Source organism: Thainema salinarum CENA647, from assembly GCF_057732415.1.
Map to the genome: position 1 here is coordinate 4,372,407 of NZ_JBYJZJ010000022.1, position 115,343 is coordinate 4,487,749.

Annotated in this window: 101 protein-coding genes, 1 tRNA gene and 3 pseudogenes (2 of these 105 cut by a window edge); 50 read left to right on the forward strand and 55 right to left on the reverse strand. The window is 50.3% G+C overall.

Annotated elements, in window-relative coordinates:
• The 5 genes from AC286M_RS25875 to AC286M_RS25895 all read right to left on the reverse strand — a co-directional run.
• Window positions 1-313, reverse strand: the start of a protein-coding gene (locus AC286M_RS25875; protein WP_488207113.1) for a molybdopterin molybdotransferase MoeA. 950 nt of this gene lie to the left of the window's left edge; only the first 313 of its 1,263 coding nucleotides appear in the window; the start codon lies at window positions 311-313; the stop codon falls past the left edge of the window.
• 256 nt (window positions 314-569) lie between these two features.
• Window positions 570-1,364, reverse strand: a complete 795-nt coding sequence (locus AC286M_RS25880) for an ABC transporter ATP-binding protein (protein ID WP_488207114.1) — start codon at window positions 1,362-1,364, stop codon at window positions 570-572.
• Between the two features lie 3 nt (window positions 1,365-1,367).
• Window positions 1,368-4,316, reverse strand: coding sequence for a DNA polymerase I (gene polA / locus AC286M_RS25885; RefSeq protein ID WP_488207115.1), 2,949 nt, complete (start codon window positions 4,314-4,316; stop codon window positions 1,368-1,370).
• Between the two features lie 122 nt (window positions 4,317-4,438).
• Window positions 4,439-4,927: a 2Fe-2S iron-sulfur cluster-binding protein gene (locus AC286M_RS25890; RefSeq protein WP_488207116.1), complete on the reverse strand. Its 489-nt coding sequence runs from the start codon at window positions 4,925-4,927 to the stop codon at window positions 4,439-4,441.
• A gap of 248 nt (window positions 4,928-5,175) precedes the next feature.
• Window positions 5,176-6,054, reverse strand: coding sequence for a hypothetical protein (locus AC286M_RS25895; protein ID WP_488207117.1), 879 nt, complete (start codon window positions 6,052-6,054; stop codon window positions 5,176-5,178).
• A gap of 523 nt (window positions 6,055-6,577) precedes the next feature.
• Here AC286M_RS25895 and AC286M_RS25900 point away from each other — a divergent pair.
• From AC286M_RS25900 to AC286M_RS25915, 4 genes are all read left to right on the forward strand, one after another.
• Window positions 6,578-7,615 carry a LysR family transcriptional regulator gene (locus tag AC286M_RS25900; protein WP_488207118.1) on the forward strand — a complete coding sequence of 346 codons (1,038 nt, stop codon included), beginning with the start codon at window positions 6,578-6,580 and terminating at the stop codon, window positions 7,613-7,615.
• A 90-nt stretch (window positions 7,616-7,705) separates the two neighbouring features.
• Window positions 7,706-9,265: a protein kinase domain-containing protein gene (locus AC286M_RS25905; protein WP_488207119.1), complete on the forward strand. Its 1,560-nt coding sequence runs from the start codon at window positions 7,706-7,708 to the stop codon at window positions 9,263-9,265.
• A 146-nt stretch (window positions 9,266-9,411) separates the two neighbouring features.
• The gene (locus AC286M_RS25910; RefSeq protein ID WP_488207120.1) at window positions 9,412-10,500 is read left to right on the forward strand and encodes a PstS family phosphate ABC transporter substrate-binding protein; all 1,089 of its coding nucleotides are present in this window, start codon (window positions 9,412-9,414) and stop codon (window positions 10,498-10,500) included.
• Window positions 10,501-10,613: 113 nt separating this feature from the next.
• A complete protein-coding gene (locus tag AC286M_RS25915; RefSeq protein WP_488207121.1) occupies window positions 10,614-11,222 on the forward strand; it encodes a hypothetical protein in 609 nt (202 codons plus the stop codon).
• Window positions 11,223-11,232: 10 nt separating this feature from the next.
• Here AC286M_RS25915 and AC286M_RS25920 read toward each other — a convergent pair whose 3' ends face one another.
• Entirely contained in the window at window positions 11,233-12,378 is a 1,146-nt protein-coding gene (locus tag AC286M_RS25920; RefSeq protein WP_488207122.1) for an MSMEG_0565 family glycosyltransferase, read from the reverse strand.
• A gap of 287 nt (window positions 12,379-12,665) precedes the next feature.
• Here AC286M_RS25920 and AC286M_RS25925 point away from each other — a divergent pair.
• Window positions 12,666-13,750: pseudogene (locus AC286M_RS25925) on the forward strand (IS630 family transposase).
• A gap of 155 nt (window positions 13,751-13,905) precedes the next feature.
• Here AC286M_RS25925 and AC286M_RS25930 read toward each other — a convergent pair.
• Window positions 13,906-14,157 (reverse strand): Calvin cycle protein CP12, encoded by a 252-nt coding sequence (locus AC286M_RS25930; RefSeq protein ID WP_488207123.1) that lies wholly within the window; start codon window positions 14,155-14,157, stop codon window positions 13,906-13,908.
• A 350-nt stretch (window positions 14,158-14,507) separates the two neighbouring features.
• On the opposite strand from AC286M_RS25930, the gene AC286M_RS25935 reads away from it, so the two are divergent.
• The 4 genes from AC286M_RS25935 (at window position 14,508) to AC286M_RS25950 (ending at window position 20,059) form a co-directional block, all read left to right on the forward strand.
• Window positions 14,508-15,359, forward strand: a complete 852-nt coding sequence (locus AC286M_RS25935; protein ID WP_488207124.1) for a DUF1350 family protein — start codon at window positions 14,508-14,510, stop codon at window positions 15,357-15,359.
• 237 nt (window positions 15,360-15,596) lie between these two features.
• Entirely contained in the window at window positions 15,597-15,713 is a 117-nt protein-coding gene (locus tag AC286M_RS25940) for a photosystem II reaction center protein I (protein WP_488207125.1), read from the forward strand.
• Between the two features lie 391 nt (window positions 15,714-16,104).
• Entirely contained in the window at window positions 16,105-19,014 is a 2,910-nt protein-coding gene (locus AC286M_RS25945) for a DUF3769 domain-containing protein (RefSeq protein ID WP_488207126.1), read from the forward strand.
• A gap of 94 nt (window positions 19,015-19,108) precedes the next feature.
• Window positions 19,109-20,059 (forward strand): hypothetical protein, encoded by a 951-nt coding sequence (locus AC286M_RS25950; RefSeq protein ID WP_488207127.1) that lies wholly within the window; start codon window positions 19,109-19,111, stop codon window positions 20,057-20,059.
• Window positions 20,060-20,149: 90 nt separating this feature from the next.
• On the opposite strand, the gene AC286M_RS25955 is transcribed toward AC286M_RS25950, so the two are convergent.
• The 5 genes from AC286M_RS25955 to AC286M_RS25975 form a co-directional block, all read right to left on the reverse strand.
• A complete protein-coding gene (locus AC286M_RS25955; RefSeq protein ID WP_488207128.1) occupies window positions 20,150-20,692 on the reverse strand; it encodes a phycobiliprotein lyase in 543 nt (180 codons plus the stop codon).
• Window positions 20,693-20,846: 154 nt separating this feature from the next.
• The gene (locus AC286M_RS25960; protein WP_488207129.1) at window positions 20,847-22,208 is read right to left on the reverse strand and encodes a hypothetical protein; all 1,362 of its coding nucleotides are present in this window, start codon (window positions 22,206-22,208) and stop codon (window positions 20,847-20,849) included.
• A gap of 88 nt (window positions 22,209-22,296) precedes the next feature.
• Window positions 22,297-23,691, reverse strand: a complete 1,395-nt coding sequence (locus AC286M_RS25965) for a FecR domain-containing protein (RefSeq protein WP_488207130.1) — start codon at window positions 23,689-23,691, stop codon at window positions 22,297-22,299.
• 1,082 nt (window positions 23,692-24,773) lie between these two features.
• A tRNA-Asp gene (locus tag AC286M_RS25970) sits at window positions 24,774-24,847 on the reverse strand.
• A gap of 213 nt (window positions 24,848-25,060) precedes the next feature.
• Entirely contained in the window at window positions 25,061-25,612 is a 552-nt protein-coding gene (locus tag AC286M_RS25975) for a DoxX family protein (RefSeq protein ID WP_488207131.1), read from the reverse strand.
• 419 nt (window positions 25,613-26,031) lie between these two features.
• Here AC286M_RS25975 and AC286M_RS25980 point away from each other — a divergent pair, with 419 nt between their 5' ends.
• Window positions 26,032-26,154, forward strand: a complete 123-nt coding sequence (locus tag AC286M_RS25980) for a DUF8629 family protein (protein WP_488207132.1) — start codon at window positions 26,032-26,034, stop codon at window positions 26,152-26,154.
• Window positions 26,155-26,422: 268 nt separating this feature from the next.
• On the forward strand, window positions 26,423-28,105 hold the full coding sequence (locus tag AC286M_RS25985) for an MBL fold metallo-hydrolase (protein ID WP_488207133.1): 1,683 nt from the start codon (window positions 26,423-26,425) through the stop codon (window positions 28,103-28,105).
• Between the two features lie 196 nt (window positions 28,106-28,301).
• Here AC286M_RS25985 and AC286M_RS25990 read toward each other — a convergent pair whose 3' ends face one another.
• From AC286M_RS25990 to ebsA, 6 genes are all read right to left on the reverse strand, one after another.
• Window positions 28,302-28,676: a BON domain-containing protein gene (locus AC286M_RS25990; protein WP_488207134.1), complete on the reverse strand. Its 375-nt coding sequence runs from the start codon at window positions 28,674-28,676 to the stop codon at window positions 28,302-28,304.
• Between the two features lie 272 nt (window positions 28,677-28,948).
• Entirely contained in the window at window positions 28,949-30,559 is a 1,611-nt protein-coding gene (locus AC286M_RS25995) for a metallophosphoesterase family protein (RefSeq protein WP_488207135.1), read from the reverse strand.
• 189 nt (window positions 30,560-30,748) lie between these two features.
• Window positions 30,749-31,240: a YajQ family cyclic di-GMP-binding protein gene (locus tag AC286M_RS26000; RefSeq protein ID WP_488207136.1), complete on the reverse strand. Its 492-nt coding sequence runs from the start codon at window positions 31,238-31,240 to the stop codon at window positions 30,749-30,751.
• Window positions 31,241-31,355: 115 nt separating this feature from the next.
• Window positions 31,356-31,859: a DNA recombination-mediator protein A gene (locus AC286M_RS26005; protein WP_488207137.1), complete on the reverse strand. Its 504-nt coding sequence runs from the start codon at window positions 31,857-31,859 to the stop codon at window positions 31,356-31,358.
• A gap of 117 nt (window positions 31,860-31,976) precedes the next feature.
• Entirely contained in the window at window positions 31,977-33,062 is a 1,086-nt protein-coding gene (locus AC286M_RS26010; RefSeq protein ID WP_488207138.1) for a phosphotransacetylase family protein, read from the reverse strand.
• A 441-nt stretch (window positions 33,063-33,503) separates the two neighbouring features.
• Window positions 33,504-33,896, reverse strand: a complete 393-nt coding sequence (ebsA, locus tag AC286M_RS26015; protein WP_488207139.1) for a type IV pilus biogenesis protein EbsA — start codon at window positions 33,894-33,896, stop codon at window positions 33,504-33,506.
• Between the two features lie 906 nt (window positions 33,897-34,802).
• Here ebsA and AC286M_RS26020 point away from each other — a divergent pair.
• Complete coding sequence (locus AC286M_RS26020) at window positions 34,803-35,786, forward strand: radical SAM protein (RefSeq protein WP_488207140.1); 984 nt, start codon at window positions 34,803-34,805, stop codon at window positions 35,784-35,786.
• Window positions 35,731-37,152: a glycosyltransferase family 2 protein gene (locus tag AC286M_RS26025; protein ID WP_488207141.1), complete on the forward strand. Its 1,422-nt coding sequence runs from the start codon at window positions 35,731-35,733 to the stop codon at window positions 37,150-37,152. The genes AC286M_RS26020 and AC286M_RS26025 overlap by 56 nt, the downstream gene beginning before the upstream one ends.
• A gap of 65 nt (window positions 37,153-37,217) precedes the next feature.
• On the opposite strand, the gene AC286M_RS26030 is transcribed toward AC286M_RS26025, so the two are convergent.
• Window positions 37,218-39,599 carry a DNA polymerase III subunit gamma/tau gene (locus AC286M_RS26030; protein ID WP_488207142.1) on the reverse strand — a complete coding sequence of 794 codons (2,382 nt, stop codon included), beginning with the start codon at window positions 39,597-39,599 and terminating at the stop codon, window positions 37,218-37,220.
• A 121-nt stretch (window positions 39,600-39,720) separates the two neighbouring features.
• Window positions 39,721-41,064: a bactofilin family protein gene (locus tag AC286M_RS26035; protein ID WP_488207143.1), complete on the reverse strand. Its 1,344-nt coding sequence runs from the start codon at window positions 41,062-41,064 to the stop codon at window positions 39,721-39,723.
• Window positions 41,065-41,257: 193 nt separating this feature from the next.
• Here AC286M_RS26035 and AC286M_RS26040 point away from each other — a divergent pair, with 193 nt between their 5' ends.
• Window positions 41,258-41,698, forward strand: a complete 441-nt coding sequence (locus tag AC286M_RS26040) for a hypothetical protein (protein WP_488207144.1) — start codon at window positions 41,258-41,260, stop codon at window positions 41,696-41,698.
• A 127-nt stretch (window positions 41,699-41,825) separates the two neighbouring features.
• On the opposite strand, the gene tsf is transcribed toward AC286M_RS26040, so the two are convergent.
• The 4 genes from tsf to tnpA all read right to left on the reverse strand — a co-directional run bounded on the left by tsf (window position 41,826) and on the right by tnpA (window position 45,051).
• Window positions 41,826-42,485 carry a translation elongation factor Ts gene (gene tsf / locus AC286M_RS26045; RefSeq protein ID WP_488207145.1) on the reverse strand — a complete coding sequence of 220 codons (660 nt, stop codon included), beginning with the start codon at window positions 42,483-42,485 and terminating at the stop codon, window positions 41,826-41,828.
• A gap of 467 nt (window positions 42,486-42,952) precedes the next feature.
• Entirely contained in the window at window positions 42,953-43,738 is a 786-nt protein-coding gene (gene rpsB, locus AC286M_RS26050; RefSeq protein WP_488207146.1) for a 30S ribosomal protein S2, read from the reverse strand.
• A 163-nt stretch (window positions 43,739-43,901) separates the two neighbouring features.
• A complete protein-coding gene (gene phnC / locus AC286M_RS26055) occupies window positions 43,902-44,621 on the reverse strand; it encodes a phosphonate ABC transporter ATP-binding protein (protein ID WP_488207147.1) in 720 nt (239 codons plus the stop codon).
• A complete protein-coding gene (gene tnpA, locus AC286M_RS26060) occupies window positions 44,608-45,051 on the reverse strand; it encodes an IS200/IS605 family transposase (protein ID WP_488202591.1) in 444 nt (147 codons plus the stop codon). The genes phnC and tnpA overlap by 14 nt, the downstream gene beginning before the upstream one ends.
• On the opposite strand from tnpA, the gene AC286M_RS26065 reads away from it, so the two are divergent.
• Window positions 44,985-45,719: a hypothetical protein gene (locus AC286M_RS26065; protein ID WP_488208887.1), complete on the forward strand. Its 735-nt coding sequence runs from the start codon at window positions 44,985-44,987 to the stop codon at window positions 45,717-45,719. The genes tnpA and AC286M_RS26065 overlap by 67 nt on opposite strands.
• A gap of 37 nt (window positions 45,720-45,756) precedes the next feature.
• Here AC286M_RS26065 and AC286M_RS26070 read toward each other — a convergent pair whose 3' ends face one another.
• Both AC286M_RS26070 and AC286M_RS26075 read right to left on the reverse strand, forming a co-directional pair.
• Window positions 45,757-47,076, reverse strand: a complete 1,320-nt coding sequence (locus AC286M_RS26070) for a TRAP transporter large permease (RefSeq protein WP_488207148.1) — start codon at window positions 47,074-47,076, stop codon at window positions 45,757-45,759.
• Window positions 47,073-47,627 carry a TRAP transporter small permease subunit gene (locus AC286M_RS26075; protein ID WP_488207149.1) on the reverse strand — a complete coding sequence of 185 codons (555 nt, stop codon included), beginning with the start codon at window positions 47,625-47,627 and terminating at the stop codon, window positions 47,073-47,075. The genes AC286M_RS26070 and AC286M_RS26075 overlap by 4 nt, the downstream gene beginning before the upstream one ends.
• 1,076 nt (window positions 47,628-48,703) lie before the next feature.
• On the opposite strand from AC286M_RS26075, the gene AC286M_RS26080 reads away from it, so the two are divergent.
• The 3 genes from AC286M_RS26080 to AC286M_RS26090 all read left to right on the forward strand — a co-directional run bounded on the left by AC286M_RS26080 (window position 48,704) and on the right by AC286M_RS26090 (window position 51,528).
• The gene (locus AC286M_RS26080; RefSeq protein WP_488207150.1) at window positions 48,704-49,159 is read left to right on the forward strand and encodes a hypothetical protein; all 456 of its coding nucleotides are present in this window, start codon (window positions 48,704-48,706) and stop codon (window positions 49,157-49,159) included.
• Window positions 49,160-49,579: 420 nt separating this feature from the next.
• Window positions 49,580-50,242: a hypothetical protein gene (locus AC286M_RS26085; protein WP_488207151.1), complete on the forward strand. Its 663-nt coding sequence runs from the start codon at window positions 49,580-49,582 to the stop codon at window positions 50,240-50,242.
• A 26-nt stretch (window positions 50,243-50,268) separates the two neighbouring features.
• Window positions 50,269-51,528, forward strand: a complete 1,260-nt coding sequence (locus AC286M_RS26090; protein ID WP_488207152.1) for a sensor histidine kinase — start codon at window positions 50,269-50,271, stop codon at window positions 51,526-51,528.
• A 162-nt stretch (window positions 51,529-51,690) separates the two neighbouring features.
• Here AC286M_RS26090 and AC286M_RS26095 read toward each other — a convergent pair whose 3' ends face one another.
• Together AC286M_RS26095 and AC286M_RS26100 are read right to left on the reverse strand one after the other, a co-directional pair.
• Window positions 51,691-51,870 (reverse strand): Asl3888 family RNA-binding protein, encoded by a 180-nt coding sequence (locus AC286M_RS26095; protein ID WP_488207153.1) that lies wholly within the window; start codon window positions 51,868-51,870, stop codon window positions 51,691-51,693.
• Window positions 51,871-52,170: 300 nt separating this feature from the next.
• Window positions 52,171-53,382, reverse strand: a complete 1,212-nt coding sequence (locus tag AC286M_RS26100; protein ID WP_488207154.1) for a tRNA nucleotidyltransferase/poly(A) polymerase-related protein — start codon at window positions 53,380-53,382, stop codon at window positions 52,171-52,173.
• 146 nt (window positions 53,383-53,528) lie between these two features.
• Between AC286M_RS26100 and AC286M_RS26105 the strand changes: the two genes are divergently transcribed.
• Together AC286M_RS26105 and AC286M_RS26110 are read left to right on the forward strand one after the other, a co-directional pair.
• Window positions 53,529-53,777, forward strand: a complete 249-nt coding sequence (locus tag AC286M_RS26105) for a Ycf34 family protein (protein WP_488207155.1) — start codon at window positions 53,529-53,531, stop codon at window positions 53,775-53,777.
• Window positions 53,778-53,997: 220 nt separating this feature from the next.
• Window positions 53,998-56,103 (forward strand): protein kinase domain-containing protein, encoded by a 2,106-nt coding sequence (locus AC286M_RS26110; protein WP_488207156.1) that lies wholly within the window; start codon window positions 53,998-54,000, stop codon window positions 56,101-56,103.
• A 322-nt stretch (window positions 56,104-56,425) separates the two neighbouring features.
• On the opposite strand, the gene AC286M_RS26115 is transcribed toward AC286M_RS26110, so the two are convergent.
• The 5 genes from AC286M_RS26115 to AC286M_RS26135 all read right to left on the reverse strand — a co-directional run bounded on the left by AC286M_RS26115 (window position 56,426) and on the right by AC286M_RS26135 (window position 59,442).
• Complete coding sequence (locus tag AC286M_RS26115) at window positions 56,426-56,749, reverse strand: hypothetical protein (protein WP_488207157.1); 324 nt, start codon at window positions 56,747-56,749, stop codon at window positions 56,426-56,428.
• Between the two features lie 145 nt (window positions 56,750-56,894).
• Window positions 56,895-57,338 (reverse strand): sensor histidine kinase, encoded by a 444-nt coding sequence (locus AC286M_RS26120; RefSeq protein WP_488207158.1) that lies wholly within the window; start codon window positions 57,336-57,338, stop codon window positions 56,895-56,897.
• Window positions 57,335-58,216 (reverse strand): sensor histidine kinase, encoded by an 882-nt coding sequence (locus AC286M_RS26125; protein ID WP_488207159.1) that lies wholly within the window; start codon window positions 58,214-58,216, stop codon window positions 57,335-57,337. Before AC286M_RS26125 ends, AC286M_RS26120 begins: the two co-directional genes overlap by 4 nt.
• A 37-nt stretch (window positions 58,217-58,253) precedes the next feature.
• Window positions 58,254-58,607 (reverse strand): response regulator transcription factor, encoded by a 354-nt coding sequence (locus AC286M_RS26130; RefSeq protein ID WP_488207160.1) that lies wholly within the window; start codon window positions 58,605-58,607, stop codon window positions 58,254-58,256.
• A 160-nt stretch (window positions 58,608-58,767) separates the two neighbouring features.
• Window positions 58,768-59,442, reverse strand: coding sequence for a response regulator transcription factor (locus tag AC286M_RS26135; RefSeq protein ID WP_488207161.1), 675 nt, complete (start codon window positions 59,440-59,442; stop codon window positions 58,768-58,770).
• A 99-nt stretch (window positions 59,443-59,541) separates the two neighbouring features.
• Here AC286M_RS26135 and AC286M_RS26140 point away from each other — a divergent pair, with 99 nt between their 5' ends.
• From AC286M_RS26140 to AC286M_RS26155, 4 genes and pseudogenes are all read left to right on the forward strand, one after another.
• Window positions 59,542-59,967, forward strand: coding sequence for a hypothetical protein (locus AC286M_RS26140; protein ID WP_488207162.1), 426 nt, complete (start codon window positions 59,542-59,544; stop codon window positions 59,965-59,967).
• 297 nt (window positions 59,968-60,264) lie between these two features.
• The gene (locus AC286M_RS26145) at window positions 60,265-61,863 is read left to right on the forward strand and encodes a peptide ligase PGM1-related protein (RefSeq protein ID WP_488207163.1); all 1,599 of its coding nucleotides are present in this window, start codon (window positions 60,265-60,267) and stop codon (window positions 61,861-61,863) included.
• Between the two features lie 195 nt (window positions 61,864-62,058).
• Window positions 62,059-64,272 (forward strand): phosphoketolase family protein, encoded by a 2,214-nt coding sequence (locus AC286M_RS26150; RefSeq protein WP_488207164.1) that lies wholly within the window; start codon window positions 62,059-62,061, stop codon window positions 64,270-64,272.
• Window positions 64,273-64,347: 75 nt separating this feature from the next.
• Window positions 64,348-65,194: pseudogene (locus AC286M_RS26155) on the forward strand (IS5 family transposase).
• 444 nt (window positions 65,195-65,638) lie between these two features.
• On the opposite strand, the gene AC286M_RS26160 reads toward AC286M_RS26155, so the two are convergent.
• A complete protein-coding gene (locus AC286M_RS26160; protein ID WP_488207165.1) occupies window positions 65,639-67,024 on the reverse strand; it encodes a TldD/PmbA family protein in 1,386 nt (461 codons plus the stop codon).
• 144 nt (window positions 67,025-67,168) lie between these two features.
• Between AC286M_RS26160 and dacB the strand changes: the two genes are divergently transcribed.
• Window positions 67,169-68,746, forward strand: a complete 1,578-nt coding sequence (gene dacB, locus AC286M_RS26165) for a D-alanyl-D-alanine carboxypeptidase/D-alanyl-D-alanine endopeptidase (RefSeq protein ID WP_488207166.1) — start codon at window positions 67,169-67,171, stop codon at window positions 68,744-68,746.
• A 39-nt stretch (window positions 68,747-68,785) separates the two neighbouring features.
• Window positions 68,786-69,886, forward strand: coding sequence for a CAF17-like 4Fe-4S cluster assembly/insertion protein YgfZ (ygfZ, locus tag AC286M_RS26170; protein WP_488207167.1), 1,101 nt, complete (start codon window positions 68,786-68,788; stop codon window positions 69,884-69,886).
• Window positions 69,887-69,989: 103 nt separating this feature from the next.
• Here the strand turns inward: ygfZ and AC286M_RS26175 are convergent, their stop codons facing one another.
• Entirely contained in the window at window positions 69,990-70,388 is a 399-nt protein-coding gene (locus tag AC286M_RS26175) for a hypothetical protein (protein WP_488207168.1), read from the reverse strand.
• Between the two features lie 188 nt (window positions 70,389-70,576).
• Here AC286M_RS26175 and AC286M_RS26180 point away from each other — a divergent pair, with 188 nt between their 5' ends.
• Window positions 70,577-71,077: a pentapeptide repeat-containing protein gene (locus AC286M_RS26180; protein WP_488207169.1), complete on the forward strand. Its 501-nt coding sequence runs from the start codon at window positions 70,577-70,579 to the stop codon at window positions 71,075-71,077.
• Between the two features lie 148 nt (window positions 71,078-71,225).
• Here the strand turns inward: AC286M_RS26180 and AC286M_RS26185 are convergent, their stop codons facing one another.
• Window positions 71,226-71,423, reverse strand: coding sequence for a TLTLP motif-containing protein (locus tag AC286M_RS26185; RefSeq protein WP_488207170.1), 198 nt, complete (start codon window positions 71,421-71,423; stop codon window positions 71,226-71,228).
• Window positions 71,424-71,809: 386 nt separating this feature from the next.
• Window positions 71,810-73,279, reverse strand: coding sequence for a sodium/glutamate symporter (locus AC286M_RS26190; protein ID WP_488207171.1), 1,470 nt, complete (start codon window positions 73,277-73,279; stop codon window positions 71,810-71,812).
• A 339-nt stretch (window positions 73,280-73,618) separates the two neighbouring features.
• On the opposite strand from AC286M_RS26190, the gene AC286M_RS26195 reads away from it, so the two are divergent.
• The 4 genes from AC286M_RS26195 (at window position 73,619) to AC286M_RS26210 (ending at window position 77,229) form a co-directional block, all read left to right on the forward strand.
• On the forward strand, window positions 73,619-74,563 hold the full coding sequence (locus AC286M_RS26195) for an aldo/keto reductase (RefSeq protein ID WP_488207172.1): 945 nt from the start codon (window positions 73,619-73,621) through the stop codon (window positions 74,561-74,563).
• 342 nt (window positions 74,564-74,905) lie between these two features.
• Complete coding sequence (locus AC286M_RS26200; RefSeq protein ID WP_488207173.1) at window positions 74,906-75,190, forward strand: hypothetical protein; 285 nt, start codon at window positions 74,906-74,908, stop codon at window positions 75,188-75,190.
• Window positions 75,191-75,328: 138 nt separating this feature from the next.
• Window positions 75,329-75,505 (forward strand): hypothetical protein, encoded by a 177-nt coding sequence (locus AC286M_RS26205; RefSeq protein ID WP_488207174.1) that lies wholly within the window; start codon window positions 75,329-75,331, stop codon window positions 75,503-75,505.
• Window positions 75,506-75,774: 269 nt separating this feature from the next.
• Window positions 75,775-77,229, forward strand: coding sequence for an NCS2 family permease (locus AC286M_RS26210; RefSeq protein WP_488207175.1), 1,455 nt, complete (start codon window positions 75,775-75,777; stop codon window positions 77,227-77,229).
• Between the two features lie 253 nt (window positions 77,230-77,482).
• On the opposite strand, the gene AC286M_RS26215 is transcribed toward AC286M_RS26210, so the two are convergent.
• The 9 genes from AC286M_RS26215 to purC all read right to left on the reverse strand — a co-directional run bounded on the left by AC286M_RS26215 (window position 77,483) and on the right by purC (window position 87,085).
• Window positions 77,483-78,835, reverse strand: coding sequence for an ATP synthase subunit B family protein (locus tag AC286M_RS26215; protein ID WP_488207176.1), 1,353 nt, complete (start codon window positions 78,833-78,835; stop codon window positions 77,483-77,485).
• 216 nt (window positions 78,836-79,051) lie between these two features.
• On the reverse strand, window positions 79,052-79,516 hold the full coding sequence (locus AC286M_RS26220; RefSeq protein WP_488207177.1) for a CAAD domain-containing protein: 465 nt from the start codon (window positions 79,514-79,516) through the stop codon (window positions 79,052-79,054).
• Window positions 79,517-79,759: 243 nt separating this feature from the next.
• Entirely contained in the window at window positions 79,760-79,948 is a 189-nt protein-coding gene (locus AC286M_RS26225) for a hypothetical protein (RefSeq protein ID WP_488207178.1), read from the reverse strand.
• A 123-nt stretch (window positions 79,949-80,071) separates the two neighbouring features.
• The gene (gene lpxB / locus AC286M_RS26230) at window positions 80,072-81,241 is read right to left on the reverse strand and encodes a lipid-A-disaccharide synthase (protein ID WP_488207179.1); all 1,170 of its coding nucleotides are present in this window, start codon (window positions 81,239-81,241) and stop codon (window positions 80,072-80,074) included.
• Window positions 81,242-81,253: 12 nt separating this feature from the next.
• Window positions 81,254-82,081, reverse strand: a complete 828-nt coding sequence (gene lpxA, locus AC286M_RS26235; protein WP_488207180.1) for an acyl-ACP--UDP-N-acetylglucosamine O-acyltransferase — start codon at window positions 82,079-82,081, stop codon at window positions 81,254-81,256.
• Window positions 82,082-82,336: 255 nt separating this feature from the next.
• Complete coding sequence (gene fabZ / locus AC286M_RS26240; RefSeq protein WP_488207181.1) at window positions 82,337-82,945, reverse strand: 3-hydroxyacyl-ACP dehydratase FabZ; 609 nt, start codon at window positions 82,943-82,945, stop codon at window positions 82,337-82,339.
• On the reverse strand, window positions 82,893-83,837 hold the full coding sequence (lpxC, locus tag AC286M_RS26245; protein WP_488207182.1) for a UDP-3-O-acyl-N-acetylglucosamine deacetylase: 945 nt from the start codon (window positions 83,835-83,837) through the stop codon (window positions 82,893-82,895). Before lpxC ends, fabZ begins: the two co-directional genes overlap by 53 nt.
• A 42-nt stretch (window positions 83,838-83,879) precedes the next feature.
• Window positions 83,880-86,213 carry a BamA/TamA family outer membrane protein gene (locus AC286M_RS26250; RefSeq protein WP_488207183.1) on the reverse strand — a complete coding sequence of 778 codons (2,334 nt, stop codon included), beginning with the start codon at window positions 86,211-86,213 and terminating at the stop codon, window positions 83,880-83,882.
• Between the two features lie 143 nt (window positions 86,214-86,356).
• Window positions 86,357-87,085 (reverse strand): phosphoribosylaminoimidazolesuccinocarboxamide synthase, encoded by a 729-nt coding sequence (purC, locus tag AC286M_RS26255; protein WP_488207184.1) that lies wholly within the window; start codon window positions 87,083-87,085, stop codon window positions 86,357-86,359.
• Window positions 87,086-87,822: 737 nt separating this feature from the next.
• On the opposite strand from purC, the gene AC286M_RS26260 reads away from it, so the two are divergent.
• A complete protein-coding gene (locus tag AC286M_RS26260; protein WP_488207185.1) occupies window positions 87,823-88,056 on the forward strand; it encodes a DUF7219 family protein in 234 nt (77 codons plus the stop codon).
• 39 nt (window positions 88,057-88,095) lie between these two features.
• Here the strand turns inward: AC286M_RS26260 and AC286M_RS26265 are convergent, their stop codons facing one another.
• The 3 genes from AC286M_RS26265 to AC286M_RS26275 form a co-directional block, all read right to left on the reverse strand.
• Window positions 88,096-88,923, reverse strand: a complete 828-nt coding sequence (locus tag AC286M_RS26265) for an SDR family oxidoreductase (protein ID WP_488207186.1) — start codon at window positions 88,921-88,923, stop codon at window positions 88,096-88,098.
• 170 nt (window positions 88,924-89,093) lie between these two features.
• Window positions 89,094-89,717, reverse strand: a complete 624-nt coding sequence (locus AC286M_RS26270) for a DedA family protein (protein WP_488207187.1) — start codon at window positions 89,715-89,717, stop codon at window positions 89,094-89,096.
• Window positions 89,718-90,358: 641 nt separating this feature from the next.
• Window positions 90,359-90,916, reverse strand: coding sequence for an Npun_F5560 family protein (locus AC286M_RS26275; protein ID WP_488207188.1), 558 nt, complete (start codon window positions 90,914-90,916; stop codon window positions 90,359-90,361).
• 668 nt (window positions 90,917-91,584) lie between these two features.
• On the opposite strand from AC286M_RS26275, the gene AC286M_RS26280 reads away from it, so the two are divergent.
• Window positions 91,585-92,388 (forward strand): DUF928 domain-containing protein, encoded by an 804-nt coding sequence (locus AC286M_RS26280; protein ID WP_488207189.1) that lies wholly within the window; start codon window positions 91,585-91,587, stop codon window positions 92,386-92,388.
• A gap of 172 nt (window positions 92,389-92,560) precedes the next feature.
• On the opposite strand, the gene AC286M_RS26285 is transcribed toward AC286M_RS26280, so the two are convergent.
• Window positions 92,561-93,295 carry a WecB/TagA/CpsF family glycosyltransferase gene (locus AC286M_RS26285; protein ID WP_488207190.1) on the reverse strand — a complete coding sequence of 245 codons (735 nt, stop codon included), beginning with the start codon at window positions 93,293-93,295 and terminating at the stop codon, window positions 92,561-92,563.
• A 61-nt stretch (window positions 93,296-93,356) separates the two neighbouring features.
• Here AC286M_RS26285 and AC286M_RS26290 point away from each other — a divergent pair, with 61 nt between their 5' ends.
• The 9 genes and pseudogenes from AC286M_RS26290 (at window position 93,357) to AC286M_RS26330 (ending at window position 100,349) form a co-directional block, all read left to right on the forward strand.
• Entirely contained in the window at window positions 93,357-93,797 is a 441-nt protein-coding gene (locus AC286M_RS26290) for a hypothetical protein (RefSeq protein WP_488207191.1), read from the forward strand.
• A gap of 106 nt (window positions 93,798-93,903) precedes the next feature.
• The gene (locus AC286M_RS26295; RefSeq protein ID WP_488207192.1) at window positions 93,904-94,488 is read left to right on the forward strand and encodes a TetR/AcrR family transcriptional regulator; all 585 of its coding nucleotides are present in this window, start codon (window positions 93,904-93,906) and stop codon (window positions 94,486-94,488) included.
• A complete protein-coding gene (gntT, locus tag AC286M_RS26300) occupies window positions 94,485-95,795 on the forward strand; it encodes a guanitoxin biosynthesis MATE family efflux transporter GntT (RefSeq protein ID WP_488207193.1) in 1,311 nt (436 codons plus the stop codon). The genes AC286M_RS26295 and gntT overlap by 4 nt, the downstream gene beginning before the upstream one ends.
• A 614-nt stretch (window positions 95,796-96,409) precedes the next feature.
• On the forward strand, window positions 96,410-97,237 hold the full coding sequence (locus AC286M_RS26305; protein WP_488207194.1) for a WD40 repeat domain-containing protein: 828 nt from the start codon (window positions 96,410-96,412) through the stop codon (window positions 97,235-97,237).
• Window positions 97,238-97,626: 389 nt separating this feature from the next.
• The gene (locus AC286M_RS26310) at window positions 97,627-98,136 is read left to right on the forward strand and encodes a hypothetical protein (protein WP_488207195.1); all 510 of its coding nucleotides are present in this window, start codon (window positions 97,627-97,629) and stop codon (window positions 98,134-98,136) included.
• Window positions 98,137-98,172: 36 nt separating this feature from the next.
• Window positions 98,173-99,275: pseudogene (locus tag AC286M_RS26315) on the forward strand (ISAs1 family transposase).
• Between the two features lie 23 nt (window positions 99,276-99,298).
• The gene (locus AC286M_RS26320) at window positions 99,299-99,562 is read left to right on the forward strand and encodes a hypothetical protein (RefSeq protein ID WP_488207196.1); all 264 of its coding nucleotides are present in this window, start codon (window positions 99,299-99,301) and stop codon (window positions 99,560-99,562) included.
• Window positions 99,563-99,823: 261 nt separating this feature from the next.
• Window positions 99,824-100,099 (forward strand): BrnT family toxin, encoded by a 276-nt coding sequence (locus AC286M_RS26325; protein ID WP_488207197.1) that lies wholly within the window; start codon window positions 99,824-99,826, stop codon window positions 100,097-100,099.
• Window positions 100,062-100,349 (forward strand): BrnA antitoxin family protein, encoded by a 288-nt coding sequence (locus AC286M_RS26330; RefSeq protein ID WP_488207198.1) that lies wholly within the window; start codon window positions 100,062-100,064, stop codon window positions 100,347-100,349. Before AC286M_RS26325 ends, AC286M_RS26330 begins: the two co-directional genes overlap by 38 nt.
• A 189-nt stretch (window positions 100,350-100,538) precedes the next feature.
• On the opposite strand, the gene AC286M_RS26335 is transcribed toward AC286M_RS26330, so the two are convergent.
• Window positions 100,539-101,318, reverse strand: a complete 780-nt coding sequence (locus AC286M_RS26335) for a carbonic anhydrase (protein WP_488207199.1) — start codon at window positions 101,316-101,318, stop codon at window positions 100,539-100,541.
• Between the two features lie 405 nt (window positions 101,319-101,723).
• Here AC286M_RS26335 and AC286M_RS26340 point away from each other — a divergent pair, with 405 nt between their 5' ends.
• From AC286M_RS26340 to AC286M_RS26375, 8 genes are all read left to right on the forward strand, one after another.
• On the forward strand, window positions 101,724-102,404 hold the full coding sequence (locus tag AC286M_RS26340; RefSeq protein ID WP_488207200.1) for a HEAT repeat domain-containing protein: 681 nt from the start codon (window positions 101,724-101,726) through the stop codon (window positions 102,402-102,404).
• 152 nt (window positions 102,405-102,556) lie between these two features.
• Window positions 102,557-105,331: a tetratricopeptide repeat protein gene (locus tag AC286M_RS26345; protein ID WP_488207201.1), complete on the forward strand. Its 2,775-nt coding sequence runs from the start codon at window positions 102,557-102,559 to the stop codon at window positions 105,329-105,331.
• Window positions 105,332-105,822: 491 nt separating this feature from the next.
• Window positions 105,823-106,989 (forward strand): cobalt-precorrin-5B (C(1))-methyltransferase CbiD, encoded by a 1,167-nt coding sequence (gene cbiD / locus AC286M_RS26350; protein WP_488207202.1) that lies wholly within the window; start codon window positions 105,823-105,825, stop codon window positions 106,987-106,989.
• A 251-nt stretch (window positions 106,990-107,240) separates the two neighbouring features.
• Window positions 107,241-107,645 carry a hypothetical protein gene (locus tag AC286M_RS26355; protein WP_488207203.1) on the forward strand — a complete coding sequence of 135 codons (405 nt, stop codon included), beginning with the start codon at window positions 107,241-107,243 and terminating at the stop codon, window positions 107,643-107,645.
• Between the two features lie 74 nt (window positions 107,646-107,719).
• Window positions 107,720-109,090, forward strand: coding sequence for an IS4 family transposase (locus AC286M_RS26360; protein ID WP_488202900.1), 1,371 nt, complete (start codon window positions 107,720-107,722; stop codon window positions 109,088-109,090).
• A 606-nt stretch (window positions 109,091-109,696) separates the two neighbouring features.
• Window positions 109,697-111,322, forward strand: a complete 1,626-nt coding sequence (gene guaA / locus AC286M_RS26365; RefSeq protein WP_488207204.1) for a glutamine-hydrolyzing GMP synthase — start codon at window positions 109,697-109,699, stop codon at window positions 111,320-111,322.
• 3 nt (window positions 111,323-111,325) lie between these two features.
• Complete coding sequence (locus tag AC286M_RS26370; protein WP_488207205.1) at window positions 111,326-112,405, forward strand: S66 peptidase family protein; 1,080 nt, start codon at window positions 111,326-111,328, stop codon at window positions 112,403-112,405.
• 106 nt (window positions 112,406-112,511) lie between these two features.
• Complete coding sequence (locus AC286M_RS26375; protein ID WP_488207206.1) at window positions 112,512-112,928, forward strand: HHL1-like protein; 417 nt, start codon at window positions 112,512-112,514, stop codon at window positions 112,926-112,928.
• A gap of 167 nt (window positions 112,929-113,095) precedes the next feature.
• Here the strand turns inward: AC286M_RS26375 and rpmA are convergent, their stop codons facing one another.
• The 4 genes from rpmA to AC286M_RS26395 form a co-directional block, all read right to left on the reverse strand.
• Window positions 113,096-113,359 carry a 50S ribosomal protein L27 gene (gene rpmA / locus AC286M_RS26380; RefSeq protein ID WP_488207207.1) on the reverse strand — a complete coding sequence of 88 codons (264 nt, stop codon included), beginning with the start codon at window positions 113,357-113,359 and terminating at the stop codon, window positions 113,096-113,098.
• Window positions 113,360-113,414: 55 nt separating this feature from the next.
• Window positions 113,415-113,822, reverse strand: coding sequence for a 50S ribosomal protein L21 (gene rplU, locus AC286M_RS26385; protein WP_488207208.1), 408 nt, complete (start codon window positions 113,820-113,822; stop codon window positions 113,415-113,417).
• A gap of 211 nt (window positions 113,823-114,033) precedes the next feature.
• A complete protein-coding gene (locus tag AC286M_RS26390; protein WP_488207209.1) occupies window positions 114,034-114,546 on the reverse strand; it encodes a pilus assembly FimT family protein in 513 nt (170 codons plus the stop codon).
• A gap of 100 nt (window positions 114,547-114,646) precedes the next feature.
• Window positions 114,647-115,343 carry the 3' portion of a PulJ/GspJ family protein gene (locus AC286M_RS26395; protein WP_488207210.1) on the reverse strand. Its footprint extends 266 nt past the window's final position, so only the last 697 of its 963 coding nucleotides appear in the window; its start codon lies off the right edge, out of view — the gene reads right to left on this strand; it ends in the stop codon at window positions 114,647-114,649.

Consider the following 115,343-nt stretch of genomic DNA (forward strand, 5'->3'; position numbering starts at 1 on the left):
CCGTGAAGATGCGTGAGGCTTGGCCCGCGCTGACCGGACGGACAGGCGTTTTCCCTGCCGGAATGTCTTCAATCACGTCCAAAACCACTGGCTGCTCGGCAGATGCATTGGCCACATCTTCATAGCGCACCGCATAGCCATCCATCGCCGAGTTGTCCCAATGGGGAAAATCCAATTCACTGGTCACAGGCGCGGCTAATATTCGCTGGAGGACTGCGCCAAGAGAGACTAATTCGCGATCGCACTCTGCATCCAGCGGCTGCACCTGCTCTAAAATCAACGCTTCTGCTTCTTCTACCCGCATCATCGACATAACTATCTAACCTAATCTCATCAATCCGTCGTCGGTTCGTCGTCTGTTACCTGTAATCTATCCTCAACCTACCTGTAGAGGGACAGATTTAGCCAACAAATTGGTGCATCCAATCCAAATTGCTCAACAAACCGTCCCTACACCAGGAAACGTGTAGGCAGAAAGGAATGAATTTAACTGAAAAGTAGCTCCATCCAATCAACAATGAGTCAATGCATCCCGCCCCTACAAAGATGCTTGGGAACACTAATCCCTACTATTTCAAGACCTGAATTGGCCCTTCTACCGCACCGTCAAAGAACTGACGCACGACGGGATGGGTGGTGCTGTCAATGTCATCGACACCGCCCTGCCACTGGATTTTGCCACCATAGAGGAAAATGATTCGATCCGATGTGCGGCGAATGGTGCTGTCCTGGTGCGTCACCATCACGTAGGTGCTACAGGCTCCTTCTTGCTTCTGCAAACCGCGAATCAAATCTTCCACCACCGTCGAAGCAATCGGATCGAGTCCGGCAGTCGGTTCGTCGTAGAGCAGCACTTCCGGATTGTCAGCAGGATTAAGCGGATTGGTCATAATCGCACGAGCAAAGCTGACCCGCTTACGCATACCACCGGATAACTGCGCCGGATAGCGTCCGCCAATGCCCGGTAAGCCAACCAGTGAGAGCTTGTCTTCAACTAGCTTGCGAATTTCTGCCGGTGGCATCCGCGTATGCTGGTAGAGCAAAAAGCCGACGTTCTCTTCAACGGTCAGCGAATCAAACAAAGCCGCCTGCTGAAACACCATACCGATGCCAATCGGATCGGGTTCGTCCTCAATTAGTCCTTTTCGCTGCTTACCCGCTATGTAAATTTCTCCAGCATCGGGTTCCAGCAGCCCCGCAATAATCCGCAAAATCGTAGATTTTCCAGTTCCCGACGGGCCAATGATCGACAGCGCTTCCCCACGATGAATCGTCAGGTCAACGTCATCCAAGATCACGCTTGATCCGAACCGCTTTGTAATGCCTTTCAGCTCAATTAGGGGGTCACCTCTACCTCTATTCAAGGGTTACTTTGTCTCCATCCAGTTTTGCCCAGCATGAACTTCAACTCGCAGCGGCACGTCTAGCTGCACCGCCGACTCCATCGTGGCCTGAATCTTGGTGCTGAGTTCGTCCCATTCATCGGGCGGAGCCTCAAACACCAGTTCATCATGCACCTGTAAGAGCAGACGAGTTTCATACGACTTTAGCAAATCTTGGATCTGCACCATCGCGATTTTGATGATGTCAGCACTAGAACCTTGAATCGGCGCATTGGCCGCTGCTCGCAGCAGTCCGGCATCATAGCCACCGGGACGAATCGTTTGCAAGTCAATCTCATCTGGACTCTTACCCTGGAGCCGCTTTAGGCTGCCGCTGGTGAAATTGAAATAGCGGCGACGACCTTTAATTGTTTCGACGTAGTTGTTTACGATCGCATTTTTCTGCATTTGCTGCAAATAGCCGAATACCAGCGGATAGCGTTCGTTAAAGCGATCGATGAACATTTTGGCATCTGCCCGACTCACTCCGGCTTCACGGGCAAAGCGGGAGGCTCCCATGCCGTAAATGACGCCGAAGTTGATCGTTTTACCCAAGCGGCGCTCGTCCGGGGTGACGTCGTCTTTTTCGAACAGTAAGCGAGCCGTCAAGGCGTGAACATCGTCGTTGTTGCGGTACGTCTCAACCAAAACAGGTTCACCGCTCAGGTGGGCCAGAATGCGAAGCTCAATTTGGGAATAGTCCGCCGCTGCTAGTATCCACCCTGGTTCCGGAATAAACGCGGCTCGAATCTGACGACTAAAGGCGGTGCGAATTGGAATATTTTGCAGGTTAGGATTCGATGAGGATAGGCGACCTGTGGTCGTAATCGCCTGGTTAAAGTCCGTATGCACCCGACCCGTTTTGGGATTGACTAGCTCCGGCAGCGCGTCCACATAGGTCGATTTCAGCTTGGATAACGTGCGATATTCCACCACCGCATCCACCACGGGATGATCGCCCTGCAGTTTCTCTAGTGTCGCCGCATCGGTCGAGTAGCCCGTCTTCATCTTGCGCGACTTGCGCTTATCCAGTCCCAGCTTGTCAAAGAACAGCTCACTGAGTTGCTTGGGCGAACCGAGATTAAACGTCTCGCCTGCGTCTTCATAAGCCTGCTGCTCAATCTCCAGCAGGTTCTTTTCCAGTTTGACCGAAAGCTGGCGTAAGTAATCCTGATCGATCCGAATCCCCAGATATTCCATATCGGCCAGGACAGGCTCCAGCGGCAGCTCAATCTCATGCAGCAAGGCCGGAAACGCTTCGACCTGCTCCAGTTGCGCCTGCAAGAGGGGTACTAACCGATAAGTCAGATGGACATCCATGCCGCAGTAGTTAGCCACCGCTGGGATACTGACATCGGCAATCGTTTGCTTTTTGGGGACGAGATCGGTGTAGCTCGTCACTTCTAACCCAAAATAGCGCAGCGCCATATCGGTTAGGTTATGGCTACTTTCGGGATTGATCACGTAGCTGGCCAGCATCGGGTCAAACACCACGCCCTTCAGGTCAACTCCCTGGCAGCGCAGCACCAGCCGATCAAACTTAGCATTCTGAAACGCCTTGGGATAAGCAGGATCTTCTAAGAGCGATCGCAACTTCTCTAGCACCGTCTGCACGTCCAGAGATTTGCCGATGGTGTGACCAACGGGAATATAGGCCATGTCCGCCGCTTCCTCACCCCAGCAGCAGCCGATGCCGACTAACTGAGCCTGCCAGGGGTCAAGCGCTGTCGTTTCCGTATCCCAGGCCGTCGGGTGCTTCGGATCAGTGTGCTGCTTAAGGCGCTGAATCAGTTCGTCTAACTCATCGGTTGTTCGAACAATCTGCGGCTTGATCGTGACGTTTTCGTCAGGAGCAGCCTGAGCTTTGAGCGTATCTTCGAAGGTAAAGAACGAAATGTCGTCATCGTCAAAGAATGGAGATGGAGGTGCGATCGCACTTTTTCCCTCAGCGCCACCACTGGTTTCTGTCGCCTCAACCTCACCACCAAAGGCGGCCTGAATTTTGCCAATCCGCTTAATAAAACTCTGAAACTCTAGGCGCTTAAACTCTTGGACAACCTTCGCTTCGTCAAAACCTTCCAGCTTGCACATCGTCAAGCTGACATCAATCGGTACACCCAAGTGAATCTGCGCCATGTACTGCGAGTGCATCGCATCGTCGTGCCCCTCTTCCAGCTTCTTGCGAGTCGCACCTTTCATCTGGTCAATCGACGCATAAATATTTTGCAGGGAGCCATACTCGTCCAGCAGCTTGACTGCTGTTTTTTGCCCAATTCCTTTTACGCCAGGGATATTGTCTGACGTGTCGCCACAGAGGGCTTTGTAGTCCACCACCTGATCGGGGCGAATACCCAGCTTTTCCTGCACCTGCTGGGGGCCAAATTCCGCCACTCTGGCTCCAGCTCGATAGAGCGCGCTGCCCATATGCAGCACGGAAATTCCCTGCTCTGGATCAATGAGCTGAAACATATCCTGGTCACCGCTGAGGATTTTGACCCGATAGCCGTCCTGAGCGGCTTTACGCGCTGTTGTCCCCAGCACGTCATCCGCTTCGTAGCCATCCAGCATCAGAATCGGCACCCGCATCAGCGTCAGCAGCGCTTGCAGGTTTTTGATATCTTCTCGAAAATCATCTGGCGCTTCTGGTCGATCTGCTTTGTACGTGACATCGGCATCATGACGAAATGTGGGGGCACTGGAGTCGAACGCTGCCGCCGCATAGTCTGGCCGCTCGGAATCCATCACGTCCATCAGCAGCGTTAAGAAGCCGTAGGTAGCACTAGTGGGAATGCCGGAAGAAGTTCGCAATCCACCATCCGGGCCACGAGAAAAAGCATAGTAGGCCCGGTAGGCCAGCGAATGGCCATCAACAAGGAGCAGCGTGGGTTTCTCAGTCGCTTTGGGTGTTGCGGTTTCAGGAGTTGAATCAGCCAAGATAAATCGAACAGATGAGCAAACGACATCTCATTGTAACGAGCAATTTGCTAACCCAACTCAAAATTGGCAGACGGCTCGTAATGCGAGCCGTCTGCCAATTTTGAGTTGGGTTTCTCAGCTTAAACGTCCTTGCTCTGGACAAAGTAAGAGCCAATGCTGAAACTGGTATCGCTTTCTTCTAGCTGCATCAGAACCGAGCGGGTAATCAATTTGCCCTGTTCGACCAGCACTTGACCGGTAATCGGGTGCAGCAAATCTTGCTCAGCTCGCCGTCCAATCAGCGCTTCGATATCCTTTAGCGAATTGATATACATACCGGGCGGTAGCTCAACCACCACGCCTTCGCCCTGCACCCGTGCCTGACAGGCCAAGCGCGAATTGGGCTTGCAGGTGGTAATCACTTCTAACGTACGCTGTTCCCGGCGGTTAATTGGGCTGAGCGAGCCCATGCCCTCTTTCACATAGATATGGCAGGTGGCGCACATACCCCGCCCACCACACTCTTTCAAAACGTCCAGTTCTTCATCCAGCAGCACAGAGAGCAGGTTGCCGTCAGTTGCGATCGCGGTTTCCTGAGCAATTGGTTCTAGTCGAACAATTTTAACCATTAAATTCGCCTACTCAATATCAAAACAAATTGAAACCCAAAAACCGAAACGAGAAGAGCCAATTAGCTAGAAAGGAACCGGCTTAAAACTGTATCAATTAGACAATTTAGACAGTTTTGTTGCCAACTCAATAAAAATCAACATTCAACTCACCATTTAACCAACCATTTCGCAAAACCAAACCTTTATCTAAAAATGCTGATGTTGATTCACAACAAGTGATTTACAACCAGATGACAAGGTGAATCTTATCGCTCCGGGAAAACCGTCAAATCAGACAGCAAAATGTACCGTTGACGTTCATCCAACGCCTCTTGCTCCATCAAAACGGGGAAATCGCGGATTACTCTTGCGCAACGGGTTACGAACGCCGTTACCCACATTTTGATCCACTTCTGATGCTCATTTTCAATCTCTTCTTGCAGCGAGGTTTGAGAACTCGGTGCAAGACTAATATTCCCCGTCCGTTCAATCTGAAAAACGTCCAGCCAATCTAAATCAGGCCGACTGGTTTTCCAGTAGTTTGATACCACAGCTTTGCCCAGATATTGGCTAGCATATTGGCTCAAGCTATTCAACGCAGATAGCACCTCACCTAAATTCGGTGGCTTCATCACCGAAGCCTGATTCGATTTCGGTGTCGGCGGAGTTCTCTGGGCAGGGGCGACCGTCGCATTGGACTGGGTTGTAGAGCCCGATGTGCTTAAGGCAGCTTGGGATTGAGACTCTCCCCAGTAGCTTTGTCCCGATAACGATATACTTCCCGCTAACAGCCGAAATGTTGCAACCGCTTTGGTAATATCGCCCAGAAGTTCATCCTTCAGCAGACTAATTCCCTGCATATAGGACGTGATATCCAGATTTTCGTTCGTCAGAACCAGTAAAATTGCACCCTGTTCCAGTTTATAAATGTACACACTGTAATTGGAAAACAGGAACTCAAACGACTCAAATCCGGATGGCGTTGTGTCGATAACCTGTTGAATTCCTTGGGCTAGCGCCTCCCGCTGCTGGAAGTTGAGTGTCTGATCCAATCCAAAAAAATAGGGACGCGATCGCCCATCCATTAGGGCAATGCCCGCAATTCCTGGTAAATTCAGAAAATCCTGAACGACCTCCCGTTTCATAGGATGCCTAAAATCGTTGTCCGTCTAAATCAGCAATAGTCAATCTGGAATCATCAATCTGGAGAGTCAATCGAGCTGAGTTGAGCCAACTCTTCATACTGGATTGAACATACAGATTGAAAACAGTCAAGCAAGCGATCATCAAGTTTTGCGCCTTAACTTGGGCTTTGGCTTTAACAGGGTCACACAAGTTTATCCTGGTCTAGAGCGCAACTTCCACTTAGCGAAAATTAAAGTCAGCACATCAGGTGCGATCGCATGCTAGTTCTTAAATTAATGCACAGTTGAATCGGGTAAGAAATATTTCAAATCATGTCAAAGGGTAATCTAAGAATTAAAGTGCATTTCATTACAGTACGTTGGATAGTGCATTAGACGTTGAGTATGTAAATCTGCATGCAACAACACTACACAATGACCGGAATATCTATATCTCTCACACTACAGAGATATGATATGTGGCGTATTTCGCCTCAGATGTTTCAAACTTGTTCGTTTGTTCCTCCGTATAAGGCTAGCAGCTATGTCTGATCTTCCGTTTACCTTAGACCAACTTCGAATCCTCAAAGCGATCGCCGTTGAAGGGAGTTTCAAGCGAGCTGCTGACAGTCTGTACGTCTCCCAACCTGCCGTCAGCCTACAGGTACAAAACCTAGAGCGTCAATTGGATGTCCCCCTGTTTGATCGGGGTGGACGACGCGCCCAGTTGACAGAGGCCGGCCATTTACTGCTGAGCTACGGAGATCGAATCCTCACTCTATGCCAGGAAACTTGTCGGGCCATTGAAGATTTACAAAACTTACAGGGTGGAACCCTGATTGTAGGGGCAAGTCAGACGACGGGCACCTATTTACTGCCTCGGATGATTGGTCTGTTTCGGCAGCAGTATCCTGATGTAGCCGTCCAGCTTCATGTTCACTCCACCCGCCGTACCTCTTGGAGCGTGGCCAACGGGCAGATTGATTTAGCCATTATTGGCGGTGAGGTTCCTCCTGAGCTACAGGACTCTCTTAATATTGTTCCCTATGCTGAGGATGAACTCGCGCTGATTATGCCCGTTTTTCATCCCTTAGCCAATGTTGACCTGATTCAGAAAGACGATCTGTACAAGCTCAACTTTATTGCTCTGGATTCTCAATCAACCATTCGCAAGGTCATCGACCAGGTGCTAACCCGGAGCGGTATTGAGACGCGGCGGCTCAAGATTGAAATGGAGCTGAACTCAATCGAGGCGATTAAGAATGCTGTCCAGTCCGGTCTCGGCGTTGCCTTCGTTTCAATTTCAGCCATTGAAAAAGAACTACAAATGGGTCTACTTCAGCGCACCAAGGTTGATGAAGTGGTGATTAATCGCACTTTATCGGTCATTGTCAATCCGGCCCGCTATCGCTCAAAAGCCGCTGAAGCATTCACGAAGGAAATTTTGCCCCAGTTCACATCGAAACCGATTAACCTGGATCGAAAAGCCGATCGGAGTGGAGTAACCGAACCACCAGCCAGCGTTCCTTTAAAATCTTCGGCCTCGGCTTCCCCCCGCTCCGGCAGTGAATCCTTGAAGTAAGCCTCCCGAAAGTAAGACTCACACCAGCGCCCGTATTGCGCCCGTACCGCGTTTGCCATCGCAGTTTGTCATCGCATTTCAACCAGGTGAATGGAAGTTTACTGTACCCGCCCTAACTGCCCAAAGCCGACGAACTACTACGCGGATTTAGACCAGAATGCGACGCTGCAAACAGTGCAGCAAAAGTTCTGTACAAGTTGCGGAATGCCGTTGATTTTGGCGGGTCGATATTTGCCGCAGAAGCTCTTGGGCCGAGGCGGATTTGGGGCAGCGTTTTTAGCCATTGACCGCTATACACCAACACTGCGGCAGTGTGTTGTCAAGCAGTTCCAGCCCACCGGGGACTTGAGTCCAGCTCAAATGCAGATTGCTCAGGATTTGTTCAATCGCGAGGCGGAAATCCTAGAGCAGATTGGTAATAAGCATCCGCTGATTCCCGATCTGTTCGCCTTTTTTCCGCTGATCGTCGATACGCCCTCCCGAACTGGGCAAATCGAACTGTTCTACATCGTTCAAGAATTTATCGATGGTCAGGATCTAGAGCAGGAGCTGGCTCAAAAAGGTTTGTTTTCCGAGACAGAAGTTCGTGGAATTTTAGACTCCGTACTCAAAACGCTCCAGTTTGTCCACAATAGCGGCGTGATTCACCGGGACATTAAACCGTCGAACATCATGCGCGATCGCAGCGGCAAACTGTACCTGCTTGATTTCGGCGCAGTCAAGCGAGTCACGGCTAAAGCATCCCAGTCAGGCAGTAACCAGTCCACTGGCATTTACTCAATGGGGTTCGCACCACCCGAACAGATGGCGGGTAGCACGGTCTATCCCGCAACCGACCTCTATGCCCTAGCTGTCACCTGCATTACCCTACTGACCGGGAAACAGCCCAAAGATCTCTACGACTCCTATAGCAACGGCTGGAACTGGCATCCCCATGCTCAGGTTGGGGGCCAACTAGCGGCAATTCTCGACAAAATGCTGATGCCGACACCCAGCCAGCGCTTTCAGTCTGCACAAGACGTACTGGATGCTTTAGCAGGTACAGCGTCACCGACCACATCTTCAAATCCGCGATCGCAATCTTCACCACCTAACCCGTTTTCCGCTTCGACGACCACTCCGACGGGGATACCACCGACCGCCGCAGGTACAGCCCTGCAATCCTCCTCGCCCGCCATGCCGCCAATTCAGCCCGCGACTCCGGCTCCAATCACCCCTAGCGCTTCTCAGTCTGTCGCAGCTCAGCAGCCTACTCCAGCATCGGCTCAGACCTCCTCTGGTTTCAGCCTGCTGGAATTTTTGAGCGGAGCTGCGTTTACCGGATTTGAAGGGGCACTACTTGCGATCGCGCTATTTAGCCTCAGCTTTTTGGGTACCCTAGTGAGCGGCATCTTCTGGGTTGCGCTGATCGCGGCGCTCATCTTTTTCCAGTCGCGCCGCACGATTGAACGGGTGGACTTGCTGATCATTGCGGGGCTAACGCTGCTAATCGTGCTATTTGTGCCGCCATTGCAGTCTTTACCGCTGCTGCAGGCCAGTGGCAGTTCTCGACTGTTGACGGTTATCTTAGCGGTGATGGCAGGTCTAGTCGTGGTGGCAGCGGCAACCCTGTTTCGGTTGATTTACAGTATTTTGGCTCGTTTTCTGTAACTTTGTATCTTGCACCTTGCCAATCAAAAAAACAAAGCGGTTATTTTACTGCCGCAATGCAGCAGCAAAATAACTGTTGTGGATTTGATGCAAGATGTGAATAACTCATTTCTCAAACCTTGGCAAATACCTTGGCAAAGTAGGTTATGGCTTCTAAAAATGAGACTCCGGTTCTGATTGCGGCCTTGCTGATTACCGTGGGTGTAATCGGTGGTGCGGGCTGGTGGCTGTATCGCAGCACTGACATATTTAGCGGACTGGGAGGTTCATCGTCACCATCGCCATCTAGCCCAGCAACTGCAACATCCTCAGACCCGCCAGCGACCATACCGCCCGATATTGCCCAATCTAATGCCGAAACCCTGGCGCAAGTGCAAGGAGTTCCCCAAGGATTGTTCAACTATGGCGGCAGCACCACATGGGCACCGATGCGCGGCACGGTTGATCCGCTAATTGAAACCGTATGGCCCCGGTATGACCTGCGCTATGTCGATCCAACCACTGGCACAGCCGGATCGAGTACGGGAATTGAAATGCTGCTGGATGGACAGCTTTCCTTCGCCCAGTCCTCTCGTCCCCTGGAAGATGAGGAGTACCAACGAGCCGAACAGCGGGGCTTCAACCTGAGCCAAATTCCAGTCGCCCTGGAAGGCATTGCCTTTGCCGTTAATCCATCGCTGCCCGTGGACGCCCTAACGCTGGATCAAATCCAGCAAATATATACCGGGGAGATTACCAACTGGAGCCAGGTTGGAGGGCCATCATTGCCGATTACGCCATTATCGCGATCGCAACAGTCCGGCGGTACCGTCGAGTTCTTTCAAGAAAACGTTCTCGGTGGCGCAGAACTGAGCAACGCCGTCCGCATCGTGTCCAATACTACCCAAGCCCTACGCCAGCTTGCTGAAACCCCCGGCGGCATTTACTATGCCTCTGCTCCAGAAGTCGTGGGTCAATGCACAATCAAGCCCTTATCCATTGGCCGCAGTGCCAACCAGTTAGTCGCACCCTATCAGGCTCCCTACGTCCCAGAATCCGACTGTCCAGCCCGTCGTAATCAGCTTAACCAGGATGCTTTCCGCAGCGGCGACTATCCGCTGACTCGCCAACTGTTTGTCATCGTGAAGCAAGATGGCCAAACCGATCAGCAAGCCGGAGAAGCTTACGCCAAGCTACTGCTGTCAGAACAGGGGCAAGAGCTGGTGCAGGAAGCGGGATTTGTGAGGTTAAAGTAGACTCCTTACTTTCATTACAGACCCCATCCCACGCCCCACAGATTTGCCATCATAGAGAGCGGTCGTGGTGATGAACTGGGTATGCTATGTCAGCCCACTTGAGGAGAAATGTGATGAAACGATATTGTTGGTCGATGATTGGGGCGTTGGCGTTAGGTGGGACGGTTGGGGTCATGCAAAGTGCGATCGCACCTCTGGTTGCACAGGCGTACACGGCGCGGGTCGATTTGACCCTAGCTAGCGGTAAAGAAGAAACCTACGAGGTATTGCTTAATCGGGCAGAAAACGTAGCCAGAGCGGCAGTACAGCGCAGTTTCGATGCGGATTTATTAGCAACAGACGTGATCGTGATCGTGGTGGGCGATCGTGGTGGCATTGTTGCGCCAATCATGGACGTGCGGGTGAGTCGAGCGGAATGGCGTAGCCGCCCAGATGTAGCCTATTGGGGAGACTATTATTTAGATGCGCGAGCGCTCTTGGGTTTTGGGAGTTTCAGTGGTTCTGCCTCTGAAACAACTACATCACCCGTAGAACGTCCCTCACGCCCAGCTACCAACCCTGCTGGAACAGAATCAGATACAACTTCACCGTCAAATTCAGACGCTGATGCAACACCAGGTGAAACATCGGATGAAATTCCTGATTTAGATCGAGGCCCTGGCGAAATCGAGACGCCACGACCGTTTGTGATTCCGGTTGATCCCTTTAACCCGCTGTTTTAGGTTTAGGTTTCTATAGCGCCTGTAGCGACTGATAATGCAGCAAATGCTGTTCTGCGGAGCGTTGCCAGGTGTATTGCTCCAGGATGGCTTGGCTGTTCCGGACGCGGATTTGCGCCAGGTCTGGATCGTGGTAGACGTCCAGCATCGCAGTTGCGATCGCACTTACTTGCTGCGGATCAACCAGCCATGCCTGATCGGGCGATAGGAATTCAGTAAATGGAGTTTGGTTAGACGTAATCACGGGTAGACCCGATGCGATCGCTTCTAGCACGACCAATCCCCAACCTTCTTTCACGGACGGAAAGACAAAGGCATCGGCACAGCGGTAGAGCGCAGGCAAATCAGCATCGGCAATCACACCGGACAAAATCAACGACTGACCGATTGAAATCCGCAAGCGCTCGGCTAGTTGAAAAAATTCATCGCGATATGTCTGATAGTCAAATAGCGTCGCGCCTCCAGCAATCACCAGCTGCGCATGAGGAAGCACCCGAAGCACTTGAGCAAATGCTTCCAAAATGCACAGTGAATTCTTGCGCGGCTCAATGCCACCTACAGTTAGATATATCGGTTGCCCCTTGAGAGCATAGCGCTGTTTAAGCGATGCTTCTTTGCCATTTGGTACAGCAGAAAATCGTTTTGTATTAATGCCGTTGATCACCCGTGGCGCGGTGATGCCATAGTCCTGGTGGAGTGTTTTTTGCCAGCGATCGCTAACGCAGAGACACCGATCCGGTTCGCGAATCGAGCGGTCTTGGCACTGTTGCAGATAGGGGCTGGCAAAGTCCTCAACGTGATGTACTGTACGCACGAAGTGTTGGATTTCGTCCCGCTGCTTCAACTGGGCGAGGGCATTTGCGCCAATGCAGTCCTGAGCGTGATAGATATCGTAGTCAGTCTGACTTTGCTGAAAATGCTGGACAAACTCCTGAATCCGCTGATGAATCAAGGCATCAGTAGCATTGGGTGCAGGTTGAGCTGAAATGAGAATGCGATCGCACTTTATCGGCCAGTCGAATCCCTGCCCATCTTTATCTAGCGCATAAACGCAGACGCTGTGACCCAGATCGTGTAGTGCATCGGCTAATTCCAGCGTATGAACTACGCTGCCGCGCGGCTTGGTGGAATAGGTCAGTAACGCAATTCGCTGGGGCATTGTCGGAGCATTTTCAGTTTTATGGCAGTAGTCACATCGGTTAGGACGTTAGAAAACTCTGAAACGTTCAAGCGTTTGAACGCTAGACTTCGTAAATATCTCAACCAAAATGGCGATGGCTATATTAATTCAAATCTAATCAAGTTCAGCTTGCAATCAGTTGAAACCATCGTTGCCCCAAGTTACCCCTAAATAGCGTTTACGCAAGACTAAGTAGAGCGGGGTTGAAAAAAGAAGGTATGTGAAGTTGAATAAAGGGACTCACTGCCAGTAGGAGATCAGGAGCAATGGGAGCGCGCTTACGAGTCTTTTTGACAGGGGCAGAAGACCGTACCCTCTTTGAGTTACGCACCGCCACAACCGTGCCGCAACGAGTGAAAGACCGAGCAGAAGTGATTCGGATGAGTCACCAAGGGCTGTATGTTGAGCAGATTGCCCGGTTCTTCGGGTGGAGAGAGCGAACGGTCAGAGAAACGCTGCATCGCTGGCAAGAGGGTGGATTAGGAGGACTCTGGGATGCACCGCGACCGGGAGCGCAACCACGTTGGCAACCGGAAGATATGGAGTATCTGGAAACATGTCTACGCCAGGAGCAACGAACTTATAACAGCCGTCAGTTAGCGCGAAAGCTGGAAGAGGAGAGACATATCAAGTTAAGTGCGGCCCATCTGCGGGACGTACTCAAAAAAAGGGAATCATTTGGAAGCGCACTCGACACAGCCACCGAGGGAAACAAGACCCAGTTGAGAAAGCCCAGAAGGTAGCGGATTTGGAGATGTTGCAATGGGCGGCCGCCAGTGGAGAGATTGACCTCTCCTATCTTGACGAGGCAGGCTTTTGTCTCTGGATGCCCGTCAGCTACAGCTACTTTTTCGAAGGCGAGCAAAAGCGACTGGAGCAGACTCACCGCAAGGGCAGGCGACTGAGCATCCTCGGTCTGCTCCAACCGTTCGTGAGTTTCGCGTATGGATTGGTGATTGGCAGCTTCAACGCCGAGCGCTACATCCGGCTAATGGATGAGCAAGCCCGTCAGGCCAAGCCCCGGTTTAAGGCCAATGGATGCATTCGAGTCATTGTTCAAGATAACAGCCCCATTCATACCAGTCGAGCTGTGCAAGACAAATGGGCAGACTGGCAAGCTCAGGGACTTTACCTGTTCTTCTTACCCAAATATTGCTCGGAGCTCAATCCGATTGAACCCGAGTGGCATCAGGTGAAAACCCATGAGTTAAATGGGCAGATGTTTGAAGATGAATTGGATTTAGCCTATGCCGTTATCGACGGCTTTGAGGCGAGAGCTGAAAAAGCGGGATACTCCGTCGAGCGATTTCGATTTCCGTCTCAACTCGCTTCTTCATCATCTGTTATATAGATGCGCGTTTTTACCTTTACCTACTTAGCAGTGCCAGTCTTACGCAAATACATACCGCGTTCTTTAGCCAAAAATTATTTTGTTCATTGTGTAAGACCAGCCCTATAAGCCCTGCTCGCTCATGCTCGCAATCGCAACTGAGTCGAGTACAAGTTCTATATGTCGTAAACGCGGCACTCGTCAGCGTCGGGATTTTGGTCGCAGTAGGCTTCGAACGAAGTTCTGGCTTTGTTACGATATCCGCTTTTCTGGTGGGATGCTTCGGCTTGTAGTTCTTCTACCGTATCCCACGCATTGGCACAGGCCGCAGAGTTGGGGCCGAACCGCTCACAGGCTTGATGCGCATCTGCGATCGCAGTGCCAATAGCGTCATGAATGCTGGAAGGTTGAACAGTCTGAGTAGTCATATAGATTAAGTCACTCCTAAATCTTGTCTCTGACTTGATCGTAGAAAACCCTTACACTAACTGCATTCGGGAAACCGTAGTCGGGAACCCCAAGCAACCGATAGACTGATCCTCCGACCTAAAACGTTTGGTAGGGACAAGCCGCGATCATAGACTAATCAATCTGTTCCATCAGAAGAGAGAAGAGAACAAGACACAGCTAGCTCTGCAACAACTTGTCTTAGGATTTAGGATAGAAGCGGCCTCGAAATATTCCGTTACATTTTCGTTGCAGCTAAATCCAATGCGATTTAGCCGCACGCGACCAACGACTGATTCTGTTCTGATTCTGTCAATGTATTTACAAGCCCATGTACTGGCAAAATCTTGAAGGCAACTGGGTATTAGTTCCTCCCAAGCCTGTCGCTATTATTCATTTCTTGGGTGGCGCATTCGTGGCGAGTGCGCCCCACATGACCTACCGCTGGCTACTGGAGAACCTGGCCGAGGCCGGTTACGTGATCGTTGCGACTCCGTTTGTCAACACGATGGATCACCATGACATTGCCCGCCAGTGTTTGTGGAAGTTTAACGATACTCTGACCGATTTGTACACATACTCCCTGCGTCGAAAGCAGCTACCCATTTATGGTCTAGGCCACAGCATGGGCTGTAAGCTACATGTTCTGATTGGGAGTCTGAGCCGTTCGGAACGGGCAGGCAATATCTTGATGTCCTACAACAACTTTTCGGCGCGACGCTCCATTCCACTGATGGATCAAATGTCACCACTGATCGATCAGTTCAAGCCGCTGTTGAGCCAGTGGATGATGAATTCAGACAGTGCGATCGCAACTGAATTTACGCCGTCTCCAGCCGAAACCATGCAGCTTGTCCAAGAGCGCTATCGCATTGATCGCAACTTGATGATCAAGTTTCGCAACGATGACCTGGATGAGACCCGTGCCCTTACGGAAGCACTCCGATTACGTTTTCCCGAGATGACTGCCGTGCAAGTTCTCAAAGGCAATCATCTTACACCAATGGGACAAGACGTTGGTTGGCAACCCGGTGCAGAGTTTAGCCCTCTAGATGCTGTTGGTCAGTTTGTGCGTCAGGGACTCTACCGCGACTTGAATGTGCTAAAAGCAACTATTTTAAGATGGCTTCAGGATATGGATTCCACCACAGTTAACCCCTCGACGAACCCCTCTATGCGTTAGTCGCCTATTTGGTCACAGTAGATAACTTGAAACGGTCTGAGATGAACCCGATGCTCATAATCAAAATCCTTGGCCGAGGCAGGAACTTTATGTGTGCGGGAGCTGTCATGACGATTCAATTAGGGAAATTGCATCACCTAGACGTTGAATCGATACTAGATCCGCATTAAGTTCTGAGGGTGGAATGCAAGCGTGTATTATTAAATCTAGTAAAGCCTGCGTCTGGGAGAAATCAGAATGCTGACTCTTAAAATCGTTGTTTATATTGTTGTCTTTTTCTTTATTGGCCTCTTTGTCTTCGGCTTTCTATCCGGTGACCCATCCCGTAACCCAGGTCGTCGCGATCTCGAATAATTTCGCTGGCAGCCAATTTAAGATACGGTAGACACAATTTAACTCGCTTTTGGAAACTGCTGATTTGAGGTCTAAAGGGGATGTGAGGCCATGCTCCACATCCCTATTCAGACCCGGATTATGCAAAATTCGTTTGCTCATATCTTGCGCCGAAACCTAGACAAGTTATGTTGCCCTGTCTCGCAATAGCAACATCAGCTTCTTCTGGTTCTAGTTTTGCGAACAGCAAGGTATGAAGTGTTCTGAGGTGGTGACAGATGGGCAATGCCATCTGTTGTCCATCTTGGGAGTAGCTCAATCGTTTGACAATACGTCAGCGTTTTGATTTAGCGTTTTACAGATCTCCTTTTGTAAAAGCTCGTTGTTTGGTTTAGTCATTTATCGTTGACGTATGCCCTATCCGGTTTTACCGCCTGATCTGCCGCCTGTTGTTCAGACCTCGCAGCCGGAGAGTAGTTTCACAACCGACCCCTCAACTGAGGCTGGCTCAGTCGTTTCCTCATCTCTTGCGACTAGTGCAACAGATCAGTCCGCGACTTCACAGACACAGTCGTCGTCTGACGCTCCATCTCAGCCGTCAGATCAGCCATCTTCTCAAGCGACTGAAGAAGGGCAAGCCTCATCCCCTGCGATCCAAGCTCATGTTTCTCTTCGCTTGCCGGAGATCGCAACTCCTGAAATTTTTTCTCCAGATCCGACTCGTACGCATCATGAATCTGTAACGGGTACCGCTCCGGATCATGCCAACTCTAACGTAGAAACATCGGCCCATAGTTTGGGACAGCCGATGGCGCTCGACATTGCCGATTTTGCCATTGCGCCTACATCCTCGGTACCTGCGATCGCAGAGTTGCGATCGCAACTGTCGCAAGCACCGCTACCAAAGCCCGAATTTTCCACTACGCCGTTATCGACTGATTTTGGCCATCGAGCGGCTTATTCACCGTTGGCAAGTCAAACACTAAGTCAGACTTCGAATCAAGCGTTTAGTCAGGCAGCCGTTAATCAACCTGCGCCAGAACAGGGAACTTCCTTCACACCTCTGCCGTTGCCGAGTATCCTGCACAGTGGAACAGGTACCGGATTCGCTAACCAATTCAGCGGTACAACTGCTTATGTGACGCCTACCTCTAACCCAGCAGCAGAATCTGCTCCACATTCTTTTTTCCCGCTCGTTGCTCCGGGAGAAGCGCTCGGTCAGTATTTAGCGCAGCATTTAGCATCCAATTCCGCCCAAAACTCAGCGCCAGAATTGGGGCAAGCGGATCCAGATGCACTACCCAATCAATCGGAGGAAGAGCCGCTCGAATCACCATCGCCAAATCGGCCAGTGCTAGAGATTCCCACGACTCCTCCTAGCGAGGCCGAAACCGAGGAATTGCTGCCGGAATCTGCGGGTGAATCAGCAGAGGATACTCCACCGGACAGTGATGAAGCCGATGGTGCAGAAGACCCGACCGTTCCGGTAACGCTAGAGGAATCTCTGGTTGAATTACAGGCTGATCGCCAGGAATATGACACCATTCGCCGTATTTTCGAAGCGGAAGGCAATGTTGTCATGCGCTACGGCGGTGGCATTCTAGATGCCGATCAGCTGCGCGTTAACCTGGTTGACCGAATTGCGATTGCAGAAGGCAATGTTGCCCTCACGCGGGGTGAGCAGGTAATTCGAGGCGATTTCTTCGAATACAACTTTGTGCAGGGCACTGGAGAAGTCACTAGCGCAAGTGGCGAGATCTTCCTGCCCACAACAGGTGGAGATCTGTCGTTTGAGTCACCGGGTGATCCGCTTTGGGCCGATCGTCCGGTTAGCGATCGCATCACGGCCAATCAACCCGTTCGCGATGTTAGAAGCACGAGCCAGATCAATGTCCGGGTCAGCGACGCATTTGGCAATGCACCAGAAGGGGAAATTCGGCGCTTGCGCTTTGAGGCCGATTCGATTGAGTTTGATCCCAACGGCTGGATTGCACAGAATATTCGCATTACAAACGATCCGTTTTCACCACCTGAATTGGAGTTGCGGGCCGAAGAGGCACGACTAAATCGCATTAGTCCGCTCCAGGATGAGGTGCTGCTAGAAAACCCACGACTGGTTTTAGACCAGGGTTTGCAAGTTCCCCTCTTGCGCGATCGCATCGTGCTCGATCGGCGGGAGCGAGATCCGTCCATCATCGGGTTTGGCTTTGATGAAGAGGAGCGAGGTGGCTTTTTTGTTGAAGGCAATTTTGAATATTTTCTAGGCAACTCATTTCGTCTATCGGTCAAACCACAGATTTTTGTCCAGCGCGCATTTGATACCAGCCCAACCAGCTTAGATTCCTATGGCTTAGTGGCAGAGTTGGATGGGCCACTAGATCGAAGAACCTTTTTCTCTGGACAGCTAGAGCTAACAAGCCTCGAAGTTGATGATCTAGGAGATGATTTACGTGCTCGCGCTACGGTTAATCGACTCATTCCGACCGGCTGGGGCGATCATAATCTGGCACTTCAGTACATTTATCGCGATCGCTTATTCAATGGCTCCCTAGGTTTTCAAAACGTGCAGGAGAGCTTTGGCGCTGTATTTACCTCGCCTCGTATTCGGTTGGGAAATTCTGGATTTGGGCTACGCTACCAGGCCAGTGCCCAATACATCAACGCAAATACAACCCGCCTTGACTTGTTGGAACCCGATCGCACCAACAACCGTGTCAGCTTGGGCCGATTTCAAGCTAGCGCTGCCCTCGATCGTTCAATTTACCTATGGCAAGGTGAAGCACTACCTGCCACTCCAGACGAAGGACTGCGCTACACCCCTAGACCACTGGTGCCCTATGTCAGCGCATTTGGTTCCGTTCTAGGAGTTTTAACCGAATATACCAGCGGAGATTCCCAAAACGTCTTACGAGGTACCGTTGGTCTACGTGGCCAGTTTGGACATTTTTCCCGTGATGCCTTCGATTACACTGCCTTCACTCTGAGCTATTCTGATGCGATCGTTGATGGGCTATCTCCATTTAGATTTGATCAGCTGGTCGATCAGCGTGTTATACAGGCCGGATTTACCCAGCAAATTATTGGCCCATTTTTGTTTGGAGTGCAAACGTCGTTCAACTTGGATTCTGGAACAGAAATTTCGACCAGCTATATACTGGAATACAGTAGGCGAACCTACGGCATTATTGCTCAATATAATCCTGCACGCGAAACTGGCTCTATCAGCCTACGGATTAATGACTTCAACTGGAACGGTACACCAGCCCCGTTCGACGGAGACGGCATTCGCGATGTAGACAGTGGCATTTATCCAGCCCCATAACGTTTATCTACGAGCAATGATCCACATCGTAGTCTCACACACAACAAGGGCGCGCATGAGACTGATATACTCTCATCGTAGTTTTTAAAGGCTTATGGCGGAATCAGCTAGGGCCCGACCTATCGTTCAGGCTGAAACACTACTGACTTACTACGGCTTTGACTTAAGTGGCTACACCGTCAATCGTACGATTCAAAATTGGCTACGTGATTATCGAGCCGATTGGATTCCGGCTGCAATTGTGGAAGCACTTTATCAAGGACGATATAAAGCTGTTTCCGTGAGTCAAATTTTGTCGCTCTGGAAACGGCGAGGGCAGCCACTACGCCACTTCAATCATGAATTTGAAACCATTATTTGTCGTGAGCTTCCCTATCCACCTGAACTGACATCGTTACTTTTACCGTCTTCTAGAACTGCATCCGGTTCAAGCTCATCGCCTAGTCTGGATAACGTCGTAGAGCTTCCCACTAAATCCCAAGCGGTCTGGCACCCAGAGGAACGTGAAGAGCCCCCATTGACTGCCAGAGTCAGCACAGATAGTGCTATGCGGCCTTCTTTGTCGATGAGTGAGACGTCTTCTATACCGCCAAGCAACAACGGTAACGATACAAACGATACAGAAGGAAGTACTAATGGCTCTGCTGCTAATGGCTTAGAATCAGTCAACCCAGATGGATCAGGTACAGATGATTTAGCTGAATCTGCACAATCAGTAAAGCAGCCCAGAGATACTCAAGAGTGCGATCGCACTCAATCTCACTCTTCAACGCCGGTCGAAGCTGAACAAACTCACGAAGCGACTAGCTCCACAACCGCAGATCAGCAGGCTCCGGAAGCAATTCCACCCTTTCAGCCCACACCACTCAATCGACGAGCTGAACTGCGAGTGTTACAGGTATCCAACAGTTCAAAACACAGCTCCAAACCGGGCGTTACGCCACCTGATTCAATTCATCAGTTCATTCCTGAAGTTAGCTTATCGAACACCCATGCCAAGCTAAAGGCCGTTGCCCAACCCGAATCTCGTTCCGAAGAGCATTAACAGTACTCGTAGTCACATTTGGGTCGTAACCTGAAAGCAGCAAGCTTACCGCATTCAGGTTACGGATTTAGGTTGCAATCTTCCGAATCTCTAGGTGGATTCTTCGGGTGCTTTGGTGACACCCATACGAATCTCAGAACAGAAAGAGGCCATGCTGAAGCCGCCAAACCGCTTTAGGATGCTGGTGCGCAATCTTAGATTGGGGCTCGCAAACCAGAGCCGTTCTTCGGAATACATAGTTTCGTACTCAGTCGTTAAAACGAGTGAACCATCTTCTGCGATCGCATATCGTCCGGCTACGGGTGTTTTCTCCGCATAACCCAATTCACGCAGCAGTTTCCCCGACTTTGGATCTTCTGGATCAGCCACAGGAACCAAAACGGTTGTCCCCTCATGCTTCTCCTCGTCCCACTCCATCTCGCCATTCCAGGTCACCCTGGCTCCACATAGCGCTAATGAGGGATCAACCTCATACTGCTCACACAGCTTAATCACATCAGGATTATCTGTCGGCAACATCTCTATCTGGATATTGGATTTCCCACTTTCAGACTGCTTAAACGCTAGGTGATGGCTCGTCCGCTGTGAAAACCACCGACCTGCGCTTTGTTCAAAAAACTCAACAATATCCATTCAGCTTGATCTCAAATCGACGTTTTATTCTCATTTATTCTAAGCCGAAACTTCATAGTGCAGTGAGATGAACGTGAGGATCGCAGCTAAGAGCTAGCAGTTCCTGGCCAGTGGATGCAGTTATCCGCTGATAGTTAGCCACCAACCCAGTGCCTCAAAACAACCGCACCCCGACGTTGATTGTGGCACCAAAAATAAAGTTATCGAAACCAATGTCGGGATCGGTAGACTCGCCAAATGAATAGCCGGAAAACAGCGAGATCTTGTTACGGGGGCTAAATTCATAAGATAGCTGCGCCGAAATTTGATTCGTTAAATCCTGCCGCTGAATTTGGGTGTAATCGGTATAGCTCAGTAAGTAAATTAACCCTACATCAACATTTGGCGTGAGCTGATAGGTGAGTGATGTCACTAAACGATTCAATATGCGGCTGCGGCTTTTAGGCGTTGTGAAACTGACCCGGAGCTGATAATAGGTATCCAAGCGTAAATCATCCGCTAACTGTTCACGATAAAACAGTCGGGTTTGCAGCGAATGTTCATCCAAAAACCGATCACCATCGTTCTCCGAAAAAAGCTGCCGGTTCTGCCAACCCAATTCACCATATAGACCAGAAGCAAAAACATGCCACAGGCTGGTTTGCAGCGAGAGTTCGTTATAGTCAAGCGCTGCTAAATCGTTGTAACGAACTAGAGTTCCTTCCGCCTCAGCAATCAGAATCGTACGCTGCCCTATGGTTGGGGTGGCTGAGATGGAAGCCCCAAACTGCCAGAACTGATCATTGACCGGATCAAGGCCAGAAAACGCATTGTCCGTATCAAAAAAGCTCATTTTGCCGGATAGAAACACCGGAATTTCTTGCTGAGGTCTAGAAATCGACGGCTCGCGCTCGCGCAAAATCAGAACGCCGAGTTCCGGATCTGCGGTTCTCAGTTGATTGTCTATCGCTTCTTCAGGTCGAACAGGTGTGCTGTCTATGGGAATGGGGGCACTGTCATCAATTGAAGGAATGTTTTCCGTTTCAATCATGGGAGACGTAGAATCAGGTTCGCCATTCTCTCCTGCCTGAACTGGACTGTCTTCAGTTAATTCGTCTTCTGCCTCATCTTCGGCTGTCTCATCATTTTCAGAATCCTGTTCATCAGCATCTTCTTCCTGATTGGGATCATCCCGATCAGAATCATCCTGATCATCCTGCGCAACGCTACCGTCATTTTGATCAGTGTCGTCTGAGATATCACCACTTTCTGCAGCATCAACGCTCTGATCATCAATTTTTTGCTTATTCGAACTGAATTGATTTGCGTTGGCTTGAGTCGGCGTTTCGGATAAACGTTCTAATTCAGGAACTGTCTGATCTACAACCAGTTGAGACAGGTGCTGCGACTCTGGCAGTGCTGCCTCCGGGATACGGAATTCAGATGCATTAGCGATCTCTGCCCATCCCAACAGTGATAACCAAAATCCAGGAATGATGAATAGAACTAAGTCAGAAACAGATTTAACAACTTTCACAACAAACCCCAAACCCAGGGACACCTGACCAAGCCTATGCAATTTAGGCTTGGTCACTCAGCTTATTACCTAAAAGACCTACAGCAACTTACGAAGTTCCACTTAGATCTGGCAAACCACCTGAACCGTCATCACCACCATCAGGTACTTCCGGATCATCAGGGGTCTCTGGAGTCTCAGGCGTTTCGGGAGTTTCGGGGATCTCTGGCGTTTCGGGAGTCTCAGGAGTTTCAGGGGTCTCAGGAGTCTCGGGAATCTCAGGGACTTCAGGAGTCTCAGGGACTTCAGGAGTCTCGGGGGGTTCGGGGATCTCAGGCGTTTCGGGAGTCTCCGGAATTTCAGGGGTTTCGGGCGTTTCAGGTACTTCAGGAGTCTCGGGAGTCTCGGGAGTTTCAGGAGTCTCGGGAGTCTCGGGAGTCTCGGGCGTTCCAGGTACTTCGCTTACATCATCATCTATTGGCACAGGCGGCTCAAAAACCGAGGGATCGGGCACGTCTATCACAACTGGATCTTTAATTAGATCCATAAGTTCCACTTGTGCGTTGCGCAGCTCTGCGATATCGGCCAATTTTGCCAACTCTAGCGGCAGTTCACCGAGAAACTCATTATCTGAAATCATGCGACCAACGTTGAGGGGCGCACTAATACCCAGTGAACCAAAGGATGCTGTTCCAGACGAATCGATTCGGAATGCCACAAGGTTATCCAACGAGGTATCCGGCATTCGCATAAAGATGGGAATTTGAGCCATTTCAGCTTCGAAAGATACCTGATGATCCAATGCATCCAAGGTTTCTTCTTGCACAGCTGCGATCGCAACATCAAATGGCTTGCGTTTGCCAGAGTCTAGCCCTAATCCCTGCGCTAAATTGCTGGTTTGATAAAACGTTTCTAAATCAAAATCGAACAGACGCTTAATTTCGTTACCTTCAACAACGACGAGCTGACCCGCTTCCAGCTCCTGACGTTGAGAGGCATCACGATTCCAAACTTCAATACCGCTGTCGGTCAAGGCACCGACAATAGTCGTGTCTGTCTCCTGGATATAACGGACAAACAGAGCCGATCCCCGGATTCCGGTTGTGACATTAGGTGTGTGAATTCGGGTGGTTCCTCGCCCCGGTGGGATCAGCATTAGTACGGTGCCATTAGACAACCGGAAGCTGCGGGTTCGTGGTACAAACCAGAACACCACCTGCTCACCAACCCGAGCCAGAGACCCATCATTAAATCGCAGTTCTGCCAAAGCAGCTTGCCCAGTAGCTAAACCATCGCCGGGCGTCATGCGATCGCGAATCACTGCTGTACGAGGGGTTTGGCTTTGAGGCATCAGCCGCACCTGATTTTGCAGCGCTTCAATCACAGCTTGAGTCAGCGGTGCGTTGGCCAGTGCGGGGCCCGAAAAACTCAGCGCAATTAAACCACCGAAAGCAGCTGCCCAAGGGACGCTGCAAAGCCGAATATGAGGGAACAATCTTTTCATGCGGGTTTTATAAAATGAGCATTTACTAAAGTGGGCATTGGACATCTCTACCGATGCTCTAAAACCGCTCAACCATAGTCCTAAATATTCGTTTTCTCAGACCTACATCCTGCGCAAGATTTGCAGGAGTTGCTTTTCTCCGACCAGCTCTACCGAATCCTGGCATCACAACTTCGCAAGGGACTCAAGATGTATCTGAAAGTGCAGTCAACAGGGATTGTCCAATGATCCAAACATCGTCAGACGTGGAACTTTCGACCAAATTCAGGGGTTAATTTATACAAAATTTATATAAATACCCAAAAAAGCGAACACCACTTCTGTTTTATCCTGAAAAGCATCCGTAGTCACCCTTAATTACAAAACAAATTGCCGTGAAAGTGGGTGTTCAGCCGCAAGGAGTACGTAATATTACGGATATATCAACATCTAGGTTGAATTCTTTTGTATAAATTTCATGAAGCGAATCCGGTCAACGGTAGATGTCAAACAGACAGTCTTACCAATTAGGCTGATCGTTCGAAATCAGCCAGCTTAGTACAAAGGCATTAACACAAGAATGACAAGCAAGGCTGTTTATCTCTTTGGGACAGTCGGAGCATTCTGAACAACTTGCGATCGCACTCCGCTTTTTAACCAAGCTGCGATTTAACGATTGGCCAGCGCTTACCGGATTATCATCGTCATATAAAATACTTGATGCGCAGAGAAAAAAGCCAGCCTGTTACAAACTTTTGCTAAGCAATGCAAACTTTTTGTTAATTTCTGGAAATTGTGTTATCCATGTTATGTAGGTAGGGCACAATAGCGCCATACTAAACACAAAGTTTGAATACCCCATTTGAATAAAAAATTTGAATAAAAAAGTTAGAAGTATCTATAACCTCCAAGCCCAGCCTTCTCGGTTGGGCTTTTTATTGTCTGAGCTGCTTGCTTAGCCTAACTGCTCAGCTAATAGGTACTAGAGTAATCCCCAAAGGTAAATATTTAGGTAAGGCTGCCAACTCAACTCTGCCTAAAATTATCAGCCTTTAAACAAAAACAGAGCGATTAACGGTTACTCGTTAATCGCTCTATTTGAACGGGCCTGACGGGATTCGAACCCGCAACTTCCGCCGTGACAGGGCGGTGCTCTAACCAATTGAACTACAGGCCCTTGAGCTGTGTTTGTTGCGCTCTTGACTTGAGCGATTTCTAGTATGTCAATTTGGGAGGTGTTTGTCAAACATTTTTTTGAACTTTTTTGAGAAACTGCTGCGGAACAGCTCCAATAATCACTCTAAGCCCCATCAACGCTACAACTCAGGCTTTTACGAAAAGGGGACATGAGACATGTCCCCTTTTCGTATTGTGCTAATCAATTCAAATTCTACGAGCCGTTTGCGGCTGATTGAGTTTCTCGTTCAGGCTGATACGCCTTTTCAAGCGCGCCTAGTTGCTGATCCACTTGGCCCGATAGGGCTGAGTCAATTTGCCCAACAATCAGCGCATCAGCAGAGAACAGTCCCGCACCGTTTACCAGGAAGAACAGGAAGCACGCTGCGTACAAAGCAGAGAGTTCGAGATAGGGAATGCTAAATCCCGCCACCAGAATGTGGTGATACATCGCCACCAGCATGGTGCTGAATAAACCCGCTGCGGCTAGCCGTGTACCCAATCCGAGGATTAGCAGCGGTGCACCGATTAGTTCAGTCAATCCAGCGACATAGCTAAAAAAGATGGGGAACGGCAAACCAATGACTTCAACATAAGCCTGCGCAAAGCTCTCAATATTAGAAAGCTTGTCTAATCCGTTATGAATCATTACAATACCAGCGACAACTCGCAGCACTGTCCACACGGTTTGCGATTGGTAATTTGCGGATACATTAGGCCGCAATGTCTTTGAAATAAAAGATGCTAAACGTTGAGCAGTATTCATGTCCCTTCCAAGTAGTCTCAATAAATATTAAGAATTACATTAAGAAGTATAACGAAATTTAATATTGTTGAGAGTGGTTCGAATGGCATAAACGTCAACGAATCTTCACTTTTCATGACAAATGCCAAAATAGCAACGAAGCTAAGCCACGTATTTGGCGGCTGTCGAGGAGGTCAACTGTGTGATCAAATTGAAATTCCGGCGATCCCCCTAGCGATATGCTTTAGAATTGGCTTCAGTGCTCGGTTGAGTCTACGCTCACGGGCCAATCTTAGTGAGTAAAGATCTGGATGCTCGCGGTTTGCGCTCAATTTGAGCAGATCTGAAAGGGTTGTCTCAAAGCGCAAGATGTGAAGCGGATTGATTTTTACTGAAATCTTCTAAGCAATGTTGAGTAAGTGACTGACGGATTTTTGTATATGGATGTCAAATTGATTTTGTTGGCGTTGACGCCAGTGTTTATTGTGGCTTGCCTATTCTTTGGCACGCGCAATGGTTTCTACGACACCGATAATTACCACGGCAACGGCTCAGCCCACTAAGGGCTCAGCTTATTCATTTGCCAATGGGGGCTTAGTGTTCAGCAAGTATTCAGTACTAGCGGCTTGTGATAGCTGCAACAACCAACTACTGAATTTGAATGATTTCGCGAAGCTGTTGCAATTAACCCCAAAACTGCATACCGACCAATCATGAGCAGAGTGATCCAGTCTTTTGAGTCTCTAAAAAATTGCGATCGCACGTGATCCCGCAATTTAATCTGTTTGACGTTTGTGCTTGGATAAGGCTGCTCAAGGATAGCTACAAGTCGTGACCGATTTAGAGTGCATCCCTTACGCAGCCGCACATGCGGCAGAAGGTCTCTGTCTACTGTTAAAGATGGGGGCCTATCGCATTTTGCTGGATTGCGGTCTGTCCGACGTGTCATCGCTGATTGAGCAGTCGGGTCAGCAGCCACCTGCGGATTTCGTCCTGTGTAGCCACGCCCATCCCGATCATGCTCAGGGACTACTAGCCCTGCATGAGACTTATCCTCAGCTACCCATTTACGCCAGCGAAATTACAACTCAACTGCTGCCCTTGAACTGGCCTACGGTGCAGTCTGTGCCCCATTTCTGTCGGGCACTGCCCTGGCAAACCCCGATCGAGGTGCAGGATGGACTGAGCGTCGAGCTGTATCCAGCCGGACATTTGCCGGGAGCCGCTGCTTTTTTGCTCACCTATCGAGCGGTGAATCGAACCTACACCGTGTTTTTTACGGGAGACTTCTTTTTGTCTAATTCCCGTTTGGTGCAGGGGCTGTCACTGGAACCTCTGCGGGGAATGAGGCCGGATGTGCTGATTATTGAAGGCAGTCACGGCACCGCGCGCTTTCCCCATCGTCGGCAGCAGGAAAACCAGCTTGCTGAGCGCTTGGATCAAGCCATTGCGGCTAATCAGTCCATTTTGTTGCCGACGCCGACGCTAGGGCTAGGGCAAGAACTGCTGATGCTGCTGCGGAGCCATCATCTATTTACGGGGCGAGATATTGATATTTGGGTCGAGGAGCGAGTGGCTCAGGGTTGCGATGCGTACCTGGACTTGCTGCCCCATTTTCCCAGCAGTATCCAGAATTTTGCGCGGCATCAGCCCCTGTTTTGGGACGACCGGATTCGGCCCTGTGTGCGCCGTTTACCGGATGGGCAGGCGGAGTTATCGCCCAGTAAGCCCTGTGTTGTAATTGCGCACCAAACGGCTGATTTAGCCAGTATCTTGCAGCGCCAAACTGGGCCGTGGGCTATCCTGGCGGCTCAGAGATCGCAACAAGTCAGTGCCGACCACATGAGCGATACTAAAGAACTGCTGATGCTCAGTCAGTCGCGCAGTTCGGCTAAACGGTTGCGATCGCGCTTGGCCAAAGGCCGAGCGAAGTTTGACACCTACTTGCTGAGCGATCACTGTGATGGGCCAGGGACGACCCAGCTGATTCACAATTTGCGGCCTCAGCACGTTGTCTTTGTGCATGGCTCGCCGATTTATCTGGCTGACTTAGCAGGGCTGGAAGAGCTGCACAACCGCTATCACCTGCACATGCCCGCTGCTGGCACGCTGGTGGAGTTGCCGATTGGTGATACGTTTATTCAACCTGCTGCGCCAGAAACGGTCTATGAAGGGGAGTTAACAGAGCATATTGATCACATTGCGATCGCACTTTCGTCTGCGGTCACCCGTGATCCCCGCTGGGCTAACCTGTCAGATACTGGCGTTTTAGAAGCCCGCTGGCAGGGTGATGAGCTAGTGATCCGGGGATTACCGCAGCAGGAATTGCTACAGGCGGAAGAGAGTTTTGCGATCGCAACTGACCTAGAATGCTGCGAAAACTGTGTACACTATCGCAGTCAAACCTGCTGGAATCCAGCTTCACCACTGTTCCGGTTTCAAGTCAGCCCAGATGGCTATTGTCCTGCTTTCCAACCACTGACCGACATTAGCCCCGACGATGCTGTCTCATAGGTTGTACTACCTCTACAAAATTGATGTTGAATCCGCTCGTCAACCTCGATTTGAGTTTCTGCAAAAGATACGCGTTGTACGCCTTTTGCAGAAACGATAACTATTGCCGCTTAGGTTAAGGCATGAATGTCTTGTATCTGGTAGAGCGGCTAGGCCGCTCTACAAAAATGTCAAACCCGGTGTAAATTAGGTTCAATTAGGCCGTAATCTCAACCTGATTGGTATCAACGTCGGTTGCACCCTTTACCTTTCTAGCAGTGGTCACCATCTTATCGAGCACTTGCCGATTCGGAACCTTGCCTTTTAAGACTACGGTGCTGCCTGTTTGAGCAACCCACAGCGTTTCGATGTCGTCCAGATCTGGAGCATCATCAAAAGCTTTGGCAACTCGCTTCGCCAATCCGCTCTGATCATACTCACCATTCAAGCCCATCCGCTCAGCCGGAATTGATTCTTCTTGCTTGGATTGGGGTCTCGCTTCTCGTGTAGCCGTGGCTGCTGGACGACGAGAACTGCTTTGTTTTGCCTTCTCTTCTTCTTCTTTACCAAAAATACGACTTAGCCAACTCATATTAAACGTTCCTCTTGTCTAGATTGTTACGAAAAGTGTGAACAATCTTGATTAAAGCGAACTGGCTAATGGCTAGTTATCTGCCATCTGGTCTATTAGGGTTCTATCTGAAAGCGAGTTTCATTCCGTTGTGTCCTCTATCCCAAGAGGATCCTAAATCAGGATATTGCCGCCGAATTGCTTGCAATATCTTGGTTTGGAATCTTGAACGGCTAAGCACCATGACTATTATGCTTGGCAGTGATATTCAGATAATGATTTTGGGGGCTACCTTATGCTTCATGCCCCGCCATAAAACGGTCAACTGGATAGTCTTGCCACTGACCCCGATACTTTTCAACCACAAATGGGCAAACCTCAAACCGTGGCGGATCACCAGGCTGGACGTTAATTTTCAAAAATGAATAGGGACGGTGTTTGTGGGAGCCTTTGCCGTTTCGACCCAAGAAAAGATGCGATCGCGCAATAATTTCATCCGGCACCTTAGGTTGCTCTAACCGATCTGAATCAAATAGGTTACCGCCTTCTGCCCGCTGCCGTCGCAAGCTATAGCCACTACCACCACAAACCAACCAGTCAATGTGGGAATCAGCATGGCCCGTATCGTCGGTGCGAATATGCTCCATGCAGTGGGCGTGACCGTTAATCACCAGATCTACGACCGGACGCTGGCCGGGATCAATACCAACCTGTTCAGCGACTCGATTTAATACCTGCCTGATCTCATAGCGGACAGCCAGGGTTTGGCCCTGATGCCACTTGGTCGCCTCTGTGACGTAAGGCGGATGATGGAAAAACAGAATTCTGCCTCGGCTAGTAGAATTTTGCCACGATTCAATTAAGCGCTCCTGAAGCCAGGCTAACTGCTCTAAGTCGTTTTCATTTTGTTCAAACGACCATTGCCCCGCCTGATTTTGCGTCGCGAGCTGCTTCCGAATATCTCGAATTTGTTCATCAATTTGCTCCGCCTCAGCGTAGGCATCATCGATTTGCTCACACTCGTCCGGTAGCTCAGGATCAAGCCCAGCCACGGATGCCAAAATTTCTCCTCGCTCATGCTCTAGCTCTTGCAGCCGCTGGGGAAGCTGCTGACGAATGGCTCGCCCCTCTGCCGTATCGGGGAGCGGTTGAGGATGATTAAACGTATTGGAATCCAGGGCAAAAAAGTCAATGCCGCCGTAGCTAAAGCTGTAATAGCGGTTTGGTAGCCGAGTGAATTCTCCTGGCCGATACATTAAACAGCGACCAAAGCGATCGGTGGGTTGATAGTGCTTCTCTAAATGATTGGCTAGCTGATATTCACCAATGCCTTGTAGATAGTCTAGAAACGCACGGGCAAAGGCATCTCCTTTGAACGAACCATGCCAGCCCACGTCTAGGTCGATATAGGCGCGAAATAGGTAGCGCAGTGGCCAAGAGATTTGATTGGCTAAGCCGATGAACCAGGGCAGATCGTAATAGTCGTGATTGCCCAGCACGGGTAAGATAGGCGACTGAAACACCATGCGATCGTAGGGGATCGTCTTAGGTGCTTCTCCGCCCACTAGAAACTCCCGGTAGGGACTGATGAAATTTTGGTAATACTGTTCCCGCGACCCAACCAGATAGACTACATCGCCTGTGTGCAGCGTAAAGCGACGATCGGGGCAGTTTTCTAGAAGGCTTTTGGCAATGCGGCGTTGGGGGCTATCGCCTTTGTGATGTCCGGTACCGCTATCCCCCAATACGCAAAAGGAAAAGGCTTCGTCCTGGTTTCGCCCATCATCAAGGACGACATGAGTTTGATCGATACCTTGTTTAGCAATTTGCGGATGCTGCCAGCGCACCCGCGCTTTCATTTTGCTGATCTTGGTTTTGATTCGAGGTTCCGTAACAAATTTCATGCAGTGGCAAACAAAATGACAGCACCTAGTCCTAGGTAAGACCCACTAAGCATTCGCGGGTCAGTTACCCGTATCTAACTAAGGTACTGTGTCCATGTAGGTAGGACAGCTACCAATAGTATGAGTCCCTCACGCGAACTGGAAAAAAGCGTGTCTACTCTATTGCTCAGTATAGTGCGATCGCAAATGTTAGCGATAATTGGTGAACTGAAGTGCGATCGGCCAATCTTCGCGCTTAATAAGCTGAATGGCATCCTGCAAGTCATCTTTTGACTTGGCTGAGATACGTACAGAATCGCCCTGAATCGATGCCTGCACTTTCTTAAATTCATCCCGGATCAGCTTCGTAAGTTTTTTGGCAAGTTCCTGACTAATCCCTTTTTGTAGGGTTACTTCTTGGCGAATTCGATTACCGCTCGCCGATTCAATCTTGCCAAAGTCGAAAATTTTCAGCGACAAATTCCGCTTCGCCGCCTTAGTCTGAATTACATCATGAACGGACTGAAGCGTAAACTCGCTGTCCGTGCTAATCGTGATCGTTTCGTCACCGAGATCAATCGTCGTGTTCGTATTCTTCAGATCGTATCGGCTGTTAATTTCACGCCGAGCCTGATCAAGCGCATTAACTAGCTCTTGACGATCAAAATCGCTGACAACGTCGAAGGAGTACGTTGAAGCCATAAATGCCTATTGCTCAATAACAGCTTTACAATACTAGCGCCGCAACAGTAATCGTTCTACTGACAGAGCGATAGAAGCTTGATTAGCGCTAGTGCAACACCGTGATCCACCAGAATTAGTCAAAATAGAACAGCGTAACGACCTTACGCAGATCTTCCGCCTCTTGGCAGGTTTTCAGCAGCGTATGGCTGTCATGAAAAGCAAAACAAATCAGCTGCTGGCAGCGCGAAACAATTTCTTGGTTACACACAGAGCTAGCCTCTGCCAAGGACATTGCATCATTCTCAGGATTTTCAACCAGGTGAATAACCTGCTCTAGCTGATCCCGCGATTCACGGGGTTGACGATCCAGACTTTGCGGCAAAATCACCGTTAGCAAATTCGGATCGGCTCGCATCGCCCCTCGAATGGCAGCAGAGTTTGTACCCGTTGCACCGGAAGTCAGCAGATGATTACCTGAAAGGACAAGAGCATAGCTCATCAGTTCGATTAGCCGCTGATGCGTAATAGGAACATGACGCGAACCCAGTACGGCAATTCGCTTAGAACCCGTTTCCTGAATGGTTGCTAGCTCTTGCAGGAACTCGTCAATTTTGGGAATATCGATGGATTGACTCAAAGAACAGACGCTTCAAAATGTTAAACAATCGGGCTCATTCTACCAGAAGACCTGAGCGACAAACGCAATAATCTGCAAATCAGTTTATTCGTCTGGTGTACCGCATAGTACGTTACTTTATGCGGAAATAGCTGGTTGAATACCGAGTAAGGCCATCAACCGCTCAACATCGAAGTGGGCATCCATCAGCTCTTTCATGCACTGTACTTTAATCGGTTCATGCAGACGCACCTGCCCGAACGTTTGGTCAATGATTTCTACTGTCGTCAAGGTGTCGAGATCAACTGACAAGATAGGAACTTCTAAATCTTCGGCCCGTCCCAGAATTTCAGGTGAAGGGGGTAAATGTCCTGTCAAAATCAAACACTGGGTTGAGGTTTCCAAGGCGGCAAGTTGAATGTCGGTGCGATCGCCGCCGGTCACAACTGCCATATTCTGGCCTTTCCGAAAATATTTGAGGGCTGAGTTAACGTTCATAGCCCCAATGCTGAGACTTTCAACCAGTAAGTCCATCCGCTCTCGGCTACAGAGAACTTCGGCATTGAGCCGTTCAACAAGCTCACCAACGCTAACACTCCGTAGCAGTTGATTACGAGGTAAGAGTCCAAATACAGTAATGTCTTGCTTTTCTAAGTAGGGCTTGACCGTAGTTTGCACCTTTTCAAGTTGGTCGGATGGTACGTCGTTGATCACAACACCAGCTAAATGCTTGCCGAGACGCTGCTTGGCAGCTAAGAGTGAGTCCACAACTAGCACGGAATGGAACCGAGCTACGATGAGAACTTGAGCATTCATGCATTCAGCTACTTGCGGTAGCGATAGATCAAACAGCTTGCCTTCTTCTAGGGTGCCAGGGCCTTCCAGCAGAATTAGATCACCGTTTTGCTCATTGCCGTATTCAGCTAGAGCCTGTTGATAATTAGTTTGGTCATGTCCCGATAGACGTGCTTCTATGGTTGGCTCGTCTAGGGTCAAAACAGTGGGACAAATGCGGCTGGTTGATAGATCGAGTGACTTAGCAATAAAGCGTACATCTTCATCGACTCCGTCATTCTGCTCGCTTGGGAGAGTGCCCAGAGGCTTACCGTAGGCTATTTCCAGCCCTCGATTTTGTAGCTGATAGCCAACGCCTAGAACAGTCGCGGATTTACCGCTATAGGCTTCGGTTGAGCTTATAAGAAGATACGTCGATGGTTTCGGCACGCCTTTGATCCTCACAACTTGCAGTCGATTTTACAATTGCCGCGTTACGGTTCGGCCTTTTTCCTAAAGTTTTAGCAATTCAATCTTTGCGTCTCAGGCGTTCTAGCATTCTGCTGATACTGAATGCGCTGCTAAAACGAGTCTTGGCTGCTAATCCGACTTTGTGAAAGTTACGCACTGCATGTCTTTCACAAAAAACATTCTGGGATTTTATAGCCAGATCACGGATTAAACAAACTGCTATTCGAATTTTGCCTCTGGAATTTTTGGAATTTTGCCTCTGAAATATCTTAACGAATAAGCCGAGTTATATCGTTGATGACCTTTGATGGCAGATACAAGTATCTCCTCCACACAACAAAGGAGGGCGGTTGCGATCGCAACCGCCCTCCTTTGTTGTGTGGCTTTATAGCCTATGAGGATGTGACAAGCAGTACGTTTTTACTCGTCGTACCGCATTAGTTTGCGATAGAAGGACTGGGTAAAATCGATGGGCGCTTTGCGGCGGAGCAGCAGCACAATGTCAATTAGATAATTGATGAATTCGAAATTAGCCATCGTGACTTCGTAGCTGAGTTCTGCATTGCCGTCGAATTGCATACGGCATCGGGTTAAGTCTGCTGGCAGGGAGGATACGTACCACGTTGCCAGAAAAGGAATGCTGTCTCCGCCCTCAATGGCGCGTTCTCCTTCGAGGTTGCCGCGTTTGTATAGCGTGATGGCATAGGGCAACAGGTTCCGTCGATTTCCCTGATAATAGGGAAAGTAAACGCCAACTTCCCGCTTGTCGGCGGGTTGGAGTTGCTCAATCGATAAATGGCTCGTCTGTTCCATAGGTCTGGGTGTAGTGCTACGACTGCGATCGCACAATTGGGAGGCAATTGGCAATCAGATAGATTGGCAAATAGGCAGCAGATTGAATTGGGCTATTCCCGATGGTTTAACATCGAGTCCAATGCGACATCAAATCCTGGCTCAGGCATAAGTATGCCCTGTTCTCACCCGAAAGTATGCGTCTACAGCAAAAAACTTATGTGCAATCCTAACGAGAAGCCATTAACACAAGCTCAGAGTCCTGATATTGTTTAGTTAAAGTTCGGATGTGTTTGCAATCCTTTACATCAATAATTGAATCTACGTTCTGAATCAGACGTTTATAGCGCTTCTTGCGCTAGTAAAGGGAGATTATTTTTTGAAAGCCGCGCTTCGCGCGGCTTTCAAAAAATAACTTGTACCTCAGTAGTCTAGGAAAGGCTATATCTATAGGGCTTAGCCAATATCGCTTTCACTGAGTTTTTGGCTGATTAATTTTCTTTTGAAAATCCAATCACGAGATATTTATTTCCGCTTGATAACACTTATCCAATCTATCTACTTGAGATAGTTGCCAAACGCAATCTCGTCGTGCCGATCGTACTTATGATGAAACATCATTGTCTAACAATGGATACCTATGTCTGTCACTTATGCCTGTAGTGACATGCATATCAATCGCTTTATAACTAAATTTTTATCGTTGCAATAGAGGAATCTATTCGATATCAAGTCCAATTGATTCATTTCACTTCTCGCAACGCTTTATTCTCTCTTCTTTTCTGCCTCAAAGGGCACGCAGAGATAGTTTACGGCTTGAGTTGAAGTCGCTCAATGCTTTTCCTATAACCAGCCCGACGACTCAATATACTAAATACTGGATTTCAATTTTCACTTTCGTTTAGTTTTTCATTCTTGAGATGCGCTATGCCTCCTTTGGTTGCCAATTACTACCTAACCTATCGCTGCAATGCACGCTGCCATTTTTGCGATATTTGGACACTTGAACCAGGCAAAGAAGCCGATACTGAAGCCATTAAGCATAACCTCCGTGATCTAAAACGGCTCGGAGTGAAATATATAGATTTCACTGGTGGAGAGCCGTTACTGCGGTCAGATGTGGCTGAGGTCTATACCGAAGCTAAGCAGCTAGGATTTATGACCAGCATGACCAGCAACGCCATTCTTTATCCGCGTAAAGCTAGAGAAATTCAAGGCTTAATTGACTTCTTAAATTTCTCCTTGGATGGGGCAGATGCGGAAACCCATGATCAATCAAGGGGCGTCCAAATTTTTGACAACTTGGTTGAGTCTGTCAAATTAGCGAAATCATTGGGAGAATACCCCGTTCTTAACCACACTGTCACCGCACAGAACTATGATCGAATTGGGGAAGTTGCACAGTTAGGCGCTGATTTAGGCGTCAGAGTTTGGCTCAATCCGGCTTTCACCGCTCATGATCGCTATAACGACGGTAAAAATCCAACTCCCGAAATCGTGAAGGCGATTCGAGATACAGCCAAGCAGTATCCTAATATGGGCTTTAATAAAGCTGCGCTGGCGTTTATTGAAGCAGGTGGAAACGATACCCGCAATCCACGCTGTAAAGCTGTTGATGCGGTAATTGCGATCTCGCCAAACGATGAGTTGCTCTTACCGTGCTATCACTTTGCTCAGAAGGGCTTGCCAATTCAGGGTAGGCTATATGAGTTATATAAACAATCTACCGAAGTCGAGCGGTATCGCCGCGATCAGGGACGATTGTCCGTTTGTGAGGGATGCACGGTTTGGTGTTATCTCATCCCCAGCTTCTTCCTCGGTATTGATAAATATTGGTGGTTAAATCAGGTTACCTATGCCGGAGAATTCCTGGCCCGAAAACGAATCTCACAAGGTGTTCGCACCGCTTGATCCGGACTTCGATTTAATGGATGCCGATCTCTCTAGCTCCAGTTTTCTGGATCGGGGGTTAGTTGGGCGACGGCGAAAAGCAGCAGTTGCCCTATCGATTGTCTGGGGAAGCGTGATTGCGCTGCATTTGTTGTCCTGGGGAGTTTGGCTTGTCCTAGCATTAACGCTGGTGATGGCTGTCCATGCGATTCGGGTTGTCGTTGTGCGCCCGCCTCAACCACCTGAACCCCTCTCGGCAGAACGCTCTTCTCCAGATGACTGGCCTTACGTTTCGCTGTTGGTTGCAGCCAAAAACGAGGAGTCGGTGATCGGTGGTCTCGTGCGGCATCTGTGCAGCTTGGATTATCCAGCTCATCGCTATGACCTATGGGTGATCGATGATAATAGCAGCGATCGCACTCCCAAAATTTTGGATCGGCTGGCCCAGCAGTATCCCCAGTTGAACGTGATTCATCGGGATGCCACGGCTACGGGCGGCAAATCCGGGGCGCTAAATTTGGTCTGGCCCCAAACCCAGGCGGACATTATCGCCGTGTTTGATGCCGATGCCCAAGTGCCACCCGATCTGCTGCGTCGGGTTTTATCGTATTTTGACCAGCCCAATGTAGGTGCGGTTCAAGTGCGAAAAGCGATCGCAAATGCAAGCACGAACTTCTGGACAAAGGGACAAGTGGCCGAAATGGCGCTGGATACCTTCTTTCAGCAGCAGCGGATTGCGCTGGGCGGGATTGGCGAACTGCGCGGCAATGGCCAATTTGTGCGTCGGCAAGCGCTAGAAACCTGCGGCGGCTGGAACGAGGAAACGATCACAGATGACCTCGATTTAACCCTGCGGCTGCATCTCTATCACTGGGATATTGACTGTTTATGCTATCCACCTGTACATGAAGAAGGCGTAACGCGGGCCATGGGACTCTGGCATCAACGGAATCGCTGGGCAGAGGGTGGCTATCAGCGCTATTTGGACTACTGGCGCTGGATCGCCCAAAACCGGATGGGTTTCAGCAAAACCTTCGATCTGGTGATGTTCCTAATTACCCAGTACGTCTTGCCAATGGCGGCCATTCCTGATTTAGCAATGGCGCTGTGGCGTGGTCGTGCGCCTGTCCTGGCTCCCGTGACAACGCTAACAACGTCGCTGCTCGTGTTCGCCATGTTTGCCGGACTGCGACGCACGAGTAAGCCCTCGGTGTTGATCGCCATGTTGCAGACCCTGCGCGGTACGCTATACATGCTGCACTGGATTCCGGTGATGACCAGCACTACCATGCGGATGGCCGTACGTCCGAAGCGGCTCAAGTGGGTAAAGACCGTCCACCAAGGCTCAGATGACGAATGGCTGGATGTTGAAGTTTCAAATTCCTAAACTTGATTTTCGAAACCCGCAAGGGGCGCACTGAGTGCGCCCCTTGCGGGTTTTAAACCACTCCGCTAGAACGGGAGATCGTCATCATCGTCGTCATCGTCAGTACTGAGGTCAGCAGATGGGGTGGGAAGGGAAGTAGCGGTTGACGTGAATGTGCGATCGCGATCGCGGATCTCCTCACTAGAAACAGCCGCATGATCGATGGAATGACTCCGCAGATCAGCTGAACCAGTTGAATTGGTCGGTGCCACCGAAGTTGACTGAGCTAAATCGGCTGTGGCTGACCAGAACATCGCATCGGCTTCATTCATTTCCACCACCTGACCGTTGAAAAACTGGGCAAAGCTGCGGCTAGCTCGCGCAACGGCATCTTCAGTGTAAACCGACGGCATCGGCCCCACCGATTCAAAAGCCGATCCAGGTGCAGAGACTGCCTCGTTCGATTGCGGTAGATCCGCATCTAAAGCCGTTCTAGCTGCGGGTGGCAATGAGGTAGAAGCAGGCTGTGTGATCGTTTCGCTGCTCGTTTCACCAACAGTCGCAGAACTCCAAGCACCATTCTGCGTATCGATTTCAGTTACCTGGTTGGAGTAGCCATTGGTAGAGGTCGCGATTGAGCTACCGTTCTGACTGCTGCCGCTGTCGGAAGTGGTGGCAGGCTGCTCTATGGGGGCGATCGCTGAACTGGGGCTCGCGTCTAAATCCGCCGATGCCGGAGGAGATGAAGCTGAGACATCAGCCGCCACAGTGAGGCTAATCCGGATGGGATGATTGACGACGAGCGCAAAAGCCTTTTCGATGTCAGGGACTTTGCTTTGGGCAATTTTGAGCAGATTACGGGAGCTAATCGCTACAGTCGCTTGATTGCCTGTGTATTCGAGCAGCTCACCATGCTCTTTGAGCAGCGCCTTGCTCAACGGATGCAGCCGTCCGATCACCTGCTGCCAAATTTCGCGAATATTGACCTGCGGCACCGGGGGCGACGATTCAGGGACGGCTGGCTGCGCTGGAGTAGGAACAGGTGCAGGCGGCGCTTTAGGTGGCTGGGTATGAGGGGAATCCACACCAGCAGAATCGTTCGGTGCCGTTTGAACAGGTTGAGCGGGTACCGTCTGTGCCGGAGGAGCAGCAGCAGACTGAACGGTTGCGGCTGCGGCTGGAGCCGTGGGCTGAGCTGCGCCAGCACCGTTTTGCTCAAGACTCGCAACGGGAGCCGGATGTACGGCTGAGACAGGCACTTGGGGAGAAGGCGATTTTGCGGGAGCCGTTGGGGCCGTCGGGGCTGTAGGCTGCAATTCCCTGCGCGATGGCAAGGCTGAACGTGTGTCTAAGCTGGCTGCCACAGTTTGTGCCGCCAGAGTAGACGGTAGGAGTCCAAGCAGTGTAACTTCTAGCCACAGTCGCGGCTGTGTGGTGTTTTTCACCTGAACTTCGGCCTCGCGGAGCCGCTGCTGACCGGCCAGGATTAATCCCAAATCTAGGGACTGAGTGAAGTCCACCAGCTCAGCCCAAGTAGACGGCGTGATAGCTACTAGATCATTGCGATCGCAAGCTGTTTTCGCCACTAGCAAATCACGGTAAAAGCTAGCCAAATTTTGCAGCACCACCAGCGGCTCACGGCCTCGATCCATCAGGTGCCGCGCTTGTTCTAGCACCTGCACCCCGTCATCCGCCGCGATCGCCCGCACCAGGGCTAGCAGATTGCGTTCGGGCACGGCACCAACCAAGTCCCAGACACGTTCAACTGTCACGCCTTCAGTCAACAAACTGAGCTGATCTAGCAAACTTTGGGCATCACGTAGACCACCTTGGGACACCTGAGCAACGAGACGTAGCGCATCCGGTTCGATCTGAATCCCTTCCTGATTGGCAATAGTTTGCAAGTGCGCCACCATTTCTTCCAGGGGTATGCGGCGAAAGTCAAACCGCTGACAGCGCGAAATAATAGTCGGCAACACCCGCTGCGGATCGGTAGTGGCCAGGACAAATACAACCCGCTCCGGTGGTTCTTCTAACGTTTTCAGCAGCGCATTAAAGGCCGCTGTGCTGAGCATGTGGCACTCGTCAATCACATACACTTTGTAGCGACACTGGACAGGGGCAAACTGCGCCCTTTCAATCAGTTCGCGAATGTTGTCTACCCCAGTATTGCTGGCCGCGTCGATTTCAATTACGTCCAGCGCAGAACCTTTGGTGATGCTGCGGCAGGTTTCGCACTGCCCGCAGGGGGTCGGTGTTGGGTTGTCAGTCTGAACACAGTTCAGCGATTTGGCTAGAATCCGAGCACTCGACGTTTTGCCCGTACCGCGTGGGCCGCAAAATAGATAGGCTGGCGGAATCCGCTGCTGCTGGAGAGCACTGCATAGAGTAGTTGCGATCGCACTTTGCCCCACCAGTTGAGCAAAGGATTGGGGTCGATATTTGTGATGAAGGGGTTCGTAGACCATAGCCAACCTAAGTGCCCCTCCTATTGTAAAAACTGCTGGTCAAAACTGTGGGCTGCTGCACAGCCCTTTGATTAAATCGTCAGTCCGGCAAGTTTGCAAGGGGGGAAGTAAAAGTTTGCTTTTAAGCAACTGGAGCCGGATCGGCTGGAGTTGCCCGGCTAGCCAGCACCCAAAACCAGAGGGCACCGAGACCCAGCAGAATGACGAGCAGCTGAATCAGACCACCCAAGATTGGAATCGCTGTTAACAATACAAAAATTATTAGGCCAACAGCGAGGGCGGCAATTCGTCGAGTGGCCCAGTTTTGCTGAGTTGCTTGTAACAGTCGCTGTCCGCCCCAATAGCTGAGAGCAATGGCTGGAATATAGCTTATAAACAGCAAGAAGCCAATTATCAGCGTTGCGTTTCCAAGAAAGCCTACACCCAAAATTAACGGTGCGAGATTCCATAAGAAGGAACCCAGGATGACGGCTAGAACAATTGTCACAATGGGAATTGCGATCGCACATAGGCCCACAAGCAACAAGGTCAAAATCCCCCAGCCCAAACTCGGCAGCGGCTTCGCTTGCACGGTACTAGACAGCCGCTGAATCCAACTGGGCACCAGCCAGAGCAGTAATGAGCCAATCAGCAACAGCGTAATCCAGCGCTGCACAATATCCCACACCACCGACGCGGCCCCCACGGGTTCCACTTCGGCGGCTTCAATCGGTTCCCGTTCAGTCTCTCCCGCAATTTGGGCGGCTGGATCGATAATGGCTTCGCTATTGGATTGGTAAATTAAATCGCCCCCAATCTGCGCCGAGTTTGTCACCGTAAACGCAAGCGGCACCTCCGGCACAGGCACAGGCGAGGGGGGTACAAAGGGCGGTTCAATTACCACAATCGGACGTTCTCCTGAATCGGCTTCATCCTCTGCTCCGGCCACAGCGACATCAACGTTTTCACCCACCGTGCCGCGCAGTTCGAGAGCGGCCATTGCCCCCTGAAACTCTTCTTGTACCACGCCCGCAATCAGCGCCTGTGCGCCCGCGAACGATAGATCGCCAGCGATTTCACTGCCGGACTGCGTTTCTAAACTAGCGCCCGCTGCCACTACGTCATCACCAATGCGAGCCACGCTGCCAATTTGCAGCACTTGTCCCGCCATCCGCACGTCATCCGTCACCGTGCCGTTGATGACGATAGCCTGACCAGCAGCAATCAAGTCTCCTTCAACTAGGCCATTGATAATAATCTCGCGACCTGCACCGATCACGTCGCCACGCACCGTGCCGTCAATCCGCACTGTAGATCCAGCAACATAAAGATCGTCTTCAACGACTTCATCCTGAGCAATGGTAATGTACTCTCCGGCTCGGCTATCCATCGCCCAAACGGATTTGCCCACACCCACACCGAACAGCAGCAACACGGTCGCCATAATCAGTAGCGTTCGTCTGAAAACACGCTGTAGTGGTTTCATAGCTCATCTCCTTAGCGAGATTTCGGATTGAGTTCAGATTGAATTTTGTATTCTGCCTTTCCTGCTTTGCGCTCTCTGCTCCACTTTAATAAATAGCGCAATAAATCACACTGGATGCTTGTCTCAAAGTCATCTACATGTGTGAATATGTCAGAAGTTAATCCAAGCTAATTTGCAAATCGGAGGTGTGGTGGTGAAGAAACAGTTGATTGGCAGCACAGGACTTGCGATCGCACTTGCGCTCAGTTCAACTCTACCTGTGCAATCGCAGACTAGCGTCAGCACCGAATGCGGCACCCTCTTGCAAACCGTTAATGAAACGACGACAAACCTAGCATCGGTGTTTAGCAGCGGCGCACCGGATGTTGAGCTATTTAGCACAGCCTCTGAAATGACAGCAGGTGCCGCCGAGAACTTTGCGGCCCTGGAACTCAGCGACGAGCAGCTCACGGCGTATCAAGGTAATTTTGCTGAACTGTACACAACACTGAGCGATGTAACGGGTCGCTTTGCCGGAGCACTGCAAGCCGAAGACGGCGAAGCTATTCAAACCATCTACGAAGAGTTCCGCATAGCAGTGCGTCCAGAGTGGGAACTGATTCAGGATACTCAAACCTATTGCCAGGGACAGTAATTTACACAAATAAAAAAGGCACAGCTTAGCGCCATGCCTCCACAGAATCAGAATTGGACTTGCTTTCTATATTAACGGATGCGATCGCATGTGTCTTACATACAGTCGCTCACGTTTGCTGATCAAGCTACTTAACCGCTGCGGCTGCCGCTACTTCGTCAGCAAAGTTGCTTTCTTCTTTTTCGATGCCTTCACCCAGAACAAAGCGAACAAAGCGACGAATTTGGATGTTCTCACCCAGTTGCGCAATACTTTGCTTAACCAGCTCATCAACAGTGATATTAGTATCCCGAATATATGCCTGATCGAGCAGAGACAGCTCTTTCCGCCGCTTCTCAATCCGACCATCTACGATCTTGGCGCGAATATTCTCTGGCTTACTCGCCAGATCTTCACGACCCATTTCGATTTCGCGCTCTTTCTCGATCATGTCGGATGGTACGTCATCAGTGCTAACGTACTCAACATTGGGGCAAGCCACAATTTGCATTGCAATATTACGCACCAACTCCTGAAATTCTTCGCGACGAGCCACGAAATCGGTTTCGCAGTTGACTTCAACCAATACGCCGACTCTTCCACCCGTGTGGATATACTGACCGACTAGTCCCTCAGCGGCAACCCGACCTGCTTTCTTGTCAGCGGATGCCATGCCTTTCTTACGCAACCACTCTGCGGCCTTTTCCATATCGCCGTCAGATTCTTTGAGGGCCTTTTTACAGTCCATCATGCCTGCGCCTGTTTTCTCGCGCAGTTCTTTTACGAGCTTTGCTGAAATTTCCGCCATTGTGATTGGATTCCTGTAATGAATCTACAGATCGACTAAATTAAGTGGCTGCATAAGTTAAATGCATATCTAAAAACCGGGGGAGCGCCCCGGAGGGGCGCTCCCCCGGTTTTTAGATGCGTTTATTTATGCCAACCTACTGAAATGAACAAAAAGAACGATTTCGGGTGGTGTAGGCGGTGCCCACACCACCCGAAATCATTACCCACATACCACTACCAATGAATATAGAGAGGCCAAATAAGGCACTGCTTTATCTTCACTCTATCGAAATCGGGAACCATCCGTGAATAATCTCGGATACCTTTTGATTCGGATTAGTAATTATTAGGTAGCGATTTCAACTGTGTGAGCTTGACCAACACAATCGAAATCACTACTTTTCGAGGACTACCCGATACCGAATGGGTACCGATTCACGCATGAATCTGTTCAAGTAATTTGACGTTGATGTCAGCTAGACGACGCTATTCTTCGCTGTCGTCTTCATCAGCCGCATCCGCCTCGTAGTCCTCTTCATCGTATTCGTCTTCAGCGCCTTCGTAATCGTACTCATCGTCGGTATCGAGTTCGCCGTGACGACCTTCATAGATAGCATCGGCCAATCGCCCAACAATTAGCTTGATAGAACGAATTGCATCGTCATTCGCCGGAATGGGAATGTCAACAACGTCCGGATCGCAGTTGGTATCCAGCAGCGAAATGATCGGAATACCGAGCTTCTGGCATTCTTGAACGGCGTTGTATTCCCGCTTCTGGTCAACGATGAGAACTGCATCGGGTAGGCGGCGCATTTGCTTGATGCCACCCAGATACTTGCGCAGCTTTTCCAGTTCGCGACGGAGCACGGCTGCTTCTTTCTTCGGCAGCAGATCAAGCGCACCTGTCTCTTCACGGCGTTCGAGATCTTTCAGGCGCTCAACCCGAGTTTTGATTGTGGCCCAGTTGGTTAACATGCCACCCAACCAGCGCTGGTTGATGTAGTAGGCTCCGCAGCGGCTCGCTTCTTGCGCCACAATTCCGGCAGCCTGACGCTTTGTACCCACAAACAGAAAACGTTGACCATTTTCGGATGCGCCACGGATGTAGCTATAAGCTTCTTCCATGAGCTGAGCGGTTTGAACCAGGTCAATGATGTGAACCCCATTGCGCGATGTGAAGATGTAGGGATCCATCTTAGGATTCCATCGGCGGGTTTGGTGACCAAAATGCACCCCAGACTCTAGCAGCTGGGGCAAGGAAACTACAGGCATATTTTTCTCCTTTCGGGTTTAGCCTCCATCCAGACGGATTTTGTAAGGGATTAACTACAAACGAAAGCACGATAGTTAACGTGCGATCGCAGTTAAACAGACCCTTCAAAACACCCGAATTTCTGGATGTGTGAATTTAGACAACTTTTCCAAGATAGCACAATTACGCCCGATATAACTGCTCCAGCTCGCTCTCCGTAACCGTCGCTGTGGGCTGATCGAGAACAACTTCTCCCTGACGGATACCTAGAATGCGATCGCTATATTGTTTGGCAAATTCAACCTGGTGCAGATTGCAGATGACGGTCAGTCCTTCGTTGTGGCAGAGGGACTTGAGCAAACCGAGGACGGTGTGGGCCGATTCCGGGTCGAGGCTGGCAATCGGCTCGTCGGCCAAGAGTAGTTCAACTCGCTGAGTGAGGGCACGTGCGATCGCAACTCGCTGCTGCTGGCCGCCAGATAGCTGATCGGCACGGCGAAAAGCCATATCTGCCAGTCCAACGCGGGCCAGAGCGGTCATCCCCTCTAGCAGTAAGGCGCGAGGATATTGATTTAGCAAGCAGCGCCAAAAGGGCAGTTCCTGCAATCGACCCGCTAAGCAGTTTTCCAAGGCTGATCGTCGGCCTACCAAGTTGTAGTCCTGAGCGATGAAGCCAATCTGCGATCGCGCCCAGCGAAGTTCACTTTTAGAGCAGTGAGTTAAATTGTGCTGATTAAATAAAACGGTGCCCTGATCGGGCGACTGCAGCTGCAAAATACAGCGCAGCAGGGTGGTTTTTCCCGCACCACTTGGCCCGAGGATAGCCGTGAATGACTGCGGTTCTATCCTGAAATGAAATACCCCGCCGCAAGCGGACGGGGTATCAGAATCAAAAAAGAGCAAGTTGATTATCCCGATGCAATTTGAGGTAATCTTTGCCTTGGGCTTGAACATATTTGGCGATCATTCCTTCATCCCCGTGGCGGCCTACTGTACTCGCAAAATATCCATCACTCCAAAACTCGCCTCCCCAAAGTTTCTGCTTCACTTGAGGGCATCGTTTGAAGACTTCTCGTGCAGTTAAACTTTTCAGCATCGTTACCAGTTTGGTCACACTATAGGTCGGCACGGACTGCACTAGAAAATGGACATGGTCTTTGTCCACTCCAATTTCGACAAACTTCACCTCGTAGCGTTTCTCGATTTCGAGGCAGACCTCTCGCAGAACCGCATCTACTTGCTCATCAAACACAACCCGTCGATACTTTGCTGGAAACACTAAGTGGTATAGCAAAACTGTTACGTTATGACTCTTGTGGATGTACTCACTCATTCTTAGATCTTACGCCGCAGAGCGGCGGGGAATGGACCCCAAGAGATTCAACCAATCAGCAAGCTGATTCTGCCAACGATTCTGCTCAGACTAGAGAGCCAAATTCGCTGTCTAACTCCACGTCATTCCATGCAAATGGTCACGGCATCTCTCCAGATGACTCCGATAATGCCGATGTCGTAGACCGGCCTACCCCAACTGAAGAAAGTAGAGCCGATTCTACCTACCACTTTAGAGGCGACGAGATTTCGGTTCCGTCAGAACAGCTCAATCCTGAGACACTACAGTCAGACCCAAAGACGTGGAAGCGAGCCTACCGGGAACCGCATGACGAAACTGATTCGCTGTCCAATCAAAATTTAGAACTCGATCAGGCTGCCATTTGGGCCGTGCTGGAGCGGATGATTGGCAGCATTCTTGCGATCGCAGCTCTCCTGCTCGGTGTGTTAGGCATTGTGCTGGTGCTGGGCGGTTCAGCAGAAGCGTTGCTGTTGATTGCATCGGGAGTTTTGATTGGCATCGCCTCAGGTCTATTACTCAGCCCCAGTTTGCCCCTACCGTGGCGCTCCCTCTGGACTCAACTTCAAGCTATCCGCGATCGCACCCGCCCGGATCAGCTCCAAAAAACCAGATCTACAAAACGCGATCGCCGCAACCAATCACGCTAACGCTAAAACGTTCCAACGTTTGTTGTTTCATCCCCCCTCACTGCAAAACCCACGTCACAATCTCTGGCTTCCAAATCAGCAGAATTAACGCCACAAGCTGAATGATGATAAACGGCACTACTCCTCGGTAAATACTGGTGGTCGATATTTCCGGTGGCGCAACTCCGCGCAGATAAAACAGCGAAAAGCCAAACGGCGGCGTCAAGAATGAGGTTTGCAGATTGACCCCCAGCATCACGCCAAACCAGACTAGGGAGTAACCAAACTGCTGAGCAATTGGGGCCATCAGCGGCACAATGATGAAGGCGATTTCGAAGTAATCCAGGAAGAAACCCAGAATAAAGACGAGGCCATTGACAAACAGCAAGAAGCTGGTGCTGCCGCCGGGGATGTTGAGCAGCATACTCTCCACCAGCGCATCGCCGCGTAGTCCGCGAAACACCAGGCTGAACAACGTTGCGCCCACCAGCAAAATGACCACCATTGTGGTGAGTTCCACCGTTGAACCTAATGCGCCCCATAGCGCTTTAAAGGTTAATCGGCGGTTTACTGCCGCCAAACCCATTGCGCCTAAAACGCCCATTGCGCCTGCTTCGGTAGGCGTTGCCAATCCAGCGAAAATACTGCCCAGTACAATCAAAATCAAAACCAGCGGCGGCAGCATGACTTTGAAGACGCGCCCTACCAGCTCTCGCTTGGAAATATTCAGCATTTCTACGGGTAGTGCTGGAGCCATTTCGGGCTTAAAAATGGCGACACCGATTGTATAAAGGAGATACAGTCCGGCCAGAGCCAGCCCTGGCAACAGTGAACCCAGGAATAAATCACCAACCGAGACTCCAAGCTGATCGCCCAGGACGATGAGGACTACGCTCGGTGGAATCACCTGTCCCAACGTGCCGGATGCCGCAATTACGCCAGTTGACAGCGCCGGACTGTAGCCATAGCGCAGCATGACGGGCAGCGAAATCATACCCATCGCCACGACGGTTGCGCCCACAACGCCCGTTGCCGCCGCTAGGAGCGTACCGACGAGAATGACGCCTACGGCAACGCCGCCCCGCAAGCGACCAAAGAGGAGGCCGAAGGTTTCCAGCAAATCTTCCGCCAGCCCCGACCGCTCCAGCAGCGTCCCCATCAGGATGAAATAGGGAACTGCTAGCAGCACGTAGTTGCCCATGATGCCAAAAATGCGGTTGGGCAATGCCGATAGCAGGAACCAGTCGAAACTGCCCGTCAATCCACCCAGCAGGGCAAAAATCAGGCCCGCCCCACCCAGCGCAAAGGCAACGGGGTACCCGGTGAAAATCAGCAGTAGGGCACCGAGGAACATCAACAAACCGAGATAATCCATCATGGCTGCACCTCCTCACTGGGAGATGCGGGCGGAGTGACGTTGAGGATGATGGCAATCTGCTTAATCACTTCAGATATTCCTTGCAGTCCTAAAAGTGCGATCGCAACAATCACAGCCGTTTTCAGTGGATATCGCGCTAACCCGTCTGGATCGGAAGACTGCTCTAGCACCTGCCAAGAGCTGATCACCGATGGGACGGAATAGTAGATAATCGCAATGCACATGGGCAACAGCAGCAGCAGTGCACCGAGTAAATCAATCCAGGCTTTTACTTTACGCGACAGGCGGCTGTAGAGGATATCAACTCGAACGTGACTGTTGTGTTTCAGCACATAAGCGGCCCCGAATAAGAAAATGAGGCTGAACAAATACCACTGCACCTCGATGTAGCGGTTAGAACTGAGGTTTGTACCGATATATCGCCCCAAGTAGCGTGTAATTGCGTTGTATGCGCCGACGACGACCATAACCAGCGTTAAACCAAAGGTGATTTTGCCCACCCACTCGCTGATTTGGTCGATCCATCGTGCAGCTTTAAGCAGAAACTGCATCACTCCTCTCCATATGTATTACTACCGAGAAATATAGACTGCGTGTGGCTGATCACCTCAGCTATTTACGTAAAGTACTAAACTCATCAGCGATTAACGTAACCCTGTATATCAACAAATAAGGTGAGTTAAACGGTGACTGTTATGAAATCATGTGTTATCCGGGTTCCACAACAGCCTGTGCCTTGACTAGCGCTTTGTTACAAGATGGCAAAATCACGACGACAACATATCCCGTTGATGGGCGTCAATTGCAACATTGACTACAGCCGACCAAATCCACGCTAACTTGATTTTGTCAAGCCACTATCAACATAAGTTTTATCAATATCAGCCTATAGAGATACTTTGATTTTCTCTCAAACAGATTTTGTATCTAATCGCACATCGTATCGACAAATGCGAAGTAAGAATGAAGATGAACGCCATTGAATATGCGAATAAACCTTATTCTGACAAGGGTTGAAGCCACGTTAGAGATATGCAGCGAGATCAACGATCGCTTTAACACAACTTTAAATAATTGGCAGCTTCAATACTTGATGGAGATTAAAAAATCGAATATCTTAGATGTAGAGGTATAAGTAAAAGTCCTACGCCAAGTAGCGGTCTCACTTACACAATAGACACGGTCTTTGGATCGAGCCCATATTGTGATGAGAGGTAGAGGAAACCGTAGATCGGGAGTCATTCTGACGCTGGAGGATCTAGGTTTCGCGTTGACGGTTTTCGGCTAGTCCCAGATTGGGATTATGCGGAGTCAAACTGGCTAGGCATCAGCTTTTAACTTCACATAAGCGGTACAGAAACTATCTGTCCTGCACTCTGCGTTGAATTCGGTTTTTGGGAACCGAAACTTTGTAGCATCTCCAAATCGAGTTTGCGACGCTTTTTGCTGTCTGCAGAACAACTTTGGGCTGGTGCTAGACGCGTCATAGGTTTTGCATCCCCATAAACTCAGGTCGTGATTGGCCGACGGTTTCATGCGGGATATAGAGGTGTGCGCCAAAAATTAGAGCCTTCAAGGTTGGCGGCATTTTAAATCTATAACTCTTTTTATTACTGATAAACGATAAATGAATACATGGGGTCGCCGGATGTTTTTACGGAGCGTTGTTTTAGCTATTGTTGTTGTCTTCCTCTCACTACCATTACCACTGTTCGGGTCATCTGCGATCGCATCGCCACGCTGGCCCGCTGCACCGTCTGCTTCAACAGTCGTGATGCAGAACTTCCCTACGGTTAATTCAGTCAGTCAGGCTGGACAAGTGTGGCGGCAAGTCAAACGATGGATGCCCGATTCTTCCAAATCTGCGATCGCATCCACATCCCGCCCCATCGCGTCGATGTCCTATCCGGTGAAACGAGCCATTCCCAGAATTCTGAACAGCCTCATGCAAACGATTGTGCAGTGTTTTCGCCAGTTTCTTTGGATCGCCACTCGCCAAATGCAAGGCTTAGACTATCAATGGCAAACACTAGACGCGATTCGTCCTGACTCGAATCTATGGTCGGTTCGTTCAGAGGGGTAACGAGACCTAACGCTCCTGCGTTAGATTCAATCCTTGCCCTTAACCTCACTTCTAGTTCTTCAACGCAGGCACAGGACAAACGATTAGTTGAATGCGATGGGTAATACTACTCGAAATGGGCATTGTGCAACCGTTAACGGTACTACAGTGCTCATTTTGTTTTTTGGGCCACTGGTAATGATGTGATGAAAAAGAGCTGTAAATAGAGCTCGTATAACCCGTCTTACACGAAGGTTATGGTGGCAAATTCGCAATCTCCTGTTTGATCATGCGAAAATGAGAGATAAACTTTGAGAGCTTGTGCTCATCCAAAATGTCGTTTTGCAGCGTTACTAACAGCTCACAGTGATTGCGATCCTCGCGAAAATCAGAGAAGAAATTGCCCAGTGGTGGTCTGATTTCACCCTCCAAACTCGCTTAATGGCAGCGGCGACTCTCGTCGTTTCCTTGCTGATGAGCGGCTTAACGTTTTGGGCCGTTAATACCATTCAGCAAGATGCTCGGTTGAATGACACCCGTTTTGGTCGTGACTTAGGGTTACTCTTGGCCGCCAATGTTGCTCCCCTCGTTCAAGCCAACGATCGCACTGAACTGGCGCAGTTTTCCCATCGGTTTTACAGCAGCACAACCAGTATTCGCTACATGCTCTATGCCGATGGTGATGGCGATATCTTCTTTGGCATTCCCTTTTCTGAATATGAGGTGCAGAACTCGCTCACGCTTCAGCGACGGATGCAGCTCCCCGATGATTATTCCAAAAACCTAGAGCGTCCTACAGTTCGGCAGCATCTCACGCCAGATGGGGAAGTGACCGATGTGTTTGTGCCGCTGATGGATGGTGATAGCTATCTGGGAGTGCTGGCGCTTGGGATTAATCCAAACCCAACCGTCGTTACCTCGTCGCATCTCACCCGCAACGTTACGATCGCAGTTTTTGTTTCCATCTGGGTGATGGTGATTCTGGGTGCCGTTTTCAATGCTCTCACCATTACTAAGCCCATTAAGGAACTCCTGACTGGCGTGAAAAACATTGCGGCTGGTAACTTCAAACAGCGGATCAACTTGCCGCTGGGGGGGAGCTAGGGGAGCTGATCCACAGCTTCAACGAAATGGCGGAGCGGTTAGAACGTTATGAAGAGCAAAATATCGAAGAACTGACTGCCGAAAAAGCCAAGCTAGAGACGCTGGTATCTACGATCGCAGATGGGGCAGTGCTGTTAGATTCGGACATGAATGTGGTGCTGGTGAATCCCACGGCCCATCGCATTCTAGGCTGGGATGACAAAGATGCCGTCATCAGCGACAACGTGCTGTACCATTTACCAGCTCCGCTCCAGGCCGAAATCACCCGACCGCTCTACCAGGTTGCTGCTGGTGAAATAGATGGCTCAGAATTCCGGATTACCCTCAGCGAACCAACTCAGCGGACGGTGCGCATTCTGCTGACCACGGTACTCGATCAGCATCGCGAAAATGTGAAAGGCATCGCGATTACCATTCAGGACATTACCCGTGAAGTGGAGCTAAACGAGGCAAAGAGCCAGTTTATCAGCAATGTTTCCCACGAATTAAGAACACCGCTATTCAACATCAAGTCATTTATTGAAACGCTGCATGAATACGGCGAAGATCTCTCGGAAGATGAGCGACGAGAATTTCTAGACACGGCAAATCGCGAAACCGACCGTCTAACCCGCTTAGTGAATGACGTACTCGACTTATCTCGGCTGGAGTCGAACAAGCGCTATCAGTTCGAAGCAGTTGAAATCATTCAGCCCATTGAGCAAACGCTGCGTACCTATCAATTAAACGCCCGCGACAAAGGGATTGAGCTTAGGCAAGAGGTCGAACCTAATTTACCGCTGGTTCTGGGTAACTACGACCTGCTGCTTCAGGTGTTTGCTAATTTAGTCGGTAACGCTCTCAAGTTCACGCCATCCGGGGGACGCGTGATGATCCGAGCCTACACGCTGCAACCGGAAGCTCATCTGCATCAGTTACCTGAGCGGGTGCGGGTCGAGATTTCTGATACCGGAATTGGCATTGATGCTGAAGACCAAGAAGCGATTTTTGACCGCTTCTTCCGAGTTGAAAACCGTGTACACACGCTAGAGGGAACAGGTCTAGGACTATCCATTGTGCGCAACATTATCGAAAAGCATCACAGCCGCGTGCATTTAGTCAGTGAAGTGGGCGTTGGTACCACATTCTGGTTTGATCTGGTGGTTTATCAGGACGAAGTGCTTACTCATATTGAAAACTCATCGCTGATGGCAAAGGCTGAAGATGATAGCACAGTGATACAAGCCGAAGCGGTTGAAGCCAGCATAGAGGTCGTCTTGCCTGGACGATCTGATCCAGCAAGTTAACACGGCAAAAGGCGAAGGAAAAGGCTCAACACGAGCTACTTTTACCTTCGCCTTACAACCTGTAAACTGCGATCGCATTACTCAACACGATGCAGTGAGTTAGCTTAGCCGGACTGGAATAATGTTCAGAAAATTTGGATTTTCTGAGTGAATCATGATTGCTTAATCATCGTCGTTAGAGTTATCGGACATTTCCTGATCCGAATTGCTATCCTCACTCTTCGAGTTATTACCGTAGTTGCCGCGACGATTGAAGCGTCCAGTGCTGCGCTTACGGAACTTGCGGGCGTATGCTTGATTTCGGAGCGCTTTCTCCTTCTTTAAATTGCGGCGCTTTGCCATGCTGTACCTCAATTAGGGCAGTTGTTGGAGTGAAACAAATATGCCCACTACCAATGCACTGAGCGGCAGAAGCCAAAAGCTCAGCTAAAGTAATGTAGCATACTTATTTCACCAAACGCTTTAAATATAACAACCGATTAGAGCTTGCGTCTGGCAAATTCAGACATTTCCTTCAGATGACCCATTTTGCCATTAGCAGCATTTGAATAATCCAGACTATCTAAGGCTTCCGGCTGATCTAAGTTTGCGACATAGGTTTGAATCCACACTTTCGCTTCTGGGGCGGTTCGGACTTTTCCTTCAGCGCGAGCAATTTGGATTGCCTCTAGCAGTTGACCAATTTGCCGGTCCCGGCGCGATATCCAGTGTCGCCATCAGTTCACGTCCAGTAATCAACGGCGAGGGATGAGCTACCGGATCATCAGACTGTAGAAAACGCTGAATCAGCGGCAGCATGCGGTCGAGATCAACCCCATAAGCCACGCACAGTAGCGCGATCGCAGGGAAAATTCCGCCAACAGCTTGGAAGAAGTCATACTGCTGCCGTAGATTCATCGGTTGAGCCAGTTGCTCCATCACCCAGGGCAAATCACGAATGACTGCGATCGCAGATTGAATTTCGGCACGACTGTACTTCAAGCACCAGAGCTGCTGTTCGGCTTGATCCGGGTCGGCAGGCAAAAGCTGGGATAATTTAGCTAAGCGTAGCCAGCTCCGTCGCGTTGTTGTGACGTTAGCCGACGAGCGAATCCAGCCGGAAACATGCGCCTCGAATTCGGGGCATGCATGAACAATTGCGATCGCAGCTTGATCTAACTGCTTGAGGCGCTGCAGTCCCGTTTCGGTCATGTCCGGTAACCACGCCTGAAATAGTCCGTTTTTCCAGGCTCGAATTAGCTCGCGCGTGCCTTCCGGTTTACCCAGCAGATAGTTCAGTTCACCCTGCACTCGCTCGGCAGCAACCTGCTCCAGTAGCGGTGCAAACTGGCGAATATACGACTCCGTTTCCGACTCAATCCGGAAGCCAAGCTGCGCGGCTTGCCGATAGGCTCTCAGCAACCGCAGAGGGTCATCTTTGAGATTTTCAGCAGCCACCATGCGAATCTGTCGCCGCTGCAGATCTTCACAGCCCTGGAGCGGATCAAGTAGTTCGCGGGTGTGGGGACTAAATGCGATCGCATTTACCGTAAAATCGCGCCGGTGCAAATCGACGTACAGACTGGGGCCAACCTGCTGCGCAAAGTCCACGGTGGCCTGTTCAAACACCACCCGCGCAATCTGATGCTCCGGATCGAGCAGCACGAAACCTGCCTGATAGTGATTGGCAATTTGCTTGGCCACCTGTACCGCTCCCTGAGCCAGCACAAAGTCTAAATCCAGATAGTCGGCTTGCCTGCCTAGAAGGGCATCACGGACACTGCCACCCACAAGGTAGGTCGATCTAGGCAGTAAGCAACAGTCAAACGGCCAGGTTTCAGGCGATAAGGTTGGAGAATTTAAAAAACGTGCCAAGAGATAAGAGTAGAAATTGAACGGATAGCTGACTCGCGCCGCATCTTTTCATTTTGCAACATCAGTCAGCAGGCGCAAGAGTTTTTCGAGGTAGTTACGTTAAAGTAGCAGAAATGGTGACTGCTGCCGAGCGCAAGGAACGGCCTATGTGTATCTGTGTCAACTGCCACTACGTTGACCGCTGTACAACTTATCATGCGGTTGAAGAACAGCATCAGCAACCTCATTTAACTGAAACTCCTGACTTTGAAGCGGTCGAACCCAGTATTAACGTTAACATTCGTAATACTGAAGACGAAATTCAAATGGAGTGGGATGTTGTCGGCTGCCTCAGCTTTAAAGAAGAAGCGGGCAAATGGGCAAAGCTGCGCCCAGGCGAACTGGTGCCGACTTAGGAGCGCGCATTGAATGAAATTCCTGGGTAGGGGCACGGCATTGCCGTGCCCCTACAGGTGGAACGCTTTACAGGTGATTAAATCCTTAATTGTTGATGCATAACAATGCCATGCACCCTACAAGTGGAACGTTTCAGAGGAATAAATCCACAATCCAAAAACACAATCCTTGATGGGCCTGCATACTTGCATGACTTTTGCACGACTGATGGCATAACCGATGAGCTATTGCCTCAATTCCAACTGTCCTCAACCGCAGAATCCTGACCAAGCCACGATTTGTCAGACCTGCGGTTTTAGTTTGTGGCTGGCCAATCGTTATCGTCCGTTAAAGTTCATTGCCCAAGGCGGATTTGGCCGCACCTTGCTAGCAAAGGATGAGCAACAGCAACAACTTTGCATCATCAAGCAATTTTTTTTATCAGAGTCAAACGCGCGATTCTCTGCGAGACAGCAAAATCGAATACAATCTTCCCCCCCTCAACCTTCAGCCTCGTCTCCAAAATCCTCCAACTCCTCACTCCCTCACTCCCTCACTCCCTCACTCCAAACAACCGCCGCTCAACAGTTCCGCCAAGAAGCCCAGCGACTGCAAGACCTCGGCCAGCATCCCCAAATTCCCTCCTTCATTGACTACATCGAACGGGAAGACGGGCAATATTTAATTCAAGCCTTTATCGACGGCTCTACCCTCACTCAGTTAGTTGCAAAGAACGGCGTCTGGTCAGAATTGCAAGTGCGATCGCTACTTAACGATCTCTTGCCAGTTCTAGACTTCATGCACCAGGCGCAGGTAATTCACCGCGACATTAAGCCGGACAATATTATTTACCCTTCCGCGACGAGCAAGCCCGTTCTGGTAGACTTTGGAGCGGCCAAACTTGCGACAGCGACGGCGCTTCAACAAACAGGCACCGTCATCGGCAGCGCAGGCTATGCAGCACCCGAACAAACGATGGGCAAGGCGATCTTTGCCAGCGATATTTATGGGCTAGGCGTCACTTGTCTATATTTACTGACCGGAGAACATCCGTTTGAGCTGTATTCCGTGGCAGAAGATCGCTGGGTGTGGACGCCTTACGTGCAGCCGCCAGTCAGTTCGCGACTGACTTACGTGCTAAATAAAATGACCCGCCGCTCGGTGCAGCAGCGCTATCAGTCGGTGGCGGAGGTGCTGGCGGATTTGAATGCGCCGATGAAACTGCGATCGCAGTCTCAAATCCACTGGCCCAGTCCCAGCAAATTATTGCGGAATCGCGATTCTGTACCAGATTCTGCTACTGAATCTGCTGAATCCATCACAACGCTAGCTAATAATCCGGCATCTGAACCTGCCACAACGCCTCAAGCTCCGCCCCAAACCTGGATCTGTTGGCAAACGCTGACGCAGAAGACGCAGGGGATTACCACCCTCGCGGTCAGCCCTGACGGCTATACGCTGGTTGTCGGCCACACCAACGGCACGCTGCGGATTTGGGATTTGAAAGCGGGACTTCTGGCGCATACGTTTTCGCGTCCAATCCTGGGTCTGGGCAGCGGCCATCGCGATCGCATTACGGGCTTATCCTTTGATCAAACCGGAAACTTGCTGGCCAGCAGCAGCGCGGACGGCAGCACCAAGCTGTGGGATATGCGCCACTGGCAGCAAATTGCCAGCTATGCCGGAGATAACTGGGGTACAACTGCGATCGCACTTAGTGGTGACGGCACTCGATTGGTCAGCGGCAATTCCACTGGGGAGGTTCGAGTTTTCAATTTGACAGCCTTCAATTTGACAGTGGCGAAACGCACCTCAGCAAAATATCAACCTGATGCAACGCTATCGGTACAGCGCGATCGGATTGTGGAACTGGCCCTCAATCCAACAGGTAGGCATCTGATTGTCGCCAGCAGTAACGGCACGGTTACGATTTGGGATTTGGAACAGCAGTGCCCCCTCCATCAGCCCACGGCCCACGCGGACGCCATCACCGATATAGCCGTCGATCCAAACTGGCGTATTCTGGTGACGGGCAGTTGCGATCGCACCGTTAAGCTTTGGGATTTATCCACGGGTCATCTGCTACACACCCTGGTCAAGCATCGCGACGGCATTACCGCTGTGGCGATTAGTGCCGATGCCCGCACAGTCGCCACAGGTAGCCAAGACAATCAAATTCTGCTCTGGGACAGCGCCTCCGGCAGTGTAGTCACCCAGCTAAACCATACCTGGGCCATTTGCTCACTCAGCTTTGCCCCCAATTCCACCACGCTCGTCAGCGCTAGCCAAGATGAAACGATCAAAATTTGGCGTAAGCAAGAATATAGCAGTAGTCACATTGGTTAAAACGCTGGGAAACTCTGAAAACGTTAAGTAGCTACATACAAACAAATGCGCATTTATAGTAGACCTTATCGGAAATTGTTTTGTAGCGCGGCGGAGCCGCGCTACAAAACAATTTCCAACCCCAAAAACTTTATTTCCAATAAAGTCTAGTGATTCCAGTTAAAAGTGAGAAAAAGAGAGAGGAGAGTGCCTCAGGATGAGGCACTCTCCTCTCTCTTTCTTATCTAGAACCGCTATAAAAAACCGGGGGGAAGTCCCGGTTTTTTAGATGTGCTGATTTGTGCCAACCTACTTAGCCAATAAAAAATTCGTCAGAAGAAGATTAATCCCACACTTGGATTACATCACCATTGGGTCGAGTAATGGTGTAGGCCTCAAAATCTCCTTCATCATAAATACCTGTAACCGTGATCGATTCTCCCTCAGCTAAATTGGCACGACGTAGAGGGCGATCTTCTGCTTCAACTAAAACTTGACCGCTATTTGTTTGCAGCAAAAATTCATCATCGCTGATGCCGATAATCTCACCTGAAATCTCCTGGCTGGCCAACCGACCACTATTAATTTGAGTTTGTGCCATGACCGGAATTGCTACTCCTAAACCAGCGGCAATCGCAGTCCCTAGCAGAATCGTTGATCGTTTCATATTGATTTTCCTCCGTTTGTTCAGGCAACAAATCGCTGAATAACCGCTAATTTTGCTGCTCTAGCTTTAGTTTGAAGGATAAAGTTTACGCCAAGTTTTCATGTCTTTTTAGAGGATGACAAAATGCTCAGCACCGAGTCTGAAATTAATCATGCAGCGGCAGTGTGACTCGCACAGTTGTACCCTGATCAAGCTGACTGGACACCGCAATCTGTCCGTGATGGGCATGGATAATTTGCTCAACAATGGCTAAGCCTAAGCCAAAGCCGCCTGTGCGCCGCGATCTCGCTTTGTCTACTCGATAAAATCGTTCAAAAATATGCGGTAGCTGATCCGCATCGATGCCCATACCCGTGTCTTTTACCTGAATTACAGCAGTCCGATCCTGCCGCTGAGCGGATAGGTGAATACCGCCAGAAGCCGTATATTGAATCGCATTGCTGAGCAAATTTGCGATCGCACGCTGCAAAAGGTCTGACTGCGCTTGAACATACAGCGGCGGTTCTGGTAGCGTCACAGCCCAGTCTAAGCTGCGATCGCGGGCTTGTTCGCGATAGTCTGCGGCTAAGTGCTGCAAGATTTGGATCAAGTCAACCGAGTGCAGGTGATCCGGGAAAGCTTACCTTCACTGCGGGCCAGCAGCAGCAAATCTCCCACCAGCTTCGCCATCGATTCGGCTCCCTGGATGATCTTCTCCAGCCGCAGCTTCTGCTCATCGGGATTGGCGAGATCCATCAGGCCAACCTGAGCATGATTAATAATCGCTGCCAGCGGCGTCCGTAATTCGTGCGAGGCATCACCCGTAAACTGTTGTAGCTGGTCATAGGATTGGCGAATCGGCTGCATGGCCAAACCGCCTAGCATCCAGCCAATCCAGGTTACTAAGCCCAGTGTGACCACAACGGCAATTACCAAAACCAGACGTAATTCCCAAAGGTCGGCTTCGATGGCCGTTAGTGGCGCAGCCACCTGCAAATAGCCAATCAAAACGTGATCTTCAAAAACGGGCAGGGTCAACTGCCGCAGCCGAGCGGGTCTATCCTGAGACGAGTTAATCTGAGCAGGTGCAGCTTGAAAGGGAGGGATTTGAGCAGGTGCGATCGCACGATGCTTAATCGTGGCAAATCCAAATCCATCTTCGATGCGCTCCGGTGGAATTGGCCCATAGAACTGGATCAGCTCCTGATCGGGGCCATACCAGCGGGCATAGACCAGCACCGTCGGAAACGGGAGCGCTTCTTCCCCCAAAATCGGCACGTCTTCCAAATCTACCCGCTGCCGATCTTGATAGCTGCCATCCTCAACCGCTGCGGCCATCAGTTGACAGATCTCATAGAGTCGCTGGTCTAAAACCTGCCGCTGATCCTGCGCCTCCACGACGTAAATCACACCCGCAAAGCCGATTAGCACACTGCCCATCGACACCGTAAACCAACTGGCTAAATTTTCACGGCTTCGACGAAACATATTCGATGGCCTATATTCATAGCCCTCAGAGGCTCGATCATATCAGTGCTTCAACTCGGTGTAGCAAATCCTGAAAGCGAAACGGTTTCATTAAGTAGTCACTCGCACCATAGCGATCGCTGAGCCGTCGATAATTTGGATCATCATAGGCAGTAAGAATCACAATTGGCTGGTTTAATCCCGCCTCTCGCATCTCTTTCAACAGCGACAAGCCGTCCTGATGTGGCAGACCCAAATCCAGCAAAATCAGGTCAAACGTTTCTTGACAGGAGAGATGCCACGCCTCACAGCCATCCTGCGCAATGGTGATACAGTGCCCGTTTTGCCGTAACCCTTTGGCAATAAACGTGGCAATCCGAGGCTCATCTTCAATGATCAAGATTTGGCTCATAGCAGATCTCCACTGCAATCGCTTGCGATCGCAAATGACGTTGCATGGTTTGTTGCATGATTTACCGATACAGCGGTTCAGCTCTCATCATGAATCATCAAAGTTACACCAAGTTTTCAGCCCTGTATCTTAAATTCGTGTCGGTGAAGTTTATATCCAACTATTCCAGAGGCGCTAGCTTGTATCCCATGCCGTATACCGTTTGTAGCCAGTTTTCTGCCTGTAAGGTCTGCAATCGCTGACGCACACGATGCACCAGCGTCGCGACGGCTTTACTTTCGGGCATCGTGTCCCACTCCCATAGCGCCTGCTCAATTTGGTCGCGGCTGAGTACCTGGCGGGGATGTCGCATCAGATATTCCATGAGCTGAAATTCGCGACCGGACAGAACAATCTGCTGGGCTTGCCGCTCCAGCACGAGCGTATCAAGGTGGAGCTGCAAATCCTCAAGCTGTAAGACATCACCCTGCCAGATCGGCGCACGACGCCCCAAGGCCCGCACCCGCGCCAGCAGTTCCAATCCATTAATCGGTTTCACTAAATAATCGTCTGCGCCGACGTCTAACCCAGTCACCTTATCTGCGATCGCATCTTTGGCGGTCAAAATCAGCACGGGTGCCGTCCCGCCGGATTGTCGATACAGTTCACACAGCCGAATACCGCTCACTTCTGGCAGCAGCCAATCCAAAATCAGCAGATCGTAATTGCGATCGCAGATTAACTGTTGAGCAGTAGCCCCATTATCGATGCCGTCTACCACATGTCCCGATTTAGTCAAAATGGCATGCAGGGGTTCGAGCTGTTCTGGATCATCTTCAACCAGCAGAATTCTCATAGCATTCAGTAACAGATTCTGAATCAGTGCAGTTTTCAATGTAGTTCCATTGGTGCCGCCCGATTAGCCTTATTGTAGAGATTTCAGGAGGGGATAACGATGTGGTTTGATCTGAATCTGCGATCGCGTTTTCGTCGGTTAAATATTCGATATCTTAGCCAATTACATCTTGGCCAATTACGAATTTGGTTCCTTCTGCCAGTAGTTGGACTCGTGGTTTGGTTAAGCGCCGGATTGCTATCGCAACAGGTCTTGTCCTACAGCTACGAAATCTCAACACAGCTCCAGTCAGAACAGCCACAGGTGGAACTGACTTGGCAGGTAACGGTCGTTGCCATTGAAGCGGCCATTGATCGACGTGAAGGAGCCACAGAAGTAACGGTGAGAACCGCTCATCCAGTGCTGAAAGAACTGGAGTTAGATTTACCTGTAATTGAATTTGCTGAGATTGAAACGGCTCTCGCCACAGAATTGCGCTTGCCCCAAACCACAATTAAACAACTGGTTCGCTATCGGCTTGATTAGGTGGTACTTCTCAACCTGTCATGATTTTTGTATGTAGCTACTTATATAGCGGTTCTAGATAAGAACGAGAGAGGAGAGTGCCTCAGGCTGAGGCACTCTCCTCTCTCGTTCTCTCACTCTTAACTGGAATCACTATAAGTCTGTAAATCTGAAGCTTAGGCTAGATGCTTGATGTAAGCCGGAACGGGTAGGATTTAGCTTGTTTTCTATATTAATGCGTGGTTTAAAGCCACTACGAATGCTCGATGGCTACAATCCGAGTATTAAAAGCCGTTTTAGAAATGTCTAGTCGATAATATGCAAACCCTGGAAACCCCTGTCACGCAGCGCATCCAACTCTTTCGACAGCTTCAGACCCAACTGCGGGAGCGTTGGCAAACCATTGAGCAGTTTGATCGCAGCGATTGCGACATTCTGATTGTGCCGTCATTGAGTTTGGATCAGGAGGAGCTGACCAAAATCAAAGGGATTTGCTATTACGAAGAGCGGCTGTTATTTTCACTCATCCGACTCCGCAATCCCCGCACGCGGTTAATTTACGTGACGTCACAGCCGATTCATCCCAGCATTATTGATTACTACTTAGAACTGCTGCACGGGATCCCCTTTTCCCACGCTCGCGATCGCCTGATGCTGTTGTCGGCCTATGACACTTCACCGCGATCGCTGAGTGAAAAAATTCTCGAGCGCCCCCGCTTAATTGAGCGAATTCGGCGTTCGCTGCGGCGCGATCGCGCTTATATGGTTTGCTTTAATTCCACCCAGCTAGAGCGAGAACTATCGATTGAATTGAATCTACCGCTCTATGCGCTCGATCCGGATTTGCTGGAGTTGGGCACGAAAAGCGGCAGTCGCGCTATTTTTGCCGAAAGCGGCATTCCTCATCCCGATGGTAGTCATCTTGTTCACACTGCTCAGGATTTGGCGGTCGAGACGAGTAAGCTCTGGGAGCGTCAGCCCCACTTGCAGCGGATTGTGGTCAAGCTCGATGAGGGATTTTCTGGTCAGGGCAATGCGCTGATGAATTTGCAACCGCTAGCTCATGTCGCACCGCATCAAGTGTCTCATAAGGAGCGAGTGGCTGAAATTTTACCCGCATTTGAACATTTAAGTTTTCAATCTGACACCGAAACTTGGCAGCATTTTGGCGGACGCATTCCCGAACTCGGTGCGATCGCAGAAGCGTTTATAGAAGGAGACCAAAAGCGGTCACCTAGCGTCCAGGGCCGGATTACGCCGGTGGGCGACGTAGAAATCCTGTCTACTCATGACCAGATTTTAGGCGGCCCCGATGGTCAAATTTTCTTGGGCTGCTCATTCCCAGCAGATGAAGCTTATCGGCTATCGCTGCAAAAAATGGGGATGCGAGTTGGGCAAACTCTTGCAGACAAAGGTGCTCTGGGTCGCTATAGCGTTGATTTTCTGGCAATTCCTCGACCAGATGGCAATCGGACGGAATGGGATTTACAGGCCATTGAAATCAACTTACGCATGGGCGGTACGACGCATCCTTTCATGGCGCTGAAGCTGCTGACGAATGGTCGCTATGAGCCGTCAACGGGACTGTTCTACAATCAGCAAGGCCATCCCAAATACTACATCGCCTCTGACAACTTGCAGAAGGAGCGCTATCGGGGACTGCTGCCCAGCGATCTGATGGACATCATGGTGGAACATCAGCTTCACTTCAATACGGGCACCGAAACGGGATCTGTTTTCCACCTGATCGGCTGTCTGTCGGAGTTTGGCAAATTGGGCTTGACCAGTATCGGCAACTCACCCCAGCAGGCCGAGGATCTATATAACCAAATTATTCAAGTCCTCGACGACGAAACGCGATCGCAACGGCCAATCGATGCCGCCAATCCTCACAATTGTCTCGGTTGGAATGCCTAACGGTTGTAATAGCAATTGGGCCGCCATATCGCGGCGACCCAGTTGCGCTTAGTTTGAGTAAAAAGTCAGAGTCTATTGATATCTGCTGCGATTCTCTATTTTTGAATGCCTGGCTTGGATGTGTACTATAAAGATTGAACAAACGTTAAGTAAATCTTTAGTCGCTGCTGTTAGCCAACGCGAGTAGGTATTTTCATGACCGCAACCCCATCCACATCTCCAACGACGATGCCTGACTTCTGCACAGGAATTCAATACTTTGGAGACGTTCCACCTCAGTTTGAAAAGTATGGTCAAACTCCAGTCATTGCTGAAGGCCAAACTGCGATCGCAGATCCGACTGACACCGCAGCTGTTTATCAAACCCTACTCGCGGCTGATGCTCTGCGCTATCTAACGCTTCAGGTGACAGCTAGCAAGGCGTCTGGCCACCCCGGTGGTTTTGCCAGTTCGGTCGAAGCTTACGTGTCGTTGCTGATGCTGGGCCACAAAAATATCAATACCGAAGTCGGCCACCACGCACCAGGCTTCTACAGCGCCATGTTCATGGATCGCTCCCTGGAAGACATGGAGATCAGCACCGTCCAGCAGTTGCGCGATCGCTTCCGGGAAAAGCATGGTTTGTTAGGCCACTTGTCGGGCTATATCCCCGGCATTTTGGCTCCGGCTGGCCCGCTCGGTCAGGGACAACATTTTGCAATGGCCTCGGCGCTGCTGCATCAGGGTACTCTGTTTCCCTTTACGCTGGGAGACGGTGGCCTGGGTGAACCCTACATCATGAGCGGCATTGGCCATTTCCATACGGCCTACCCGCAGGTGACGAACTTCCTGCCCGTCCTGGTTTGGAACGGCTACAGCCAGGAGCACCACAGCATGGTGTCCACCCAGTCCAACGAGCACATGATTGCCTACTGGAAAGGCAACGGGTTCGACAACGTGATTTTGGTGGATGCCAAAGACTACGACGACCAAGATCAGCCGGGAGCCTACGTAGACAGCACTGCCTTCTCATTTGAAAAGCGCATGGAGTTTACCCAAGCGGTTTTGAGCGCAGCCGATCAGGCGGCCAAATCGGCTCTGGGTGGACAGCTGACAGTCTTCATCATCAAACAGCTCAAAGGCGCAGGCGTTCACGATCGCGGTTCTAAATCTCACAACCTCTACGCCCACCACACGCTGGACAATCCCGATATTATCGCCGCACTCAAATCTCTTGCCCTACCCGCTGATGCGTGGCAGATCGTTCGCACCAATTTGGAACGCGCGGGCGGCGGCCCAGCTGCTAAGGTTGCCACGACGGAATCCACTCGTTCCTTGCCGGAACTGAGCGATATTCCAATGGAAGAGTATGCACTGGGCGGCGAACCGAAAGTCGCAACCACGGCCATGGGGCAGATGATCGCAGAGGTCGGAAAACGCGATCGCAGTTTTGTCTTAACCAACGCGGACGGTAATGCCGCATCGGGCATCAACAATGTCAACCAGGCGCTGAAGATCATTCACCCCACCGTTGACGAAACCTACTTCCAGCAGCCCCAAGGCCAGGTTTACGAACCGCTGAGCGAAGATGCTTGTGCCGGTTTAGCCGCAGGTTTAGCGCTGATGGGTGGTCGCACTGTTTGGTGTTCCTATGAATCCTTTGCCGTGAACGGTCTACCGATTTGGCAAACCGTAACCCAGGCAATGGCCGAACTGCGCCGTCCCACACCGTCTACAGTAACGCTGTTTACCGCTGGAGCACTGGAGCAGGGCCGTAACGGTTGGACACACCAGCGGCCTGAAATCGAAGCCTATTTCGCGGCCATGATGCGAAATGGCAACATTTTTCCGCTATTCCCACCCGATGCCAACAGCATTCAGGCTTGCTACGAGTGGGCATTGAAAACTCGCAATAAGGGGGTCGTGATTACGGCTAGCAAATCACCGCTGCCGATTCGCACCACCTTTGATCAAACGCGGCAGGCACTAGAAGATGGAGCAGTAAAGCTGCAAGAAATTGCGGGTGAAAAAACGGTTGTCTTTGCGGTGATTGGTGACATGACGCTGCTGCCTGTGTTTGAGGCAGCAGCCTTCTTAGAAACCGAAGGAATTGGGGTACGGATTGTCTCTATCGTTAGCCCACGTCGCCTGTTCCGCCCTTCGGACGTAGCCTGGGATACCTGCTCTGAGTCCGATGGCGGCTTTTTGAGCGATGAAAAATTTGAGCAACTTTTTGGTGGAGATGCTTTAGTTGGCGTAACGGGGGGTGCAAGTGCTACGCTAGAGCCAGTAATGCTTCGCAGTTCAGCTCGTCGAGATGTATTTGCCTGGAAACGAGGTGAAACGACCGCTAGCGCGGGTCAAATCATGAGTTTCAACGGTATCACAGCGGATGCTTTGACGAAGCGAGCGATTGAACTGCTTCACTAAGAACCTATCCGAAAACCGATGTTGTTCGAGAGATGAGTGCTTAAGGTGAAGGTGTCGCCATAGGAGCAGTCCCAGATGTCTACCGTGACGCCTCCTCGTTCAACCGTCGAAATTGACCCTCGTTATCGGGTGCCCGATGAGCTGTGGGAGCGCCTGCATCCTCTGATTCCAGAGGAGCCACCCAAGCCTAAGGGAGGCCGCCCTCGCATGGATGATCGCCAAGCCTTAGATGCGATCTTTTACATCCTTTGCACCGGCTGTCAGTGGAATGCGTTGCCTCGGTGTTTAGGGGCCTCCAGTACGGTGCATGACCGCTTTCAAGAGTGGCAAACCAACGGCACGTTTGCTCGCTTTTGGCAGGCGGGATTGATGGAGTATGCCCGCACTCAAGGAGTGGACTGGCATTGGCAATCGATGGATGGTGCGATGGTCAAAGCACCACTGGGGGGAAAAAAAGACAGGCCCCAACCCGACTGACCGTGGCAAGTTGGGCACCAAGCGCTCGGTTTTAACCGATGGCAACGGCATCCCACTGGCCTTTGTGCTCGCACCCGCTAATCGGCATGACATGAAACTTGTTGAGGTAACTTTAGAGGCTCAACCGCTGGTGCCACCGGATGTGGAGGACGAGGAATCAAGACATCTCTGTCTGGATCGCGGCTACGACTATCACCCGGTGCGCCAGATTCTCAAGCAGTGGGGCTATCAAGGGCATATTCCGCCTCAAAACGAGGGTGACCTAGTGATTCACGACATTCCCAACTATCGGGCCAGACGGTGGGTGGTCGAACGGACTCATTCGTGGATGAATCGGTTTCGCCGTCTGTTGATCCGCTGGGAGAAGAAGCCCGAAAACTATCTGGCGTTCTTACAACTTGCCAGTGCGGTCATCACATTTCGCTCATCTGAGGTTTTCGGATAGGCTCTAAGTGCATCTAGATTTTGAAGACTTTTTCAGTCTTACGAGACAATCCAATCTAGGTTTTCATCCTGAGTGAATCCTGAGAGTCGATCAGGATATCGGTTTCTAACTTCCTTGAGGGGTGGGCGGTCACGCTCACCTTTTTTTGTCTTTTACCGGATTAGCATTGCTTAATCTGGAACTGCAAATTGATCATCCCGCTGGCTGAGCTGAACTAAGTAAGCTGTCGCCCCAGCCCTGCTTGTATGATGCCCATTTTTGATCAGTATTCGATCAGGTCATGCAACTCAACGGCAAAAGGGATTGCACATCCATAACGTGGTAGTACAATCCCTTTCAGGCCTCGGATTCACAAGATATCGGCTCAGTATTGAGCGTCGGGCTTCTGAGTGAAACTAAAACTCGATTTCAGATGTAGCTTCCTCAAAACGAACAGTCGGTTAGTTATCGTCCGCCGACCACAACATTTTGAATTCGTACCGGAGGGCCACCCACGCTGACGGGGAGGGGGGATTGACCGCCCTTGCCGCAACCGCCATTGGTGTAGATGGATTCTTCGCCGATGGCGTCGATATCTTTCAGGGTTTGGAAAACATTGCCACTGAGGGTGACATCGCTGACGGGTTCAGCAATCTCGCCGTTGCGGATCATGTAGCCCTCTGCCGCCGCAAAAGTGAACATTTCACCATTGGTTTGTCCACCCAGCATCCGAACCGCGTAGACACCTTCGTCGATTTCGCTAATCATGTCGTGAACCGAGCGATCGCCTGACTCGATCCCCGTATTCGTCATTCGCACAATCGGCGGATAAGTGGCGCTGAGGGCGCGGGCATTACCCGTTGGTCGCTCCTGCATTTTGCCAGCCGTTTCGCGATTGTGCAGTCGCTGGGTCAAAACGCCGTTTTGGATCAGATACTTGCGCTGAGCTGGAACTCCCTCATCGTCGTATTTTAGTGACCCTGGCAGATTGGGCATCGTGGCATCGTCCACGACATTGAGCTGCGGAATGGCCACCTGTTTACCCAGCGTCAACAGCTCCTGCATACGGGGATTTTCATAGACAAAGTCGGCCTCTGACAAATGCCCAAATGCCTCATGAATAAAGACACCCGCCAAATAGGGATCGAGAATAACCGTGTATTGACCACCTTTGACAGGCTTAGCTTCAAGCTGACGAATGGCTCGCTGAGCCGCTGCTTCAACTCGGTCGTCAATGCCCAGCAAAATATCGTAGTCTGAGCGCGAGTGCACCGATTCATAGCCCTGGCGGACAACGCCATCTTCGCCGCGAGCCACCACGCCAAAGCCGCCCGAAATATCCAGCCGCTCCTGCACAATGCAGCTTCCGGTTGAATTCACGAAATAGGACGTAGCAAAGCGATCGCGATAGCTGGCCATCGTGGTTTGGATGCGCGGATCGATTTCCAGTAAAAGCTGGTTGTAGCGTTCGACCAACTGCTGCTTTTCACCTAGGCTGATGCCGCGCGGATCGCGACCTAGCTCCACTTTCACCACATCTTCAATCGGATCAATCTCAGCCAGATAGGTCTTGTCGCTGCCGATCAGCTTTGCCTGCTGAATCGCTTCTTCAATCCGAGACGTTAGCTCACTCAGCCCATTGAACGTGACAAAGCTCCAGCCTCCCTTATGACAGGCGCGAATGCCGCCCGCCAACCCAAAGCTACGGTTCACCCCATCCAACTGCGGCCCCCGATAGGCAATGGAACTCGATTCGCTTTGTTCAAGCCGGACTTCCAGATAATCAACCTGACTGCGATATGGCGCGATCGCATCAACAATCTGATCTTGAATCGAGGTGGTTGTGAGCATGGGCTAATCCTCGCGAACTGCAAACCTATTTTATCTAGTGTAGTCGGAGAGATTCCGGATTGGGGTAGAGAATCACCGCTATTCACCCTAAACCCATCCCCTGCAATAATGGGCAGAGCATCTACTGGGTAGGGCAAGACAACTATGCGGAAACCAGTCATCAACCTGCAAAAATTTGGCTGCAGCATACTGATTTTTCTTCTGATTCATCCACTGACCAAATCTGCGATCGCACAATCTACTCTGCCAACGAAACAGTTGCCTGCAGCCATTTGCCCGGATCAGCTTGCAACGGCGATTGAGCCGATTATTCAACAACCACAGCTAGCCCGATCGCGCTGGGGGATTCTCGTTGAAACCCTAGAGGCCAATCCTGAGGATCGCCAAACGCTCTATGAATTGGAAGCCGATCGCTACTTTATTCCGGCGTCTACGGTCAAACTCATGACCACCGCTGCGGCTCTGCGTATTCTTGGCTCAGACTTTCACATTCGCACCTCGGTTTATCAAATTCCCACGCGACCCGATCAACTCAGCTATCTAGGTGCAGACGAGGCAGCCCCATCTGAATCTGAGCCAGCTATTTTGCGGGTGGTCGGTCGTGGCGATCCCAGTTTTGACTCAGCCGATTTGGCTGACTTGGCCCAACAAATCCGAGATCGCACCATTACTCATATTGATCAGCTCCAGCTAGACGACACCTATTTTCAGGGGCTGGCCATCCATCCCAACTGGGAATGGGAGGACGTGCAGGCAGGCTATGGAACAGCAGTGAATAGCCTGATTCTGAACGAAAATGAAGTGGTGGTGGATCTGCTGCCGCAGTCCATTGGCGAACCGCTCCGGGTGCAGTGGCGCGACCCCAACCAGGCCACCCAGTGGCAGGTTGAAAACTCCTCCACGACGGTTGCAGCAACCGAGCCAGAATTTGTGCGGGCAGGCCGCAGCTTTCAGCAGCCAATTTTGCAAATTTGGGGACAGTTACAGGCAGGTGCGCCGTCAGAAGATGTGTCCGTTTCTGTGTTTGATCCGGTTGAGAATTTTGGACAAGGGCTGGAGCAGGCACTCGCGGAGCAAGACATCACCGTAGGCCAGATCGTGATAGTAGATGATCCAAACCTGCCGTCCAACAGCCAAGAAATTGCCGCTGTGTCATCCCCACCGCTGCGGGAACTGATTACTACGGCGAATCAGCAAAGTAATAACCTGTTTGCCGAAGCTTTACTCCGACATCTTGGTCATTACGTCCTGGCGGCTTCCCCGACGGATTCCACTGCGGCGGGATTGGAAACTCTCGAAACGGCTTTGACCAATCTTGGGGTTGATCCGACTAGCTATGATATTGCTGATGGTTCTGGCCTCTCGCGGCATAATTTAGTCAGTCCGGCAGCGCTGGTTGAAACCCTGCAAAATATTGCGGCTTCGCCCGACGCAGAACTGTATCGTCAATCGCTCGCTGTCGCGGGAGAAAGCGGCACGTTGCAAAATCGGCTGGCCGATAGTGCGATCGCAGGTCGGCTATGGGGCAAATCGGGAGCCGTCAGCGGTAATATTTCCCTAGCGGGCTATCTTGAACCGCCCAATTATGACCCTCTAGCGTTTAGCATTTTGATTAACCAGTCTGATTTGCGGGGCAGCGAACTGCGTCAGACAATTGATCAAGTGCTCCTGCAACTGGCGCGGCTGCAAGTTTGTACGGCTGAAGCTGAACCCGCAGATTAAACCGTTGCTGTTCTGTACGTATTCCTTACCTTATCTCCCATGACGACTACCCTACAGCAGCTACAATCCGCTGCCGGAGCTACACTTTCAACGATGGATAATCAAACGGTGCCCACCAGCTTTGGCAACGATGCTGATGCCTGGGCTGCCGTCCAGTCTGGAGTTGCGATCGCAGATCGTTCTCACTGGGGCCGTATCGAAGTGAGCGACAGCGACCGGATTCGTTTTTTGCATAACCAGTCCACCTACAATTTTCAATCGCTTCAGCCCGGTAGCGGCTGCGAGACGGTCTTTGTTACCTCCACCGCCCGAACAATTGATTTAGTCACAGCCTACGTGACGAACGAAACCGCCTGGCTGATCACCGCTCCGGGACACCACCAGAGCCTGATCGAGTTTATGGATCGCTATATCTTTTTTGCCGATAAAGTGACACTGACGGATCGCACGGGCGACACGGCACTGTTTAGCCTCATGGGGCCACAAAGTAACGGTTTGCTCAAATCCCTGGACATAACGCTCACCAGTGACGTAACGCATACTCATCAAACCGTTGACGTAGATGACATCTCCGTCCGAGTCGCCGTGGGCAATGGCCTAGAGCTACCTGGCTACAACCTAATTGTGGCAGCAGAGCAGGCCGCTGACCTGTGGCAGCGGTTGACCCATGCCGGAGCCGTGCCGATGGGCGACCAAGTTTGGCAGCAGTTGCGCATCGTCCAAGGTCGCCCACTGCCAGGACATGAACTCACCGAAGACTATAATCCTTTAGAAGCGGGCCTCTGGCACACGATCTCATTTGAGAAAGGCTGCTACATTGGCCAAGAAACGATTGCGCGGCTCAATACCTATCAAGGCGTAAAACTACAGCTTTGGGGCATCCAGTTCGAGAGAGATGGCGATGGCGATGGAAATGCGATCGCACCTGAACAATCCCCCATCTGGCACGACGATCAGAAAGTCGGCCTCCTCACCAGCGTAACCCGCACACCAGACGGCATCCGCGGCCTCGCCTACATCCGCACCAAAGCCGGTGGTGTTGGCCTGACCGTCCACGTCGGCGAAACCGCAGAATCTGCGATCGCAGGCACAATCATCAATGTCCCCTACCTATCCCACGGCTACCTAAACCCAACTTAAATTTTCCAAACATAGCTGTAGTCAGCTATAACATTGCGTAGGGGCGTTAGCACAGCATGCTCGAAGGGCTATATGGCCATTCGCCCCTACCACACTCTAAATTTTATAATTCCGTCAACAGCGCATTTAGCCGACTCACCAACTGCTGTCGCTGCCCCAAACAGGTCGCCTGATACGCCGCCACAATCTCAGCCACCAACCTCATTTCCACCGCATCCACTGACGCCTGCGACGGATACGTCCAGTACAGCTCTGGATGTCGATCCGGCTGAAAAATCTGATTCGTAATGGTCTTAAACAATTCTTCATCCAGCGGTTCATCCGCCTTTAGCTGCTCACAGTAAGCCGCTGATTCCGCCGCACTCGGTTCCACCGTTTCCAACTGACTCGCACCGTTGCGATGAATACGAGTCGTAAACGCCTCCCCAGTCAACTCAGCCATCAGTTGGCTCTTGGCCTTAAACCGAATCAAAGAGCGAGTGGGATATAAACCGCGCAACATGGGAACTCCTTGCTTTCGCTGTCGGAACGATTTTGGTTATTTTATGGCAAAGTGTCTCTAAGAGTACAATCAAAGTGGAAAAATCGGCATCTGTCTTGGGTTTATAGCTGTAGTCAGCTATAGGACTGCGAGAACTGGTATATGTAACATTGTTAAATAACACCTTTATCTGTTACCAAATCTAGTCCATGAAGAAATCGCGCCTTTTTCGTTTTCTGCTGCTCTGCCTCGTCGTTGTGGCAACGACGATGAGCTATTCTCTCCCGGCATCGGCTCAGGAGAACACGGTTGATTATACGCTGACCGATGTGCGATACCGCGATTTTTCTCACAAAAACCTAGAGGGTACGTCATTTGCGGGAGCAGAAGCCCAGGGCGCAAACTTTGAGGGCGCAAATCTGCGCGGCACCATCTTGACCAAAGCCTCATTTACAGAGGCCAATCTCAAAGACGTTGACCTGTCTGATACATTTGCCGATCGGGTTTCATTTAACGGTGCAGATCTCACCAACGTGATTTTCACAGATGCGATCGCATCTAGTACCACCTTTGCCGATGCCACCATCACCGGAGCCGACTTTTCCGGGGCAATTTTAGACCGAATTCAAGTTAAATACATGTGCAATCGGGCCGATGGCGTCAATCCCGTTACGGGAATTTCCACCAAAGCCAGCTTAGGCTGTCGGTAAAACCACCAACAGCCTGCACGCAAATGACGCTGAGAACAATTTGATGGGCACCGCCCGCCAAACTTAATCCAGTATTTTGCTCGCTGACCCATCCTGAAAATGCGGGCCAACCCAATTAACAGCTAGATAGCACCCTAGCTTCAAACTCTTACTCGCGTCGGTTCATCTCGATTTGCAATAGGGGATAGCTAGAACTGGGCAATGAATCAACGTCAGTTGACGAAAAATAAGCAATCATTAAAAACGGCAGCGTTAAAGTTGCGAAGGCAACTAACGTTCCAACAATGTCTGCAACCTTACCGGAGTTACGTTTAGGAGGGTTATCAGACTGACTAGCAGATTCCATACTATTGAGAATGAACCAACTACTTGAAACAAAAACGAAATAAACGCGAAATTGAAAGATGTAAGCCTAGCTTAACCCAACCTATCGGGGAGCAAACTAGACTTTATACAGAAATTTTAACGATCCCGCCTGATCAAAGTGTCGTCTAATCAACAGTTGTCATCAAACAATTCATTGATCGATGACTTTGCTTATACCGCTCATGCGGTGCATTTGACTCCTTCAAAGAGTAGCGAGAGAGCGTCTAGCCGTGCAATACGGCAATCTCTCCCTTGCGATTAAAGAATACGCCTATGACGATAAAGTGGCCAATCAGAATGGGGTAAAACCTTGCTGAGCAAGGTTTTACCCCATTCTGATTGGCTTAAAATAATGTTGGTTTGGACTTAGCGGTTGATTAGCTCTCGATCGTAATTTGCCGCAACTGCCTGTCGGGCTTGCTGACGCATAAGGAAATGGCCCGCAACCAGCCAGAAAATGAGCAATCCACCTGTGACGGCCAGCGTTCCCCATAGCCCAATTGTGACAATGAGTGCCGGAGCCGCTGCAGTGAACAAGCCGCCACCCACAATCGGTTCAAAGAACAGCTGTTTATAAGCAAAGCTTTCAAATGCACCGGAGCGATTCTCAGGATCGACCATGCGCAGAAGCAAAATACCCGTAGCGGTAACGCCCATCGACTGTCCCATATCGCCAATAGCTTTTTCAAACCAGTAATCGGGAAAAATACGCGGCGCGTAATACAGCATGAACAGGATATTCCACGCAATTCCCGCCACACTGAGAATGAGAAACGTACTGATGTTGCTGCCGATCACCGTCAGCGAGATGGAAGCTAGTGCCGTCACCACCACAACGTCCAGTGCAGTACCCGCAATACTTTTCATGAATGGCTGAATAACTAAGCAGCTTAACCCCAAACGTTCCATGATGATCTGGACAATGATGCCGCCCACCAGCGCCATTGGAAACAGCGGCACATAGCTCATCACCGTGAATCCGGTTTGTCCCCAAGTGAGGGATTCAATCAGAATGAGTCCCTGCTGAATTAGCCAGCCAAAGACGATGGCAATGCCCACAAACCCAAAATTGAGGGACAGCGGATCGATTAACAGACCGCTCATCAAGCGGGCGCGTCGCTGGCGGACTTCCGGGCTATCGTCAGCATGAATCAGTTCTGGGACTTCACCGGGGTCATCAACTTCGGTCTGAAAGGCAGGGATATGGTGCTTTTTCCTAGCCCATTCGGCCAAAGCTGTACCCGCGATAATGCCAGAGACAATGCCAACGGTGGCTAAACCCAGCGCTAAATCAGGGCCATCCTCAAAGCCCAGATCCAGTAGCGTATCGGCCATACCGCCTGCGGTGCCGTGTCCGCCCTCAAAACCAATTTCAATCAGCGCTGCGGAAATTGGATTGGCTCCAAAGATAGGAATCAGAATTACCAGCGTGACCAAAATCCCGACGACATATTGTCCCCAAGCTAAAGATTGACCAAAGACGACTTGTGGCGCAGCTTTGCGCCAAATGTCTCTAGGTTGGGGAATTGATTCGCCGAGGAATAGGGCTGCAAAAACGATATTAATGAACACGCCAGGTGATTGTGACCAGACGGTGCGAATTTCTTCAGAGAAAAAACCGCCAGCGAGCAAGGTGTCTTCACCAAATAAACCTGTAAAAATGGCTCCTAATACCTGTGGGCCGAAGATTAAAGCTAATGCACCAGCAACGATGGATTCGGGTAAGTACAGCATTTGAATCCAGCGCATTTTTTGTTTGAGATAGCGCCCTGCTAGAATCAAAAGCGCAATCCAAACAAAGGCAAATAATACATCCTTAAGCGTAAACATAATCATGAAGCGATCGCATGTCGCATTTGTGGTGTCAGATTAGAACTACAAACATGGTGAATCTGTCATGGTGAATCGGTTGATTGCTATGTTGATTGCTGTATAGCCTGAAAATACGAGTTTTTGCCGTGATGAATTTTACAGTCTCATCAGTTGAGACCTGCCCTTAGTGAGCGCGTAACTGTACATTCAGGCTAATTTGAGCCTACAGTTGAGCCATCCGATTTGGTTGAGGGGCAGCCAATCCCGCTAGGATACGGTTAAACTCAACTTGGGTGCGAAAGTTACATGCCAATCTCCGCTCACACACACATCAAAATCTAGAGTGCATAGGTTTTCTGCAACATGTCTGTTTCCACGGTTCTGAATCCTAGCAAGCTCATTGTGGGGTGTTGGCAACTTGATGAGCGTAGTTGGACATCCTACCCAGAGCAGGATGTCATGCGAGCTATTGACACATACTTGGCTTTGGGAGTGACTAGCTTCGACACGGCAGATATCTACGGTCGGAGTGAGCAACTACTGGGCCGCTTTCTGAAAGGGCAAGACTGTCTAATTTACACGAAGGCTGTTTTCTTTGGCGCTGTGCCAACAGCCATGCAAATTCGCAATAAGGTTGAATCGTCTCTGCGGAATCTGCAGCGCGATCGCATTGATTGTGTGCAAATTCACTGGCACGATCCAGCAATGGATTTTGCCTCGACCTTGAATACCTATGCGGATCTGATGGAGCAAGGCAAAATTCGTCAGCTTGGCGTAACTAATTTTACGACGCCTATGCTGGAAAAAGCATTACAGTATGCGCCGATTCAAACGCATCAGGTTCAGTACAGCCTGATTGATCGGCGAGTGGAACATTCGATGCAAGCCCTATGCCAGCAGCATGGTATTGAGCTACTAGCCTATGGGCCATTGGCGGGTGGTTATTTATCAGACAACTTTCGGGGACTGTCCTATCCACCGACGGAGCCAGATCATGGGCGCACGTTCTACTACAGCAATATGATCCGGATGCACGGCGGCTGGACAGCGGTTGTGAACCTGTTGGCCACGCTTAGCGAAGTGGCGCAGAAGTATGACAAAACGGTGGCGCAGGTAGCGTTGAACTGGGTAAGTCAACGGCCACAGGTGCAGGCGGTGATTTCCGGTTTGACGCTGAATCGTCAGCATATCCGCGACAACGTCGAGGCAATGAATTTTCCGCTAGAGCCAGATGATCTACAGCTATTGTCCGATCGCTCCGATGCGCTGTTCAAACAGGTGGGAGATATCTACTCCTATGAACGATGAACGAACGATAAACAGCAAATTTTACGCCAACGAATTCCACGTCAACTTTGAACAGTAGCGTTGAACCCAGTCTTTATCATGCTTTTTGAAGTTATTCTGCGGAACGTTAAGTTGCGATCGCACCTGCTTTTTCGATAGAAGTTGATGCAGATCCTTGCCCCATAGGACTTTGTGGCGATTGTATAGAGCTGCAAAATTGTTACAGTTCCTCAGTCAGCATTAACTCTTTTTGCAGAGATGGTCAAACTGCCTGGAAACCGCGTTATCTGTAGCTTATAAGGCTTGTTCATCTGCTGCTGTAGCAGCGGTATGGACAGCAAAGCATGCTATCAGAAACGTCCCATGAACTGGAATTCTCAGCTAACCAAACTGATTTTTGATTTTTATCGGGAAAACCCTGAAGAGGCCAGACAGATTCAGGGGCTAAAGCAGTGTAAACTTTCTCGACGCTGGGGCGTATTGCGAATTCGGTGCCAAAATCCTGCGATCGCACATTCCCTAGCAGCAGCCAGCGACATTTTGCTAGAACCCGTTGCACAATTACGACTGGCCAAAGAAGTGCGATTGATTTCTGATCGATTGCTCATCGCGGCATTGCCCGTCAACACGCCTAAACTTTTCCGGTAATGGAGTCAAAACGGATGGGGACATGCGATAATTCTGCCGCAGGTCATCGTTCGTTTTGGTTCAGAGTCCGTCCAAAGTACGATCACAACAATTTAATTTTTCGTAACTATAAGAGCACAGCATTCAAAAGGTGAATTTATGGTTACTGAAATGACCGAACTAGAAAAGCGGCAGCGACGTGAAAAGGGTATTACATCCCCTACGTTGACTAACAAGTCTGGCGCAGACTGGGAAGCGACGCTTGGCGCTCTGTTGGTTATTGGATTGCCGCTATTTATTATTGCGGGTTTTTATTACGGTTTTATCAATATATAAGAGCGAATCAGCTTCTAACTAATTGGCGAAATGTGCGCTTAGCGCATGTTTCGCCAAAACTGTTTTAGGGTGTTCCTGCGCTTTTCCTACGCTTTTTGTACTGGTTGGGGCAGTAAAAAACTGTGAAAACGTTCAAATGTTTGGACGTTCAATAGCGTACTATCTCAACTAAACTGGCAAAGGCCCTAACATCCTGTATCGCTTAACGCATTGCCTCTTTACTAAATGCCTTAAGCTAGCTTCGTTGTCAGGCATTGACAGGTAATGCCATGAGTGATGATCCAAATCAAATTAATCAATTCAATCAATTTGAACCGTCTGAAACAACAGCAACGGCTGATCCACCAGAATCAAGCTCAACGGTGACTAATGAATCAGGTTTAGCGAAATTCTTTCACTTTGCCGAACTGCAGACGAATACTCGCACTGAGTTATTGGCTGGAGTGACCAGCTTCATTACGATGGCGTACATTCTGGCGGTAAATCCTGCCATTTTATCCAACGCCATTTTTCTGCAAGCATCGGGCGATCTGTTTGGTGAACTGGTGATTGCAACCGCCATTTCGGCTGCGATCGCAACCTTGATCATGGGCCTATACGCCAAATTCCCCTTTGTCCTCGCTCCCGGTATGGGCGTCAACGCCTATTTTGCGTTTTCGGTTGTACTGGGACTAGGCATCGACTGGCGCGTCGCCTTAGCCGCTGTTTTCATTGAGGGCTTAATCTTCATCGGCCTCACGTTTGGCAATCTGCGTGCCAAAATTGTCAATGTGATTCCAGATTGCATTAAGCACGCAACCGCAGCCGGGATTGGTCTGTTTATCGCCTACATTGCCTTATCCGGCAGCCTCGACACGGGTGGAGCGGGAATTATCGTAGCGGATGAAGCGACTCTGACCGCTCTGGGCGATATCGCTCAACCGCAAACACTGATGGCGCTATTTGGTATTTTGATCACGGCAGCATTTGTGGCCCGACGAATCATTGGCGCATTGCTATGGGGCATTTTAGCCACGGCACTACTGGGCTGGATTACTGGCATTGCGCCTTGGCCTGAGGGCATTGTCGGCCTGCCGCAGCTTCCGGTTGACTTGTTCGGTCAAGCGTTTGTCGGTCTGGGCGGCATGCTCCAGACGGATTTCTTAGAAATGTTTGCCATCGTATTTGTCTTCCTGTTCGTTGACCTGTTTGACACCGTGGGTACGCTGACAGGGTTAGGCATCCGAGCAGGCTACATTAATCAGCGGGGCGAGTTTCCTGGTGTAGACAAGGCATTTATGGCCGATGCTGTCGGTACAACCGCAGGCGCAGTTCTGGGCACCTCGACTGTGACCACCTATATCGAGTCGGCCTCTGGCATTTCCGAAGGGGGGCGCAGTGGCTTGACGGCTGTGATTGCGGCTGGACTGTTCGCCGCTTCGATTTTCTTTATTCCGCTGCTGTCTGGCATCCCCGGCTTTGCCACGGCTCCAGCCTTGATCATCGTTGGTGTTCTGATGGCAGGCAGTCTCAGCCATATTCGTTGGGACGATCCGGCAGAATCGATTCCGGCTTTCTTGACCATTTTGATCATGCCACTCAGCTTCTCGATTGCAGATGGACTAGCAGCAGGTTTAATCGCGTATCCGCTGATCAAGTCTTTCCAAGGCAAATTCCACGAAGTCAAGCTCGGCATGTGGATCTTAGCGGCAATTTTTGTAGTCCGTTTTCTCTTGCCCGCCTAAAACTTGTATCCCTTTAAGAATCCCAATAAGTTTATGAGCCGCTGGCAAGCCAGCGTACTTGTCTAGCGCGACACTCCGGATAAATTCCCCTAAATCCCCCTATAGCCCTTCGAGCATGGCTTCGCTTAGAAAAAGAAAAGGGGAAACTTTGAGCCAGAGTTGGAATAGCCCCTTTTTTAAGGGGGCGGCGACAGCCGGGGATCTTACACCTACGCTAAACACGTACAGGCCAGTGGCTCATAAACTTCTTAACTTATCTGCCTTCTAGCCGCTGTCGCCACTCTTCATCAATTTTGTCGGCATTTTCCACATTCTGCTGAAGCAGATCTTTTTCGGTGGTGTAAGCCAAGTTCTCTGCGTTGACAATGGTTTCAGCCGCAAATTGCTTAGCGTAGTCAATGGTTTTGAGGACTGCTGGGTCAGCTTCTTGCAGTGCGATCGCACGTTCCTGACGGAGTTCGTTACGAGACTCAATCTTTTGATTACGCATCTTGATCCAGATATAGCGCAGGATAGGTACCAGTAGATAACCCACGCCGTAGGCAACTAAGAACCAGAAGATCGAGTTCACAAAGCCAACTAAGCCCGTACTCAGCACAGCCGCACTTAAATTACCACTGTTCATCAGCGAATCCAGTACGATAATCGCCGCCAAGTTGAAGATACCGAGTCCAGCCGCCCACTGAAGCTGAGTAGACGAGGCGTGACTAAAGATCCACGGCTTCTCCTTCAAATAGGCTTGAACTGGCGTATGGCCCTGCTGAGCAGCGCTGACCTGGAGGTCGGGGAAGTAGTAAATCAAGTTGCCGTCTGGGCTGACCTCGGGCTTGCCGTTGAAGCGGGTGAGCACGGGCAGCATATAGTTTTCATATTCCAGATCGTAGCCTTGACCGAGCTGGTCTAAATAAGGCGTCACCTGTGCGGCTGCGATCGCACCTTTATTGTTGCGAATCACGGCAGCAACTTCCTGCCAGCGCCGTTCCTCTAGGTTGGCATTGGGATTGCCATCGCCAAACAGAAAGGAGAAGACGGCTTCCAGAAAGCCCATGTCCGATTCAGACTGACGCGGTGCCGAATAGCCAGTTCGAGTCTGAGGCATTGAATAGTAGCGCCGTCGCCGCTCATAGTAATTCGGCAGAAAAACGTAGTACCAGGTGGGACTCATCCAAACCCGAGGTATGGGCAAACCGCCATATCCACGACTATATCCGCCTGATGATGAGCGGTTATTTTCCCGCTGCTGCGACTGCATGGCAATCACAATCACAATGATGGCCAGCACGACCAGCACAATAGAGGCGATCAGGATAATGCCAAACGAGATCCGGATCAGATAAAACAGGACGCTCCAGACTTTATCCCACCAGGCTTTCAGTTGCGATCGCAACGACCGATTTCGAATAACGCCTCGAAAGTTCTTGGGAAAAACATAGGCAATTTCGCCCGCTTCAGACACCTGCAAATGTCCACCGGCGGCAGAAGCAAGAGCCAGCAAATCCTGCCGAGACTGTTCAACATTCAGTCCCGTTTGGGCCGCTACGTCTCCCACTGTGACGCGGTAATCAAAAGTTTCAACAGCCTTATAAATAGTTGGATTAACGTTCATAAATTGAGTCGCAATAGTGTTCCTACGGACTGCTTAATGTTGCCTGCACATCTCCAGTATAGAAATTCCATCACTGCTCGGAGTTGGAGCGACCCTACCGCTCCATAAAAACCAAAAGCACTGTCATGCAGGACAGTGCTTCCACATCACTATGAAATTGATGAGATTGCGCAGGGTGGGCAATGCCCACCTGACTAACTTTCAACTAGGCAAGTACTACATGCGGTTGCCCAATACCTGATCCTTCAGGGCATTGAAGTCTTCCGATAGCTCTTGGCGGCTAGATGCCTTGAGCAGGTAGCGATAGACAAACCAAATGCTGTAGCCAAAACCGACTAACTCGAATGCAGGCGCGAGCAACGGAATATCATCAACTGCATCCAGCAGCGCGAAGGTAAGCTTTAGAGCAACGATAGCGCCAAGAATCAGACCCGCATAGGTCAGGGGACGCTTGTACTCGCTGAAAAACTCAGAAAAATACTGAGGCAAATCTCTTGCCAACTGATTAATTTTGTCGCCGACTTCCTTCATCTGAACCGAAGAACCAGCACTTATAGACTTGGATGGCGTGATGGCACCGGGCTTCTCAGCATTAACTTGCATTTCAATATCATGCACCTCGCCATCAGGAGTTTCAACGGCGTATTCGCGAGTGTTCTCTTGTTTTAATTCATCCATCATATTTATACACCAGGGCTTAACAACCTTGAACGTCCAGAGTTTGTCTGGGCTATACAACTTTTGAGGTGTGGCAGATGCATGGCTATCAGCCTCTCAGCCTGCCAGCGGAGCGAAGACGGGATAATTAACGAATTAGATTATAAACTCAGTCACGCTAATCCTATCTGACACTAAAGCAGAGTCTTTCGAATTTCAAGATCGGGATAAACGCAGATTACAGAATCGTCACTGAATGTCACACTTTTATTCGCCAGACAAACTTTCTAGACCAGACAGGATAGAACGCAGGCGATGGCGGTCGATTAAGATATCCGGATCTTCCCGGTAGGAAACGTTTCGCCGCTTTTCAGAATCAGTCGAAAACTCGTCGCGGCGCTGATAGACGATAAATTTGCTTAATCGATCCCGGCGAGATCTAGACCAATTGCTCATTACTGAAAACCGTATAGTTCATCCTTCTTTATCCGTTTGATGAGAAAAACTAATTCTCACCCGCCAAGATTTCCAGACTACACCATCTGAGTTCACAGTTCCGTATTCTTCTGTTACAGATATTTACGTAGAGCGCAACAACGCTAGAATTTTTTGCGCCGCGCGATCACACACTCCCACCGTCCCCAGCGCCTGCCGCATGCCCGCATAACCCTGGAGCATCGTCTGTCGCTGTTCTGGGTTCAGCAGTAGCTCTAGTGACGCTTGGGTAATAGCGGCTGGCGTTGCCTGGTACTGCAAAAACTCCGGCACAATTTCCGTCATCGTGGCCAAGTTGGTGGGCGACATGAACGGAATTGAAAATTTAAGCATATGTTCAGCAATCCAGGCCGTGATCGGATTGACGCGATACATCACCACCTGCGGCACGTTCATCAGCGCAATTTCGAGATTGACCGTACCGGATTTGGTAATTGCAAGATCAGAAGCTGCGATCGCAGCTTGTCCATGTTCCACCGTGAACTTTGCCTCAATCCCGTACTGAGTCAAAACCTCTGTCACCGGGGCGGCAAACTCTGGGAACGACAGCGGCACCCAAAATTGCACATCCGGCAGCTTGGCCTGAATCTGCTGAGCCGCTGCCGCCATCACGGGCAGTAGGTAACGCAACTCCTGCTGGCGGGAGGCCGGAATCAGTGCAATCACAGTTTGGTCTAGCCCAATGCCCAACTGCTGACGGGCGGCAATGCGCTCTGGGGCGTTCTGCATCCGGTCTACCAGGGGATGCCCCACCCAGGCCACATTCGCTCCGTTGGCTTCGTAGTAGCGGGCCTCTTCCGAAAAAATAGCTAAAATCTGGTCGGAAATGCCGACGATCTGAGCCGTGTTGCGGTTACTCAGCGACCAAACCCATTCCTGCGGCGCAATGTAGTAAACCGTCGGCACAGCGGGAAAGTGCTGGCGAATGTGGTTGCCAATGGCGATATTTGGCCCCATATAGTCAATCATCACCACCAAATCCGGTGGTGACTGCTGAAGATAGCGCTTTACCTTGCGCTGCATCAGCAGCGTCGGCAGCACGTAGGGCAGCGATTCTAAAATACCAACCGAGCCAATCGTGCTGGTGTTGCCCAGCAGCGTCGCGCCTGCCTGCGCCATCCGAGCACCACCGAGGGCCAAAATCTCTAAATCTATCTGCTGCTGCGCGGCCTGCTGCTGGAGAGCTTCCACCAGCATTGCTCCCTGCAAATCACCCGAAACTTCCCCCGTGCTGATAAAAATTCGTTTCTTCATAGGAGATTGCAATCAGTCCGATTTAGAACGCGCTGGGCGCATTCCAGGAATAGAGCCCCGCCGTCCTTCTGCTTGCGACTCGCGCAAGAATTGATACAAGTGCTGAATCGGCTCATAGTCAGCCAGGGTAGCCAACTCTGCCAGTGCTTGATCGAACGTCAAGTCGGAGCGATAGAGCATCCGAAAGGCTTTTTTGAAGTAGCGCATGAGCTGACCGTCGGCCAGTTCTCCCATGCCAGCTCGTTGGAGTCCAACTAAATTTAGCGATCGCACTCGGCAGGGATTACCTTCCACCAGCATGAACGGCGGCACATCCCGATCAATCCGACTCATGCCGCCCACCATTGCCAGTCGGCCAATATGCACAAACTGATGCACGCCCAGAATGCCGCTAATCCGCGCTTGCGACTCGATATGCACATGTCCCGCCAGCGCCACCCCGTTGGCAATAGTCGTCTCGTTGCCGATCACGCAATCGTGCCCAACGTGAACATAGGCCATCAGCAAGTTGCGATCGCCAATTACCGTTGCCCCCTCGGCATGGGAAGCCCGGTTAATGGTGACATATTCGCGAATTCGGTTATCGTTGCCGATTTTGACCAAATTCAGCGATCCGTCATACTTCAGGTCTTGCGACTCGGCCCCAATTACGGCTCCCGGAAAAATTCGGTTGCGATCGCCAATTTCGGTATGTCCATCCAGCACGACATGTGCCCCAATCGTCGTATCTGCGCCTATGGTGACATGCTCTCCAATCACCGCGTAGGGGCCGACCTCGACGCTGGGATGGAGCTTAGCGCCGGGATGAATTACCGCAGTGGAATGAATTAGAGCAGTCAAAATTGCAACAGTTAAGGTGAAAACGACAGGCAAGGAAGGGGGTTTAGTGTACAAGCTAATGTGTACAAAATGAGTTGCAGTACAAACCTAGACAGCTATTCAACCAACAGTCCACCAGAAGCATACTCAATCGCATGGTTGAACGGTCTTTTGGTTGCTGAATAGCAGTCTAGCTAAACGAAAGAGCAATTGGTTTGGTGGGCAATGCCCACCCCGTTAAATAGTTGACGCTCATGACTGACTTGAGTCAGCATTCTAGTCTAGGAACGAGAACATTAACTCGCCTTCCGCTGCCAACTGTCCATCCACTTCAGCCCGAGCCTGCATCTTGCCAAAACGCCGACGCTTAATGGACAGGAGTTCCACGGTCATGATTAGCTGATCGCCGGGAACAACTGGCCGACGGAATCGGACTTTATCAATACCCGCAAAGACACAGAGCTTATTATCAACTTCGGGTAGCTGCATCAGCACTACTCCGCCAACCTGAGCCATTGCTTCTACAATCAGTACACCGGGCATCAGCGGACGACCCGGAAAGTGGCCCTGGAAGTGGGGTTCGTTGAAGGTGACATTCTTCAACCCAACTGCGCTTTTACCGGGAACGAATTCCAAAATCCGATCGACCAAGGCAAACGGATAGCGGTGCGGCAGCAGCTTTTGAATCTCTTCAAGCTTGAAGATGGGTTCTGTAGCAGGCTTAGAGTTTTGATCGTCTGTCATTTTAGCCTTGGACTGACTAGACGAATTGACATCAACCAACGTGGACATAGGTGGATTTAAGAGTGCGACGAGGACGAGGGGCGTTTGCTCAACCCGATACCATCGCAAGTTGCGATCGCACCGCTTGAACAAACTGAACATGCAGTTGATGACTTGCCTTATAGGCCACAATGTGCATACAGGGCCAATCAGCCAACAAACTAAGATCCCCTACTAAGTCTAAAAGTTTATGACGCGCTGGTTCATTTGAAAATCTCAACGGCGGATTTATCCAGCCGTTTTCGCCGCAGACCAACGCATTTTCAAGGCTTCCACCCTTAATTAATCCATTTGCCTGGAGTTGCTCAATTTGGTGGGCTAAACCGAAGGTACGAGCTGGTGCAATGTCGGTGACAAACTCTAGTTGGCTCAGATTTTGGTCAGCAATGACAGGAGACGGTGACCAACTGTGCCATTGATTACCAATCGCTGACAAATCAAAATCAATCCCGTAGGTGAACCGAGGCTGAGCCGCAGGCATGCCCATGACAAAGGCGTCCCCCTGCCGCACCCAAATCGGTTCGGTGAGTGTAACCACTCGGCGACGGGCAGATTGAGTTTGGAGTCCTACAGATGCGATCGCACTTACCCATTCTTGAGCAGAACCGTCCAGCAGCGGCAGCTCAGGGCCATCAATCTCAATGCAGGCGTTGTCAATGCCTAAACCCATCAGCGCCGCTAGCAGATGCTCCACCGTGCGGACACTGGCGTCCCCCACAGCAAGTTCTGTAGACAGAAGAGTTTGATGAACCGCATCCACTCGGGCCGGAATCTTAGGCGACCCCGGTAAGTCCGTGCGAACGAACCAGCGGCCTTCATCCGCTGCCGCAGGTAAAATTCGCACGGAGCTGTGCTGACCCGAATGGAGACCCATTCCGCTCTGCTCCACTGGAGTTGCGATCGCACATTGCCATGATTGAGCGAAGGCCGCCTGCATCTCACTCTGCACAGAAGTTTGAGCCTGGGGCTGGGGACTGGCGGTGTTATTGAGCATGAGTACTCCCTATTGATTGAGATTAATTGAGCCGAAGACTCCCTAGAATCTCTCACCGACCCCAAAGTGGATGCGGCTTTCTCCTTCATCGTTGAAGCCATAGTCAATCCGAATCGGGCCGAGTGGAGACTCTACCCGCACACCAACACCATAGCCAAAACCGCTACCCGGCTTACCCCGTACGCCTGCTGGATTACCGATGACGTCTTCTCCAGTGCCCAGATCGGTAGCGAAGTCAGCAAACAGTGCCCCGTCTACGATTGAAAAGATGGGGAAACGATATTCTACCGTCGCTTGCACGAAACTTTGGCCGCTGCCCACGTCACCTTCATCATAACCGCGCACGGAGCTGCTTCCCCCCAACGAGAACGCTTCATAAGGCGGGAAATCTCCCAAAATCGTGCCACCCTGAATGTTAAAGGCCAACACCTCCGGGCCTTCTTCAAACAGATCGATAAACTCGACTGGCGTGTAGTAGCTGTAGCTAGCCCGTAAACGATTGTAGAATGCCGATCCGGCTCCGAGTGGGAATGCCTGCTCTGAACCAAGCCTGAGCAGAGAACCTGAAGTCGGCTTAGTAACGTTATCCCGCAGATCGCGCACGGCTCCAAACTGGATCAGCCAGAGGTCATCTTCGCCCGTACCGCTTAAGCTGAGGTCATTTCCTAATTCATCCACGGCTACGACATCGCCATCACCATCTCGAATTGTGACGTGTTGATACTGAGCCCCGAGAGAAGCCGTCCAGCCATTATCGTAGGGACGACGGAAGCTAACTCCGCCTCCTAAACGGTCAATCCGGGGACGATCAATATCAAACAGATCATTATCATCATCATCATCGTCGTCATCCGTATCAATAACCCCTACTTCGGGATCGCCACCGTCGAAGATGAGTGAAACCGATCGACGATTGAAGGCATTCACTGTGTAAGAGGTACGATAGGGCGCACCAGCAATCCACGGATCGGTAAAGCTGACATCAAACAGGATTTCGCGAGTACTCAACTGAAATTCAGCGCCGAGTTTTTGGTTGTTGCCGCCCAGGTTTTGCTCCTGATAGCTGACCGTTCCAAACAGATCACCGCTGGTGCTAAATCCAACCCCAGCTGCCAACGATCCGGTTTGACCTTCCACAACGTTGACAACCACGTCAACCTGACGCGGATCTTCACCCGGTTCTAGGGAAAGCCGCACGTCATCAAAAATGCCTAGGCCAAAGACGTTTTGCAAGTCTTGCTGGATTTGAGCTTGATTAAAGACATCACCCGATTCTGAACGGAACTCGCGCGTAATAATGAAATCGCGGGTTCGCCCATCAATTGGCTCCCCATCTTCATCAGTATCGTTGCCATCTTCGTCAATAAACCGAACGCGAATATCCTCAATGACACCCTCAGCCACCACAAAGGTGACGGTACCATCATCGGCAATCTCAGGCGCATCCGTGACCTGCGCAAGCACATAGCCATTCTCTTGATACCATTCGTTGACGGTTTGAATGCCTCGCTGCAGATCGCGCAGATTCAAAATTTGGCCGTATTGGTCAGAAAAAGCTTCTTGAACAACTTCTTCCGGCAGAACTTGGGCATTCTCAAATTGAACCTGAGTCAGCACTGGGTTGGGCTGCACTGCAAAGGTGACGCGTACACCCAGTGGGGTATCTTCGGGGATGGCCTGAACGTTGGAGAAGAAACCCGTGGAAAAAATGGCGTTGATGTCTTCCTGCAACCGCGATCGCGTTGTGGTTTGGCCAGCTTGAGTCTGAATCACGCTGTAAACTTCAGCCTCTAGCTGCGGATCAAGCGGTTCTGTGCGAGTACTCACGACATCAACTTCAGAAATAAGAACCCGTGGCTCAGTTTCTGCTTCGCCTGTATCTGGCGTATCCGGCAGGGCTGGAGCAGGCGCTGGCGTGTCATCTAAATCCGGAAACAGTGGTTCATCTCTAGATGGCCCCAGCTCAACATCATCCGCTTCTTCATCAATCGTTTCATCCAGATTGATGTCAACCTCGTCATCAGCACCATCCGTTTCTTCAGCTTCGATTTCCAGCTCCAGCTCATCATTTTCATCATCAACAGGAAAGGTATCCCGCTCTAGCTGGACATCGACATCGACTTCATCATTGTCGTCATTGAGGTCTTCTAGCTCAACTTCCGGATCATCTTCAACCGGCTCAGCCTCTATTTCAGGATCAAGCTGGGGCGGTGTTTCAGGAACGTCCTGAGCAAGGTCAAACACAGATGAAGTCGTTTGCCCAATACCTGTGGGAGGAACAGTTTGTCCATTTACCGAACTGGCAAAGCCTGCTGTAGCAGCCGCCGACAAAATCGCTACTAGAACTGGAGATAGGCGCATTGTAATTTGATCCATCCCTTAAAAACTCCACACACCAGACCCAACACTGGGCACTGAAACAGGTGTATCTGATACTCGCTGAGCTATGCACAGCACACCTAGGTACAAGCCAAAATAAACTCAACGATTTTACCGCATTTGTGGTAATCCGCAGTGGTTTAGATGGTTTGAGCAAGTACTCGCTCTAGTACCTGTTGATATGCATCTTCGATACCGCCTAAATCCTGACGAAATCGGTCTTTGTCCATGACGCGACTTTGGGGATCAGTTTCGGCCTGATTCCATAAGCGGCAGGTATCTGGACTGATTTCATCGGCGAGCAACAGGCGCTGCTGGGAATCTAAACCAAACTCCAGCTTGAAATCGACTAAGGTAATACCGCACTGTTGAAAGAACTTCGACAAGATGTCGTTGATCTGTAGCGCGGCTGATTTTAGCTGATCGAGCTGTTCGGCAGAAACGATGTCCATGAGTAAAATGCGATCGCGCGTGAGCAACGGGTCGCCTAGGTCATCATTTTTAAAGTAGAAATCCACCAGCGGCTGTTTCAAAATCGTGCCCAATGTCAATCCAGTCTGTTGACAGAGACTACCTGCTGCAATGTTCCTGACAACGACCTCAAGTGGCACAATTTTGACTGGTCTAACCAGCATGTCGGTTTCGCTGGGCGTTTCAATCCAGTGCGTGGCAACCCCTTGAGACTCCAGCAGCTTAAACAAATGGGTCGAAATGGCGCAGTTCATGCGACCTTTGCCAACAATCTGGCCTCGCTTTTTAGCATTAAAAGCCGTAGCGTCATCTTTAAAGCGAGACAGCAACACCTCTGGGTCATCGGTCGCATAAATAATCTTGGCTTTCCCTTCGTATAGTCGTTCTGTTGTGGTCATTTTCTGCTGCCTTCCTTTAAAACCCCAATTATGGACGCAAAAATCCAAGCTTTATTATCCCAATGTTTTCAGTTTTCACAATTCAAACCGAATTTGAGCGAGGGGCAATCAGCGGCTGCCAACTGAAAAGGACTTCCGCCACAAGTTAAGAAAAAGTTAACAAGCTGTTTAGAAATATCGAATTGTAAGGATAGCAACTACTCTGTCGCTTCATCTGTTCGACCATAAAGGTGTAACTCCTATCTCATGGGAGATACGCGCCTCCCTTCCTATGTGGCATATATGAAAATCACCAAGAACCATGCCGTATAAAGAACCATGAAATATGCTTGAGATCACAACACAAGGTTAAGAGCAGGTTAAACTGAGGTTGTAAGCGCTTTAAAACATGGTTGGCACTGTCTAAGTTTGCTGCTATCCAGTGCATAGTCAACTCATCAGCGCGGTGCAGAGCCGTTAATTTCGATCCGATACCGATTAAAGTCATGCCACCTGGTCATGCCATCTGGGCATTCTTTAAAAGAGAAGGTCGAATATCTGAGGCGCTGGTAAGCATAACGATGATCGCTGATCGATCACCTCAATAACTGAATAACTCAATTACCTAAACTCAAGTTTGCCGATTGCAAACGTAGTTGCAAATTTATATGGCTCGTTTATCAACAGGTCAGCCCCTTAGCTGGCTCAACCCAACCAACAGTTCTTGATATTGCATTTAACTCAGGACGGATTTTAAAATGACCTACGCTGAAAACTTCCTTTATCCCTATCGCCGCTATCGGGGGGCTGTGAAGCCCGAAAACCTAGTGTTTGATGCCAATTTGCAAGAGTTCTCTCAGCGCGTTAGCTTTATCTGCAATTTGGAAAACAACGGTAAGCTGTCGCCGGAAGATGCCTTTAAACAAATCCAGCAGCTTTGGACTAGTCTAGATCGCAGCCGGCAACAGCTTGGCATTCAAGCAAGCGATTAAGGGTGAACGATCCAGTGGGTGTTTAGATCAGAATCGGGTTTAGATTGGAATCTCGGTGTAGTGAAAGGTATAACCAGCTTGCCTTAACTTTTGATTCGAGACTTTGGCGTTATACGGGCGACGGCTGGGTTGGGACGCATCCCAGGTCGCAGGCGGCAAATTGTACTGAGTGAAGACCCGATCCAGTAGCTCGCCTGTCTTGAGTGGAACATCGTGAACCAGATTATAAATACCATTGAGTTGATGGGTGCGCGCAAATGCGATCGCACCCACGATGTCGTCTAAGTGAATCCAGTTGCTGGCGTCCTGACCATCTCCGGGTCGCACTGAACCTGCTGCCCGCCGAAAAATATTGACGATTTCGCGACCCGGCCCGCAGATACCGCCCAGTCGGAAGACGCAAACGGAGCGCTGAGGCGTAGCCGCCGATAGCAAAATCTGCTCGGCTTCCACCAGAATTTCGCCATTGCGGTTAGCGGGGTTGACTGGCGTAGACTCATCTACCCAGTTGCCCTGCTGATCGCCATAGACGGCGTAGCTACCCGTGTAAATAATCTGCTGTACGGTGTTGTTGTTTTCCAGGGCCTGCACGAGCGTTTGAGCCGTTTTCAGATAGGTCGCTTCATAGGCTTCAGCATCACCACGGGGCGCACCCACGCTGAGCAGAACGGTGTCCTGGTGTTGCAATAGCGATCGCAGTTTTTCTAAATCATCGCCCTGCCACAGTACGACTTGATCGGCCTGAGCTTCGAGTTCTGGGAGGCGCTCCGGTGTGGTCGTGGTTGCCGTAACCGTAATGCCGTCTGCCTTCCAATGCTGAGCCATAGCTTTACCCACGTAGCCACAGCCCAAAATAATTGCGTTCATCAGTTTTGCCCGTAATCTTGTCCGTCTTGTTCACTTACAGCAGTCGATTTCATATTGTGCCCTAAAACCCCAAAAGCAGGAAAGCGCCGTGGCACAGCGCTTTCCTGCTTTTGAAATTGGTTAAGACATTTTTGTGGCGCGGTCCGCCGCGCCACAAAAATGTCCCTGTCCTAAGATTCGGATTGGCGACTGCGGGATTCGAGCCAGATGGGAATTGAGATCGCAGCCACGACCAAAATCAAGGCCAGAACTGCGAACTGCGCCACCCAGGCCACAAGCTGCTCCAGCGATACCACGCGACCCACAAAGTAGGCCAAGCTGATCATGATTGAGGCCCAAGTTGCCGCTCCGGCAAAGTTGCAGAGCAGGAAGAGGGGATAGGGCATCCGGGCGATGCCCGCCAGCGGCCCCGCAAAAATTCTCAGCAGGGCGATAAATCGTCCCAGAAAGACGGCACGAGCTGCGTTTTTACTGAACTGGTTGCGGACTTGATGCAGCCGTTCTTCATCCACACGGAAGATTTTGCCAATGCGGCGCAGCAGCGGCCAGCCGCCCCAAAATCCTAGCCAGTAACCAAAATTGTCTCCTAATACTGCACCTGCGATCGCACAACCTAACACGTACCAGTAGTTCAACTCGTCACTGCCGGCCAGAAAGCCACCGACGAGACTAATGGTTTCACCGGGCACAGGTAGGCCCGTATTTTCCAGCATGATGCCGATGAAGATTGTCCAATATCCGTAGGCTTGAGCTAAATCTTTAATTGTGTCTAAAGAGACAAATTCGAGGGACATGCAGTGCAGCCTTTACAAACGTTTACCCTTTTCTCATCCTGACGCAATTCTAAGGCGAGTGTCAATGCAAACCCTTACTCCATCACAGATTCCATGAATCTGCCGCTAGAAATGCAAAGTTGTTGCAATGTTTCCGGTGTCGTCTACACGCCCTGACGATATGTCTGCGATTTCAGGACTGCAATCGTACGCTTAGCGTTCCCTAATTTATCCGCTAAGAACACAGCAGCTTACTTGCGATCGCGCATCGTCTCACGCCATCAACACCAACATTTGATACCAAATCCGTTTCTATTTCTAAAAATCAGGTGATTGTTCTGTGACAAACAGTTCACTACCTGATGCCAGATTGATCGTCGGATTTAGCCTGGTGTCATATTAGATGCTGTGTTGGGATCGATCATAACGCTTTTCTTGCCTAGCGTTTAGCCACAGCCATGCCCTCGTTACAGAATTAGCGGTTACATACGAACACAAGACGAACACCATACAAACATAAACAAGAAGGACGAGCTTGCAGGTCTAGCTCGTCCTTAAATAAGTACGGATTAAGTGTGGATCAAAGTCGCAATGATTGAGCAATCGAAGGTGCGATCGCAGTAGAGCAGTTTAGATCAGGAGCAACGGTCTACCTAGTGGGCTTAGACATTGCCAAACTTGGGCATAACTGGCGCGCCGCCATGCGGGCGGGGGAAATCGGGCAGGTCGAGCCGACTGGTGCGACGTGTCCGCACAGCCAGCCGATAGCTGACGCTTTGGAGTTCAGCATGAAGCTGACGATTTTCGCGCTGAATAGCCGCCACTTTTTCCTTGATCGGGGCCATCCGCTCAGCAAATTTCTTGCGGTAAATACCCGGTAGCTCCTGCACCACCTGTTCCAACATGCGGGAGCGATCGGTGAGTTCCTGCACCGACTGCCGCAGCTGATAAATCTCAGAATCGCGGGATGAAATTTGGTCTTGGTAAAACTCAACCTGTTGCTCAAAGCCTTGGAGCTGTTCGCGCAGTGCCCGCACTTCGGCCTTGTGCTGCTCAGACACTTCGGGATTGGGCAGAAAGTTAGTGTTACCCTTCACCAAGCGAAAGAGTTCTTGGGAAAGCTGCTGAACGAGCTGATCGCGGAGTTTCAGCTCTTCCTGCAAGCGGAGCACCTCCGCCGAGAGGTCTTGTGAGTGAGTGGAATTAACCGTTCGGGTCACGTTACTGCTCCAATCGTGTGCTTCTTAAGAACAAAAAGTTAAGAACAAAAACAGGGAAATCGGGCTAGATTTCGCAGCTTGAGATTTAGATTCTATTTGAGTTGCCAGATAATGTACCACTGATATCTGGAAACGGAGAACATATTAACGCCAATTGTAAAAATGCGATCGCATTTTGGCTGCAAATTTCTTGATTGTTCACCTGTGAGCTGATTCAACCCTTTGCACCTTACAAACCGAAACCCTTTAACGCCGATCATTAAGCTTACGTTACAAATTAGGAGCTTACCGGAACTTTTTATCCGAAAGTTGCTTCTCATTCCCTGTATTCTTAGATAGCTGACGAGTACCTAAGCAAACCTCAAGAGCTTGAACCTGTTGCTAGACGACTCAGATAGGGCTTTATGCGGAACTGCTCTATCTGCATCAGTGGTCATGTTTTACATTTGATAATACTAATGCACTCGTATACCCGTCGCGACCTCCAGCAGGTTTGGACTGACAGATTGTGATGTTTCCTGATTGAGCTGCTTACGTTTATTTTTAAGGTGAGTTTGAGATGGGCTTGGGCCGATAGGCAAGGCTATGTGAGGTGATCGGCGTAACCCCAAGCACAGGACTGCCGCCAAGTTATTTATGATTTAGCGTATTAAGAAGGGCTGTACATAATGTTTCTGAATCGTTTGCGGATTGGAGCTGCTACCCTATCGGTTGCGGTACTAGCCAGTTTGACTACAGGATATCCGTCTGTCGCCAACGCTCAAACCTATCAACCATCTAGTAGCATTGGCTTACCCGGTAGACGAGAAGGTGGCGGCACTCGGGGAAGCTGTGCCAGCTCAGCTCATCAGCTAACTGCGATCGCGCCTGAGCAAAACTTTGGCTATACGACTGACTTATTTCCAACCCTACATTGGTATGTGCCCGAGTTATCCCAGCAAACGGCTGAGTTTGTGCTGTATACGGAAGACGGCTCAGAAGTTTATGCATCTATCTTTGTGATTGATGGGCCAGAGGGGATTGTTAGCCTCAGCCTGCCAGAATATACCAACCTCCCATCGTTGGAGCTGGGTCAGAAATACCGCTGGCAGTTTTCGGTCATTTGCCAAGACGGTGAGGACTCCGTACCCAGCGTCACGTTCACCGAAGGCTGGATTGAGCGCACTGAACTCGATGCAGATCTCAAGGCTCAGCTTGAACAAGCTTCTGATCTCGAAAAAGCCACGCTCCTAGCCGAAAACGGCATCTGGTTTGATGCAGTTGATACATTAGCTAAACTACGGCGAGCAGGAACATCGCCTATCGTTAGCGCAACCAGTGTTGAACAAGCCTGGCAAACACTGCTCAGCTCTGTTGGTCTGGCCGAAATTGCAGACGTTTCAATGCTGCTTTGCTGCGATGATGTCAATGCCGCTCAAGAAGACGCTGACACAGCAGAACCTAATGCCGTAGATAGTTCTTCATCACAATAATGCTTAATGACGCGAGGCTAGATGAGAACAAGGTGAGGGAGTGGGAGAATCGGTGAGGCGAGGAGAATAACGTTTCAACGTTCTAACGTTAAAACGTTTGCTAAATTTCCAATGTCCTGCCTAATGTGACTACCACACAACTTAGCACTCAGCATTTTTCACCTTGCCACAGCTAGCGCGTCAACGGATAAATGAGTGAACGCCAAGCAAATTTGGGCAGTGCGGTCATTCGTCGCCAGCGCCAGGGTTCCTGATACAGGCGATACGTCCATTCCAAGTGGTTGTCGCGTAGCCACGCGGGGGCGCGGTCTTTAGTGCCTGACCAAATATCGAAGCTGCCGCCTACGCCGATCCAAACCGCATTGGGGCAGAGGTGGCGGTGTTCGGCAATCCAAAATTCCTGACGGGGCACACCTAGACCTACCAGGATTAAGTTGGGCTGTAAGGTTTTTAGTTGCTCAGTGAAAGCTGGCTGATCGGCGGGCTGGAGATAGCCATGCTGATAACCTGCGATCGCAAAATTAGGTACTTCAGTTTGCCAGTGGCGAACGGCTCCTTCAATCACCTCGGGCTGTCCGCCATAGAAGTAAACGGAGCCAATTTCCGGCAGTCGGCGTAATAGTGATTCCGCTAACTCAATCCCCGGACAGCGCTGAATTTTTTGCCCCTGGAGTCGCAGATTGAGGACAACCCCAGCACCATCCGGCACCACTAACTCCGCCTGTTCCAAAAGCTGACGCAGATCTGGATTTTGCTCCGCCTGAATCGCCATTTCTGCATTGAGAGTGATCACATGGGTGCCCTGTTTGGACTGCGATCGCGCAATCAGCCAGTCCACGTAGCGATTAGAAATATGAACGGGAATACCCAGCACTGAAAACTGCTGGAGCGGCTCCTGTACCATCATGGTTGCGTCTCTGCCCAAATTTCGATGCTTATTATAAGACTTATTTACATAGCTGCTAAAAATGGAAAGGATTATCCAGTACTTGCGTCACGAACTTTTTTATGACCCTGAACCTAGAGAAGCAAGGTTTAGTGTGTTTGTCTACGACGTGCCTTATCTTGACGCTTGTGGTATTTTCCCTCCATTGCATATTCTCAACATCATCCTACGTTCTGGTGGCACGGGTGGCGGCATGAGTCCTGGCACAAGTTGGGAGCCGTTTGAGATTACAGATCAGGAGTATCAACAGGTTCTTCCGACAATTCTTCAACCTGATTTAAATGAATTACAAGAGCAAACAAGATTTGATGCTATACCAATGCAAATCGATTCAGACTTTGATCAAATTCAAGATCGATTGGAGTGGATGTGGGCCGTTTGCAATCGGCAACGTGGGCATCAGGTAATGTCTGAAGATCAATGGCGTCAGGTAATGTCTCAAATACTTGGCCAGGACGAGTAACTTTTCTGCCTCCTATTGCAAGTTCTGCTTGCTTAGAAGCAAAGCTGGAAAGTTCGTTAAAGTTAAGGGAAATTATTTCGATAACTTTAGCAATTAGGCAAAGCCTATGCCCCGGCCTAAGGAATTTGAGCGCGAAGTCGTTCTCGAAAAAGCAATGGAACTCTTTTGGCAGAAGGGGTATGAGGCGACATCCGTGCAAGACCTGGTGCAGCACATGGGCATCAATCGGGGCAGTTTGTACGACACATTTAAGGACAAGCATCATCTATTTTTAGCGGCAGTATCGCACTATCACGAAACGGTGGTGAAAGATGCGATCGCACGATTGGAAGCGCCCAGTGCATCGCGGCCAGCGATTGTGGAGCACTTCAACCGCATGGTGGACTGTTTAACGGGTGATGAAGCTCAGCGGGGCTGTCTGATGACTAATACGATTGTGGAACTGGCGGTGCAGCATCCCGATATCGCGGCTCAGCTCCAGATGAGTTTGCAGCGGATTGAGCGGGCGTTTAAGGCGGCATTGGCTCGCGCTCAGGCAGCGGGGGAATTGGCGGCTGACAGAGACGTAGCGGATCTGGCCCGCTATCTAGTTTGCTGTGTGCAGGGGCTGCGCGTCATGTGCAAAACCAACGTCAACCGCGACCAGTTTCAAGCCACGGTTGATCTGATGCTGTCGGTGCTGGATGCATGATGCTATTGAATGCGGAGGAACTGCGATCGCGCTTTTTTCGGCTAGCCGTTGTCAACGTGCTATCGAATTTGCTGGTGCCGCTGGCCGGATTGGCGGATACGGCTTTTTTGGGGCACTTGTCCGACATTCGGCACTTAGCGGGTGTCAGCCTGGCAACGGTGCTGTTCAACTATATTTACTGGACGTTTGGCTTTTTGCGAATGGGGACGACGGGCACGACAGCGCAAGCCGTTGGTCGCCAGGATCAGCTTGCGGTCTATGCCACACTGCTACGGAACGGGCTGCTGGGGATTGCGATTGGTCTGGTGATTCTAGTCTTTCAGGAACCGATTCGGCAGATTGGCTTTGCGTTACTGAGCGCCACGCCAGAGGTGGAACAGTCGGGACAGGTTTATTACCGAGCTTTGATTTGGGGTGCTCCGGCCACGCTGCTGAACTTTGTGCTGCTGGGCTGGTTTTTAGGACGGGCGGAAGGCAGGCGAGTTTTAGTCCTGTCGATGGTGAACAACGGCTGTAATGTTCTGCTCAACTACTGGCTGATTGTCCGGCTGGGCTGGGCCAGTGCCGGAGCAGGGGTGGCGACGGCCTGTAGTCAGTATCTGATGCTATTGATTGGCCTGGGCTTTGTGCTACAAGAGTTTCCGTGGTCAAAGCGGCGCTTACTCACCGCTCAGCTCTGGGATTTGAGCGTTCTGACCGATACCCTGCGGCTGAATCGCGATATTCTGATTCGCACGTTTGCCCTGCTGTCGGTCTTCGCCGCCTTCACCAATATTAGTGCGGCGATTGGCACACTGACGTTGACGGCGAATGCGCTGCTGCTGCAAATTTTATCCTTGGCAGCTTACTTTATTGACGGTTTTGCCTTTGCGACTGAAAGTTTAGTCGGCATTCTCAAAGGCCAAGATGATTATCGACAAATGCGCCATCTACTGCGATTGGCGGGCGGCGTTAGCTTTGGGCTAGGAATTGCGATCGCACTTCTCTTTATGCTTTTCCCCCAGCCGCTCTTCGGCATCTTGACCAGTCATGACAATGTCATCAGCAGCGTTTCTCGCTATGTGCCCTGGCTGTTGCCCCTCCTGGGGTTTGGCTCTTTGGCCTATATTCTGGATGGCTATTTTCTGGGATTGACCCAAGGCCCCATTCTGCGTCGCGCGTCTATTGTGTCAGCAGTTGTCGGCTTTGCACCACTGGCAGCTCTCGCCTGGTCGCTGGAAAGTACGCCACTTTTGTGGACAGCGCTGACCTGTTTTATGGCTGCCCGCGTGATCACCCTCGGTCGCAACGTCGAGTATCGCTCATAGCCTGACTCAATTGAATGTCGTTTCTGAAGTAAATATATCTTGAGGAATGATAAGCAAACTCTAAACAGCCTGAGCCTGAAATTATAGGGGTGGTTATACTGATCTTTTCTGCCTAATCCCCCAAATAGGAACGTTAGGCTGACGAATTTCTATCTAAACACCTAGATAAGGGTGATTAGGTTGACGGATTTCCACCTAATCACCCTAATAGGGGGTGTTAGGCAGAAAGTTTCCCTCTAAATAATAGTTAAATCGATGGCGGATTCAAAGGTTATTTTACAAGGCAAATATAGCAGTTGTCTGTTAGTGTTTGGGAATCCTAAAAGAGCGATCTCCGCCACGACTTAACTACTCGTTGGAGCCGACGAACGCCGTTAGCCCGACGACGCTGACTAAGCGGCGTTCGCGGCTCAACTTCATTGTTAGACTGCCTAGAACACCTATCGACGTAGGATAGATTTCCTGTGCCTGAATCGTCTTAGCCTTAGTTTTTTTTAGCTTGAGGCATTTTTACAAAGAAATACAATAAACAAATACAAATTAATTAGCCTCTACTTACAATCAGGCTAAAGTGAAAACTAAGCTTTTTGCGATCCCCTTTGTCAAACCTACCGATGGAAAACGATACTCCAAACACATCAGATTTAAATCAAGGTAGTACTGATGACATGCTTAAGAGCCGTGAACTCGCTCTTCAAGAAAGAGAAATAGCTCTGAAGGAGCAGGAAACGGAATCTAAGCTAGAAATCGAAAGAAGAAATTTATTCTTGTCATCTCCCTTGCTTATCGGTATTACATCGGCAATATTTGGCTTGCTTGGAACAGGTATCGGTGCAGCTTTGCAAGGTTATTCGAGTTTTCAACTTGAAAGACAAGAGTTTGAATTATCAATTATTAAACAGGCTTTGGAAATAGAAGATCAAGACGAAGCAGCAAAAGCATTGTTGTTTATGGTTAATATTGGCGCTATTAAAAGTCTTGATAATGCGAAGATTAGAGAAGTAGCGCAAAATCCTGAACAGTTACCGAATCTTGCTCAATTACTTGCTCTCACATCTGGTGCTGGATCAATTTCAGTATCGCCAGATGGATCAAGTTATGCTGTTGGAAATCAGGATGGAAGTGTTAGTGTTTTTGATACTCAAGGAAGGTTGTTGCTGAAATTTGAAGGGCATACAGATGCAGTGACAAGCGTAATATACTCGCCGGATGCACGTTCTTTATTTACAGGTAGCCTAGATAGGACTGTAAGAATTATTGATTTTTCTGGGCAGCTATTAGGTAGTCTAAATGCTGAAGCAGGAATTGTTGGTATGGCTGTATCTCCCGATGGTCAGACTTTACTGGCTAGAACAAATAAGAATCAGGTTATCAGCTGGAATATTGCCACTCTAGAGAGATTGCAAACTGTAGAATTGCAAGCGCCTTCGGATAGTTCCTGATAGTTCACTCTGAAAGACTGTAAAGACCCAATTGATTGCAATCTGAGTTAGATTAGCATTCCTTTCTGATTATTTCCCAGGATCGCATGTCTAACACTTCGTTGGAGCGGCGCTCATAGTGGGGTAGTGATCTCCTTAAGGTCGTCTGCCGCCGCACAACTTCACCGTTAGCCTGCAACAATCCCCTTCAGATACACTAGAAGGACTGACTGATCAAGAGGCTAAGTTGATGTGCTTATGTATGATTTATTTACTCAAAGATTCTACATAGATGATTCAATTATTTTTCCGCTCTTGGAAAGCATTTTATGAGGTGATCTTGATATTTCGTTTTTCTAAACAAAGCTTTTCCTAATTGATCACATATACTTAATTTCCATACCAACTAAATGAATGTTGTCACCTTCGGTACAAAATCAAGTTCTATACCTCCTATTTTGTATTGGGGGCAAACTCAAACTGGTCAAGTCTCGCCCCCTGATTGGGGCATGTTAGGAGTGTTAATTGCTTTCATCTCCCTTTTGGCGGCCATTGTAATTGGCATCGCTCAAATTAGAGCATCACAAAGGCCCAAGAAAAACATTAGATGTAGCCTTGTCGCAAATGCACCTCTACTAAAAGTGGATGATAGGTTTAAAGGCCAATTGCAAGTAACTTTTCAGGGGCAGGAAATAAAAGATGCATCTTCTATTGTTTTGAGAGTCTATAACGCAGGTAAGTTGCCAATCACTCCAAATGATTTTGTGCGTCCAATTATTTTTATGTTTTCCCAAACTACTGAAATACTAAATGCCGAAGTGCTAAAAACTGAGCCTCAAAATCTTGGAGCAAAGCTTGCAATTGGGAAAAATAGCATAGAACTTCAACCAGGGCTATTTCATTCTAAACAAGTAGCCTAATATGGGATCGAAGCTGACGCTCATCTACAGGTTCAGATGACTCAACTTGCGATTGTAGAAGCCTTTGTCGACTTACCCGATACCCGCCGTCGAGCCGGACAACGACATAGCCAAGCCTTATGTTTAGCCCTATTCACCTTGGCCGTTGCGGCAGGGAATCGGGGATTTCTGGCGATCGGGGATTGGCTCAAGGCGTATCACGATGAATTAGTGGCGTTGTTTTCGCCTCCTCAAGACCGTTTACCCTCCTACAGCACCATTCGACGAACGCTCTTGCGGGTGGATTATCACGAGTATGCCGCCTGTTTATCTCGGTTTTTCGGCGTTCATCCTCAGCCTGGAGAAACGATTGCGACTGATGGCAAAGTTGTGCGGGGGTCTTATGAAGCGCTCAGCGATGACCCACAGGTCGAGTCGCATCCAGCAATTCTGCTGGTCAGCGCTTACATTGTGGAACGAGGACTCATCCTGGAGCCCTATGAGGTGGAGTCCAAAACCAATGAAATCACAGCCTTGCCCATCTTCATTGAACAATTGGCGCTCAATGGAGTGGTGTTTGCCTTTGATGCGATCAGTACTCAAAAAAAACGGCTGAGGTGATTCTCAGCAGTGGCAACCATTATCTGGGGGCACTCAAAGGCAACCAATCTGGGCTGCTCCAGGCCGTAACGACTCATTTTCAGGCGCAGCAAACCGTCCAACAGCTCAACAAAGGGCATGGTCGCATTGAAAAACGAACGATCAGCATGAGTCACATCCTGGATAACATGCCCGAGTTTCCGGGATTGCAGACGCTGATTCGAGTTCAATCCGAGCGCCAGGTGCATCGAGCCGACATCGTTGAGGTGTCTCACGACACCCGTTACTACGTGGCTTCCTTTTGTGAGAGTGTCCAAGCCTTTGCTCAACGCATCCGAGGCTATTGGGGCGTAGAAAACAAGGTGCATTATGTCCGAGATGTGACTCAAGGGGAAGATGCCTCCCGCATTCGAACCCCTCCTCTGGTGCAAAATTGGGCACTGGCCCGTAATTTTGCGCTGAACTTATATCGCAATCATGGCTTTGAGAATATGGCTCAAGCTCAACGCCGGGCTGGATTTGGACTTAGCACTCTCAAGTCTCTATTTAGAATGCAATAGCCCTGGAACTTCAACCTTTACTAATGAATTCTGGCGACAGCATTGAAATATCTACTGTGGCAGCCTCTTTTGACGGCAATTTGACTGTTGATGGGAGAGTTGTAGATGTTAAGATAATAAGACTGGAAGAAGAAACTGAGACTAGTGATGAGAAGCTGGAAGATTTTCGGGAGAACTTGGTGAGACAAGTTACATTAATGCTAGTTCCTCTCACGCTAACGCTTATTACTGTAGTGGCAGATAGTGCTGGTTTTGCCGCTCTTCTTCAAAAGCTTTTTGGAAGATAGAAATTGTTAGTTGAAAATTATTTTTTGTTCTGATTAATTATCTAACAGCCTAACAATCCTGGTGCAGCGGGTTGACTAAAACTGCTTTGTTTTGTTGCCAAGTCTCTGACAACCGCTGACCAAGAACGTTATGCCGCAAGTCTTCGGTTGAGACAGTAGCTTGAAGCTGCTTGTGGGACATTCACAGTCAGAGTGACTTGAAATAGGTGGCTGTAACGACAATTTGTACCTACTATTGGTTATTGTAGCTGTCGTTCAGTTATGGAATATGAATGGGATGAAGCAAAGCGCCTTGCTAATCTTCGTAAGCACGGAATAGATTTCCTCGATATTCCAACCGTGTTTGATGGCGATATCGTAACGGTTGAGGATGATCGGTACGACTATGGAGAGCAACGTTTTGTTACATTCGGTTTGTTGCAAGGGCGAGTGATTGCCGTTGTCCATGCAGAACGTGAGGATTGCATTCGTATTATTTCTGCAAGAAAAGCGACGAAATATGAACAACGAACCTACTTCGAGCAACTCTCAAACTGATTGGCAACGTTTGGATGCGATGAGCGATGAAGATATTGATTTATCAGATTGTCCAGAAATTACGCCAGAAATCTTTGCTAAAGCGGTAGTGCGTCGGGGATTACCTACTGCAAAAGGCAAGGCACAAGTTACACTCCGCATTGATAGCGATGTCTTGGAGTGGTTTAAGTCTCAAGGACGAGGTTATCAAACCCAGATCAATCAATTACTACGTGCGTATATGGAAGCACATCAAGAAGCTCGCCAATAATAAGCAGGTTAGTGTTGTGTTTGCAGCGGCATACCAACCCAAATGCAGCGGATTGTCAAGAGCGGTTGGTGGGACGCAAAGACTAACAGTTTTGTATCTCTAGCAACGCTAGCTAACCAGTCAATGGAGCGGCGAATATCAGTTCCTTGCTTCCGTTTCGGTATGGTTCATCGTCGCTTATCTGAGTCGTTAGTCATCGACCAGCAAGAAGCGGCGATTCAGTGGCTGCACTGGACGGGCATTTAGCGGGAAAATATCGCTGAAAAGGCCAATTTGGGCTGGAGACACTTCAATCGGCGTTTGGAACATCACCCATTTCACAATCTCCGAGCAGGGCGGCGTCGTCAGCGAGCCAAAGTAGCGATAGGTACTTTGATCGGCTGGCAGAAGCTGAGCAATGTCAATATTGACGCCAGGAATCGTGTCTTCAGCGTTGGGTTGACGTGGCATGGCGTCCCAAATTGGTCTTAGGACTCGATTTTCCGCACCTTCTTTTAGCAGAATGCCCAGCACCGCCAAGTTGCCAGCGGCATTCTTATGCACAAAATGAGCCTCCATCGGCATTGCTTCACCCTCGACTGTATGCTCACTGGGATGGTGAAAGTGGAACTGGAGCAGGTCATACCGCTCACCGTCAATCAGAATATAGCTGCCCGGATCGGTGTTGACTTGAATCGCATGGCCGTTGTTGACGATGCGTAAAGGAACGGGCTGATAATGCACACTCACGTTAGCCATCTCGGCCTCAACCCCGGCGTGCAAATCAATCGGGGACTGCTGTATGCCAGCGCCACAGGCTTGATACTCCGGCGATAGATCGTCCCATTCACTGGGATTGTTCTTGCCAACATAGCCCCATTCGGCTCCTTGCTCACTTGCGATCGCATCTTTTAAAGACAGGTTGGTCAGACTCACGACCGCACTCATTGCAGCCAGTTTGAACATTTGTCGCCGATTGATCCCAGTCAAATTGCTTGTCCTCTTCTATTACTGGTGGCCTAATATCCAAGTCTGATTGAAAACCCATAATTTATTTTTGGTGAAACATTTGCGGAGCAAACATTTCACCAAAAATAAATTGGGTTCTTATATACAGACTTGATATAAGACTTGCCCCCAGTATATTTTTCCGATTCGGACGTTTCCGCTCACGTAATGAAATGATCCAAATCGATTTGGATAGCTGTAGTCAGCCCCGTTAGGGTATGGGCATCTTGTAGCGCGGCTGCACCACAAAAACGTCCTGACTAATATGACTATGGCTATATTGACGGTAATCCGCCTATCGGTATCGCGGCAGAGTCAGGGTTAAGGCACGCATAATATAATGGAAAGCAAGAATATTAAATTTTGTAAACAGAATCTCATTAAATTATGAGTCAGGTAGACCTCGACTATATTGCCACCCAACTGGAAAGCGACCAGTCCCGCGATCGCATGATTGCGCTGGCCCAACTGCGCGATGTGCCTGCGGCTGATGCTGTGCCGCTAATCAAAAAAGTGCTGGAAGATGACAATCTGCAAATTCGCTCAATGGCGGTATTTGCGCTGGGTATCAAGCAGACAGATGACTGCTATCCCATTCTGATTAGGCTGCTGGAGAACGACCCCGACTACGGCATTCGGGCCGATGCGGCGGGCGCGTTAGGTTACTTAGAAGATCCACGGGCGCTGGAGCCACTGATGCGGGCCTTTTACGAAGACACCGATTGGTTGGTGCGATTCAGTGCTGCCGTGTCGCTGGGTAATCTAAAAGACCAGCGGGCGCGGGATGCCCTGGTGCAGGCGCTAGATAGTAAAGAAGTAGTGCTGCAACAAGCTGCGATCGCAGCTTTGGGTGAAATCAAAGATGTGACCGCCGTTGATGAAGTGCTGCGCTTTGCTCAGTCCGATGACTGGCTGGTGCGGCAGCGGTTAGCGGAAGCACTGGGACATTTACCGACTAAAAAGAGCCGTTCGGCACTCAAGTTCCTCTCAAAAGATGCTCATCCCCAGGTAGCAGAAGCCGCTCGCATTTCTATTGAACGTCTAGATGCATTAACAATTGACGAATAGAAGTTATATTTTGGTACCTTAAGCCAAACAAGAGAGGGAGCCACCGCAATGCGGTGGCTCCCTCTCTTTATACATTTAGTTGTGCAAGTTAGACGATTGGCCACCAGCGTTTCATCCTGAATAGCGAGGACAGTCTCAGAAAAGGGAAATAAGTGCCTCTTCAAAAGTGCGATCGCGTGATTGACCCTGTTTCCCAAAACGTCCAGCGCCTAAATCAGAAAACCTACCAGCAACTCCGGCTAGCGCTGAGCCTCAACCTTCGTCGTCAGATTCTAATTGCCGTCTGCGACGACTTCTATCTGCGCGACCATATCGCTCACCAGCTTCAGCAGGATCTAGCCTCAGCTCATCCCTCCTATCAGCTTTCGGCAGCACCCTCGATTCAGTTCGTCACGCTCAAGCTCAACCTCAAGCATCCCGATCCCTATTTGCAGATTGTGGCCTGGTTGAAACAGCAGGCCAGCGCAGGCATTCGCTATCCGGCGGGTACGTCAATTCAAGTGCAGATTTTCGGTGTAGAGGGACTCACGCGACAGTCAGCTCGGGTTCAGCGCGAGTTTCTTAATGCGCTGCGTAGCACTGAGCGGCGGTTGCCCCATTTGGATGTCAATATTCTGCTGTGGTTGCCGCGTCCTTGGGCCTATACCGTGCGAGAATCAGCACCGGAATTTTGGCGCTGGCGATCGCGGGTGTTTGAATTCGTCAGCAATCCAACGCCGACTCACGACATTGCCGCTGACGTTCAGCCGTCATCGCCTCCCACCCATCCACCGTCTGCCAATCGATTTCCGCCAGCGGCAGGGCCATCCAGTCCAAGTGCGACACCACCGATTCAACCAGCGGCAACGCGGATCAGTCCCACTCGTCCGCCTGCGCCCATTCCGCCGCCGCCGCGACCCAACCAGCCCGATTCCGAACCACCGAATTACCCAACCTCGAATCCAGCTCCACCGCCTTCTCAGCCACCGTCTCCTCCGCCTGCAACACAACCAACCGATGCTCCACCGGATACACCGGATGATCCGCTACCGGATTTGTGGGCACTGTTGCAGCAGGATCTCAACCGATTGGAGACTGATCCACCCTCAGATAATCGTCCGTCCGGCTATTTGTTGCAGCCGCAGGATGCTCCCGTTAGTCAGCAGCTACCTGTTCTACAGCCACAGCCAACCCCAATCAAACCTACGGTTGAATCAGTTGATGTTGGCGTGCCGACAGATTCGACAAACGCACCTGTAGCTCCCGCAAGACGCGAGGTTCAAGACGGTCAGTCTTCTCCCCGTGATATTGCAACAGAAGTTGCAACAGAATCTGTAACAGAAGCAATTTCAACTGAGCAAGTAGAACCTACAGTTGAGAGTCCGTCTGAAATTTCGCCTGCGTTGCCGAAATTCGATTCGCAGGAAGAAACGACTACTCAGCCCTTAACCGTGTCGCTCCTGTCGCCTGAGCTGGACGATTCGCTGCCTCACGTTTCAGTCTTACCCGGCGTGATTGGCGATGGTACAGACTTGGCGCTGCCGACGATTACGACGCTCAATCCAGCCACGGGCACCAACACTAACTTCTCCTGGCTGAGTGAAACGGAGTCGAGCCAGCCGATTGTGCATGTGCTCTCGCAGCAGCATAGTGCTGTCCTCGCTGCCACGCCATCTACCACAACAGCCATTGTCGAAGAAGACAGTGATGAAGCCGTGCGGGCAGTACTGCGCTACATCAATGAGCAGCAGCAGCAGCGCCCGCCCAATCCGGAATTTTTGGCCTATGCCTATCAGGATTTAGGTAATCTGTATCGCGATCGCATTGATGCAGGCGATGCGTCGGTGCAGACATTGACCAATACCATTCAAGCCTATGAGCAGGGTTTGCACTGGGCGGATAAGGCTGTCATTTCAGTGCCGGATGTGCTGAACGACTTGGGTAATCTCTACTGGCTCCAGTCGCGCTATGCGGTGCAACCAGAGCAGGCAATTTTGAATCTGCAGCAGAGCATTGAGACTTATCAGCGGGCATTGAATCAAGTGTCGCTGCGTCGTCAGCCGGATGTGTATGCAATGGTGCAGCACAACGTGGGTACAGCCTACGGCGACTTAGCCCAGTACAATCATCCCGTTGAGCATTTGCAGAGCGCGGTGTACTGCTACGAGCAGGCGCTTCAGTATCGTTCTCCCGATACTCATCTGGCGCAGTACGTGGCCACGCAGAACAACTTGGGTACGGCCTACTGGAAGCTGTCGCAGCATGATCATGCCAATGTTTATTTGCGGCAGGCGGTGGCGGCCTATGAGGAAGCGCTGAAATACTCGTCTCCCGATGAGAATGGCCTACACTATGCCATGATTCAAAACAATCTCAGCACGACCTACTGGCAACTGGCGCAGTATGAGAACCCGATTGAATATTTGCAGCAGGCGATCGCAGGCTATGAGCAAGCGTTACAGTATCGTACGCTGGAGTATCCCGCTTCCCATGCTTCGACGCAGAACAACCGAGGCGCAGCCTATCGGCAACTGGCTCAGTATTTTGTAGACGTTCCAGATACTCAGCGGTCTTATCTAGAAAGTGCGATCGCAGCTTATACCCAAGCCTTACAAGCTGTGGAACAGCATCAACAGCAGGCCAGTATGCCGCTCAGTTTTGACATTGGCAGCACCTATAACGGCCTAGCCTCGGCCCATCATCAACTGGTGCAGGCTGCACCGGATTTGAGTTTGCCAGAAAAATCGCGCCATCTGGATCGGGCGCTGCAATTCTTCCTGCAAGCCTTGTCCTACTGGCAAGATGATGCCGAACTGGGTCAGTCCATTGTGCGATCGCTGATTCAGGTGACGCGCACCTATTACAAGGAGTGCGGCATGGATGGGCAAAATGCTGCGTTGGCACAGATTCCGGCTCATTTGTTGCCCCAAATTTTGACCCAGCTTTAGCGTTTGACGTTATTGGATCAAGTCTGGTTAAAAACCCAATTTATTTATTGTGAAACGGTTGCGGAGCAAGCGTTTCACAATAAATAAATTGGGTTCTTATACGCAGACTTGGTATTACAGTAGTTCAGCGAATGAGAACAATCGCCACAAGTCTTATAAATCACGACATAGAAATTCAAACTGGCCAATATTTCGCTAAATTTCGAAAAATTAGTTTTGTGGACGCTCTATATAGCGTTTGAAACGGCTGAATTTCTTCTACTCACACAATCAGCGCTCAAACAACAACCCCTCCGTGAATCCACGGAGGGGATATTTAGTGAACCAGCCAAGCAATTGTTTTTTAAATGGCAAACAATCGTCGTCTCGACGGGTTAATCTAGATCTAGCAAGATGATGTTCACGGTTCCAAAAAGCCGCACCTCATTCTACAGAGGATCGGCTTTTTTTGTTCGCTTTCTACCAATTTTCTTAAGACTTCATCCCGCTCTATGACAGATTTGGATCGTCAACTCGCTGATCCCACCTCTGATCTCGCACCTCGTTCGGGTTACACGCTGCCTGTTTTTGCCTGTGCATCTGCGATCGCAGCTTTGAAACATCTCCAATCTCCCGCTCAGCCGATTACTGCCGTTGCGGTCAATCTACTGGAACCGCCTCAAACCGTAGAGATTGCCGTTGAACAAGTGGCCTCGCTTGCTGAGGGATCGACTCTGGCCATCACCCGCAGCGATCCTGGCGATAATCTAGACTTGACTCGCGATACACCCGTTTGGGCCAAGGTCGAATGGGGCGATTCCAGTCAGGCTGAACCGATTGAACTGATCGGTGGCTTCGGTATTGGCAAGCGGGAAGACAGTGGCCAAGCCGCCATCTACCGCTACGCTACCCAGCTTTTGCAGGCGAATTTGCAAGCTCTTTTGCAGTCCGATGACCGCATCCGCGTCACCCTAATTTTGCCGGAAGGACAGGCGCTGGCCGAACGGACATCTAATGCGGCCTTTGGCGTAGTGGATGGGCTTTCACTCTTGGGCACAACGGGAATTTCGCAACCGCTCAGCGCGCCAGGGCAGCTTGAAACCTACCGCCAGCAGCTCCGCCAAGTGGCTGCACAGGGGCAGCATCCTGTCGTCTTTTGCATTGGCGAAAACGGTTTGGATTTTGCTGGCCGCCTAGGAATTCCCGCCGCACAGCGGATTAAAACTGCCAACTGGCTTGGCCCGTTGCTGGTGGAGGCTTGTTTGCTGGGCATTCCGTCGATTCTGCTGTTTGGTTATCACGGCAAGTTGATTAAGCTCGCAGGCGGCATTTTTCACACCCATCACCATGTAGCCGATGGTCGCCAGGAAATTTTGACCGCTTGTTGCGTGGCTGCGGGTGTCCCAACTGCGATCTCACAACAAATTTTAACCAGCCCCACCACCGAAGCGGCGCTCAATACGCTGCGCACACTGGATCAGGAAACCGGATCAACCTGGGTATCCCAGGTTTACGGTGAGGTGGCACAGCGAATTGATCTGCGATCGCAGATGTATATCGCCAAACACACAGATCAAGCCCAAGCCCAATCCATCACCATCGGCTCACTGTTATTCGACCGTCAGCGCCAGGTGATTTGCACAAGTGAACAGGGGGCTGCACTCCTCGCTAGGTTTTAAGTTTGTGCTCCAAATTTAGGTTACAAAGTCCGGCTAAAACCCGATGATTTGTTTTTATGAAAAGCTGGCTTAGCCAACCTTTCATAAAAAACCAATTGGTTTTTTATAAACAGGCTGGATATGACTGAGAATTTTTTGAAGTCCTGAAATCACGACAGCCCGAACTCAGCTCCACCAGGCGATTCCAGCTTAGAAACGATACAATAGAAGAGTGAGTGACGGTCTGAAATCATTCACTCTGGAGGGAATTCATGTCATCACTGTATACGCCTCACAAGCCCAATTTGTCACTCGAAGATTATCCCCATGCGATCGCAAAACTGCGAGCGGCCATCGCCCGATGTAACCAAAAAGTTGCTCGTTTAGAAGCCAATATTGATCGCCGAAAGGCCCAGTTTGATCTGGGTGTGGCGGAAGATACTGATCTGCGCAACGAAACTCAGCGCCGAGCAGCCTGGAAGGAATGCGCTTTTGCAGACGATGAATATCAAACTTGGCTCAAGCGATTATGGCATCAGCAACAGATTCGCACACAGCACGAAATCAAGCTGGAACTGCTGCGCAGCTCATTTTCAGTGGCAAAATTGCAGGTTCGAAAAGCGATCGCAGATGCTTTGGCCGATAGCGAAGGGTTGGCTTTAGTGGAATGGCACTGACATAAGAGAGCAAAAAAGGCTTCAAGCGCCTGATTTGTCAGAATCAAACCGTTGAAGCCCATAACCTTGCCTCTATGATGCCGAATCGTGCGGACGTTCTCAAGGCCAACTATCAGAGCAGCATCGGTCTACCCTTTGCTGAGATGCTGCCGGAAGCAGAGATTGAAACTGTGCTGAGCGAGCAGGGAATCCGATATCGACAAGTCCTCTACACTCCCATGGTCGTCCTGTGGAGTTGGCTCTCCCAAGTGCTGGATGCCGACAGCAGTCTCAGCCATGCAGTCAAGCGAGTGGTGACCTGGATGAGCGTGTCGGGATTGGAGGTGCCCTCAGCCGATACCGGGGGCTATAGTAAAGCACGAAAACGCCTTCCCGAGTCGATATTTCCGCCCCTGTTCGAGCGGGTGGTGAGGGCGTTGCAGCGCCAAGTCTCCCCAGAGCAACGCTGGTGTGGCCGTCCGGTTAAAGCCTTTGATGCGACGACGGTCTTGATGAGTGACACGCAGGCCAACCAAGCCGAGTATCCTCAACACAGCAATCAGAAAGAGGGCTGCGGCTTTCCGATTCTCAAACTCCAAGTGTGGTTTTGTGTCACCACGGGAGCGGTTATGGCCGTGGCGATGGCTCCGTTGCGGGTGAGTGAATGGCGTCTAGCCCGCCAACTCTATCAGAAACTGCGCCCCGAGGATGTGGTGGTGGCCGATTCAGCCTATGGCACCTATGTAGATTTGGCCTGGGTCGCCCGGATGGGAGCCGATGCTGTCTTTCGCAAGCATCATCAGCGCCGCTGCGATTTCAGACGGGGCAAAAAACTGGGCATTGGCGATCACATCGTCCGCTGGCAGCGCCCGAAGCAATGCCCTCAAGCCCTCAAGCCGCAGGAGTTCGAGGCTCTGGCGGCATCCATTGAGGTGCGGGAAGTGTATCTCTTCATTCAGGTTCCTGGGTTTCGCCCGACCAACTTTGTGGTGGTAACGACGCTACTCGATCCCAACCGCTATCCCAAAGCTAAACTTGCCGAACTCTATCAGCTCCGCTGGCAGGCCGCCGAAGTTAATCTCCGGCATCTCAAAACCACCTTAGCCATGGAGATGATTGCTGCCAAAACACCCACCATGGTGAGCAAAAGTATTTGGGTGCATCTGTTGGCCTACAATCTGCTTCGCACCCTGATGTGGGAGGCGACAGCCGACGGCGAGGTCGGGGTGTTGCGAGTCTCTCTACAAGGTGCTCGGCAACAGTTCAATCACTTCCGGCCTGAGTTGCTGCATCTAGCTCCATCCGAACGACGGCGAGGCTACCAGGCCTTGTTAAACGTGGTGCGAGAGTTGGTGATTCCGTTTCGACCCAACCGTTCAGAACCCCGAGTTGTAAAGCGCCGTCCCAAACCGTTCCCAAGAATGCAGGAACCTCGCTCCGTCTTGAAAGCCAGGTTGCTAGCTTGATACAGCTTATGTCAGTGCCATTCGGCTTTAGTGGCCTAACTCCATTGGGCTAACCGTTTCCTATCAGGGAAGCCGAAACGCCACGGAATCCCTTAATTTCAAGCCTTTAATTTCAAGCTTTCTTGTCGAGCAGTGTAAGCCATAAGAGCTGGTTTAATCTCCAGCTCTACCTAGATTTAGCTGAGATTTTTGGGTTGCACTTCTGCTGTTTTTCTGAGACACTAGGCAAAATTATTTAAAATCTGTTCTTTCGGCAACTCTCCTAGCGTGGCTTCTATAATGACTGAATTACTAGATGCCAGCAATGGAGAGAAACTTTAGCAAATGGATTGGGCTTAAATAAAGCCTCTGTCTCTTATCTCTTCAAATAACTTCAAATAAACTGTTATACACGCTCAAACTAATCAGGGAAACGTCCGTCAAGGGATGCGTACGCGCTAGTCCACTGACGGAGCCTATTGGCATCGCTAACATGTTTGACCTGTGATTACCGTTGATCCATACAGATGATCTGATGATCTGAACTAGATTCAAGCAGCTCAATGGCAAACTGGTTCGCCAGTGCTGTTATATTTTTGTTCTTATAATCCAACCCAGGGTATTGACGTGACTCTTCAAGATGTGGCTCTCCAAGCTGAACAACCTATTTCCGATGCTACGGTATCCCAGTCTCTCGATCGCCAAATGATAGTCATCTTAGATTTTGGGTCTCAATACTCAGAGCTAATCGCGCGCCGGATTCGAGAAACCCAAGTATATTCAGAAGTTTTGTCGTACCGGACGACGGCAGAACAAATTCGCCAGCTCAACCCAGCAGGCATCATTCTGTCGGGCGGCCCAAGCTCGGTGTATGACAATAATGCACCACTGTCTGATCCAGAAATTTGGGATTTGGGTATTCCGGTTCTGGGTGTTTGCTATGGCATGCAGCTCATGTGTAAACAGCTCGGCGGCGTTGTTGAACGGGCGGAGCGGGGCGAATATGGTAAAGCGCTGCTCTACATTGACGATCCAACCGATTTGCTGACCAATGTAGAAAACGAAACCACCATGTGGATGAGTCACGGTGACTCGGTGGTGGAATTGCCCGCTGGCTTTGAGCTATTAGCGCATACAGACAATACGCCCTGTGCTGCGATCGCAGATCATGAGCGCAAACTCTACGGCGTTCAGTTCCACCCAGAAGTGGTTCATTCCATTGGCGGCATTGCGTTGATTCGCAATTTTGTCTATCACATCTGCGACTGCGAACCCACCTGGACGACAGAAGCGTTTGTCGAACAGGCCATTCGTGAGATTCGAGGCAAAGTAGGCGATAAGCGAGTGCTGTTGGCTTTGTCTGGCGGCGTTGACTCCTCCACGCTGGCCTTTTTGCTCCATAAGGCAATTGGCGATCAGCTCACCTGCATGTTTATCGACCAGGGCTTCATGCGGAAGTACGAGCCGGAGCGCCTGGTCAAACTCTTCCAGGAGCGGTTCCATATTCCAGTGGAATACGTCAATGCCCGCGAACGCTTTTTGAAGCAGCTGGAAGGCGTTACCGATCCTGAAGAAAAGCGGAAGCGGATCGGCCACGAATTCATCCAGGTTTTTGAAGAGGAGTCGAAGCGGCTTGGCCCCTTTGACTATTTGGCTCAGGGCACGCTGTATCCTGACGTAATCGAATCCGCCGACACTAACGTTGACCCACAAACGGGTGAGCGCGTCGCCGTCAAAATTAAGAGCCATCACAACGTCGGTGGCTTGCCCAAAGATCTGCGGTTCAAGCTGGTGGAGCCGCTGCGCAAGCTGTTTAAGGACGAAGTTCGCAAAGTAGGCCGCTCCATTGGCCTGCCAGAGGAAATTGTCCAGCGTCACCCCTTCCCTGGCCCTGGCTTGGCGATTCGGATCATCGGTGAAATCACGCCGGAACGACTCGATATTTTGCGCGATGCAGACTACATTGTGCGCCAAGAAACCAATCGTCATGGCCTCTACCACGATTTCTGGCAAGCCTTTGCAGTGCTGCTGCCGATTCGTAGCGTCGGCGTCATGGGTGATCAGCGTACCTACGCTTATCCGATTGTGCTGCGGATTGTCACCAGCGAAGATGGCATGACCGCAGACTGGGCACGAGCCGATTATGACTTTTTGGAAATCGTGTCAAATCGCATTGTGAACGAGGTGGCAGGCGTCAACCGCGTCGTATACGACATCACGTCCAAGCCGCCTGGAACCATCGAGTGGGAATAGGCAATGAAGCGCCGTCATTTTTTGGCAGCGGCGTCGGCAACTGGGCTAGTGGCGCTCCTTCGGGATGCCATGCGCCCAGTTGCGAGCCAAGCTGTGAGTCAATCGGCTGGCTCGTCTGCGAGTCCGACCATTCTGAAACCACCGCCGCTCCAGCCTGGGGATCAAGTTGGCATCCTCAGTCCCGCTGGGGCTGTTTTTTTACAAAATGAGTTGGATATCGTAGTAGATGCGGTACGCGGCTTGGGGCTAGTGCCTATGCTTGCGCCCCATGTGCTGGATCGCTACGGCTATTTGGCCGGAACCGATCGCGATCGCGCTAGCGACATGAATCAGTTTTTCGCTGATCCAAACATCAAAGCACTCCTGCCTGTGACTGGCGGTTGGGGCAGCAGTCGCACGCTGCCTTATCTGGACTATGAGGTAATTCGCCAAAATCCTAAAATCATCGTCGGGTTTAGTGACTTAACGGCGTTACTGCTGGGTATCCACGCGCAAACGGGCTTAGTCACGTTTCATGGCCCCAATGGTTTAACGTCTTGGCGGCCTGATCAGACCGCGTCGTTTCGTCAAGTCCTATTTGAAGGGGGTATGACCTCGTTAAGCAGTGAACGAACACCCGACGATAGCGATCGCTTAATGCAGGTGCAAAATCGAATTCAGGTAATTACCTCTGGTCGAGCGCAGGGTCGCCTGATTGGGGGTAATCTATCGGTTCTATCCGGCATCGTCGGTTCGCCCTATGTGCCTAACTTAGACGGAGCCATTTTGTTTCTAGAAGATATCGGTGAAGATATCTATCGGATAGACCGGATGATTACGCAGCTCAAGCTCGCGGGCGTTTTTGATAACCTAGCTGGCTTCATTTTCGGCCAATGCACCAACTGCGGCCCTGATGCAGACTACGGCTCATTAACCCTAGAGCAAGTCCTGCGCGATCACCTTCAACCTTTGGGTATTCCTGCTTGGCAGGGTGCGGCTATTGGCCACGTTGAGCCTGTCTTAACGCTACCCATTGGCACCCAAGTTGAAATTGATACCAGCAATGGTTCACTGCGTATGCTCGAACCCGCCGTCCAACTTTAACAAAACGCCCTCGCTCCTCACGCTTTCACTCCTCACTTCTTCCAAGCTGCCTGACAATTTGCTTAAAATCGCGTAAACTTTTGTTAATGATAGACGTGATTTTAATATGGCTAGCAATCTTGGATTTGGTCAACCCACGACTCCCAAACCGAACAAGACAAAGCGAACAGCCGAGCGCCAAAAAGCGGCCAGTCAGCTTGACAAGATGAGAGCCGATGGTACGCCAGAATTTGAAGTTTACGCTCGCATTCAAGGCAAAAAGCAGTGGTATCCCATCGGCGTGGTTGCGGTTCAGCGCTCCAGCCAAATTAGCCGAGCCATCTACGACAGCGAAGAGCAACTGATGCAGGGTGCGGTGCGTCTCTATCCAGTGCTGCGTAAATACCAGGGACAACTTGACTATGGCTATCGGCTGAAGGAATTTAAAGACGAACCAATCGAACTGGCGGAGCCGCCTCAATCAGTTGCAGGTGGGGTGCAAAATGCGCTTGGCAAACTGACGTCGATGTTTAAGCGCGGCTAAGCGCGATCGCATTAAATTTTAATCGAAAGATGAAAAAACCGGATTTCTGCATCGCCGTTCAGTGGAACTGAATGGTTGATGCTAGAAACCCGGTTTTACATAAAAAGAAGGAAGTGCGATCGCACTTCCTTCTTTTTACTTATAGCTGACTACAAGTCATTAACCGTTTAAGCGGAAACGCTGGGATAAACGCTGACCTTCTTGCGGTCTTTGCCCTTGCGCTCAAAAGTGACCACGCCATCAACTAGAGCAAACAGCGTGTCATCGCTACCGCGACCCACATTTACGCCAGGGTGGAACTTAGTGCCACGCTGACGAATGAGAATATTACCAGCCAAGACGTTCTCGCCACCATAGCGCTTTACACCGAGTCGCTTAGAATTTGAGTCGCGACCGTTACGTGTACTACCTGTACCCTTCTTATGAGCCATGCTGTTCTCCTACAATTCCTAAACTTGAAGACCTTGAAAGCTAGAAGCTACGTGTCTATTCTTCCGAATCGTCTGCTTTAGATGAAGCCTTCGCTTCGGTTTGCTTGGGGCTGCTCTTCTCAGAGGTTGAGCCAGCCAATGCAGAACCGTTGAGGCTAACCGAATCGATCATAATCCGCGTTAGTTCCTGACGATGACCGCGCTTTTTGCGGGTCTTCTTCTTGGGCTGCATTTTATAGACAATAATTTTGCGGCCACGCAGATGCTGCATCACGGTTGCTTCAACAGTTGCGCCCTTGACGTAGGGTTGTCCAACCGTAGCTTCTCCATCATTTTCAACGAACAGCACCTTGTCTAAGGTGAGCGTCTCATCTTCATCTAAAGCAAGTCGATTGATGTCGTAGAACCGACCCGGCTCAACTCGCAACTGGGTTCCACTTGCTTCAATAATCGCGTATGTCATGATCTATTACTCTTACCTTTTTGCCGTACAGGTCGCTCCCAGCAGTGAAAGCTGCGTGGGGAAAGCCGTTTAGCCATTTATGAGATCGAGAGAAGAGGCTCTAACCTGATCCGAGCAAAATAAACAGCCAGTTAATAATGATGACTAACAATGTGCTGTATTGTCAACTGCAATTTTTAGCTAATTTAATTTTAGAGGCCAGCTGGATAATTTAGCAGCCATTGCCGCTCTCTTGGGTCGTAGCTCCAAGGATGCTCTGGATGACTAGACAGCTTTTCGAACCCGTATCAGGAGTTTCTAACACGATTTTGTACCCACCATCTTCAACTAGGCTAGGGTCAGACAGGGAGCCGTTATATTCAAACGAGATCGTATCTTGATTATTACCACCAGCAGTCAGCTCAACCATGCCAGCTTTCAACTGACCGCTGCCCATGACTTGCCACGTCGTCCCTCCATCCAGAGAGTAACTGGGGACACCATTCTGATTGCCTAAGGTAACGCTTTGTACCGAACGGGTCGTACGAGCACTGTTTTGAGCATTGCGAATAGTTTGTAGGACATCTTCGCGAACTGTGTTGACTCGTTGACGGTTCATGAGTGCCAGCCAACCAGGAGCTGCGATCGCCATGAGGATGGCGATGATAAAGATGACAACCAGAATTTCAATCAGCGTAAAACCTGATTCTGATTCAAAATCTTTAATAGTGCGTTGTTTTAACATTGCTAGCCAGTCTCCTCAGTCAACATCAGCTTGATTGTTTATGTAATTCTGATAGTCATTTAGCAGATAGACTTGTGTATTTGCAGAATAAAATACTGCTCTATTCCGCAACATCCTTATCGATGACACCGCCGACCAGCACCTGAGACTGCAAGACTGGTAAACGAGAGCTAACATCAAAGCCCCTGGAATTGCCACCTCGCCGTCCTTGTACATCTCCCTGTAAGAAGACAAAGACATCCTGATTGGTATTTAAAACTTCATCCTCGCCTGCGTCATCACCTGCAGAGGCACGAACACAGGCAAAAAAGCTATCGGATGTCGCTGGCGACTTGGTGTAACCAGCTTCGCAATCGCGGGCTGAACCATCTCCGGGCGCTGCAACAAAGTCAATTAAAACAGGCGGAGATCCAAGAGTCGGCTCAGTATCTTGTAAATCCTCTCCAGCCGAGTCCAGTGGCCAGCTTTGGAAGCTTACATCTCCAGTGGGATCAACATAACCTGCTGCCTGACTTAAGTCTGCGACATCACCCTCATATCGGGAGAGTTCATATCGACGAATAACAGATTGTCCTGACCAAGGCGCATCTGGATTGGCCTCTTGCAGATACACAATCAGGGAATAAGCACTACGACGCACTAGCAATGTGTCACATGCGGGTTGAGCTTCTTCAGAGACGCTGTCACAGTCAATCCCACTTAAATCAGCATCCGTAAAATAGACGGGTTTCCAGAACGCTAAGATCGGAGTCATCCCATCGCCAGCAAAATCGGGTAGACCATCGGCAATGTCTGCG

Excerpts from the sequence above, each read along its gene's own strand:
- AC286M_RS25890 (WP_488207116.1), bottom strand. The coding sequence starts at position 4,927 with ATGGTTAAAATTGTTCGACTAGAACCAATTGCTCAGGAAACCGCGATC.
- AC286M_RS25895 (WP_488207117.1), bottom strand. The coding sequence starts at position 6,054 with ATGAAACGGGAGGTCGTTCAGGATTTTCTGAATTTACCAGGAATTGCG.
- AC286M_RS25900 (WP_488207118.1), top strand. The coding sequence starts at position 6,578 with ATGTCTGATCTTCCGTTTACCTTAGACCAACTTCGAATCCTCAAAGCG.
- AC286M_RS25905 (WP_488207119.1), top strand. The coding sequence starts at position 7,706 with ATGGAAGTTTACTGTACCCGCCCTAACTGCCCAAAGCCGACGAACTAC.
- AC286M_RS25910 (WP_488207120.1), top strand. The coding sequence starts at position 9,412 with ATGGCTTCTAAAAATGAGACTCCGGTTCTGATTGCGGCCTTGCTGATT.
- AC286M_RS25915 (WP_488207121.1), top strand. The coding sequence starts at position 10,614 with ATGAAACGATATTGTTGGTCGATGATTGGGGCGTTGGCGTTAGGTGGG.
- AC286M_RS25920 (WP_488207122.1), bottom strand. The coding sequence starts at position 12,378 with ATGCCCCAGCGAATTGCGTTACTGACCTATTCCACCAAGCCGCGCGGC.
- AC286M_RS25930 (WP_488207123.1), bottom strand. The coding sequence starts at position 14,157 with ATGACTACTCAGACTGTTCAACCTTCCAGCATTCATGACGCTATTGGC.
- AC286M_RS25935 (WP_488207124.1), top strand. The coding sequence starts at position 14,508 with ATGTACTGGCAAAATCTTGAAGGCAACTGGGTATTAGTTCCTCCCAAG.
- AC286M_RS25940 (WP_488207125.1), top strand. The coding sequence starts at position 15,597 with ATGCTGACTCTTAAAATCGTTGTTTATATTGTTGTCTTTTTCTTTATT.
- AC286M_RS25945 (WP_488207126.1), top strand. The coding sequence starts at position 16,105 with ATGCCCTATCCGGTTTTACCGCCTGATCTGCCGCCTGTTGTTCAGACC.
- AC286M_RS25950 (WP_488207127.1), top strand. The coding sequence starts at position 19,109 with ATGGCGGAATCAGCTAGGGCCCGACCTATCGTTCAGGCTGAAACACTA.
- AC286M_RS25955 (WP_488207128.1), bottom strand. The coding sequence starts at position 20,692 with ATGGATATTGTTGAGTTTTTTGAACAAAGCGCAGGTCGGTGGTTTTCA.
- AC286M_RS25965 (WP_488207130.1), bottom strand. The coding sequence starts at position 23,691 with ATGAAAAGATTGTTCCCTCATATTCGGCTTTGCAGCGTCCCTTGGGCA.
- AC286M_RS25975 (WP_488207131.1), bottom strand. The coding sequence starts at position 25,612 with ATGAATACTGCTCAACGTTTAGCATCTTTTATTTCAAAGACATTGCGG.
- AC286M_RS25980 (WP_488207132.1), top strand. The coding sequence starts at position 26,032 with ATGGATGTCAAATTGATTTTGTTGGCGTTGACGCCAGTGTTTATTGTG.
- AC286M_RS25990 (WP_488207134.1), bottom strand. The coding sequence starts at position 28,676 with ATGAGTTGGCTAAGTCGTATTTTTGGTAAAGAAGAAGAAGAGAAGGCA.
- AC286M_RS25995 (WP_488207135.1), bottom strand. The coding sequence starts at position 30,559 with ATGAAATTTGTTACGGAACCTCGAATCAAAACCAAGATCAGCAAAATG.
- AC286M_RS26000 (WP_488207136.1), bottom strand. The coding sequence starts at position 31,240 with ATGGCTTCAACGTACTCCTTCGACGTTGTCAGCGATTTTGATCGTCAA.
- ebsA (WP_488207139.1), bottom strand. The coding sequence starts at position 33,896 with ATGGAACAGACGAGCCATTTATCGATTGAGCAACTCCAACCCGCCGAC.
- AC286M_RS26020 (WP_488207140.1), top strand. The coding sequence starts at position 34,803 with ATGCCTCCTTTGGTTGCCAATTACTACCTAACCTATCGCTGCAATGCA.
- AC286M_RS26025 (WP_488207141.1), top strand. The coding sequence starts at position 35,731 with ATGCCGGAGAATTCCTGGCCCGAAAACGAATCTCACAAGGTGTTCGCA.
- AC286M_RS26030 (WP_488207142.1), bottom strand. The coding sequence starts at position 39,599 with ATGGTCTACGAACCCCTTCATCACAAATATCGACCCCAATCCTTTGCT.
- AC286M_RS26035 (WP_488207143.1), bottom strand. The coding sequence starts at position 41,064 with ATGAAACCACTACAGCGTGTTTTCAGACGAACGCTACTGATTATGGCG.
- tsf (WP_488207145.1), bottom strand. The coding sequence starts at position 42,485 with ATGGCGGAAATTTCAGCAAAGCTCGTAAAAGAACTGCGCGAGAAAACA.
- rpsB (WP_488207146.1), bottom strand. The coding sequence starts at position 43,738 with ATGCCTGTAGTTTCCTTGCCCCAGCTGCTAGAGTCTGGGGTGCATTTT.
- tnpA (WP_488202591.1), bottom strand. The coding sequence starts at position 45,051 with ATGAGTGAGTACATCCACAAGAGTCATAACGTAACAGTTTTGCTATAC.
- AC286M_RS26070 (WP_488207148.1), bottom strand. The coding sequence starts at position 47,076 with ATGATGGATTATCTCGGTTTGTTGATGTTCCTCGGTGCCCTACTGCTG.
- AC286M_RS26075 (WP_488207149.1), bottom strand. The coding sequence starts at position 47,627 with ATGCAGTTTCTGCTTAAAGCTGCACGATGGATCGACCAAATCAGCGAG.
- AC286M_RS26080 (WP_488207150.1), top strand. The coding sequence starts at position 48,704 with ATGAATACATGGGGTCGCCGGATGTTTTTACGGAGCGTTGTTTTAGCT.
- AC286M_RS26085 (WP_488207151.1), top strand. The coding sequence starts at position 49,580 with ATGGCAGCGGCGACTCTCGTCGTTTCCTTGCTGATGAGCGGCTTAACG.
- AC286M_RS26090 (WP_488207152.1), top strand. The coding sequence starts at position 50,269 with ATGGCGGAGCGGTTAGAACGTTATGAAGAGCAAAATATCGAAGAACTG.
- AC286M_RS26095 (WP_488207153.1), bottom strand. The coding sequence starts at position 51,870 with ATGGCAAAGCGCCGCAATTTAAAGAAGGAGAAAGCGCTCCGAAATCAA.
- AC286M_RS26105 (WP_488207155.1), top strand. The coding sequence starts at position 53,529 with ATGTGTATCTGTGTCAACTGCCACTACGTTGACCGCTGTACAACTTAT.
- AC286M_RS26110 (WP_488207156.1), top strand. The coding sequence starts at position 53,998 with ATGAGCTATTGCCTCAATTCCAACTGTCCTCAACCGCAGAATCCTGAC.
- AC286M_RS26115 (WP_488207157.1), bottom strand. The coding sequence starts at position 56,749 with ATGAAACGATCAACGATTCTGCTAGGGACTGCGATTGCCGCTGGTTTA.
- AC286M_RS26125 (WP_488207159.1), bottom strand. The coding sequence starts at position 58,216 with ATGTTTCGTCGAAGCCGTGAAAATTTAGCCAGTTGGTTTACGGTGTCG.
- AC286M_RS26130 (WP_488207160.1), bottom strand. The coding sequence starts at position 58,607 with ATGAGCCAAATCTTGATCATTGAAGATGAGCCTCGGATTGCCACGTTT.
- AC286M_RS26135 (WP_488207161.1), bottom strand. The coding sequence starts at position 59,442 with ATGAGAATTCTGCTGGTTGAAGATGATCCAGAACAGCTCGAACCCCTG.
- AC286M_RS26140 (WP_488207162.1), top strand. The coding sequence starts at position 59,542 with ATGTGGTTTGATCTGAATCTGCGATCGCGTTTTCGTCGGTTAAATATT.
- AC286M_RS26145 (WP_488207163.1), top strand. The coding sequence starts at position 60,265 with ATGCAAACCCTGGAAACCCCTGTCACGCAGCGCATCCAACTCTTTCGA.
- AC286M_RS26150 (WP_488207164.1), top strand. The coding sequence starts at position 62,059 with ATGACCGCAACCCCATCCACATCTCCAACGACGATGCCTGACTTCTGC.
- AC286M_RS26160 (WP_488207165.1), bottom strand. The coding sequence starts at position 67,024 with ATGCTCACAACCACCTCGATTCAAGATCAGATTGTTGATGCGATCGCG.
- dacB (WP_488207166.1), top strand. The coding sequence starts at position 67,169 with ATGCGGAAACCAGTCATCAACCTGCAAAAATTTGGCTGCAGCATACTG.
- ygfZ (WP_488207167.1), top strand. The coding sequence starts at position 68,786 with ATGACGACTACCCTACAGCAGCTACAATCCGCTGCCGGAGCTACACTT.
- AC286M_RS26175 (WP_488207168.1), bottom strand. The coding sequence starts at position 70,388 with ATGTTGCGCGGTTTATATCCCACTCGCTCTTTGATTCGGTTTAAGGCC.
- AC286M_RS26180 (WP_488207169.1), top strand. The coding sequence starts at position 70,577 with ATGAAGAAATCGCGCCTTTTTCGTTTTCTGCTGCTCTGCCTCGTCGTT.
- AC286M_RS26185 (WP_488207170.1), bottom strand. The coding sequence starts at position 71,423 with ATGGAATCTGCTAGTCAGTCTGATAACCCTCCTAAACGTAACTCCGGT.
- AC286M_RS26190 (WP_488207171.1), bottom strand. The coding sequence starts at position 73,279 with ATGATTATGTTTACGCTTAAGGATGTATTATTTGCCTTTGTTTGGATT.
- AC286M_RS26195 (WP_488207172.1), top strand. The coding sequence starts at position 73,619 with ATGTCTGTTTCCACGGTTCTGAATCCTAGCAAGCTCATTGTGGGGTGT.
- AC286M_RS26200 (WP_488207173.1), top strand. The coding sequence starts at position 74,906 with ATGAACTGGAATTCTCAGCTAACCAAACTGATTTTTGATTTTTATCGG.
- AC286M_RS26205 (WP_488207174.1), top strand. The coding sequence starts at position 75,329 with ATGGTTACTGAAATGACCGAACTAGAAAAGCGGCAGCGACGTGAAAAG.
- AC286M_RS26210 (WP_488207175.1), top strand. The coding sequence starts at position 75,775 with ATGAGTGATGATCCAAATCAAATTAATCAATTCAATCAATTTGAACCG.
- AC286M_RS26215 (WP_488207176.1), bottom strand. The coding sequence starts at position 78,835 with ATGAACGTTAATCCAACTATTTATAAGGCTGTTGAAACTTTTGATTAC.
- AC286M_RS26220 (WP_488207177.1), bottom strand. The coding sequence starts at position 79,516 with ATGATGGATGAATTAAAACAAGAGAACACTCGCGAATACGCCGTTGAA.
- AC286M_RS26225 (WP_488207178.1), bottom strand. The coding sequence starts at position 79,948 with ATGAGCAATTGGTCTAGATCTCGCCGGGATCGATTAAGCAAATTTATC.
- lpxB (WP_488207179.1), bottom strand. The coding sequence starts at position 81,241 with ATGAAGAAACGAATTTTTATCAGCACGGGGGAAGTTTCGGGTGATTTG.
- fabZ (WP_488207181.1), bottom strand. The coding sequence starts at position 82,945 with ATGTTCAGTTTGTTCAAGCGGTGCGATCGCAACTTGCGATGGTATCGG.
- lpxC (WP_488207182.1), bottom strand. The coding sequence starts at position 83,837 with ATGCTCAATAACACCGCCAGTCCCCAGCCCCAGGCTCAAACTTCTGTG.
- AC286M_RS26250 (WP_488207183.1), bottom strand. The coding sequence starts at position 86,213 with ATGGATCAAATTACAATGCGCCTATCTCCAGTTCTAGTAGCGATTTTG.
- purC (WP_488207184.1), bottom strand. The coding sequence starts at position 87,085 with ATGACCACAACAGAACGACTATACGAAGGGAAAGCCAAGATTATTTAT.
- AC286M_RS26260 (WP_488207185.1), top strand. The coding sequence starts at position 87,823 with ATGACCTACGCTGAAAACTTCCTTTATCCCTATCGCCGCTATCGGGGG.
- AC286M_RS26265 (WP_488207186.1), bottom strand. The coding sequence starts at position 88,923 with ATGAACGCAATTATTTTGGGCTGTGGCTACGTGGGTAAAGCTATGGCT.
- AC286M_RS26270 (WP_488207187.1), bottom strand. The coding sequence starts at position 89,717 with ATGTCCCTCGAATTTGTCTCTTTAGACACAATTAAAGATTTAGCTCAA.
- AC286M_RS26280 (WP_488207189.1), top strand. The coding sequence starts at position 91,585 with ATGTTTCTGAATCGTTTGCGGATTGGAGCTGCTACCCTATCGGTTGCG.
- AC286M_RS26285 (WP_488207190.1), bottom strand. The coding sequence starts at position 93,295 with ATGATGGTACAGGAGCCGCTCCAGCAGTTTTCAGTGCTGGGTATTCCC.
- AC286M_RS26290 (WP_488207191.1), top strand. The coding sequence starts at position 93,357 with ATGGAAAGGATTATCCAGTACTTGCGTCACGAACTTTTTTATGACCCT.
- AC286M_RS26295 (WP_488207192.1), top strand. The coding sequence starts at position 93,904 with ATGCCCCGGCCTAAGGAATTTGAGCGCGAAGTCGTTCTCGAAAAAGCA.
- gntT (WP_488207193.1), top strand. The coding sequence starts at position 94,485 with ATGATGCTATTGAATGCGGAGGAACTGCGATCGCGCTTTTTTCGGCTA.
- AC286M_RS26305 (WP_488207194.1), top strand. The coding sequence starts at position 96,410 with ATGGAAAACGATACTCCAAACACATCAGATTTAAATCAAGGTAGTACT.
- AC286M_RS26310 (WP_488207195.1), top strand. The coding sequence starts at position 97,627 with ATGAATGTTGTCACCTTCGGTACAAAATCAAGTTCTATACCTCCTATT.
- AC286M_RS26320 (WP_488207196.1), top strand. The coding sequence starts at position 99,299 with ATGAATTCTGGCGACAGCATTGAAATATCTACTGTGGCAGCCTCTTTT.
- AC286M_RS26325 (WP_488207197.1), top strand. The coding sequence starts at position 99,824 with ATGGAATATGAATGGGATGAAGCAAAGCGCCTTGCTAATCTTCGTAAG.
- AC286M_RS26330 (WP_488207198.1), top strand. The coding sequence starts at position 100,062 with ATGAACAACGAACCTACTTCGAGCAACTCTCAAACTGATTGGCAACGT.
- AC286M_RS26340 (WP_488207200.1), top strand. The coding sequence starts at position 101,724 with ATGAGTCAGGTAGACCTCGACTATATTGCCACCCAACTGGAAAGCGAC.
- cbiD (WP_488207202.1), top strand. The coding sequence starts at position 105,823 with ATGACAGATTTGGATCGTCAACTCGCTGATCCCACCTCTGATCTCGCA.
- AC286M_RS26355 (WP_488207203.1), top strand. The coding sequence starts at position 107,241 with ATGTCATCACTGTATACGCCTCACAAGCCCAATTTGTCACTCGAAGAT.
- AC286M_RS26360 (WP_488202900.1), top strand. The coding sequence starts at position 107,720 with ATGATGCCGAATCGTGCGGACGTTCTCAAGGCCAACTATCAGAGCAGC.
- AC286M_RS26370 (WP_488207205.1), top strand. The coding sequence starts at position 111,326 with ATGAAGCGCCGTCATTTTTTGGCAGCGGCGTCGGCAACTGGGCTAGTG.
- AC286M_RS26375 (WP_488207206.1), top strand. The coding sequence starts at position 112,512 with ATGGCTAGCAATCTTGGATTTGGTCAACCCACGACTCCCAAACCGAAC.
- rpmA (WP_488207207.1), bottom strand. The coding sequence starts at position 113,359 with ATGGCTCATAAGAAGGGTACAGGTAGTACACGTAACGGTCGCGACTCA.
- rplU (WP_488207208.1), bottom strand. The coding sequence starts at position 113,822 with ATGACATACGCGATTATTGAAGCAAGTGGAACCCAGTTGCGAGTTGAG.
- AC286M_RS26390 (WP_488207209.1), bottom strand. The coding sequence starts at position 114,546 with ATGTTAAAACAACGCACTATTAAAGATTTTGAATCAGAATCAGGTTTT.